Origin of the sequence: Rhodococcus sp. 15-725-2-2b, assembly GCF_002259075.1 — a bacterium.
Taxonomy (GTDB): domain Bacteria; phylum Actinomycetota; class Actinomycetes; order Mycobacteriales; family Mycobacteriaceae; genus Rhodococcoides.
The window spans coordinates 57672-173014 of the sequence record NZ_NPFL01000022.1 but is presented as its reverse complement, the minus strand read 5'-3'; the positions used below and the strand labels follow the sequence as shown (position 1 = coordinate 173014).

111 protein-coding genes and 7 pseudogenes (2 of these 118 cut by a window edge) are annotated in these 115343 nt (G+C 62.0%); 45 read left to right on the top strand and 73 right to left on the bottom strand.

Features of this window, described 5'->3' with window-relative positions; all coding sequences use genetic code 11:
• The 3 genes and pseudogenes from CH306_RS29920 to CH306_RS26600 form a co-directional block, all read right to left on the bottom strand.
• Positions 1-503 (bottom strand): annotated as a pseudogene (locus CH306_RS29920) (catalase); its annotated part reaches 406 nt to the left of the window's first position; the annotation flags it as partial.
• Positions 500-1006, bottom strand: coding sequence for a Fur family transcriptional regulator (locus CH306_RS26605; RefSeq protein WP_094648330.1), 507 nt, complete (start codon positions 1004-1006; stop codon positions 500-502). The pseudogene CH306_RS29920 and the gene CH306_RS26605, both read right to left, overlap by 4 nt.
• 158 nt (positions 1007-1164) lie before the next feature.
• The gene (locus tag CH306_RS26600; protein WP_094648329.1) at positions 1165-2133 is read right to left on the bottom strand and encodes a GlxA family transcriptional regulator; all 969 of its coding nucleotides are present in this window, start codon (positions 2131-2133) and stop codon (positions 1165-1167) included.
• Positions 2134-2247: 114 nt separating this feature from the next.
• On the opposite strand from CH306_RS26600, the gene CH306_RS26595 reads away from it, so the two are divergent.
• Positions 2248-2901 (top strand): HD domain-containing protein, encoded by a 654-nt coding sequence (locus CH306_RS26595; protein ID WP_094648328.1) that lies wholly within the window; start codon positions 2248-2250, stop codon positions 2899-2901.
• A gap of 86 nt (positions 2902-2987) precedes the next feature.
• Positions 2988-3392 (top strand): ester cyclase, encoded by a 405-nt coding sequence (locus tag CH306_RS26590; protein WP_218829694.1) that lies wholly within the window; start codon positions 2988-2990, stop codon positions 3390-3392.
• A gap of 137 nt (positions 3393-3529) precedes the next feature.
• Here the strand turns inward: CH306_RS26590 and CH306_RS26585 are convergent, their stop codons facing one another.
• Positions 3530-4531: a GlxA family transcriptional regulator gene (locus CH306_RS26585; protein ID WP_094648327.1), complete on the bottom strand. Its 1002-nt coding sequence runs from the start codon at positions 4529-4531 to the stop codon at positions 3530-3532.
• A gap of 71 nt (positions 4532-4602) precedes the next feature.
• Between CH306_RS26585 and CH306_RS26580 the strand changes: the two genes are divergently transcribed.
• Positions 4603-5880, top strand: coding sequence for an APC family permease (locus CH306_RS26580; RefSeq protein WP_094648326.1), 1278 nt, complete (start codon positions 4603-4605; stop codon positions 5878-5880).
• Positions 5881-6070: 190 nt separating this feature from the next.
• Here the strand turns inward: CH306_RS26580 and CH306_RS26575 are convergent, their stop codons facing one another.
• The 6 genes from CH306_RS26575 to CH306_RS26550 all read right to left on the bottom strand — a co-directional run bounded on the left by CH306_RS26575 (position 6071) and on the right by CH306_RS26550 (position 13850).
• Positions 6071-7081 carry an arsenic resistance protein gene (locus tag CH306_RS26575; RefSeq protein ID WP_094648384.1) on the bottom strand — a complete coding sequence of 337 codons (1011 nt, stop codon included), beginning with the start codon at positions 7079-7081 and terminating at the stop codon, positions 6071-6073.
• Between the two features lie 20 nt (positions 7082-7101).
• Positions 7102-7533: a MerR family transcriptional regulator gene (locus tag CH306_RS26570; RefSeq protein ID WP_094648325.1), complete on the bottom strand. Its 432-nt coding sequence runs from the start codon at positions 7531-7533 to the stop codon at positions 7102-7104.
• Between the two features lie 486 nt (positions 7534-8019).
• On the bottom strand, positions 8020-9492 hold the full coding sequence (locus CH306_RS26565; RefSeq protein WP_179272949.1) for a recombinase XerD: 1473 nt from the start codon (positions 9490-9492) through the stop codon (positions 8020-8022).
• Complete coding sequence (locus CH306_RS26560; RefSeq protein ID WP_094648323.1) at positions 9482-9823, bottom strand: helix-turn-helix domain-containing protein; 342 nt, start codon at positions 9821-9823, stop codon at positions 9482-9484. The genes CH306_RS26565 and CH306_RS26560 overlap by 11 nt, the downstream gene beginning before the upstream one ends.
• Positions 9820-10929 (bottom strand): tyrosine-type recombinase/integrase, encoded by a 1110-nt coding sequence (locus CH306_RS26555; RefSeq protein ID WP_179272950.1) that lies wholly within the window; start codon positions 10927-10929, stop codon positions 9820-9822. Before CH306_RS26555 ends, CH306_RS26560 begins: the two co-directional genes overlap by 4 nt.
• A gap of 332 nt (positions 10930-11261) precedes the next feature.
• Positions 11262-13850 carry an AAA family ATPase gene (locus CH306_RS26550; protein ID WP_094648322.1) on the bottom strand — a complete coding sequence of 863 codons (2589 nt, stop codon included), beginning with the start codon at positions 13848-13850 and terminating at the stop codon, positions 11262-11264.
• 32 nt (positions 13851-13882) lie between these two features.
• On the opposite strand from CH306_RS26550, the gene CH306_RS29275 reads away from it, so the two are divergent.
• A complete protein-coding gene (locus tag CH306_RS29275; protein WP_179272951.1) occupies positions 13883-14029 on the top strand; it encodes a hypothetical protein in 147 nt (48 codons plus the stop codon).
• 170 nt (positions 14030-14199) lie between these two features.
• On the opposite strand, the gene CH306_RS26545 is transcribed toward CH306_RS29275, so the two are convergent.
• The 3 genes from CH306_RS26545 to CH306_RS26535 form a co-directional block, all read right to left on the bottom strand.
• Positions 14200-15039 (bottom strand): hypothetical protein, encoded by an 840-nt coding sequence (locus CH306_RS26545; RefSeq protein ID WP_094648321.1) that lies wholly within the window; start codon positions 15037-15039, stop codon positions 14200-14202.
• Between the two features lies 1 nt (position 15040).
• Positions 15041-16096, bottom strand: coding sequence for a DNA adenine methylase (locus CH306_RS26540; protein WP_306437709.1), 1056 nt, complete (start codon positions 16094-16096; stop codon positions 15041-15043).
• A gap of 78 nt (positions 16097-16174) precedes the next feature.
• Complete coding sequence (locus tag CH306_RS26535) at positions 16175-16405, bottom strand: hypothetical protein (protein WP_094648320.1); 231 nt, start codon at positions 16403-16405, stop codon at positions 16175-16177.
• 139 nt (positions 16406-16544) lie between these two features.
• On the opposite strand from CH306_RS26535, the gene CH306_RS26530 reads away from it, so the two are divergent.
• A complete protein-coding gene (locus CH306_RS26530; RefSeq protein WP_094648319.1) occupies positions 16545-17426 on the top strand; it encodes a hypothetical protein in 882 nt (293 codons plus the stop codon).
• Positions 17427-17475: 49 nt separating this feature from the next.
• On the opposite strand, the gene CH306_RS26525 is transcribed toward CH306_RS26530, so the two are convergent.
• The gene (locus CH306_RS26525) at positions 17476-18552 is read right to left on the bottom strand and encodes a DUF6615 family protein (protein WP_094648318.1); all 1077 of its coding nucleotides are present in this window, start codon (positions 18550-18552) and stop codon (positions 17476-17478) included.
• Positions 18553-19287: 735 nt separating this feature from the next.
• Here CH306_RS26525 and CH306_RS26520 point away from each other — a divergent pair.
• The 5 genes from CH306_RS26520 to CH306_RS26500 all read left to right on the top strand — a co-directional run bounded on the left by CH306_RS26520 (position 19288) and on the right by CH306_RS26500 (position 29336).
• On the top strand, positions 19288-19950 hold the full coding sequence (locus tag CH306_RS26520; RefSeq protein ID WP_094648317.1) for a TraI DNA relaxase: 663 nt from the start codon (positions 19288-19290) through the stop codon (positions 19948-19950).
• On the top strand, positions 19944-21839 hold the full coding sequence (locus CH306_RS26515) for a type IV secretory system conjugative DNA transfer family protein (protein ID WP_094648316.1): 1896 nt from the start codon (positions 19944-19946) through the stop codon (positions 21837-21839). The genes CH306_RS26520 and CH306_RS26515 overlap by 7 nt, the downstream gene beginning before the upstream one ends.
• Positions 21836-22276, top strand: a complete 441-nt coding sequence (locus CH306_RS26510) for a DUF4913 domain-containing protein (protein ID WP_094648315.1) — start codon at positions 21836-21838, stop codon at positions 22274-22276. Before CH306_RS26515 ends, CH306_RS26510 begins: the two co-directional genes overlap by 4 nt.
• Before the next feature lie 284 nt (positions 22277-22560).
• Positions 22561-23175 carry a hypothetical protein gene (locus tag CH306_RS26505; protein ID WP_094648314.1) on the top strand — a complete coding sequence of 205 codons (615 nt, stop codon included), beginning with the start codon at positions 22561-22563 and terminating at the stop codon, positions 23173-23175.
• 353 nt (positions 23176-23528) lie between these two features.
• A complete protein-coding gene (locus tag CH306_RS26500; protein ID WP_441347026.1) occupies positions 23529-29336 on the top strand; it encodes a helicase-related protein in 5808 nt (1935 codons plus the stop codon).
• 711 nt (positions 29337-30047) lie between these two features.
• Here the strand turns inward: CH306_RS26500 and CH306_RS26490 are convergent.
• The 4 genes from CH306_RS26490 to mobF form a co-directional block, all read right to left on the bottom strand.
• A complete protein-coding gene (locus CH306_RS26490) occupies positions 30048-30419 on the bottom strand; it encodes a hypothetical protein (RefSeq protein WP_094648312.1) in 372 nt (123 codons plus the stop codon).
• Positions 30416-30580 (bottom strand): hypothetical protein, encoded by a 165-nt coding sequence (locus CH306_RS29270; protein WP_179272952.1) that lies wholly within the window; start codon positions 30578-30580, stop codon positions 30416-30418. The genes CH306_RS26490 and CH306_RS29270 overlap by 4 nt, the downstream gene beginning before the upstream one ends.
• Positions 30573-31775, bottom strand: a complete 1203-nt coding sequence (locus tag CH306_RS26485) for a PIN domain-containing protein (protein ID WP_179272953.1) — start codon at positions 31773-31775, stop codon at positions 30573-30575. The genes CH306_RS29270 and CH306_RS26485 overlap by 8 nt, the downstream gene beginning before the upstream one ends.
• Positions 31776-31921: 146 nt before the next feature.
• A complete protein-coding gene (mobF, locus tag CH306_RS26480) occupies positions 31922-38143 on the bottom strand; it encodes a MobF family relaxase (RefSeq protein WP_179272954.1) in 6222 nt (2073 codons plus the stop codon).
• Between the two features lie 205 nt (positions 38144-38348).
• Here mobF and CH306_RS26475 point away from each other — a divergent pair, with 205 nt between their 5' ends.
• The 3 genes from CH306_RS26475 to CH306_RS26465 all read left to right on the top strand — a co-directional run bounded on the left by CH306_RS26475 (position 38349) and on the right by CH306_RS26465 (position 39821).
• Positions 38349-38813 carry a hypothetical protein gene (locus tag CH306_RS26475; RefSeq protein ID WP_094648309.1) on the top strand — a complete coding sequence of 155 codons (465 nt, stop codon included), beginning with the start codon at positions 38349-38351 and terminating at the stop codon, positions 38811-38813.
• Positions 38814-38816: 3 nt separating this feature from the next.
• Positions 38817-39374: a hypothetical protein gene (locus CH306_RS26470; RefSeq protein WP_094648308.1), complete on the top strand. Its 558-nt coding sequence runs from the start codon at positions 38817-38819 to the stop codon at positions 39372-39374.
• Between the two features lie 111 nt (positions 39375-39485).
• Positions 39486-39821, top strand: a complete 336-nt coding sequence (locus CH306_RS26465) for a hypothetical protein (RefSeq protein WP_094648307.1) — start codon at positions 39486-39488, stop codon at positions 39819-39821.
• Positions 39822-39962: 141 nt separating this feature from the next.
• Here the strand turns inward: CH306_RS26465 and CH306_RS26460 are convergent, their stop codons facing one another.
• Both CH306_RS26460 and CH306_RS26455 read right to left on the bottom strand, forming a co-directional pair.
• Positions 39963-40589 (bottom strand): DUF6308 family protein, encoded by a 627-nt coding sequence (locus CH306_RS26460; RefSeq protein WP_094648306.1) that lies wholly within the window; start codon positions 40587-40589, stop codon positions 39963-39965.
• Positions 40590-40603: 14 nt separating this feature from the next.
• A complete protein-coding gene (locus tag CH306_RS26455) occupies positions 40604-40966 on the bottom strand; it encodes a hypothetical protein (protein WP_143545411.1) in 363 nt (120 codons plus the stop codon).
• Between the two features lie 247 nt (positions 40967-41213).
• On the opposite strand from CH306_RS26455, the gene CH306_RS26450 reads away from it, so the two are divergent.
• The 3 genes from CH306_RS26450 to CH306_RS26440 all read left to right on the top strand — a co-directional run bounded on the left by CH306_RS26450 (position 41214) and on the right by CH306_RS26440 (position 42999).
• Positions 41214-41645, top strand: coding sequence for a hypothetical protein (locus CH306_RS26450; RefSeq protein ID WP_094648304.1), 432 nt, complete (start codon positions 41214-41216; stop codon positions 41643-41645).
• Between the two features lie 128 nt (positions 41646-41773).
• Positions 41774-42787, top strand: a complete 1014-nt coding sequence (locus tag CH306_RS26445; RefSeq protein WP_094648303.1) for a hypothetical protein — start codon at positions 41774-41776, stop codon at positions 42785-42787.
• 29 nt (positions 42788-42816) lie between these two features.
• Positions 42817-42999: a hypothetical protein gene (locus CH306_RS26440; RefSeq protein WP_143545412.1), complete on the top strand. Its 183-nt coding sequence runs from the start codon at positions 42817-42819 to the stop codon at positions 42997-42999.
• A gap of 97 nt (positions 43000-43096) precedes the next feature.
• Here the strand turns inward: CH306_RS26440 and CH306_RS26435 are convergent, their stop codons facing one another.
• From CH306_RS26435 to CH306_RS26380, 13 genes are all read right to left on the bottom strand, one after another.
• Complete coding sequence (locus tag CH306_RS26435; RefSeq protein ID WP_094648301.1) at positions 43097-43324, bottom strand: hypothetical protein; 228 nt, start codon at positions 43322-43324, stop codon at positions 43097-43099.
• Entirely contained in the window at positions 43321-43797 is a 477-nt protein-coding gene (locus tag CH306_RS26430; protein ID WP_256981270.1) for a ribbon-helix-helix protein, CopG family, read from the bottom strand. The genes CH306_RS26435 and CH306_RS26430 overlap by 4 nt, the downstream gene beginning before the upstream one ends.
• Positions 43798-43863: 66 nt before the next feature.
• The gene (locus CH306_RS26425; protein ID WP_094648300.1) at positions 43864-44133 is read right to left on the bottom strand and encodes a hypothetical protein; all 270 of its coding nucleotides are present in this window, start codon (positions 44131-44133) and stop codon (positions 43864-43866) included.
• Between the two features lie 63 nt (positions 44134-44196).
• Positions 44197-44589 carry a hypothetical protein gene (locus tag CH306_RS26420; protein WP_094648299.1) on the bottom strand — a complete coding sequence of 131 codons (393 nt, stop codon included), beginning with the start codon at positions 44587-44589 and terminating at the stop codon, positions 44197-44199.
• Positions 44586-45095: a DNA adenine methylase gene (locus CH306_RS26415; RefSeq protein WP_256981269.1), complete on the bottom strand. Its 510-nt coding sequence runs from the start codon at positions 45093-45095 to the stop codon at positions 44586-44588. The genes CH306_RS26420 and CH306_RS26415 overlap by 4 nt, the downstream gene beginning before the upstream one ends.
• Before the next feature lie 148 nt (positions 45096-45243).
• On the bottom strand, positions 45244-45831 hold the full coding sequence (locus CH306_RS26410) for a hypothetical protein (protein ID WP_094648297.1): 588 nt from the start codon (positions 45829-45831) through the stop codon (positions 45244-45246).
• A 53-nt stretch (positions 45832-45884) separates the two neighbouring features.
• On the bottom strand, positions 45885-46118 hold the full coding sequence (locus CH306_RS26405) for a glutaredoxin family protein (protein ID WP_068049703.1): 234 nt from the start codon (positions 46116-46118) through the stop codon (positions 45885-45887).
• Between the two features lie 389 nt (positions 46119-46507).
• Positions 46508-46750: a hypothetical protein gene (locus CH306_RS26400; RefSeq protein ID WP_094648296.1), complete on the bottom strand. Its 243-nt coding sequence runs from the start codon at positions 46748-46750 to the stop codon at positions 46508-46510.
• 41 nt (positions 46751-46791) lie between these two features.
• Positions 46792-47247, bottom strand: coding sequence for a hypothetical protein (locus CH306_RS28910; protein WP_143545414.1), 456 nt, complete (start codon positions 47245-47247; stop codon positions 46792-46794).
• A 55-nt stretch (positions 47248-47302) separates the two neighbouring features.
• The gene (locus tag CH306_RS29260; RefSeq protein ID WP_179272955.1) at positions 47303-47479 is read right to left on the bottom strand and encodes a hypothetical protein; all 177 of its coding nucleotides are present in this window, start codon (positions 47477-47479) and stop codon (positions 47303-47305) included.
• Between the two features lie 152 nt (positions 47480-47631).
• Entirely contained in the window at positions 47632-48333 is a 702-nt protein-coding gene (locus CH306_RS26390) for a DUF6349 family protein (protein WP_094648294.1), read from the bottom strand.
• Positions 48333-48548, bottom strand: coding sequence for a hypothetical protein (locus tag CH306_RS26385; protein ID WP_143545415.1), 216 nt, complete (start codon positions 48546-48548; stop codon positions 48333-48335). The genes CH306_RS26390 and CH306_RS26385 overlap by 1 nt, the downstream gene beginning before the upstream one ends.
• Positions 48549-48658: 110 nt before the next feature.
• The gene (locus CH306_RS26380; RefSeq protein ID WP_094648292.1) at positions 48659-49036 is read right to left on the bottom strand and encodes a hypothetical protein; all 378 of its coding nucleotides are present in this window, start codon (positions 49034-49036) and stop codon (positions 48659-48661) included.
• A gap of 125 nt (positions 49037-49161) precedes the next feature.
• Here CH306_RS26380 and CH306_RS26375 point away from each other — a divergent pair, with 125 nt between their 5' ends.
• The 3 genes and pseudogenes from CH306_RS26375 to CH306_RS26365 all read left to right on the top strand — a co-directional run.
• On the top strand, positions 49162-49383 hold the full coding sequence (locus CH306_RS26375) for a helix-turn-helix transcriptional regulator (protein ID WP_094648379.1): 222 nt from the start codon (positions 49162-49164) through the stop codon (positions 49381-49383).
• A 50-nt stretch (positions 49384-49433) separates the two neighbouring features.
• Complete coding sequence (locus tag CH306_RS26370) at positions 49434-50378, top strand: DUF2971 domain-containing protein (RefSeq protein WP_179272956.1); 945 nt, start codon at positions 49434-49436, stop codon at positions 50376-50378.
• 132 nt (positions 50379-50510) lie between these two features.
• A pseudogene (locus tag CH306_RS26365) lies at positions 50511-51646 on the top strand (ISL3 family transposase); the annotation flags it as partial.
• On the opposite strand, the gene CH306_RS26360 reads toward CH306_RS26365, so the two are convergent.
• The 13 genes from CH306_RS26360 to CH306_RS26290 form a co-directional block, all read right to left on the bottom strand.
• The gene (locus CH306_RS26360; RefSeq protein WP_094648290.1) at positions 51597-53129 is read right to left on the bottom strand and encodes a ParB/RepB/Spo0J family partition protein; all 1533 of its coding nucleotides are present in this window, start codon (positions 53127-53129) and stop codon (positions 51597-51599) included. The pseudogene CH306_RS26365 and the gene CH306_RS26360 sit on opposite strands and share 50 nt — an antisense overlap.
• An 88-nt stretch (positions 53130-53217) precedes the next feature.
• Positions 53218-53523 carry a hypothetical protein gene (locus tag CH306_RS26355; protein WP_094648289.1) on the bottom strand — a complete coding sequence of 102 codons (306 nt, stop codon included), beginning with the start codon at positions 53521-53523 and terminating at the stop codon, positions 53218-53220.
• A 153-nt stretch (positions 53524-53676) separates the two neighbouring features.
• Positions 53677-54063 carry a hypothetical protein gene (locus CH306_RS26350; protein ID WP_094648288.1) on the bottom strand — a complete coding sequence of 129 codons (387 nt, stop codon included), beginning with the start codon at positions 54061-54063 and terminating at the stop codon, positions 53677-53679.
• Positions 54064-55603: 1540 nt separating this feature from the next.
• Positions 55604-56434 (bottom strand): enoyl-CoA hydratase/isomerase family protein, encoded by an 831-nt coding sequence (locus CH306_RS26340; protein WP_218829693.1) that lies wholly within the window; start codon positions 56432-56434, stop codon positions 55604-55606.
• 173 nt (positions 56435-56607) lie between these two features.
• On the bottom strand, positions 56608-57822 hold the full coding sequence (locus CH306_RS26335) for a CoA transferase (protein WP_094648287.1): 1215 nt from the start codon (positions 57820-57822) through the stop codon (positions 56608-56610).
• Positions 57823-58246: 424 nt separating this feature from the next.
• The gene (locus CH306_RS26325; RefSeq protein WP_094648285.1) at positions 58247-59128 is read right to left on the bottom strand and encodes an HpcH/HpaI aldolase/citrate lyase family protein; all 882 of its coding nucleotides are present in this window, start codon (positions 59126-59128) and stop codon (positions 58247-58249) included.
• Positions 59125-60024: a MaoC family dehydratase N-terminal domain-containing protein gene (locus tag CH306_RS26320; protein ID WP_256981268.1), complete on the bottom strand. Its 900-nt coding sequence runs from the start codon at positions 60022-60024 to the stop codon at positions 59125-59127. Before CH306_RS26320 ends, CH306_RS26325 begins: the two co-directional genes overlap by 4 nt.
• Positions 60025-60175: 151 nt before the next feature.
• Positions 60176-60880 (bottom strand): nitroreductase, encoded by a 705-nt coding sequence (locus CH306_RS26315; RefSeq protein ID WP_094648284.1) that lies wholly within the window; start codon positions 60878-60880, stop codon positions 60176-60178.
• Positions 60881-60940: 60 nt separating this feature from the next.
• Entirely contained in the window at positions 60941-61711 is a 771-nt protein-coding gene (locus CH306_RS26310; RefSeq protein WP_094648283.1) for an enoyl-CoA hydratase/isomerase family protein, read from the bottom strand.
• A 74-nt stretch (positions 61712-61785) separates the two neighbouring features.
• On the bottom strand, positions 61786-63363 hold the full coding sequence (locus CH306_RS26305) for a class I adenylate-forming enzyme family protein (protein WP_179272957.1): 1578 nt from the start codon (positions 63361-63363) through the stop codon (positions 61786-61788).
• A gap of 85 nt (positions 63364-63448) precedes the next feature.
• On the bottom strand, positions 63449-64195 hold the full coding sequence (fabG, locus tag CH306_RS26300; RefSeq protein ID WP_094648281.1) for a 3-oxoacyl-ACP reductase FabG: 747 nt from the start codon (positions 64193-64195) through the stop codon (positions 63449-63451).
• Positions 64192-65352 carry an acyl-CoA dehydrogenase family protein gene (locus tag CH306_RS26295; protein WP_094648280.1) on the bottom strand — a complete coding sequence of 387 codons (1161 nt, stop codon included), beginning with the start codon at positions 65350-65352 and terminating at the stop codon, positions 64192-64194. Before CH306_RS26295 ends, fabG begins: the two co-directional genes overlap by 4 nt.
• A gap of 12 nt (positions 65353-65364) precedes the next feature.
• Positions 65365-66543, bottom strand: coding sequence for a thiolase family protein (locus CH306_RS26290; RefSeq protein ID WP_094648279.1), 1179 nt, complete (start codon positions 66541-66543; stop codon positions 65365-65367).
• A gap of 519 nt (positions 66544-67062) precedes the next feature.
• Between CH306_RS26290 and CH306_RS26285 the strand changes: the two genes are divergently transcribed.
• The 10 genes from CH306_RS26285 to CH306_RS26240 all read left to right on the top strand — a co-directional run bounded on the left by CH306_RS26285 (position 67063) and on the right by CH306_RS26240 (position 80191).
• On the top strand, positions 67063-68112 hold the full coding sequence (locus CH306_RS26285) for a sugar ABC transporter substrate-binding protein (protein WP_143545416.1): 1050 nt from the start codon (positions 67063-67065) through the stop codon (positions 68110-68112).
• A gap of 70 nt (positions 68113-68182) precedes the next feature.
• Positions 68183-69187 carry an ABC transporter permease gene (locus CH306_RS26280; RefSeq protein ID WP_179272958.1) on the top strand — a complete coding sequence of 335 codons (1005 nt, stop codon included), beginning with the start codon at positions 68183-68185 and terminating at the stop codon, positions 69185-69187.
• Positions 69184-70746 (top strand): sugar ABC transporter ATP-binding protein, encoded by a 1563-nt coding sequence (locus tag CH306_RS26275; RefSeq protein WP_094648276.1) that lies wholly within the window; start codon positions 69184-69186, stop codon positions 70744-70746. Before CH306_RS26280 ends, CH306_RS26275 begins: the two co-directional genes overlap by 4 nt.
• Before the next feature lie 69 nt (positions 70747-70815).
• A complete protein-coding gene (locus tag CH306_RS26270) occupies positions 70816-72096 on the top strand; it encodes a M24 family metallopeptidase (protein WP_094648275.1) in 1281 nt (426 codons plus the stop codon).
• A 36-nt stretch (positions 72097-72132) separates the two neighbouring features.
• Positions 72133-73155 (top strand): TIGR03619 family F420-dependent LLM class oxidoreductase, encoded by a 1023-nt coding sequence (locus CH306_RS26265; RefSeq protein WP_094648274.1) that lies wholly within the window; start codon positions 72133-72135, stop codon positions 73153-73155.
• Between the two features lie 65 nt (positions 73156-73220).
• On the top strand, positions 73221-74114 hold the full coding sequence (locus CH306_RS26260; protein ID WP_094648273.1) for an MBL fold metallo-hydrolase: 894 nt from the start codon (positions 73221-73223) through the stop codon (positions 74112-74114).
• Positions 74115-74295: 181 nt separating this feature from the next.
• Complete coding sequence (locus CH306_RS26255) at positions 74296-76278, top strand: flavin-containing monooxygenase (RefSeq protein ID WP_256981267.1); 1983 nt, start codon at positions 74296-74298, stop codon at positions 76276-76278.
• The gene (locus tag CH306_RS26250; RefSeq protein ID WP_094648272.1) at positions 76275-78503 is read left to right on the top strand and encodes a 3-hydroxyacyl-CoA dehydrogenase NAD-binding domain-containing protein; all 2229 of its coding nucleotides are present in this window, start codon (positions 76275-76277) and stop codon (positions 78501-78503) included. The genes CH306_RS26255 and CH306_RS26250 overlap by 4 nt, the downstream gene beginning before the upstream one ends.
• On the top strand, positions 78500-79723 hold the full coding sequence (locus CH306_RS26245; RefSeq protein WP_306437708.1) for a CaiB/BaiF CoA transferase family protein: 1224 nt from the start codon (positions 78500-78502) through the stop codon (positions 79721-79723). The genes CH306_RS26250 and CH306_RS26245 overlap by 4 nt, the downstream gene beginning before the upstream one ends.
• Before the next feature lie 15 nt (positions 79724-79738).
• A complete protein-coding gene (locus CH306_RS26240; protein ID WP_094648271.1) occupies positions 79739-80191 on the top strand; it encodes a VOC family protein in 453 nt (150 codons plus the stop codon).
• On the opposite strand, the gene CH306_RS26235 is transcribed toward CH306_RS26240, so the two are convergent.
• A complete protein-coding gene (locus tag CH306_RS26235) occupies positions 80188-80859 on the bottom strand; it encodes a TetR/AcrR family transcriptional regulator (protein WP_179272959.1) in 672 nt (223 codons plus the stop codon). The two genes, CH306_RS26240 and CH306_RS26235, sit on opposite strands and share 4 nt — an antisense overlap.
• Before the next feature lie 235 nt (positions 80860-81094).
• Between CH306_RS26235 and CH306_RS26230 the strand changes: the two genes are divergently transcribed.
• Entirely contained in the window at positions 81095-82291 is a 1197-nt protein-coding gene (locus CH306_RS26230) for an acetyl-CoA C-acetyltransferase (RefSeq protein WP_094648374.1), read from the top strand.
• Positions 82292-82362: 71 nt separating this feature from the next.
• Positions 82363-82803, top strand: a pseudogene (locus tag CH306_RS26225) (MaoC family dehydratase); the annotation flags it as partial.
• 10 nt (positions 82804-82813) lie between these two features.
• Here the strand turns inward: CH306_RS26225 and CH306_RS26220 are convergent.
• Positions 82814-83203, bottom strand: coding sequence for a hypothetical protein (locus tag CH306_RS26220; RefSeq protein WP_179272960.1), 390 nt, complete (start codon positions 83201-83203; stop codon positions 82814-82816).
• A 543-nt stretch (positions 83204-83746) separates the two neighbouring features.
• On the opposite strand from CH306_RS26220, the gene CH306_RS26215 reads away from it, so the two are divergent.
• On the top strand, positions 83747-84832 hold the full coding sequence (locus CH306_RS26215; protein ID WP_094648268.1) for a PQQ-dependent sugar dehydrogenase: 1086 nt from the start codon (positions 83747-83749) through the stop codon (positions 84830-84832).
• Between the two features lie 768 nt (positions 84833-85600).
• Positions 85601-86836, top strand: a complete 1236-nt coding sequence (locus tag CH306_RS26210) for an MFS transporter (RefSeq protein ID WP_256980240.1) — start codon at positions 85601-85603, stop codon at positions 86834-86836.
• Between the two features lie 550 nt (positions 86837-87386).
• Here the strand turns inward: CH306_RS26210 and CH306_RS26200 are convergent.
• Positions 87387-88217, bottom strand: coding sequence for a serine hydrolase (locus CH306_RS26200; RefSeq protein WP_094648265.1), 831 nt, complete (start codon positions 88215-88217; stop codon positions 87387-87389).
• Between CH306_RS26200 and CH306_RS29915 the strand changes: the two are divergent.
• Positions 88126-88377: pseudogene (locus CH306_RS29915) on the top strand (hypothetical protein); the annotation flags it as partial. The gene CH306_RS26200 and the pseudogene CH306_RS29915 overlap by 92 nt on opposite strands.
• A 339-nt stretch (positions 88378-88716) precedes the next feature.
• Here CH306_RS29915 and CH306_RS26190 read toward each other — a convergent pair.
• The 9 genes from CH306_RS26190 to CH306_RS26150 form a co-directional block, all read right to left on the bottom strand.
• Complete coding sequence (locus CH306_RS26190) at positions 88717-89838, bottom strand: MFS transporter (RefSeq protein ID WP_256981266.1); 1122 nt, start codon at positions 89836-89838, stop codon at positions 88717-88719.
• Between the two features lie 46 nt (positions 89839-89884).
• Complete coding sequence (locus CH306_RS29800) at positions 89885-90277, bottom strand: WhiB family transcriptional regulator (RefSeq protein WP_306436761.1); 393 nt, start codon at positions 90275-90277, stop codon at positions 89885-89887.
• Between the two features lie 59 nt (positions 90278-90336).
• Positions 90337-91101 carry an IclR family transcriptional regulator gene (locus CH306_RS26180; RefSeq protein WP_094648263.1) on the bottom strand — a complete coding sequence of 255 codons (765 nt, stop codon included), beginning with the start codon at positions 91099-91101 and terminating at the stop codon, positions 90337-90339.
• A gap of 65 nt (positions 91102-91166) precedes the next feature.
• Entirely contained in the window at positions 91167-92168 is a 1002-nt protein-coding gene (locus CH306_RS26175; protein ID WP_094648262.1) for a cyclase family protein, read from the bottom strand.
• Positions 92165-92437, bottom strand: a complete 273-nt coding sequence (locus CH306_RS26170; protein ID WP_256981265.1) for a hypothetical protein — start codon at positions 92435-92437, stop codon at positions 92165-92167. Before CH306_RS26170 ends, CH306_RS26175 begins: the two co-directional genes overlap by 4 nt.
• A gap of 23 nt (positions 92438-92460) precedes the next feature.
• On the bottom strand, positions 92461-93801 hold the full coding sequence (locus tag CH306_RS26165; RefSeq protein ID WP_094648261.1) for a TRAP transporter large permease subunit: 1341 nt from the start codon (positions 93799-93801) through the stop codon (positions 92461-92463).
• Positions 93798-95156: an NAD(P)-binding domain-containing protein gene (locus CH306_RS26160; protein WP_094648260.1), complete on the bottom strand. Its 1359-nt coding sequence runs from the start codon at positions 95154-95156 to the stop codon at positions 93798-93800. Before CH306_RS26160 ends, CH306_RS26165 begins: the two co-directional genes overlap by 4 nt.
• Positions 95157-95828: 672 nt before the next feature.
• Entirely contained in the window at positions 95829-96818 is a 990-nt protein-coding gene (locus tag CH306_RS26155) for a hypothetical protein (protein WP_256981264.1), read from the bottom strand.
• 100 nt (positions 96819-96918) lie between these two features.
• Complete coding sequence (locus CH306_RS26150) at positions 96919-97125, bottom strand: hypothetical protein (protein ID WP_008720325.1); 207 nt, start codon at positions 97123-97125, stop codon at positions 96919-96921.
• Positions 97126-97251: 126 nt separating this feature from the next.
• On the opposite strand from CH306_RS26150, the gene CH306_RS26145 reads away from it, so the two are divergent.
• Positions 97252-97557, top strand: a complete 306-nt coding sequence (locus tag CH306_RS26145; RefSeq protein WP_256981263.1) for a DNA/RNA non-specific endonuclease — start codon at positions 97252-97254, stop codon at positions 97555-97557.
• On the opposite strand, the gene CH306_RS26140 is transcribed toward CH306_RS26145, so the two are convergent.
• Positions 97554-97871: an SDR family NAD(P)-dependent oxidoreductase gene (locus CH306_RS26140; protein ID WP_218829691.1), complete on the bottom strand. Its 318-nt coding sequence runs from the start codon at positions 97869-97871 to the stop codon at positions 97554-97556. The two genes, CH306_RS26145 and CH306_RS26140, sit on opposite strands and share 4 nt — an antisense overlap.
• Positions 97872-98051: 180 nt before the next feature.
• Between CH306_RS26140 and CH306_RS26135 the strand changes: the two genes are divergently transcribed.
• A complete protein-coding gene (locus CH306_RS26135; RefSeq protein WP_094648258.1) occupies positions 98052-98630 on the top strand; it encodes a TetR/AcrR family transcriptional regulator in 579 nt (192 codons plus the stop codon).
• Positions 98631-99248: 618 nt separating this feature from the next.
• Here CH306_RS26135 and CH306_RS29910 read toward each other — a convergent pair.
• Both CH306_RS29910 and CH306_RS26125 read right to left on the bottom strand, forming a co-directional pair.
• Positions 99249-99440 (bottom strand): NAD(P)-binding domain-containing protein, encoded by a 192-nt coding sequence (locus CH306_RS29910; RefSeq protein WP_143545418.1) that lies wholly within the window; start codon positions 99438-99440, stop codon positions 99249-99251.
• 402 nt (positions 99441-99842) lie between these two features.
• A complete protein-coding gene (locus tag CH306_RS26125; protein WP_094648256.1) occupies positions 99843-100586 on the bottom strand; it encodes an SDR family oxidoreductase in 744 nt (247 codons plus the stop codon).
• A 275-nt stretch (positions 100587-100861) separates the two neighbouring features.
• Between CH306_RS26125 and CH306_RS29985 the strand changes: the two genes are divergently transcribed.
• Genes CH306_RS29985 through CH306_RS29975 form a run of 3 tightly spaced genes read left to right on the top strand, consistent with a single transcriptional unit; the run spans position 100862 to position 102155 of the window.
• Positions 100862-100996 carry a hypothetical protein gene (locus CH306_RS29985; protein ID WP_441347025.1) on the top strand — a complete coding sequence of 45 codons (135 nt, stop codon included), beginning with the start codon at positions 100862-100864 and terminating at the stop codon, positions 100994-100996.
• Complete coding sequence (locus tag CH306_RS29980) at positions 100993-101577, top strand: helix-turn-helix domain-containing protein (protein ID WP_441347024.1); 585 nt, start codon at positions 100993-100995, stop codon at positions 101575-101577. The genes CH306_RS29985 and CH306_RS29980 overlap by 4 nt, the downstream gene beginning before the upstream one ends.
• Complete coding sequence (locus tag CH306_RS29975; protein WP_441347023.1) at positions 101529-102155, top strand: integrase core domain-containing protein; 627 nt, start codon at positions 101529-101531, stop codon at positions 102153-102155. Before CH306_RS29980 ends, CH306_RS29975 begins: the two co-directional genes overlap by 49 nt.
• Before the next feature lie 243 nt (positions 102156-102398).
• Here CH306_RS29975 and CH306_RS29970 read toward each other — a convergent pair whose 3' ends face one another.
• Positions 102399-102575 carry a hypothetical protein gene (locus CH306_RS29970; protein WP_441347022.1) on the bottom strand — a complete coding sequence of 59 codons (177 nt, stop codon included), beginning with the start codon at positions 102573-102575 and terminating at the stop codon, positions 102399-102401.
• 396 nt (positions 102576-102971) lie between these two features.
• Between CH306_RS29970 and CH306_RS26115 the strand changes: the two genes are divergently transcribed.
• On the top strand, positions 102972-103997 hold the full coding sequence (locus CH306_RS26115) for a zinc-dependent alcohol dehydrogenase family protein (RefSeq protein ID WP_094648255.1): 1026 nt from the start codon (positions 102972-102974) through the stop codon (positions 103995-103997).
• A 295-nt stretch (positions 103998-104292) separates the two neighbouring features.
• On the top strand, positions 104293-104466 hold the full coding sequence (locus CH306_RS29255; RefSeq protein ID WP_179272962.1) for a hypothetical protein: 174 nt from the start codon (positions 104293-104295) through the stop codon (positions 104464-104466).
• A 616-nt stretch (positions 104467-105082) separates the two neighbouring features.
• On the opposite strand, the pseudogene CH306_RS29905 reads toward CH306_RS29255, so the two are convergent.
• A pseudogene (locus tag CH306_RS29905) lies at positions 105083-105220 on the bottom strand (IS3 family transposase); the annotation flags it as partial.
• Between the two features lie 82 nt (positions 105221-105302).
• Here CH306_RS29905 and CH306_RS26100 point away from each other — a divergent pair.
• A pseudogene (locus CH306_RS26100) lies at positions 105303-105811 on the top strand (HD domain-containing protein); the annotation flags it as partial.
• A 14-nt stretch (positions 105812-105825) separates the two neighbouring features.
• Here the strand turns inward: CH306_RS26100 and CH306_RS26095 are convergent.
• From CH306_RS26095 to CH306_RS26060, 8 genes are all read right to left on the bottom strand, one after another.
• The gene (locus CH306_RS26095; protein WP_094648252.1) at positions 105826-107076 is read right to left on the bottom strand and encodes a molybdopterin molybdotransferase MoeA; all 1251 of its coding nucleotides are present in this window, start codon (positions 107074-107076) and stop codon (positions 105826-105828) included.
• Positions 107073-108455, bottom strand: a complete 1383-nt coding sequence (locus tag CH306_RS26090; RefSeq protein WP_094648251.1) for an FAD-dependent oxidoreductase — start codon at positions 108453-108455, stop codon at positions 107073-107075. The genes CH306_RS26095 and CH306_RS26090 overlap by 4 nt, the downstream gene beginning before the upstream one ends.
• The gene (gene fdxA, locus CH306_RS26085; RefSeq protein ID WP_094648250.1) at positions 108448-108804 is read right to left on the bottom strand and encodes a ferredoxin; all 357 of its coding nucleotides are present in this window, start codon (positions 108802-108804) and stop codon (positions 108448-108450) included. The genes CH306_RS26090 and fdxA overlap by 8 nt, the downstream gene beginning before the upstream one ends.
• Positions 108805-108844: 40 nt before the next feature.
• Positions 108845-109084 (bottom strand): MoaD/ThiS family protein, encoded by a 240-nt coding sequence (locus tag CH306_RS26080; RefSeq protein WP_094648249.1) that lies wholly within the window; start codon positions 109082-109084, stop codon positions 108845-108847.
• Between the two features lie 24 nt (positions 109085-109108).
• Positions 109109-110164 carry a GTP 3',8-cyclase MoaA gene (gene moaA / locus CH306_RS26075; protein WP_094648248.1) on the bottom strand — a complete coding sequence of 352 codons (1056 nt, stop codon included), beginning with the start codon at positions 110162-110164 and terminating at the stop codon, positions 109109-109111.
• The gene (locus CH306_RS26070; RefSeq protein WP_179281804.1) at positions 110103-110642 is read right to left on the bottom strand and encodes a molybdenum cofactor biosynthesis protein MoaE; all 540 of its coding nucleotides are present in this window, start codon (positions 110640-110642) and stop codon (positions 110103-110105) included. Before CH306_RS26070 ends, moaA begins: the two co-directional genes overlap by 62 nt.
• Before the next feature lie 102 nt (positions 110643-110744).
• Positions 110745-111104: a cupin domain-containing protein gene (locus CH306_RS26065; RefSeq protein WP_256981261.1), complete on the bottom strand. Its 360-nt coding sequence runs from the start codon at positions 111102-111104 to the stop codon at positions 110745-110747.
• A 100-nt stretch (positions 111105-111204) separates the two neighbouring features.
• The gene (locus CH306_RS26060) at positions 111205-113334 is read right to left on the bottom strand and encodes a molybdopterin-containing oxidoreductase family protein (protein ID WP_094648246.1); all 2130 of its coding nucleotides are present in this window, start codon (positions 113332-113334) and stop codon (positions 111205-111207) included.
• 229 nt (positions 113335-113563) lie between these two features.
• On the opposite strand from CH306_RS26060, the gene CH306_RS26055 reads away from it, so the two are divergent.
• Positions 113564-113866 carry an ArsR/SmtB family transcription factor gene (locus CH306_RS26055; RefSeq protein WP_179272964.1) on the top strand — a complete coding sequence of 101 codons (303 nt, stop codon included), beginning with the start codon at positions 113564-113566 and terminating at the stop codon, positions 113864-113866.
• 27 nt (positions 113867-113893) lie between these two features.
• Here the strand turns inward: CH306_RS26055 and CH306_RS26050 are convergent, their stop codons facing one another.
• Complete coding sequence (locus CH306_RS26050) at positions 113894-114127, bottom strand: tautomerase family protein (RefSeq protein WP_373453998.1); 234 nt, start codon at positions 114125-114127, stop codon at positions 113894-113896.
• Positions 114128-114171: 44 nt separating this feature from the next.
• Positions 114172-114387 (bottom strand): SDR family oxidoreductase, encoded by a 216-nt coding sequence (locus CH306_RS29390; protein WP_256981277.1) that lies wholly within the window; start codon positions 114385-114387, stop codon positions 114172-114174.
• Positions 114388-114414: 27 nt separating this feature from the next.
• On the opposite strand from CH306_RS29390, the pseudogene CH306_RS26040 reads away from it, so the two are divergent.
• Together CH306_RS26040 and CH306_RS29635 are read left to right on the top strand one after the other, a co-directional pair.
• Positions 114415-115094, top strand: a pseudogene (locus tag CH306_RS26040) (helix-turn-helix domain-containing protein); the annotation flags it as partial.
• A 30-nt stretch (positions 115095-115124) separates the two neighbouring features.
• Positions 115125-115343, top strand: the 5' portion of a protein-coding gene (locus CH306_RS29635) for a hypothetical protein (RefSeq protein WP_256981276.1). It continues 9 nt past the right edge of the window; the window shows 219 of its 228 coding nt (coding positions 1-219); the start codon lies at positions 115125-115127; its stop codon lies off the right edge, out of view.

The window sequence follows — 115343 nt, the reverse complement described above, 5'->3', positions numbered from 1 at the left end:
AGACCCCCAGTTGTTCTCCGGGTTCCGGAGATTCGTGCGCGGGTCGCGTTTCACGGCACGGTTGAGGTCGGGAAATTTGAGCGGGTCGCGGTGGAAGAACACCGGAGTGTTGTTCCCGAGACGTCCCAGTTACCGTCGGTGGTGTAGAACCGCAACGCGAAGCCGCGGATGTCTCGTTCGGCGTCGGCGGCACCGCGTTCGCCGGCCACGGTCGAGAACCGGGCGAACATATCGCAGGTGTTGCCAACTGCCGAGAACAGTGCCGCTGTGGTGTATGCGCTGATGTCGTGGGTCACGCGCAGTGTGCCGAATGCGCCTGCGCCTTTGGCGTGCATTCGGCGTTCAGGGATCACCTCGCGGTCGAAATGGGCCATCTTTTCGATGAGCCAGAGATCCTGCAGTAATAGCGGACCACGCTTCCCAGCGCTGAGGCTGTTCTGATTGTCGGCCACGGGCGCACCCGCCGCGGTGGTCAGAGGTTTGGTGTTGTCCTGGAATGTCATTGGTACTCCTCGGTGGCGATGGATCTTCGCATGTCGACGGTGTTGTTTCGGATGCACGTGGTGCACGTCCCCCAGTAGGTGACTTCGGCCTCGTCGACGGTGAAGCCGTCGATGTCGACGGTGGTCAGACACGGAGCCCGGCGGCCGGCGCAGGCGACGTCGGCCAGCTTTTTGCAGGTTCGGCACATCACGTGGTGGTGGTTGTCCGATCGATTCAGCTCGAAAAGAGCCGACATTCCTGCCGGTTCGATCTTGCGGACGAGCCCGGCGTACTCCAGTGCTGCGAGCACGTCGTACACCGCTTGGGTGGAGATCGAGCCGATCCGTTCACTGATCAGCGCCTTGACCATGGTGGCGTCGGAGTGTGGGTGCCGCTCGAGCGCATCGAGCGCCGAAATACGTTGTCGTGTCACGCGGATAGCTGCATGGCGCAGCTGTTCGACTTGGCGTGTGTGCCCCGGCAACAGGGCGGCCGGGTGGTTGTCGCGGTGCCCGGTGGGCATGACGTTGGACCCCCTTTCGGATCGCAATTGGACTGTCGCCAGTCTCTGCGTCCGCGGTGAGCCAGCGTCAGAGGCGGATGTGACGGATAAACCTCAGATCGGGACACGCACTGCTGAGACGCAATGCCCATGTGAGGTGGTGTGTCACGGGCGTCGCGTCAGATCGACGTCGTGCGGAACCGTTCCCGGTAGGCCTTGGGTGTGACGCCGAGGTGGTTGATGAACACGCGACGAAAGGTCTCGGCGCTGCCGAATCCGGCGCGGCGGGCGCTATCGGCAACGCTGTAGCCCGCATCGAGGGCCGCACGTGCAGTGTCCACACGCACCATTTCTACGTAACGCGCTGGAGTGGTGCGCATCTCGGTCTGGAACAACCTGGTGAGCTGACGCGTGCTCAACGATGCATAAGCAGCCATCGCTCGTACGCTGTGATTCCCAGCGGGCTCGGCGGCAATGGCATTGGCCACGAGCCTGAGCGGAGAACGCGGCGGCGGATCGGCGTCGACGAGGACCGAGAACTGCGACTGCCCGCCGGCCCTCTTCACGTACACCACCAGCGATCGCGCCGCGTCTCGCACCACTGCGCTGCCATAATCGGATTCCACCATCGCCAGTGCGAGATCGATACCCGCCGACACCCCAGCAGAGGTGTACACATCACCGTCGCGCACAAAAATCGCGTCCGGTTCGACCTGCACGTCCGGAAACGCGGCACCCAGAAGTCGTGTATGGCGCCAGTGAGTGGTGGCGCGGCGCCCCGACAGCAGGCCGGCGGAGGCAAGGATGAATGCGCCGGTGCAGATCGAGGCGAGTCGTCCGGTGCGCCGGGCCAGATCACCGACCGCGGTGACCAAGTGTGGATCGATCGGGCGTCCCACCAGATCGTCACCGCCGGCGACGATGACTGTGTCGACGTCGTCGATCGACCCCAGCGCGTCGGTGACGGCGAACGGGGTTCCCAGCGAAGTCGTCACTTCGACCCCGCCCAACGAGGCGAACCGAAGGCGGTACCTCGCGCCGAACCGGTTCGCCTCGGCGAAGACCTCGCTCGGGCCGACCACATCCAGCAGCTTGACCCCATCGAACACCACGACGACGACATCACGGTCCACGCCTACTTCGCTCATGAGCCGAGTATGTCTCAATCCGAGGGAACTATGGCAGAACAGCCACGGCACGGTCGACCCAACAGCTCACACACTGGGATAACGAACCACCAACAACTGCAGGGAGTTCCATCAATGACAACCTCACGCACGACCACCATCGCGGGGATCGATATACCGGACTCGCCGATCGTCCGCGCCACCACCGACTTCATCCGCGACCGTCAGGACGACCTCCTCTTCGACCACTCCCGGCGTGTGTTCCTGTTCGGCGCGTTGCAGGGTCGCCGTCGTGGCCTCACCGTCGATCTGGAACTGCTCTACGTCGGCGCGATGTTCCATGACCTCGGCCTGACGGAGCCTTACCGAAGCGAATCGGCGCTGCGATTCGAGGTGGACAGCGCGAACGCTGCCCGCGATTTCCTTCTCGACCACGGTGCCGACGAGGCCGCCGCCCGAAAGGTGTGGCTCGGCATCGCACTGCACACCACACCGGGAGTGCCCGAATTCCTGGACCCCGAGACAGCGCTGGTCACCGCAGGCGTCGAGACCGACGTCCTCGGCATCGGTCGAAACGATCTCCCCCGGGAGGCGCTCGACGCCGTGACAGCGGCGCACCCGCGCCCCGACTTCAAACGACGCATTCTCCACGCATTCACCGAGGGCGTGCAGCAACGACCAGAGAGCACCTTCGGGACCGTCAACGCCGACGTCCTGGCGCACTACGACCCGTCCTTCGTGCGCGAAGACTTCGTCGACATCATCCTGACCAACAGCTGGCCCGAGTAGGGCCTACCACCGATGCTTACTACCTCAGCGGTCCGCGCAGACTCGCCGTTCGTAACCACGATCACCGGTCGGATGGAAGTCGAGCGATGACCGAGAATCAGCAGTTCTTCGCCCGAGGAGTTTTCCGAGTCTTGGAGACCGGTGACGTCGAGCTTGCTCGTGCCGTCGCCGCACCCACTTTTGCGAATCGGGAAGCGATATCCGGCCCGGCCGCCTGCGCACGACCAGGACCTGACGGGCTACTGGCATCGAGCATGTGGATGCGATCAGCGTTTACCGACCTGCACTTCGAGATCGTCGGCGAAGCCTATGCCGGACATACGGCGTGGCTGGAACTTCGTATGCAGGGCCGCCACACTGGACCTTTCGTGCAGTACAACGACGGTGCAGCCGCACAGGTACTCCCGCCCACCGGTCGGCACATCGACTGCATGTACTCGACATCACCGAAAACGGGGTTATCGGTCACCGAGCCGTGCGTGATGACCTGACAATGCTCGGACAGCTCGGGGTCTTTCCACCGGGCCCGCATCTGCTGCTGTCGCAATTGGCCTACGCGGTGACCGGCCGCCGCCGCCGCGCTGTCGTAGAGCTCGAAGCTAACGGGAGCAACGGACTAATTGGCCCATCATGGCCCAACTTCCCCGACAGGGGCGCTCTCGGGCCCAGACGCGAATGTATCCCGGTATGCGCTGGGCGACACTGACAAATACCGGGTGAAGTGTTTGCGCAGGTTGTCCGGCGTCCCAAATCCACACGCCACCGCCACCTGGGCAATCGGTAACCCGGTGGTCTCCAGCAGACCCTGTGCGTGCACGACCCGTTGTTGGGTCAACCACAGCATCGGTGACATCCCCAGCTCGGCTGCAAAGTAGCGGTTGAGTGTTCGCGGGCTCTGATGGGCGCGGGCGGCGAGGTCTGCGACCGTAAGGGGATCGCCGAGATGTTCACGCGCCCAGTCCAAGGCCTCCGCGATTCCGCCGCCGTCGGGGCGGTGCGGGTTGGGCGGCGAGACATACTGCGCCTGTCCGCCTTTGCGGTGCGGGGGGACGACCAACCGACGGGCCAGCTCGGTGGCCACAAACGAGCCGTGATCTCTGCGGACGAGTTCCAGACACAAATCCAGACCAGCCGCTGTGCCCGCGGAGGTACACACCCGGGCACCGGTAACCGGATCCTGCTCCACGGTATAGAGAATGTCGGCGCTGACATGCACGGCCGGGTATCGCCGAGTGAGCGCGTCGGCGTACATCCAATGGGTCGTTGCGGTCCTGCCGTCGAGCAGGCCTGCTTCCGCCAAGGCGAACGCGCCCGTACAGATGGACGCGATTCGAGCGCCGCGAGCTGCGGCGGCGCGCACAGCCTCGATGAGGTCCAGCGGTATCACTGCATCGACACTGGGCAGCGCCGGGACGATGACCGTCTCGGCGGTAGCCATGTCTGCCAGTGAGTGCAGCCCCGGTGCGATCAATCCATTCTGCAACACCGTCTCGGCACCGCTGACCGCGCAAATTTTCACGCCGTAGGCCGGATCGATCAGGCCGGGCCGTGATTCTCCGAAAACCTCGCACGCCACTGCGATCTCGAACAGCTTCATTCCCTCGAACACCACAATGGCCACCTCGTGCATGGCCAGATCATATCGATACCTGACCTTTCTGCCACTCACGGCAGGGCTCTGATGGGCACAACACTCGACGTATGGCGAACAGTGGATTGAACTTGGCCGAAGGAACCGCCCTCTACGTGGCGGCGGTGCTCGGGACCGGAATTCTGGTGTTGCCGGCGGCTGCGATCACCGTCGCCGGTCCGGCGGCCCTCATAGCGTTGGCGTTGCTTGTCGCACTGTCGATTCCACTGGCGTCAGCATTTGCCGCTTTAGGGGCGCGCTATCCCGATTCCGGCGGAATCTCGACGTACGTCCGGCACGCATTGGGTTCGGCGGCATCGACGGTGACGGCGTGGCTGTTCTTCGTCGGAGCTCCGATCGGTATCCCCGCACTGGTGTTGTTCGGTGCCGGATACGCACAAGCTGTCACCGGTGGTGGGCGAGACGAGGTGTTTCTCATCGCCGGGGTACTGCTCGCTGTGTGTGTGGCGGCCAACGTGCGAGGTGTCCGTATGTCGGGGCGAGTGCAGCTCGTCCTGACCGGTGCCCTGATCGCCGGGTTGCTGGTCGCTGTGGCGCTGTCCTCACCGTCGCCCGGTGCTCGTCCGTTCGACACTTTCGCACCGTTCGGGTGGTCGGCCATCGTGCCTGCAGCCATGCTGCTGGTGTGGTCGCTGACCGGATGGGAGGCCGTGACCCACCTCGCTGGCGAGTTCAGAAACCCTGAGCGTGATATCACCCGAGCGACTGCAGCGGCACTGGCGATCATCGCCGTACTGTTTTGTGTGGTCACCGTCGCGGTGTTGCTGGTGCTTGGGCAATCCGCCTCGTCGACGGACGCTCCGATCTCCGCGCTGGTGCAATATCGTCTGGGCAATGCTGCTGTTGCAGTCACTGCGGCGCTGGCCATTGTGATCACGTTGAGCGGCACCAATGCGTACGTGGCGAGTTTGTCCAAACTCGGTGCTGCGATGGGCAGGGACGGCTCAGCGCCGGCGTGGCTGGCACCCGGCTCGGCCCGTGGCGACGTCGCGCGCCGAAGTCTCGCCGTGGTCACTGTGTATTCGGCCGCAGTTTTGGTCCTTACTTGGTTCATGGGGTGGAGAGCGACGGATCTGGTTCTGGTCTGCGCCGCATCTCAGATCGCCGTCTACGTCTTCGGTCTCGTTGCGGCGGTGAAGCTTCTTCCGGCTCGCAGTTACGGAAGATGGTGTGCGGCGGTGTCGTTACTGGTGATGTCGTTACTTCTGGTGCTCTCAGGATGGCATCTGCTTGCCCCAGCGGCGATCGGCGCGGCCGCCCTCACCTTCCGGGCCCTGTCGCACCGGCGAGCGGCGAGCTCCAGCGCCCGACTCATCCAGAATCAGTGAAACGTGCTGTCGCACAGCATATATAAAGGGTTACTGGTAACCCTGCATATCAAAACTGGGCGTATTGCCGTCCTAAGTTGTGACACACCTGCAGGTGCCATGATCCACCGTGAGGAAGTCCTGACGGTGGATGGCGCTCCGAATCAGTTCTGATCGGGTCGCGAGCTCCACCTCAGCGGGGGATGGGCTATTACGCAGCATCTTTAGGGTTGTCGATTGCATCTGTGTGCGAACGAAGCATTTTTCCCGTGTGGTTCGGCGCGAGGCGGGGGACGAGCCGGACGTAGGCAACCATCCCGATCAGCTCCACCAATGTCTGCGTAACGACGACGACCGCGGCGAGAGACAGGGCCGGTGGGAGAGCGAGTGCGAGAGGGAGTACGACCAACGAATTTCGGGTGGCACCGGAAAAGATCAACGCCCGCGTGGCTGGAACATCTTGACGAGTCGCTCGGGCGGTCGCCAGTCCGACGAGTGCCATGATGATGAGGAACGCAGCGAAGATCGGCACCGCCCCGACCAGCTTGGCTACTTCGGTGCGGACGGCGTCGATCTGCGAGGCAACAACAACGGAGAGGGTGGCCATCATGACTGGAACCATCGCCGAAGCCATGAGATCCATTATCTGGGTGCCGATTCGGTGGCGGCGAGCGAGCGCTTGCGTCAGCGCTGCCAGCGCCAACGGAACGACGATCAGCAGCACGAACGCTTCGACGAAGGGTGCGATGTCGATGATCTCCACCAGCTCGGATCCGACGAACAACCAGAGGTAGAGCGGAAGAAACAGGATCTGCAGCAGCATCAACAGCGGCGCGCTCGCGAGGAGTCGTTCCGATGCGGCCCCGGCCAATCCGCTGAAGACGATGACGTAGTCGATGCACGGCGCCAACAGCACCAGCAGCACCCCAACGAGGACCGCCTGATTGCCGGTGACGAACCGGGTGAGCGCGAACACGACGATCGGCACGAGAACGAAGTTGAGTACCACCACGGCGACAAGGAAGCATCCGTCGCGCAGCGATGCGCCTATGGCGGAGAACGGAACTGCGAGAAAGGTCGCGTAGAGCAACACGATCAGCACCGGGTTGATGGCAGTCTCGAACGCGTGTGCCGACGACGGTGCACTCAACCCGATGACGGCACCGACCAGCAGCGCGAGCAGGTAGAGCGGAATCTGGTGTTTTTCCAGCCATGCCACCACCGAGGTGGCGCTCGAATCGTTCACGCGGTGCCTACTGCTGAGTTCGTCGAGATCAGCCAGGTGCAGTCCGGGTTGCATGGTGTCGAGGCATCGGGTGTGTCACCGAGACGGGACAGTGCGTCGGTCAAACTGTCTCGCAGGGCAGTCAACTGCGCGATCGACTCGTTCGCTTGCGCGATATGAGACTCGATCGCAGGGGCGAGTTCGGCCTTGACCGCGGCGCACGAGTCCTTCTCCCAGACCCGTAGAAGTAGTTTGATCTTTGGTAGCGACAGATTGAGGCTCTTGGCGGCGGTGATGAACGCTAGTCGTTGCTGTGCGCGGTCGTCGTAGACGCGGTACCCGTTGGCCGACCGCTCCGCTGGGAGTAAACCTTCGCTTTCGTAGAACCGTAGCGTGGTCGCCGGAACGCCGGTTGCTGACGACAGCTGTGAAATGCGCAGAGCGGACATGCGCTGAGGATAAACCTTCGAGTCGGGTAGAAGGTCAAATGCTTGACCCTCCACCCGTGTACTGGGTCTAGTTTCGTGGCTATGTCCTCACTAATTCAGAGCTCCGGGCCACCAGTGCTCACCCAACTCCAGCTCACTCCCGCAATCCAGATGAAGGCCCCCTTGGCTTGCACGCTCCTGTCGGACGACCAACCCGAACGTATCGAGTTGTGGGCATCGATCCTCGCCTGCGCCACCGATCGCAAGGATGTGGAAGACGGCCTCGAGTTCGCATTCCCACCTGACGCCGCATTCGCCGGCCGACTGTCGGACGTGATCCGTTCGGAACTGGGTGCTGTCCGTTCTTTGATTTCACGGTCACCTCGAGTTCTGACGAGACAACGATGTTTGTGCGAGCACCTGGATATCCGGCGGTTGTTGTGGCCGAACTGTTCGGGCGATAGCCGAGCGCGGTTCGGACATCGATCGATGCTCGTCCGCACGGCTTCACCGTGCCGGGTATCGTGCCCACGGTTGCGCTGCCAGGTCGGCGTGGCGGTGGGCGGCGGAGTAGCTGTATCCCAGCATCTCGGCCGCGAGTGGAGGAGGTACCTGGGTGACGAGGGTGCGTAGCGATGTGGCGCGGGCTCCACGGAGGTTGATGCCGACGGCTCTGAGGCGGTCCATGAGGGTGTTGGGGTGTAGGTGACGCCCGGTGCGGACGCTGGGGAACAGCCAGCCGGTGTCTGCGCCGGTGAGCCGCGTTGCGCGTGATGGGATGTGCTGGCGCAACAGTGCCGCGAAGTGCTCGGGTACCGGTGCGGGTTCGGTGCCGAGCGCGATCCATAACCCGTCAGTGCCAGCACTGATCTGATCGGTGCGTAGTGCAGCGATCTTCACCATCGGTTGGGCGTAGAGAAGCAACAGGATGCCGGCCACGCGGTAGGGGAGCGATTCACTGGTGCCGGTGAGTAGTTCGCGGATCCAGTGCAGGCGTTCTTCCTGGGTGAAGGTGACGGTCGGCGCGGGGGAGCGGTGGGCGATCGTCACGGTCCGATTGATGCGAGTGGCTTTGGCCCAGGCGAAGAATGTTCGAATCAGATGGCGGGTGGTGGGGCCGGCGGCGAGCCATTCATCGACATCGAGCTGTCGGCATGTTGCGGCGGTGCGGTTGTGCGTGTCGTGTAGCCAGGTCAGGAATCTGATGGTTTCGGTGATGTCTTGTTTGGACGCGTGGACCGGGCCGCGGGTGCTCTTTCCCTCGGCCGCGATCGTGCGCACCCGTTTGAGGTGATGCCAGGTGGCGAACTGTTCCGCAGGACTCCGGACAGCAGGTTGACCGACGGCAGCAATCTTGGTGGCAATCCACTCCTCGAACAGAGCGAGGTAACGGTCCCTGGGCGGCAATAGTTGGTGATGCTCGAGCACACTACGCAGGTGGGCGGTGCGGCGGTCGTCGCCGACCGCGTCGAGGCCCTCATGAGTCATCGGGATCTCGCCGGATGCCAACCGGCGCAGCAGATCCTGCACCGATGCCGAGCGCTTCCACGTGTGAATGCTTTCAGGTCGGTCGACAGCGCAGAAAATGGTCACCAAAGTCTGCATGGCTGCGGGATCGGCTGGGTTGTCGAGCAACATGGGGGTGAGGTCGTTGCGGAGAGCGCAGCGCGCACAGATACCGCGGCGGTAGTGCTCGGCTTCGATGCCGCAGCTTGTGCAGTGGAAGTCGGTGGTGATTCCGGCGCAGTCGACGCACACCGTTTTCTCGTCGATGAGTCCGGGGAGCATCCGTTCGAACCCGCAGCCTCCGCAGAAGCCGTAGGTGCGCATGGCGGCGTGGAAGCAGGTCCCGCAGATGCTGCCTTCGGGCCAGTGCACACGCGGTTTGCCGGCGCCCCGTCCGCATCGGTCGCAGGTGAATCCGCCGCCGGTTCTCGGTCGCCCCCGAAGTGTGTTGCGGGGCCGGATCTCAATGGTCATCGCGGATCACCCGGGCACGTCGCGGCCGGACGGTCTTGTTCAGTTCGATAACGTTTGGCGCGGACGACGAGGAAGCGATTCTCTTCTTGCGTTCGTCGGCGGCAGTGACGGTGACCAGGTCTTCCATGCCGCAGCCGAAGATATCGCACAGTGCAGCCATCATCTGCAGTGACACGCGTTCGGGGCGTTGGGTGACCAGGCGGTACACCTGCGGACGGGAGAGGTCGATTCCGCGCTCGAGCAGTCGTGGGATGAGGTCGGTGCTGTTGTGCATTCCGTGTGCGGCCATGAGTTCGGGTAGGCGCCAGGTGTAGTCGACGGTGCGTTTCACGAGATCTCTCCCTCTCTGTCGAGTCCGAGCGCCTCTGCGACTGTCTCGTCGAGCGCTCGCCGCAGTGTTGTGGTGCGGAAGTCACTCGAGACGGAGGTGTACAGCGAGGTGGTGCTGGCGTGTTCATGACCCATCTGGTGCTGCACGAACAAAGGATCCCATCCGTCCTCGATCAGATGGGTGGCGTACGAACGTCGCAGTGAATGCAGGTCCAGGCCAGGGGACAGCGAGAGCTCGGTGCAGTACCGCCGGAATCGGCGGATCAGGGTCGACTCGGCGACCAGCGCACCTCGTTCGGAGGGAAACAGGTCCAGTCCCGCATCGAGATAGGGCTGCCCGTGGATCATCCAGTCCTCGATGATCTCGGGTGTCCAGTCGAACACGGTCAGCACGCTGCGCCGCTTGGGTGGTGACCCTCGTTTGGCCTTGCCGTAGCGCACATTCACCACACCGAAGCGGCCGAACTCTCGGGCATGGGGGTTTCGTGCGAAGTCGACGGTCTGCAGATGCCGGAGCTCGTTGAAGCGCAGCCCGTACGAGTAGGCGATCTTGAGCATCACCGCGTCGCGGTACGCCGGTAGCCAACCCTTGCGGCCGATGCCGGCGATCGTCTCGACTTGGGTATCGGCGTGGTCGAACAACTCTTGCAGTTCGGTCTTGGTGAAGGCGCGTTTGGTCGGCGCCGACTCGTTGTCCTGAACATGTGCTGCGCTGTTCCATTCGAAGAACACCTGGGCGGGGTGTGTTCCGAAGCGCTGCTCGCAGAGCCGGTCCCATCCGTAGTCGGGGTTGCTGATGTAAGCACAGAACAGTTTCAGCGAGGTTTGATAGCTCCGGATCGTCGACTGCGTGACTCGTCGGATCGAGCGTAAATCTCCGAAGAACTCTTCGACCATCGCCGGTGTCCAGGTCCACGGGAACTCGTTGGTGTAGTCGATGAACCTCACGACCATCTGCCGACGTTGCTCGATAGTGCCGAGTTGGAGGTTTCGGCAGAGCTGTTGGTTCCGCCAACCCGTGAGCATGTCTTCGACCGTCTGCTCCTCAGGATGGAGCGGTGTCGCCGACTCGACCGTGATCACGCGCCCGCTATCGTCTACCCCCACGACACCCCTCGGCTTGTCTCGTTCAACGAATCAATGATTCATCAGATGAATCATTGGTGTCAATAGCGTTGTCTGCTAGCGCGGTTGAACAGGGAAAATTAAGGTTGAGCACAAGGCTGGGCGACGACTGGGAATCACCGGCGTGCGGTCCAGTCGTAACGTATTGCCCTAATGGGCATTTGATGATGAATGGCTTGCTTAGTACGAACGACAGCGGTGGCCGAATGATTCATCGGATGCAACATGCAGTACTTGACCTGACATAAGATCCGTTATCGGCAATGATTGTCAGTGCCGATAACAGAATGCAAAGTCATGCCGACAGCGATCGATCACTCCGCCAGATATGCGTCCCGCGCTGCTTGCGCCTTCGCCCAATCCTCTTGGAACTCTGTGATCGTGGGCTTTGTGCTCATCTTTTCGGCTGCGTGCGAGTGCCCCGTCATGCGGTCACAGGCGCGCGCGAACAGCGGCTCGATAACCGAGGTAGCTGCGGCAAGTCGCGTCGCGTCGATCTTCGAGAGCTTGGTCATCATGATGTTGTGTCGGTAACGCTGGGTAACGCTTTGGAGGAGGTCTTGCTCAACGAATGCTTCGCACCAAGCACGCAACAGATCGTAGGCCTCCTTGATGAGCGCATCCTGTACGACCGCTTCAGCCTTGGGCATAGCCTGCAACTTTACGTTTATCCGCTTCGAGAGGTCCCTAGGCGTGTCGAGCTGCGGTTCGACGTCAGGCGCGAGGATGCCCTTGCGCTCGCCGCCGTCGCGCACCTCGTAGATTTTCACGCGGAGCTTCTTGTTCTGCCTAGTGGAGATGAGCGCGGAGGCAAACATGATGTTGTGGGTCAGCACGATTACTTGATGTGTTTCGGCTAGATGTTGAATACGTGATGCGACCTCATCGAGCCTCCGGTAGTCGAGGCTAGTCACCGGGTCGTCGAACACCAGTGGAGCCTTAATGCCGCGCATCCGGCTCTCGGCAAGGAAATCGGCCAATGCTAAGACTTTCTGTTCGCCCTCGGACAACACAGAGGAGGGGCGGTAGTTCGCGACGACCTTCTTCCGTTGCGCTTGTCCACTGCGGCCCTGGAAGTGCAGTGCCACATCCGGTGCATTGAGCCGGCCGCATTCCTCTGTAAAGAGGGTCTCGAAATTCTTGTTGACGAGGTCCTCGCTGGCGAGCTTGGACTGGTTGGTGAGCTGCTTCGCTGCTCCGCTGGAGATCGACTTGGACAACTTCTCCAGCAGCTGTGCCCTTTTCGCGCGGCGAACGTACTCCCTTGCGGTAGGCAGATTCTTCTTGAGTTCGATGCGCGCACCAAGCTCGGCCATTTCCTTCTGCTTGGTTGCTAGCGCTGCCGCTGCGTTGTCCTTGTCGTCTGCGAGTTGCTTAACGCGGTTGACGGTTGCGGTCAACGTGGCCTCGACCTCGGACGCAACGGCCGTCGCGCCCTTCGCCACATCAGAGCACGAGAGCACACGCCCCGATGAGGATTCAGAAACGGTGGCAGTGGCGTCGAGAAGGAGCTTGACAGCCTTTTTCGCCCAGTCAGGGGCGTCGTCTTTCGATGCCTGATCGTTGGCGTATTCCTTAGCACGGCCCATTTCCAACTCGTTCAGCGTCAGCTTCGCGGCGGTTAAAGAAGTCTGAGCCGTCTTGAGTTGCTCCACCAGCATTTCGTCCAAGAAACTCCGATAGCGCGTCAGTAACGCAATCGCAGTTGGCGACAGAGCCTGCATGCAGTAAAGACAGGAATCGCCTTCCTCAGGGTATTGATTACGTCCCAGGTGCTGCCTATAGGTATCACCCGCTGCTACGAACTCCTGCCAGCGTTCATCGGGCGGCCCTGGCAACTCGTTGTCCGCGAACAACTGCTCGCGGGCTTCTCTCCGACGCCTTTCTGAATCGGCCACGGCCGTCCTCGCCTGCTCGTAGCGCGGGGCGTCGAAGTTCTTAATATCGCTCACCACGCCGCTCAGACTCCGCAACCCGCGCTCCGCCTGCTGCAAGTTGGTGAGCATGGTGTCAAGCGTGTTTGAGCGAAGGGCGTTGACTTCGTTAGTGAGCCGCTCATAGGTGGCTTCAGCATCGCCGTCTACAACCGAGGCAGCCTCGAGTTCGCCCAAGTCGGTCGCCGCTCCGAGGGTCTCGATCAACGGGTATACCGCGGTCCCCCTCGCGAATTTCGATAGCAGCGGGTGAGAGCCACTCGCCAAGCTGGTGATCTCGGACGCTATTCGCTGCTGCACGACTTGAAGCCCCGCCGCGACGTGCGCGAACAGCGCTAACTCTGCCGGTGTGTAGACGTAGCCCAGATCGCTGTCGACATGGAGTGATACGGCATTTGAATCAAAGACACTGATACGTGTGAACGGTGTGAGTCCGGCCTCGTTACTCCAGTGTGCCGTGCGATCTTCGGCACCGACCTTGAACGCGATGTCAGCGGACGGCGGCAGAGCAGGATCAAGTCGCACGGCATGGGCGTTCGGAAGGATGTCTTCGGGCGACCGAACGGCGGAGAGACGTTTGATGATGCGCGCATATCCCGTCTTGCCAGAGCCATTTTGCCCGAACAGAATTGTGAGGCTCGGGTCGAACCGAAGTTCCTGATCGCTGGCCAAGGCATTGACATTCTGGACGTTGCTCAGCGTCGACAGTTCAAGGGCTTCATCCTCAGTCGCCTGGACTTCCTCCACTTCGAGTGTGGGGACGCTCGGCGTCTCAGAGTCAGGGCGCAATCCCTTCTCTGCGAGGAAGGTTTTGTAGACCGAGTCGATGAGGTCATCGGTAGGAGCTTGCCGAGACAGAATCGTTTCCGCGGTAAGTTCCCGCACCCAGGCGTCTTGGCCATTCGCCCACTCCACAAGCAGGCGACGAGGCGTGGCCTCTCCAAGATTGACGATAACCTCGTCGGACAACTGAGCCTCCCATTGAACTGAACGATGGCGAAATGGCGTGCCGAAGCGGCCAATCACTCATTCTGCCGGACGACACCGACACCGACTTCGCCACTGCACCCAAGATGTGGGAGTCCGTCGATGGATCGCACCTCATCCTCGCCGGGACCGCGAAATTCGGCCCGAGGCAAGCCGGATGACACTTCCTACACTCCAAAACGGTGAGAGACATCGGCGAAGAGGAGTACTGCGGGTACACAACAATGCTGTTCAAGAACGCCCTGAAGACCGAGCATCTGGCCCAGCTCACTATGAAGAAGTTCGGCCTCTAACTGCTATCGGTGGGTCTTGAGGAAGACTGCGCGGATGGTCAAATAAAGTGCCGGAGCCTGGCCGCATCTTCCAGGTCCTCCCGGAATTTGTCCAGGCTGGCCAGGGTATACATGCCGTCGATCTGCTGACTTTCCCACAAAGCATGGATACGGCGAAGATCCGCTTTCCGTGACTTCCACCCGATCCCGTCAATCACCGCGATGACGAACTGCCGTGGAAGGCGCACATCTGCCATCTCTTCGATTTCTCGGACTGCATCGGTGAGCTTGCTGCCCGTGGAGTCGAATCCTTTGGCGGCGACGACGATTGCGGCATTGTCGGTGTCAGGAACAACAAGGTCGCAGGGCGCAGTACGACCGTTACGCCCAGTGAATCGTGTGCGGGTTTGATACGTCAGTCCGAGATCGCTGGCGATGGCCTCGATTTCGTCTTCGACCTTGCGCCCGGACTCCCCTGCCCGAGTCGCAGTCACGCGTGGCCCTGCCCGGGCAACGAGTACATCGCCGAACTCGTAGTTCCTATCGAGCTGCGTGGCAACCATACGGATCAGGTCGAAGTCGACGTCGAGCCAGTCGATGACATCACTGGGTCGTTCGCGGGCGAGCGTGACCCAGCCGCTGGTGTCGAACTTGTCTCGCATCACGTTCTTGAGCTTTTCCTGGGACAGACCGACGACCAGTCCCAGTACCGGCACCCATTTCGGATTGGCGGTGATCCACTCCGCTAGTGCGGCTGGTTCGTGATCTTCTAATTGCGCCAGCGATCGGGCTGCGTCTCGAATGTCGTCCGCTGCCGGAGACGCTGCGGTCGGGTCGACATGACCGGTCAGTCGTCCGAGAGTGGTGACGTACTGATCGAACGGTACTGCCTCGCTCATTTCAGTCGCGTCCGATGAACAGGTACTCGCTCACGTCCCGCCGGGTAGCGGCGACGTGAGTTCCGAAGCTGTATTTGTGGTCGATGGCGACCACCTCGACATTTGGTTTGACCTTTCCCAGCAGGTCCACGATCCGCGCGGCGTCAGGGATCGCATTGGACGAGTACGACAGCACGATCGCACCGGACGACTCGAAATGCTCGAATGTACGCAGCAAGGCGTCTTCGATAGTGCGTTTGTAGGCAAACGGGGTGAACCGCTTAGCGAGCTTCTTGGTCTTGGTTTCTTCCATGATCGTCGTACCCCGCCAGTACACACTGAGCCCTTCGAGGAAGTGATAGCGCTTGATGTAGTCGTTGTCGTCCGACGGTGGCGCGTACGGGGGGTCGAGATAGACAAGGTCGGGGGTGTTGTTGGCGATGTCGAAGACGTCGCCGGTGACAACATCGCTTTTGGCACCGTTGCTGAACACGGTGGCGTTGTACTCGGCGGCGCGTTCACGAAAGTGTTCGCGCAGCGACAACCGGAGATCCCGTCGGCCATCTGCGTAGCGGGTGGAGTCGGTGAAGGTGAACACGCCACGCGGTTGCTTGCGCGCGGCCGAGAGAACGAGGGCTGAGATCGCCAGGTCGCGGCGGTATCCGCGGAGTGTGTCAATGTGTGACCAGGCGGAGTCGAGGAACTGTCGGTCCTCGGCAGTGAAGTACAGGCCGTCGAACTTTGTCTGGATGAAGTCGCGGTCATCGGCCGGCGGGCCGCAGATCTGGTCGATCAGGTCAGCTTCTAGTTTGACGCTGGAGTTCGCGACGGTTGCACGGGCGATCGCTCCGGGGAAGGTGAGGAAGTCGTTGCTCGTGACCTGGAATCCCTGAGCCTTGAGCAGGTAGGACACAACCCCTGAACCTGAGAAGGCGTCAACTGCTGTCGTGCCTCCCAGTTCGGCGAAGGTCCGCTCGAGGTGCGGCAACAGTCGGTACTTGGACCCCATGTAGCGCAACCGTGGGAAGGTCTGCGCCTTGGTGACGACCTCGGTGGAAGTCAGTTGTTGTCGGACCATTGGCATAGCCTGCCATGCTCGGCCGTGATGGCGAAGTAGCTTCCACGACGACTCACCGCTGTGTTACTCGGCACCGGACTACGTCGGGTCGTCGAAGGCGGTGATGACGTGCGCAGTGGGGTTGTTGCCGCCCCGGAATTCCTGAATGGTGACCCCGTCCTTGCCGCCGCGTAGAACGGCTCCTAGGCGTCCGACCTTGACTCTCCCGTCGGCGAACCGGACGAGCTTGAGACCGTCCGGCCACTCGGTGACGTCATTCCCGCTGCGGTTCTTGTAGGTTTTCGGCGTTCCGAAGTCGAGCCCGTCCATAGCCTGGAAGTCTGCCAGGAGAAGAACTACTTGAAGAACGCAGTGCGTCTACAACTTAGTGTGCAGCGCACAACGAGGAGCCGAAAATCGTGCACCTCGATCGAACACAGGTTGCAGCCGACATAGCGAGAGGGCGCTTATGACGTTTTGGTGGGCCAGCCAAGGCAAGAACCACGCCACGGCCATCGAACAAGGGACGCTCTGGACAGCGCCTCGGATCGACGGTTCGCTCCCGACCGACCGCGCCCTCATCAAGAAGATCGCACCGGGCGACGTGGTGTTTCATTACGACGGCCCGTACCTGCGGGCGGTCAGCGTTGCCACCACCGCGTCATCGCCCTGCCATCGCCCCGACGGTTATCCCAAGGACGTCGACGCCCAGCCCGACGCAGGGTGGCTCGTACGGGTCGACCCCGTCATCGAAGGTTTGCGCGTCCATTCTCAGCGAATAGCAGAGCTCCTCCCGCATGGGTCCCCGGGTCCCCTCGACAAGAACGGCACGCCTCAGCAGAAGTACCTGTCGGCACTCACTCATCAACACGGGTCGTTGCTTCTCGAGGAGATCGACCTCGACAACCCGAGCCCGTCCGGCGAGGCCCAGCCCGGACCGGCTCACAGAGAAACGGACGCCGCCACCAGCGTGTGGGGACGAATCGAGCAGCGCGGACTCCGCCGCCGGCTGCTCGACGGCCGCGCCGAGGCAGAGTGCGGTCTGTGCGGACGACGGGTGCCGACTGCGCTGCTCGTAGCCGGTCACATCAAACCCCGCGCTCACTGCACGAACCAGGAACGATGGGACTATCCGAACGTGGCGATGCTGGCATGTCTGCTCGGATGCGACGCCTTGTTCGAGCACGGCTACATCGCCGTCGACGAGAGCGGGACCATTGTCGAAGGGCGGCCCACCGCCGTCGACGCGCTCGCGAACGCCAGGGCCGTGCTCGTCGGATCACCGTGCCCGGCATTCACCCCAGGCCGCGCAGCGTCGTTCAAGGCCCACCGACAACTACACCTGACCTGACACCCCCACCCCGCCACATCAACTAATCGCGACTGCGACGCGCTCACGGCTACTGGTCTCTGCCGATGTCGGTGACGGCGACGTGGCCGACAGCAAGACTGCCGACGTCGCTGAACTGCGCCAACATCTGGCGCGCATACTCACCCGCGTCGCCGCTACCGAGGTTGCGTACCGCAGCGGCGTAGACGGGCAATTGGTCACTTATGCGCGCGCCGGGTGCCTGACCGTGTCCGTTTGTGAGAACGTCCCACTGATCGAACAGAACCGTCGACAACGGGAGCGATCGCGCGAGATAGGGCGTGACCTGAAGCCCAGGAGAGCTGCCTTTGTACACAGCCCGGACGTCCTCGGCCGGCATGGTGCCGGCTCCCCAGAACGGAAGTAGTTCATGCGTGAACTCAGGGGTCGGGGCCGAACACGATGTCGCTCGCCAATGCCTTGAACAACCGCACAGCAGCCATCCGCAAGTACTGCATGTGGCGCGGTGATGCGCGCGTGTGATGGCCCATTCGCCCCAGCGTGGATGATCGGTGCGACGCATCGCGCTCTGTGCAATGGCAAGCTCGTTGTTCTGGACGACGGTGGCATCGTCGAGTGTTTCGAGGGAGAAGGTGCTGGGTGGCCATCCGTTGTAGAAGACGTAGTAGGGGTCGAGCACCCCGACGAGGTCGGGATCCGGCCGCTTCGAGCGAGGGTCAACCCCGTCACGGGCACCGTCGATGAATACGTCCATCTGCAACGGGCCCGTTCCGCCGACCTTGTGAGAGAGCTCCCGGTACACCGGAACCTCGTCATGAATGGCACCACGTGACTTGGTCGATTTCGGGAAGGCACGTTTCGCCTGGATCCGAGCGCATCTCCATCCAAGGCCGTCTGCTCCGATCCACCACTCCCAGTCGGCACCGACGACTGCCTCCTCTGCACCGCCGAATTGGTACTGCTGCACCACCGCGTGGCCTTCGAGGAAGTTGAGAAGTAGATCCGTGAACGAGGTCTCGTTCATACCGGGTCCACCACGGGGACGGAGAAGTCGAGAGGCACTCAGATTCCAGAACAGCTCCGCCATCCTGTCCACGACTTGCGCCGCCCGCTGCAGAGCCTCGAAGTGATACGCATTGGCCGCCATATGCTCTCCTCGGCTTCAGGTTCATCGCCAGAGACCACGTCTGGCTCTGGCGTTTCTGCAGCCTACGCAGGGAGTGTTCCCCGGATCGGCTCCCATTGATCCCGGATCTGTTCGGAATACGCGGATCAGCTCGAGGGATCTCCGATGGCCCTCCGATGATGGGCAGAACAGCAAACTCAGCAGACCGACGAACAACAAGCTCAGCAGGCCGACGAACAAGGCAGCGAGCCCAAGAGCGAGGCTCGGGTTCGCGTAAGCAAGCCAGGCAAAGCTGGGCATTGCGCTTCCGGTGGCGATAGCACGACGAGTAGTCATGATGGTTCTCCTGTATTCAGTTGTGGGTAGAGACTGCGGTAACTCGGTTGTCTTTCACGTCACTTCTGGCACGAAGTAGTCGTAATACGAGCTCGCCGCTGCGAACTTTCCGTTCTACAACATGATCTGATGGATTCGCGCGGTGCGCCAGATGTTGCCACGACCCGACCTCGCACCGCCGGTACAACGCCTCGTGCACAGTGGCGGCAATGCGTTAAGGTTGATGTGTTCGACCGTCGATGAGGGTCACGGTCGGGCGTCCATCCAGCAACAGCGCTGCACCGCACCTCTTTCGGGTGTCGGTGTCTTCTGGCTGTGGGCTGGCCGACGCTCTCAGTGAAGGCCCTCCATGTCGATTCCTCACTCGCTCCCGCCGAGCACTCATCACATCTCGTTCACCATCGACGGTGGTGACCGTCGATGACCACACGCTCTGTCTCGACCGCGGAGCTGCAGCGCCGCTCCCATATCGCTGCCGCCGCCTACGAACGCGGTCGCCGCGCCACTCTGGCTGCCGCACGCCGCCGCAGCCTGGCCGATCGCGCGCACGTCCGCCGCGAGGAGATCCGCAGTCGCACGCACTCCTACGAGCCGCGCAGTGACAGTCGCGCGTTCGGGTTGCTCGATACCGATGTGTTGTTGGTGCGGGCGGCGGCATATCTCGCTGCGGCCGGTGTTGCGCACGAGCTGATCACCGCACAGGCCTTCACTGATCCTGTTCAGCAGGAGTGGGCGGACGCCACCGTCGATCGCACTGCGGTGCACGAGGATGCGTGGCGGGAGCGGTTGGTCGACAACGGTATCGACGACGCGGTGCTCCGTCCTGGTCTGTCGATGGATGCTCTGGAGTTGCCCGTCGAACTCGATGGCCTCGACTTCGACGACATTGCCGAACACGCCCTCGACGTGTCCTCCACCTCTGCCGACGTCGAACCCCTGAGGCTGGTCGACCTGCTGCGTGAGACACCGCGCCAGGAACAGTCGTCGGGTTCGGTCGTCGACATCACCGACCGGGTCGCGCAGGTCATCGAGATCGACCGCAGCGTCGACGAGGTCGTCGAGGGTGGTGTGGACGCATGGTGACCAAAAGGCCGACCGCCAAGGGTGCCGGCACGCAGTCGTCGATGTTCCCGTTGATCGCGATATCGCTGGTGATCGTGCTGATCGCCCTCGGATATGGATCGCTCTGGCTGGGGCACGCGTTCACCGACACCGGTGAATCGATCCCCGGGAACCCGTTTCAGGCCCTGTTCTCCGTGGCCGGCGGAAAGCTGACGTGGCCGACCGTCTCGACAGTGATCTTCGTGATGGCGGTGATCATCGGCTCCGGTCTCGCCGGCGTCGCTGCGGCCGCTCGGGCGTCACGCGGCGGCAAGAACGACGTCGATGCCAAGGCCCGACTGATGGGGTCGACATCGAAGCTGACCGGGGTGACGGGCAAGCAGGCCCGTGATCGAGCGAAGTCGCTGCGGTCGGATCTGGCCGACCGGGACACCCTCGACGACGCCGACATCGGAGTCATCGTCGGCCGCACGGTCCAAGGCAACCAGAAGGTGTTCATGTCGTGGGAGGACATGATGTTCGCCCTGGCTGGACCTCGTATGGGTAAGACGGCCGCGATGGCGATCGACGCCTTGTGCACCGCGCCGGGCGCGGCGTTGTTCACCTCGAACAAACGTGATGGCCACGACCTCACCCGTGGCGTCCGCGAGAAGCTCGGCGCGGTGTGGCGCTACGACCTACAGGGGATCGCCGAGGGCCCCCGCACCGGCGGTGACGGGTTCTGGTGGAATCCGCTGCGCGGGCTCACCTCGATCGTCGCGGCCCGCAAGCTCGCCTCCTATTTCGCTGCCGCGTCGAAGGATGATTCGGCTCGCGTCGATGCGTACTTCGACGGCGGTGCACAGGAACTGCTCGCGCAGATGATGCTGGCGGCATCGTGTGCGGGTGGCGATCTGCTGCACGTCTACGGTTGGCTCTCCGACGAGGAGAACGAACTCCCCCAGAAGATCCTCGAGGAACACAACCACCAGATCGTCGCGATGCGGCTGCAATCGGTGCGCGGCCTCAACCCGCGCCAGCGAGATGGCCTGTACGACATGGCTCGCCGGTTCATCGGGCTGCTCGAGGAGCAGACCTACGTGATGAGCGTGCTCCCACCCGAGCGGGTGGACGTCTCACTCGGCGCGGTCCTCGACACCGACATCGGCAGGGGCGTGCGCTACCCACATTCGATGCGCGAGTTCGTGATCGAGAAATTCGTGACCAGCACCGACACGCTGTACGCCTTGTCGAAGGAAGGGCCGGACTCGTCGTCAGCGCTGACCACGGCGTTGATCGGGTCTATCATCGACGCCGCTCAGAGCACCGCTCGCCGCAGCCCGCGCGGCCGGATGCCGGTACCGATGCTGTGCATTCTCGACGAGGCCGCGAACGTCTGCCGTCTCCCCGAACTCCCCGCCTGGTACTCCCACCTCGGCTCGCAGGGGATCTGCCTGATGACGATCGTGCAGAACCTCTCCCAGGCCCAGAAGGTGTGGGGCCAGGACGGGGTCAAGCAACTCCAGGATGCCGCGAATTTCCTCTGGTACGGCGGCGGAATCAAGGACAAGACCACCCTGTCGGACCTGTCCGCGCTCGTCGGTGATCACGACGTCGAACGCTGGTCGGCCTCGCGGGGCGGCGGCATGTTCGACAGCGGCTCGACCTCGAGGTCGCAGTCCTGGTCGAAGGAACCGATCATGACCGTCGACGACCTTGCCGCGATCCCGAAAACCCGAGCCTTGGTGCAGATTTCGGGCAACAGGCCGGTGCTGATGAAGAAGCTGTACTGGTCCGACGGCCCGAACGCCGACGCCATCACCGCCTCGGCCGAGCGCTACGGAATCCCTGAGAAGGCACAGATTCTCCTCGACGAGGATGCAATCGACCTCGACGAGGTCACCGAGATCGACGAGGAGCCGTTCCTGTGACCGCATTCGACGACTTCGACCCGACGGACGGCGACCCAGCGGAGGGCGGCCCGGACGAGGAGCCGTCGGCACCGGAGCGGCAGTACGAGTCGATGTTCGACTGGTTCGACACCTGGTTCGCGACTCTGATCACCCGCAAGCTCAGCGGCACCGCCGGTAAGAGCGGGCGAGTGTTCTGCCCCGAGTGGTGGCGACACGACGAAGTGGTGCGCCGCCTGCGGGATCTGTGGCTGGCGTGGGAGGGCGCGGAGGCGAGCGAGAATCTCGGGGCTCCGAGTGCCTGGTGGATCCACGATGCCGACCCGATGCTGCGGGTGCTGCTCGATCCGGACGGTGGCCCGATGTACCTGTGCAACAGAGACAAGCACGTCACGACCCCGCCGCTACGGCGAACGTTGACTCTGCCCCCAGCGGGCTGGTTCGACGGACTCGACTGATACTCCACCCGAATCGTCAACATATCTTGACGATTCGGGTGGAGCCTGACACAACTACCGATTCGATCGACCGAAGGGACCTGGTGGGTCCGGCTAGACCCACCAGGTCCGATGCAGCCGGAGAGTGCGTCTCCGGCCGATGACGACGTTAACGATCACTGCCCGGTCTCGGGCAGTGCGGGTCGCACAGACGTCTCGCCCGACTTCAGGAGCGCACACCGTGGCCAAAGATTCTGACGATTTCCAACTCGATTTGTTCGCCGAGACAGAGGACAGTGACACCCATGATCGACCCGATAACGCAGGAGATAATGAAGCTCTACTTGGAGCACCAGGGGCTGCCGCAGGAGCTGAGCCCGACCGATCAGCAGGCGTTCCTCGAGACCGAGAGCGAGCGGATCGCGGAGCGGATCGACAACATGAAGATCGTCATGGAACAGCAAGTGCTGCAACGCTACATGCGCGACAACGGCCAGCCGCCCCCGTACATGGAGAAGGTCGGGATGATCAACCAGGCCTGGGCGCAGGCGACGGACTTCGTGATCAACGAGGAGATCTACGGCCAGCTCCCGCCGGAGATGGAGGCATACCCGCCGGACCAGGAGAGCCCGGAAGCCGAAGCGGAACGGGACCAGGCGCGGATTCAGGTCCACAAGAGCGATCCGGAGCGCTGGCGCAACCCGCTCAACTGCGCGGACCCGGACAAGGAAGCGGACCGGCTGACGGACCAACTGTGGAAGGGCCGGCCGGTCCAGTTCCTCTACTACGCAGCGCATCTGATAGCGGCGAGGATCGAGGACAACGAGCCCTACCCGACATCACAGAACCACCCGCTGTATCCATCGTTCACCAGCCAGCTCGACGAGAGAGTGGACGAGCACGCGGCAAGCGGAAAGTAACCCGCCGCAGCGAATCCGACGCCCAACTGGATCTGTTCTCGTTCGACGCCGACGGTGCCGCACCGATCGACCCGGCTGCCACCGAGATCGGCGGCACACCGCTCCCGGCACCGGTCGATCCCGAGATCCTCGCCGCCGACGCCGCATCCCGGCAGGCGCGCGAGCTCGAGCCCGCACCGGAGGTCGCCCCGGACGTCGCCGTCGACGCTCCGGCACCGACGCCGTCGGCGACGGAGCTGGTGCGCGACGCCTACGGGCGGCTCGCGCGCGAAGACGAAGCCTATGTGCGGCTGGCGCGGATCCGCGCCGACCTCGACGGGACACTGACCGCCGAGCAGGTCACCGACGCACTGATGGAGCTGCGCCGCGCAGGCGATGTGTCGTTGATTCCGGAAGAGAATCAGAAGACTCTCGGGCCCGACGATCACGCCGCCGCGATCAGCTACGGCAACCAGAGACGGCACCTTATCGCCGTCGACGGTCGCCGCGTCGACCAACTCCTGCCCACGCGGAGCACTCCCCCGCCCAGCGTCGAGATCGATTCCCCCACAGTCGAACCGACACCCGAACCTGCGGCGACGACAGCGGTGCCGGATACCGCCGAAGGGATGGTGGTCGACACTCAGACGGTCGCCGAGCGTCTGTGGAATGTCGAGCCCGTGGACTTCCGGCCCGGCACCGAGATACTGGTGCCGTCCGGAGCGAAAGCCCGTGTGGCAGCGAACATCGAAGCCCTGTGGGTGCTGGCGGCTGTGACCGCGCAGGATCGCTACGCCACCGCCGACGAGCAAGCAGTACTGGCCCGCTGGTCGAGTTGGGGTGCAACCCCGCAGGTCTTCGATCCGCGACGCGACGATTGGGCGGGCGAGCGCGAGCAGATCCGCTCGTTGCTGGACGACACCGCCTGGGCACAGGCGCAGCGCACCATCCTCAACGCTCACTACACCGACCCTGCGATCGCTGCAGCGATGTGGAAGGCCACGATGCAGGCCGGGTTCACCGGCGGCCGGGTACTCGAACCGGGGTGCGGTTCGGGCACATTCATCGCCCACTCCCCCAGCTCGGCGCAGATGGTCGGGGTCGAGCTCGACGCCACCACTGCCGCGATCGCCGCCGCGTTGAACCCGTCGGCGCAGATCCGCGCCGAAGGATTCGAGAAGACCACCGCACCAGCGTCCTCGTTCACCGCCGCGATCGGCAACGTCCCGTTCGGGGACTACCGGCTCTACGACCCGGTCCACAACCAGGCCAAACACTCGATCCACAACCACTTCATCGTCAAATCCTTGGCGATGACCGCCCCCGGCGGCTACGTCACCGTCCTGACCTCCCGCTACACCCTCGACGCCCAGAACCAGCGGGCCCGCCGCGACATCGCCGCCCTCGGCGACCTCGTCGGGGCAGTCCGCCTGCCGTCCAACGCATTCCGGCGTGTCGCCGGGACCGAGGTCGTCACCGACATTCTCGTGTTGCGTCGCCGCGCCGACGGGGCGAAACCCGCACCGTTGACCGAGCGGTTCCTGCAGCTCGAGAACGCCACCGCTCTCGACGATGCCGGCGAGGACAAGGGCGTGCCGATCAACGCCGTCTACACCGATCACCCCGAATGGGTGCTCGGTGAGCTGCGGGTCGGGCACGGGATGTACGGCAACGAGACCCTGTCCGTCGAGGCCCCCGACAGCGACGTCGACCTTGCGGCCCTGGTCGAGGATCGACTCACCGCGATCGTCGATGTCGCGAAGACCGATGGTCTCGGGCTCACCGCGTCGTGGCGCGACACCCTCGGGCCCACCCGAGAGGACTTCGAGCGCGGACTGCTGGCGATCGGGAACGGCCCGGCACAGGACGAGCTCGCGGTAGGAACGCTGCGGCACGACGCGCAGATGGAGACCATCGAACGCTGGAACTCCCGCGACTGGGAGCCGGTGAACACCCGGGGAGCCAAGCAGGTCGCCGAATGGGGCGAGCTGCTCGCGCTCCGCGACACCACCCATGCCCTCATCGACGCGCAACGCGGCCCCACCGACCCCAGTCAGCGGCAAGCCTTGCGGGAGATCCTCGGTGAGCAATACGACGCCTACGTTGCCCGCTACGGCCCGATCAACCGGTTCAAGATGTCGATACCCAAGGACCTCACCGAATCGCAGCACGACGCCGCTCTGGCGAAGCTGATCGACACCTGGCGCAAGGACGAAGGGGTCGCAGGCGATCCGTATGCCGGAGAGGTTCCCGAAGACGTCTACGACCGCCTCTCCGACGATGCGTGGATCAACCCCCGCCAGCCCACCAAGCTGCAGAGCCATCTCGGCAAGGCGCTGCGCACCGATCCGACGTTCGCTGCGGTGCTTTCCCTCGAGCACTTCGACGAGGAGACCATGACCGCCCGCAAGGCGGCGATCTTCCACACCGACGTTCTGCATTCGCGTGAGCTGCGCAGCCACGCCGAGACGGTCGACGAGGCGATGGCCATCAGTCTCGACGAGCAAGCCCGCCTCGACGTCGGGCGGATCGCCGAGCTACTCGGGACCACCGTCGAGCAGGCCGAGACCCAGATGGAAGGACGCGCTTTCCGCACGCTGACCGACCCCACCCGGTGGGTGTCGTCGTCGACATATCTGTCGGGCAATGTCCGCACCAAGCTCGCCGACGCCGAAGAGATCGCCGCCCTCGATCCCCGCTACCAAGCCAACGTCGATGCCTTGACCGCGGTGATCCCGCCGCGCAAGACCGATGTCGATGTCGCTCTCGGTGCGCCGTGGGTGCCGATCGAGACCTACACCCAGTTCGTCCACGAGACCTTCGAGGTGCCGGCCGATGTTCCGGTCACCATCGAGCGGGCATCGGGGCGCTGGGCGGTGTCGGTGGAGGCCTACCCGGGTGTCGGCGAGCAGCACCTCAAGTGGGGCCTGGTGCCCAAACGTGGATCGTGGTCGACCAAGTACAACTTCGAGCACCGGCCCGCCGAGGACCGCGGGATCGGCAACGCCGGAATGCGCTCCGGTGACTACGAGTGGCAGGAACTGCTCACCGACCTGCTCAACAGCGACCCGATCGAGATCGCCACCTCCAAGGAGTTCCGGGAGAACGCGGGGGCACCGGGCATTCACGATGCCGCGACCCGCGCGGCGCAGTCGAAGGCGCGGCGGCTCTCGCAAGAGTTCGGGCAGTGGGCGTTGCACTCCGACGAGGTGCGCCGCGAACAGCTCCTCGACATCTACAACGACAAGTTCAACTCCCTTGTCGCGCCGGTACATTCGGGTGCGCACATGGCCTTCCCCGGCCTGGGTGAGAAGTTCTCGCCGTACCCGTATCAACGCGACGCTGCGGCGCGGATCGTCTCCGAGCCGACGGTGCTGCTCGATCACGTTGTCGGGGCCGGCAAGACCGGCACCATCTTGATGGGTGCGATGGAGCTGGGGCGTCTCGGGTTGGCGGACAAGCCGTGGGTGGTGGTGCCCAACCACATCATCGACCAGGTCGTCCGCGAAGCCGGGCAGTGGTATCCCGGTGCGCGGATCCTCTCCGGATCGGCGGCCACCGACGCCGAAGGGCGCCGATTGCTCGTCGCCCAGTCCGCCTCGCAGGACTGGGACATGGTCATCGTGCCGCGGTCGGCGTTCTCCTCCATCGGGGTCGATCCCGGTACCAAAGCCGAGTACATCCGCGGCCAGGTCCAGGCCATCGACGCGGATCTGGGCGATGTCGAGGGTCGCCAGACCAAGAAACGGCTCGAAGCGATGAAGGCCAAGCTCGAGGAAAAACTCGAGACCGCTCTCGAACAGGCCGGGAAGGATCGAGGGCTGACGTTCGAGGCGTCGGGCTGCGACTACCTGTTCGTCGACGAAGCCCACGAGTTCAAGAACCTCGCCCGCGCGTCCGGGGTCACCGAGCTCGCCAACGAAGGCTCGCACCGGGCCACCGACATGGACCTCAAGCTCAACTATCTGCGGTCGATGCGCCGCGAGGAAGCGATCACCAAAGGCATCCCGCCGGAGGAGTACGTCGAACGTGTCGCCACGTTCGCCACCGGCACCCCGGTCGCGAACTCGCTCGCCGAGCTGTGGGTGATGCAGCACTACCTGCGTCCAGATCTCCTCGAGGACGCCGGGGTTGCCTCGATCAACGATTGGGGAGCGACGTTCACCGACACCGTCGAGCGGGTCGAGCTGAATTCGTCCGGATCGAGACTGCGGGCAGTGACCCGGGTCGGTGAATTCACCAACGTCGGCGATCTGATCGGGATGACCAGCGTGTACACCGACGCCGTCACCCGCGATCAGGTGCCGGCGAACCTGCCGGTCAAGGACGGTGGGCGCAACACCGACGTCACGTTCACCCCGGCGCTGGAAGTGCAGGACTTCATCGCCGATCTGGGCTATCGCGCCGATCATGCCGACGCCAAACGGCCGGATCTCGACAATGCGCTCAAGGTCGCCAACGACGGTCGCAACGCCACCCTGGACCCCAGGGTTGCGCACCTCGATCCGGCACCGCCGAAGCATTCACGTGCGCACATCGTCGCGCAGCGAATCCTGGACGTGCACAACGACTCCAACGAGAACACCTACCTCGACGCCTCCGGTGAACCCCACCCGACAGCGGGTGCGTTGCAGATTGTGTTCTGCGACCGCTCGACCCCGAAAGCCGACCGGTCGTGGTCGATCTACGACGGGATCCGCGACGAGTTGCTCGCCGGCGGGATGGAGCCCGCGCAGATCGCTTACGTCCACGATTATCCGAAGCCGTCGGAGAAGGCCCGCTTGTTCGAGATGTGCCGTACAGGACGGGTGTCGGTGGTGTTCGGGTCCAGCGAGAAGATGGGCATGGGCACCAACATTCAGGATCGCGCGATCGCGCTGCATCACGTCGATGTGCCGTGGCGACCGGCCGACCTCGAACAACGTGAGGGTCGAATCATCCGGCAGGGTAACCAGAACGCCCGCGTGAAGGTGTTCAATTACGTCGCCGAGAAGACCTTCGACACCGTGATGTGGCAGACCGTGCACCGCAAGGCGCATTTCATCGAGCAGCTCAAGAGAGCGGATCGCTTGATGCGGCGTGTGGTGGATCTCGACAGCGATTCGCTTGCCGAGAACTCTGCTATGACCAAGGCCCTCGCCACCGGTGATGATCGGTACATTCAGCAGATCGAGCTGGACTCCCAGCTTCAGGAGCTCCAGTCCGAAGCGGATTCGCATTTCGCCGAGCAACGCTCGATCGAACGCGACCGCGACCGGCTGCGCCGCGAAGTACCCCGCGCGCGTCAGCGGGTCGCTCAATTGGCCGAGGCGGCACCGATCCTCAAAGGCCGGCGGGAGGTCGACCAGTGGCCCGGTATGACCATCGGTGGGGTGTTCTACGACAAGCGCAGTGACGCCGCGAATGCGATGGCCATGGCGTTGCAGGGCACCTACCAGGCCCTCAAGGGCGAAGGGCTCACCAAGTCGATGGTGATCGCGGAGATGAGCGGATTCCCGATCGAAGCCTCCCGTCCCGCCCAGGCCAGTGCGCTGTATCTGTCGTTCTCCGGTCTCGGGTCCTCGACCAAAATTATCGAGGCGCATGACCTGTATCCGAGGATCGGGGACGGTGAGCGCAGCCAACACGCGTTCGGTCTGCTCACGCGGGTGGAGAACATGGCGTACACCGTCGACACCGACCTGGCGAAGGCCGAGCGCTCACTCGATCGAGACGAGCAACGCCTCGACGACCTCGAACTGGTCGAGCTCTCGGACTTCCCGAAAGCGGTTCAGCTGAAGGATCTTTCGAACGAAGTCGCCCGTCTGCGACGCGAGATCAAGGAGGCAGAAACGAGTCCCGAAGCCGTCGCCCGGGACGCTGCACGTGCCGAGCGTGCCGCAGCGAAGGGACGGCAGCCGGGTTGGTCGCTGATGCTCAACCCCACCCCGGCGTACGTCGAAGAACTCGGGATGGGGAGCGCCGACAACGTCCGCGCGATGATGCGCCAGGCCGAAGTCGAAGCGTTGCAGCGCGCATCATCGTCGAGCATCGATGCTGTCGACCCGGATCGGCCCCGTCGCGGACTGTCCGCCCCACCCGAACACCGCGAACCCGGCACCGGCCGCCCCGACCGAGATCGGAAACTCCCGCCTCCGGATCCCAACGAACCTGGTCGGGACATCGGATTCGGTCTGGACTGATAGCCGGGACCTGAGCATTTATGGCGCGTTCAATCGTTTCGGTCTATTCGTCAAGATTTCTTGACGGATAGACCGAAGTGGTTACGTGTCATCGTCGCGCCGACGCGTGAGCAATCCGTTCCTGGTGTGGGTGACGGCAATGCCGATGTAGCGCGGAGGGACTACCAGGCCCGGGTGGGGCGACGGTCGTCGGCGTTCCAGCGATGCCGTAGCTCTCGCCTTCTCATTACTGACCAGGTAGGTCTCGCGGGCCCCGTGGACTACGGACCGCATCGAACCCCATCGGTCGATAGCGAACCAGAATGGCTGTTGATTCCTCGGGTCTTGTTCGGAGGCCTGAACCCACACGCTTTCTTGATCTCCGCTGAGGTAGAAGCCCGAGATCCTCGGTGCCGTCGCACGATGACCCTCCAGCCTCTGGATGTGTTTGCCGAAGTCAGCCTCCTGCGAGATATCGACCGTTCCGACTTTCTGCCACTGCTCACCGGGCCCGTCTTGACCGAATGCAACGTCAGGTGTTGTCGTCGAGATCCACATGTCAAGCGCTGTCATACAGCTCAGCTTTCCCAATGAAGAGAAAAGTCCAGGACGCAGGGGGTTAGGTCAACGCGAGCAGGGCACTGATCGCCAATCCCGCGATCGCCAGAACCTGCGAAATGGTAGCTGCAAGCAGAAACCTCGCTTTCCAGTCGTTACCGTCTCTGAGGCTTACTACTGATTTAATGTTTGTATTAGCAACCGCCTTCCGCTATCGTCTTCACTGTCGCACCAATGAGTGTCAGTCATTTCCTTCAGGCTAGCGCCGTCCGCCACCTTGTATTTCCAACTCAGACCCGCGAACACGCCAAGAATGGCACATACAAGAAACAGAATGAAGGCAAAGATCATCCAGCCGCGTTCGCCTCCACTAAGCAGATAATCCTTTCCCAGGAAGACGGCGAGGACGGCCACGGTCAGGGTGACTAGACCTCCTGCGCTGGTGATCACGGACGCGGACCGTGCGTTGAGGTCATCCCTACGCTTGTACTCAGCCTCCAGTGCCGCCTTGATGTGGTTCGTGTACTCCTCGCCCTGAGTGCTCATTTTTCGAGTTTTGTTTCTTCATCGCCGTCGTACCTCTTGCGAATTTCTTCCGTCTTGATCCAATCACTATCAGGCGGCGGTTTCTTACCTGTATCGGGTTTTGGATCCTCTTCTTTGGCTGGCAGATTTTCTGTATCGCCACCTTCCGGGGTATCACTCATTACCTTCCTCCTCCTCGCTACCTTCGATTTTCTCTGCCTTACTTGAGGGTATTCCTTGCTCAACCCGGCCATCCTGAACCGGCACTATGTCTTGCAGGTCCAAGGCTTCGACTGCGTCGAGATTGACCACGAAATGGAAGATCAGCTCTGCTTCAAGTTCGTCACCCACGATCATGTATTGGTCGTTGTGGTCGCCGTCTAGGACAGTCCATTGGGCTCGCGACCCGGCGTAGTCGCTTTTGTGCATGTAGCCCTCGTACCCGATGCTCGCGTCCACGTGTACTTCGCCGATTTCGGTTCCGTCCTCGAACTTCTCGTGCACCTCGTAGGTCATACTCTCAAGGTTGAGGCTGACGTCGTTGATGGTGATCGGCGACTCGAGGTCGCTGTCGAACTCGAACCCGTAGAGCGGCGCGCGTTCTCCGTCCTGGGTTTGGGTCGTCAGCTCCATCCCCCACATGTTGTCGGCCTCTCCGGAGAGGGCGTTGGAGAGCACGTTCATCAATTCGGGGATCTCGATCGACTCGTCAGTGAGTTCGTCGTGCACTGTGTCCAACCGGGTCATCGTCATTGCGTCGTCGATCGTTTTGGCGATGCGCACTGGATTCGAAGCTATGGCCGCAACTTCACTCGCCAAACTGGGGTGCAGGGCATCCGAGTGTTCTCCGGTTCCGCGGTAGTCCTTGTCTTGGGTTACAAAGACAACTTCTGTACCCGCTGCGGCAGATCGCGCCACATCGAGGACCGTCGCCCAAATCAGAGCATCTCGATATCCCTTGTCCGTCTGATCGAACGGAGGATGCTCTCCAAGAGACCACTCCACCAGCGTGGCGTGGTCGAGGGTCGACGAGATCGCCGCTATCTCTGCCCCCTCGTCGATCAGACGATCGCGCAGGTCTTTCGCGAAGTCCTGCCACGACATCGCACTCACGGCAGCTCTCAGCTCTTTGACGGTAGGGAGTCCTGTTGGAAGCGGGATCGCGGCACCGCCTAGCTTCCGCAAGGCCTGCCCCCACAGCCTTGCTCCGTCGACCGCCATGCTCCTAGCATCTGCCCACCGGCGTCGACCGAACTCCTGGACAACGACCTCAGGTACGACGACGCTCAGCGGTCCGAATTCGGCGACCAGAAACGTCCGTCTCCACGGGACATCGGCCAGATCAGGGGCACCGAGCAAAATGTTGGTGTCGAACACGAACACAGTCGACGAAGTCCCCATACCGACCATCGTGCCGCTTTCAGGCGGCTCGTTCGGGATAAACAGCCAAAACTGCGTCCAGTGGAGCCGATTCGCATCGGCGTTCTGTTGTCGCCTGGACCTAACCGACTATCTCACCGACGTCAGAGTCCGCGATCGAGATCGTGTTCTCGACTTACGTCGAGATCTGGGAGAGGCGATCCACGACTGTTTGCTGTCGTCGTCGCACGTTTGGTCACCGTGGACCCTGTAGATGCGAGCGAGCGGGCGCGCGCAGCATCGTCACGTTCGTTCTCTGACAGCACGCGGTCCGCCTGCGGACTATCGGTGATGCCCACGATGGACGGAGCACCGATAGACGCCGGACTGGTCGAAGAGAAGGCGCGCAGAGCCCTCTCAGATACAGCTTGTTGGGGTGCCGTGAGCTTCTGCCGGCGGCGTCGAGCATGTTCGGTGATCGCGGCATCGAACACGGTCGCGGCGACGAGATCAACGGAGCGCCGATCCGGATCGGTTGCGCGTTGAACGATCGCGGGCCACTCATCCGTTTCTGCCTGGACACGTCCAGCGGCATCGTTGGCAGCACGTTGAGTGTCGCGGACGTGACGGGCGAGGCGTTCTTCGCGGACGCGTGCGTCGTCGACGGCCGGTTCGAGGGTCTTGCGGTCCCGTCGCTTCGCGCTCGACAGCTGCTCGGTGAGTGCGGTGTGTTCGCCGCGTGCAGCCTCGTGTTGTGCGGTGATCCGGCGGAGTTCGCCAGCAATCTCACGGGCCGCGGCGATTGCTGCGGCTTGCTCGTCGAGTCGGGCGTACAGCTTCTCGGTGTCCGCAAGCACGGTTGGGTCGGTGCGTCCTCGGCCGGCGCGGTCGACGAACGCGGTCAGCTCGGTGTCTGGGACAAGCCGGATCGGGTCCTGCTTCATCTTCGCGAGCAGTGCAGCGTCGGCCTCCGAGAGCACCGGTTGCGGATCGGGGACGCTCACGGTGGCGTCTTCCACCGACAGCTCTGACGGAGCCAATGATTTCCGCTCGAGTTGCTCGACGGCGGCGTCTGCGGCTGGCGCGTCGACGACCTCGACTGAAGGCTGCACCCGCATCGACGGGGTGTCGGTCATCGCTGCCCGCTTGGCTGCCTGTTCGGCCCGCCACAGCATCGCTTCGGTGCGGTCGACGTCGGCCTTGAGGTCGGTGAGTGCGGCGAGGTCGATGCTCTCGGCCGCCAGGCGTGCGGTGGTGACGTCGACGACTGTGACCTCTCCCCCGTCGGCGGCGGTGACGCGCTCGTATTCGGCGGCGGCGTCGTGTGCGCGGGTGCGTGCGGCGGTCGCGGTGTCGTCGACGAATCGGGCGCGCCAGATTTCCCAGTCGAGACCGCGCTGAGCGAGGGCGCGGGCATCGTCGTCGTCTCCGGCGGCCGCGACGTCGGCGGCGACTGCGGGCCGGATGACGGTGTCGATGTGATGCCAGAGTGCTTCGGCCTCGAACTCGCGGTCGGTCCATTCCTGGCGGGTGTCGAGCATGGCGATGCGGGCGGGGCGTTGCCGGTCGGATCGCTCCTGCAGCTCGGCGAGCATCGTGCGGGCATGGAACTGTGCGGGGCTGGTGCCGTCGGAGATTCGACCGCGCAGCTCCCGGTACCTGGTTTTTGCGTCGTCGAGATCTGCGGTGAGCAGTCGTACTCGTTCGTCGGTGGTGACCGTCGGGTACGGCAGCTCGATCGTCTCGATCTGCGAGCGCATCGCGTCCCACACATCGGCGTCGGCGGTGCCGGCCTCGATTGTGTCGGCGGCCTCGATGTCGAGTGGTGCGCCGGCCTCGTGTTCGAGTCCGGTGTACTCGCCGTCGTACTCCGGTGGCGGCTGGTCGTAGCCGCTGTCGTACTCCGGTGGCGGCTGGTCGTAGCCGCTGTCGTACTCCGGTGGTGACGCGTGGTCGTAGTCGACGGGGGCGTCGAGTGCGTCGAGGGAGGCGAGGTAGTCCGCGTCGGCGTCGACCGGGATCGCGGGGGTCGAGCCGTCGACGACGGTATCGGTCGCAGCAGCCTGGGTCGGTAGCGGTGCCGGGATGACGAACTCGTCGGGCAGCTCGCCGCCGATGGTGTCGGAGACCGCGTCGTCGACGACGGGGACGGCTTCTTCGTCCTCGATCGACAATGGTTCGGCGGTGGGTGGGGTGTAGGTGCGGGCGAGGTGGTTCTCGCGCACCAGCATCTCGGCCCGCCACGTCAGGGCGGTGGCGAGTTCGTGGGCGGGCAGGGTGACACCGTGATCGACCGGGTCGATGCCGCCGTGCAGGAACTCGTACGCGGTGCCGAGCAACTGTCCCGGGGTCCACAGGGTCGGGTCGGCGGCGTCGACGGTCGCGACGAGCGAGGGCCACGCCGCATCGGACATGACGCGGACGGCGGCGGTGTAGCCGAGCAGTTCGGTCAGTACCGGTGCCCACGATGGTTCGAGGACTGCGCCGTCGGTGTCGGCGTCGAGGGCGGCGACGGAGAGTTCACCGGACAGTCGCCACCACAGTGCGGCAGCGGGCAGCTCGTCGGGTAGCGGCGACATGGCGAGGGAGTCGCGGACGAGGGTGTGGACTTCGATTCCGGCGCGTGCGGCGGCGGAGAGTCGGTCGGCGAGGATCGGGAAGTACGGATCGCGGGCGATGTGGGTGTCGAGTTCGTCGACGAACGGACGCCATCGGGCGACGGCATCGTTTCCGGTCTCGATCATTTCGGCTGCGCGGCGGTCGAGGCGGCGTTGCGCTTTCACCGATGCGGCGGCGAGTTGCTCGGGTCCGGTCGGACGCCGGTCGGCCGGGTCGACGTCGTGTGCGGCGCGGAACACCGCGAGATCGGTGAGCAGTTCGAGGTCGGGTTCGTCGGTGAGCAGCGGGCGCGCCCACACCGGTGCAGTCGTCGGTGTCCACGTGGCGACGTCGGCGGCGATGCGTGCGCAGTGCGCCGTCACCAGTTCCTGGCGGGCGTCGAGGTAGGCACCCCACTCGGGCAGATCGTGTACTGCTGTCGGGATGGCGGGTAGCCACGGCAGCGGCCCGGTGGCGGAGGAATGCTTGCCGCTGGGGTCCAGACGCCAGTCGAGAACTGCGGCTCTGTCGAGGGCGGTATCGAGTTCGCGCGAGCGGACAGCGCTGCGCAGGGCCTCGACGGGATCGCGTCCGTGTGCACCGAGGATCGCCAGGTGTCCGCGCAGGGTCGGCCATGCGGGCTCGTCGGTCAGACCCGGTGCTTCTTGTTCGGCGGCGACGTCGATCGCGGCCATCACCTCCGGGCCGAGGTGCACTTCGGAGCCGGTGGACACCGAGTAGTCGTAGGCCCGCGCAGCCGGCGAGAGATTGAGGTGCGGGTCGTCGGCTTCGACGAGAGTGGAGTGCGCTGAGACCTGTGCGCCGTCGCGCCGCAGAATCTCGCGGAGGTCGTCGACCGCGGTCGGGGGAAGCATTCCGCGTTCGGTCATCGCGGTGTGCAGGTCGCCGTCCGACGCGGTCGCCAGATACAGGTGGTTGGCTTGCTTGCCGCGGGTGAGTCCGACGTAGGCGAGCTGGCGGGTTTCGTCGCCGGTGGCCACGACGTGGCAGGTGTCGGCGGTCGAGCCCTGTGCGGAGTGCACGGTTCCGGCGTAGCCGAGTTCGGTGGCGGACTGGACGTAGTCGGCGTCGAGGGTGACGGTGCGGCCGAGTTCGATATGCCGGACCTGTAGCGAGCCGTCCCGTCCGACTTTCTCGACGATCCAGCGGTCACCGTTGCGGACCCAGTCGGTCTGCGAGAGCGGGTTGCGGCGGTCGTTCGAGCGGGTGCGGACGGTGTCCCCGGCGCTGGCCATAAGCCCGTCGGCGAGGACGGCTTCCCGGCCGACTCGCGTGTCGGTGGCGGCGAGGCGGTCGGTGCGGGCGCGGGTGTTGAGTTCGGCGACGAGCTCGCGGGTTGGGGCGAGCATGAGCGCGTCCTTGCCGGCCGCATGATCGGCCGCCCACGCGGTGTAGGCGTCGTCGGTGACCGTGGCAATCGATCCGACGTGGACCCGTCCGTGGTCGATGTAGAACCCGATCGCGGCTTCGTCGCCGTCACGCAACGCGAGTGAGGCGGCACCTTCGGCCGGGTCGCGGAACCGGACGACCTGCGAGAGCGACAACGCACCGATGCGGTCGTGGATATCGCGGAGCACACCGCCGGAGGCGACGGAGGCGAGCTGTTGATCGTCACCGATCAACCGCACGGTTGCACCGCGCTCGACGAGTGCAGTGATTGCTTCGTCGAGATCGAGGGTGCCGGTCATGCCCGCCTCGTCGACGATGACGAGAGTGTCCTCGCCGATGTCGGTGTACCACTGCGGAACTTTCACCGACCTGCCCTCGCGCAAGCGTTGGGTGATGTCGACGAACTTCGCCAACGTGTCGGTAGTCGTCAAGATATCTTGACGCAGGACTGCGGCGGCGGCAGCGGTCGGCGCGAACCCGACGACGCGGCCGGCGGCGTTCTGCCACGCGGTCGTCAGTGCTTTCATCGACGCGGTCTTGCCGGTGCCTGCGGGTGCGAGTGCGAGTTGCAATTTCGCTCCAGAGGTCGCCATCGCGCGCACCAGCGACCGCTGGCCGGCGTTGAGGTCGAGACCGTTCGCTGCGGATTCGAGCAGCGCAATCTCGACGTGCTTGTCGTCGATCGCAATACCGTCGGTGCGTCCGGCGAGGGCGACGATGCGCGCTTCGGCGTCGAGTACTGCTGCGGTGGTGAGCAACTGCGATTCGTGGCGGGTGTGCACATCGGCACCGTCGCGTCGGCGCATCACATCCGGGGCGATATCGGCAGCGGGGTCGGTGTCGGCGGCACCGGAGAGGTCGATCGACAACTCGTCCCCGCACGCGAGGTCGGTGACCTTCTCGACGAGTGCGTCGATGCGCTCGGCCGGTGGATCGAAGGTGCGTACTTGCCGCACGACTTCGGCGCGAATGTTGTGCCGCAGGAACCGTGATCGTTTCCGCGAGACGATGTCGAGTGAGCGTTCGGCGGTCTCGCGCACCCAGGCGTGATCGAAGTCCGTCGCCGCTTCGGCGGCGGTGTGCGCGGTGATCGAGGAGACCAGTTCCGACAGCGCCTTCTGCGAGCCGAGGATCTCGATCGCTTGGTCTCGCCAGCCGCTGCGTTGATCGGCGTGCGAGACCGGTTCGTGTTTGGCGGCACGGGTTTCCAACGTCGCTTGCTGAGCGAGGGAGATCGCTTCGATGGCGGTCGGTTCACGTCCATGATCGGCCTGGAAGGCGCGTGCGAGTTCGGCGGTGCGGAGTTTGATCGCGGCGCTGCGCGAGGACCACCGCTCGGCGAGACGTTCGTCCATGCCGTCGATTTCGCGGACCGGACGTTTGCTGCGATCGGTCGACGCTCGCTCGGTGAACCGGACGCCGATGCGTTCACGCAACTGCGCTTCGAGGACGGTGTTGTAGACCTCGGAGGCGGGAACGTTGTTGCGGTACAACGCGGCCCCGTCGAGTGCGAGCCACTTGATGGTGCCGTCGGGCATCGTGGCGGCGACCTTGTTGCTGATCGCGACGTGGGTGTGCAGGTTCGGATCACCCGCGCGTGAATCGCGGTGGGTGAACTGTGCGGCGATCAACCCGTTGCCGTCGACTTGCGCCACTCCCCCGGTACCGACGCGGGTGAAGCACGCGTGCTTCTCGAGGTACGTCACCGCGGCGGCGATCGCGGACTCGTGTGCAGCTTCGATCTGTTCCGAGACTTCACGCGGGGCGACTGCCCACAATGCCGACACCGATTTCACCGGTGTGAACGTCAAGTCGAACCCGGCTACAGCGGTGGTCTTCTGCCGGCCGACCTTCGCCACCCACCCGGACAGTTCCCGTTCGTCCGCCGGCGCGCGGCCGTACTCCTTTGCGAACATCGTCGATCCGACATCGGTGCGGATCCGCGCGCGGTCGGCGTCGTCGATCGCCGCGTTCCACTTCTGCCCGCGTGCGAGATTGTGCGCCACGAACGCCTCCGCGCACGCCACCCGATACGCGGTCGCGCCGGAGTCGATCTTGAACGCCCGGCCCAGTTTCGCCGACCGGGCGGCGTCGGCCTGAGACGCACCTTGCGCGAGCGCCAGCTCGAACATCAGGTCCGCGTTCGGGTGCAGGCCTTCACCGAACAGGGCCTTCATCTGCGCTTCGGACACCTGCTGGCCTGCCGCGACCGACCCCAGACCAGCGAGGCCGGCCCCGGCCCAACGGCCCGGTGACTCACCTTTTTCGGAGTAGTAATCGGCCAGCGAGGAGGCCCCACGCTCGGTGGAATCGGCAGCCGCAACCTGCCGGGTCAGGTACTCGTACCCGTCCCCAGCGGTCAGCTTGTGCAGACCCATCACAAACGCGGACTGTACCAGCGAAAACGCAAATAGCCCCATAGTGCATGAGGTGTGTGGGGTTGGCTTTGGGTCTTGCCAGTAGTTACGTGGCTTGGGATATGGGTGGATTTGGATCGAGGTTTGGGGTTGTCGGATCGGGGATGTGGGGGAGGTTGTGTCAGGATCTGTGAATTCGAGGGTGTTCGGGGTTAGGGTGGGCGGCATGGCGTCGACTCAGGCTCGGATGACTGCGCGTGCTCGGGCGCGGGCGGCGCAGCAAAAAGTCGTCGCCGACCGCAAAGCACGCGACGAGAAGAACATGGGCTCGTTGACGGACTACTTCGCGGCCGCTGAGCAGATCGACGCGGCCCGGCTGGCGATGGCCCGCGCGCTCGCCGACATCCGAGACCGGGAAGGAACACTGAGCGCCGCTGCGACACTCGCCGGGATCACGACCGGCGAAGCCCGCAAACTTCTGGCACTGCTCACCGACACCTCAGCGCCGTCGGCGAGCACGGACACCGGCGACGACACCTCGGACGCCGACTCGGCTGCAAACACAGACTCGCGTGATGGATCGGCCCCGAACGAGACGGAGGGATCGACGTCGACAGGTGATGCAACGACGAGCAAAACTGCGGCCCTCGGCAGCGTCCCGGACACCGCACCGGCGACGAGTCGGGGGTAGCCGGTGACCGCCGCGGTGATGCAACTGGCGTTGTTCGGCGACGACACCGACGCCGCAACACCGCAGCCGGTTCGTCGGGTGTGGCGACCGTTGCAGCAACCGTTGACCGGGAAGACCGTGGCCAGGTTCTGGGCGAAGGTGGTCAAGACTCCGACATGCCATTTTTTCAGGGGGTCGGTCAGTTTTCCGGACGGCTACGGCAGATTTACCTTCACCGACGGCGACGCACCACGCACACTGTCGGCGCACCGGTTCGCTCTTCTACTCGAATACGGCGACCTCGGTGACGGGATCGTCGGCGAGCACGACTGCGACGAAACACTGTGCGTGCGGGTGACCGACGGTCACCTCAAACGCGGCACCCAGTCCGCGAACCTCGCGCACGCCGTTGCCGTCGGCCGGCACATCGGACCGACACCGGCAGGCGGGGATCCGCGCGGACGCTACGGGCGCGCCGTCGCGATCCGCGACGCTCTCAAAGACGGCTACGACGAACCGAGACTGCGGGCCGCGTTCGCTGGCCACAGCTTCGACGCCCAAGCACCACCGACACTGTTCTGACACGACAACCGACGACGTTGTCGGTGGCGAGCTGTAGAGATAGATCCATCAAGGCTTCGGGCCGCTGCACCGCACCGGTGAGAGCAGTCCTCAACGAAAAGGACTTACGAGATGACGCTCTCCTCGCTCTTCACCGACGACGTCGGACCGCTCCCCCTGCTCGCTGTCGCCGGTGCCGGATTCCTGATCTGGTACGTGCGGTACCTCGGCGAGAACGACCCCGGATGGAAGGGGTTCGTCGCGAACATTCTCACCGTCATCGGTGTCGGCGCGTACCTCGTCGTCCTCGCTGTCATGTTCGGCGCGTTCATCGCGGTGATCGGCGCGTTCATCGCGGTGATGCTGTTCATGGTTCCCCTGTTCGCGCTCGGTGGCGCCAGCGGAGTCGCAGACCGCAGACCCCGACGCGGGTACCACCGCGACCCCTACAGCAACGACTACTACTGACCGGCCGGGCACGCTTGCACCGACGCTTCTGCACTCGTCGCAGCGGTGACATGTGCAGCCGATGAAACCGCACTGTGCACGCGCTGCAACGACGTCGGCTACACCACCGCACCGGCCCACAGCGACGACCGCACGGTTCGCTTATGCCGACTTGCCGTGCATCCAACTGATGACGTCGAGGACGCGCAGCGCACTGACGTCGTCGGGCAATGCTGCGGCCGCTCTGGTCCTCAGCATTCGAGTGTGCAGCGCACCGCCGTCCGCGCGTAGAGCTTCTCGGATGGGATCACGGTGCACCTTCTCGGTATTGAGAACGCGGCCGACGACCACGTCGTAGATCGGCACCAGGCGGGGACGTTTGCGCGCCATCAACTTCGTTGCGATGGTGCGGCCGACGTCTGTCACGGTTCGTAGTTCGTCCTCCAGCAGCAGGATCGGCGCGTCGGGCGTGAGCTCGCCCGTCTCGTCGACGAGGTCGCGATCCGGGCCGACGGCGTCGAGCAACTCGGCGAATCGTGCGGCGCGGGTGACGAGGAGCTCGCGTGCCGCTCCCGCTTTGACGGCGACCGACAAGAACGTGATCGCGACGAGATCGTCTGCGGTGAACCGGTTGCTGTCGGCGGCGCGGTTCTGCGGTGCCCAGCTGTCGAAGTACGCGCCGGTGTAGCACCCGGTATCGAGGTAGGTGCTGCCGTAGTACTGCCGCAGCAGAGCGACTGCGTTGTCGTCGTTGTCGGCGATCAGGGGCGGTGGGAGAGTGACGCTCATAGCGGTCGATCGTGTCAGACAGCAGTGGTGTCGACACCGGGTTCCGGGTGGGGTTCGATGCGCTCGATGCTGTTGATGATCAGTGCGGTGCGCCCCGGCGGGCCGGACACACTTGCGGTCGCAGCGATCGGGCCGGCCGTCTCGATGCACGATCGGCCGGTGCGTGCGAACGCGCGCGGGAACATCCAGAAGTCGATTGAGTCGTTTCCGTCGACGAGTCGCCCTGCCGCCCACTGACCTGTCTGCTGGTTCGTCTTCACTGTGACTTCCTCGAGGGTGCCGTGCACGACGACGTGCGTCCCGTTGGGAACATCGCCGTCGAGTACTTCCCGCACTCGTACGAGAGGCTGCGGTGTGGTGGCGTCGTCGTCGGTCATGGTCGGCACGGTGCCAGCAGGCACCGACACGAAACACACACCTCTGCGCTGGTGGCACGCCGCGCGGCGCGCAGATGATCTAGGATCGAGTCAGTTCGAGCGTCGATGAGGGTCACGTTCGAGCGCGCCCCACCCGTACCGATTCACCCCGCACTGCGTTCACCGCACTGTGGGTTGTGTGGCTCTGTGAGCGATCGGTACCTGTCCGGTGGGGATTTCCGCGCGCCGAAACTGGAAGGCCCTCACCATGTCTGTCTCTCCCGCTGTCGACAAAGACACCGCCATCGCACGCGCACGCGCCGCGATAGAAAACCGCACCAAATACATCGAGTCCCTTTTCGACGCCGCCCAGGCATCCGCTGATGCGCGCGAGAAGGTCGCCGAGGCCACTCGCGCCGCTGAACACGCGAACGCCGAACACGCCGCCGCGTACAAAGAAGCGATCGATGCCGGGTGGACGGTTGCCGAACTCACCGGAAGTGGTCTGACCGCTCCGACACCGGTCGGCAAGAAGGCATCCAAGGCGTCAGCGAAACGCGCTACCGGTCGCGGTACGCCGCGCCGCCGAGTCGGTGCCGAGAACACCGCCGGCCCCGAGCTGCAACGCGACTCCGCCGCCTCGTCGCCTGCACCCGACGTGTCGACCGAACCGCAGTCCTCGCCAGCCCCTGCGCACTGACTGGCCGCACTGCCCCCTTGCACCACCCGCGCACCGGCACCGGTCGCGGATCCCCAGTGCGCCCTTGCACGCTCGACACATCTTCTCCGCGTGCGGGCGTACACCCGCACCTCGAAGGACCACTTGCCATGAGCCAGCCCGAATTCAACGTCGAAGTAGCCTCCCTCGACCGCAACGGCGACCCCGGTTTCGTGCACTACCGCGGCGCGTTCTACACCTCCCGCTCCGCCGGACAGTTCGCCCTCACCCAAGCAGCAGCACTGTCGGACACCCGCGAAGTCGACACTGTCTCCGTCGTCATCGACGCAGTCGGCGAGGGAACCTCACGCCGTGATGTCGAGTTCATCGGCACCCCCGGCGAACTCGCCGCCGAACTGACCGCACTCCCCGCCTACGCCTCCGGCGCGCGACGCACCGTCATCCCCGCACCACGCGCAGTGACCGCCGCCGTGGCCGGTGTCGTCGAAACGTCACCCCCGTTACCCGACTCGGCGGTCGACGGTCCCGACGCCGTCGCGGTTCTCGACGTGGAGGTGTACTCCACCCGACCGGGCCCGATCCCGAACTCGCGCACCGACGTCGGCGCGTACACCCCCGACGACGCACACCGCATCGCCGAGCAGCTCGCGGCCGATCTCGGCGGCACCATCGAACCGATGCGCAACGACACGGTTCTGCGCGTGACCCACGACGCGGACGTCTCCGACACCGACCGACGCCGAACACATCACCGCACTCGCCGCCGACCTCGACGATCTGCGAGCGCGATCGAGGCCGGCCGCGCCTCCGGACAGCTCTGCAACTGCATCGACTTCGGCTCCGTCCGCTTCAGTCTCGGTCGAGGCCGACCGTGCATCGACGCGTCCGCGCGGGTTGGTCACTCCCCCGACCGGACGCTCGACCGGAGCTGCACGGGCCACCTCGTCCACGCTGCACACCGCCCCTGCCCCGACGCACACAGCGGCGACATCGCGGTCTGCCGATCACGGTCTCGGATGACCACCGATCATCAGTTGCCACCGCAGACCCGGGAAGGGCGGCACCGACTACCTCGGCCCCGCAGCGGTCCGACGCGACCGACGACGAGAGCGGCTGTAAGCCTGCGTTCCGGCTCGACGGCCGCGACCTCGGCGCGGTCCTGACGTTCGAGGCAGTGCTGTGGAACGAACCGATGACCGGAGTACTCCGCGAAATCCACCTCACGCCCGGACGAGTACGCGTGGTCGTTCTTCAGACCGAACAGCAGAAGGGCCTCTACCCGCGATACACATCCAGCGGTGACCCCGATGCGCCGTATCTGGTCGACTACGACATCGACTTCGGCGACGAGGTCCGGATCGGCGATCGCCACTGACACCGCTCGTCCGACTCGGCTCGTCCGTTGACTCGAGAAAGGCACCCACACAGCCTGCGTGGGTGCCTTTCTCGTTCGGGTCGGGTTCGGCGCGCGGTCAGTGCTTCAGGTGCGGCGCGGAATCGGGTGCGCCCAAGATGCCGGCCGCCAGTGCCCAAACGGTCAGAGTGCGGCGTTCTGCGTCGGTCGTCTCGTCGGCGTGGAGGTAGTCCCACTCCTGCAGCGCGTCGAGGTCGTGTGCGTCGGCTCCGACGTGTCCGCACCACCACAGGTACGCCCCGATCGGGGACTCCACCTCTGCGCTGACATCGCCTGCAGCGCTCACGCGTTCGCGCTGTGTGCGTCTGCGTACTCGGACGCTGCATCGCGCAGTACTGCCGACCGACTGCGGCCCTGCCGCGCGGCGATCGCGTCGATACGTGCATCGAGCGGCTTGGGTAGCCGAACCTGTCGTACCGGGGATTCGCTACCGGGTTCGGCGTCGGGGTCCAGCGACGGACGTCCACCGACACGGTCGAGCAAGGCCCGGCCCGCAGCGGCGGCATCGCGACCGCGCTTCGCCGTCGTCGACTTGGTGGGCAAGGTCATCTCATTCTCGGCCCAATCGGACAGAGCGTCGTAATCCGACCCAGCATCGACCTCGGAGTCCAGTGAGCCTCGGGCAGAAGTAGCACTGTGCCCGTTGTCTTGTGCCCATTGCCGAATCGCCCGGGTCTGATCAGCGTCCCGCTTGGTGGTGCGGGTCGGATCGGCGTCCCGCCTGGTCGTGCCGGTGCCTGTCTTCTCGGTGTCGTTCATGGTCATCACCTCTGGGTATGTGGAGCTGGGTATGTGGAGCAGTGCGCGAGCGAATGCACGGATCGTTCAGTCGTCCATCCGCTCGAGATGCTGCGGACGTGCTTCCATGACGTGGAAGACGACAATCGTGCGCGGAGGAATCATCTCCACCATCACTTCGAGAAGCGGACCTCCGGGCATTCGGGGCGGGCCGATGAACAGCGTCGGTTTCGCACGTCCTGGAACGCGCGGTTCGTCGAACTCCTCCTCGAAATACACGGCATTCTCCATTGCGTACAGGGCGTCCGCGCGGTCGATTTCATGCTTGTCGGCGCTGACCGTCCACTCGATCCCCATACCCAGTAGTGTACTACAAAACCCGATTTTGTAACACAAAACCTGCTACCGATGGTGTGGCGGTCAGGCGGAGCGTCGCACCGCAGCCGGTGATCGGGTGAATGATTCCCACCGTCCGGTGTGCCCGTTGTAGCGGCGTCCGTGGGCGTCGACACCGCGGGTGTCTCGTTCGTTGCGGGGTCCGGTGCGGGTGCGGGGACTGTCGAGGTCGAACCGGTCACCGTTGTAGTCGAACGCCATTCCGGCGAGCACCATCGATGCGGGTCTGACTGCGCCGGCCGCGAGTGCGGATCGGCACGCTGTGAGCAGTGGGCACTCGAACCGGCACACCCGCACCGACGCTGTGAGCACCTCGACGGTGGAGGCGTCGAGATCCCACGAGGCGGGGTCGAGGCTGCACGGCGCGACCGGCGGGTCGTCGACGGCGCGCACCGACTGCGGTGCCTCGGTGGTCATCGCTGCTCGGCCGGATCTGTGAGATAGAGCCGGGCTGCTGCGGCCCACGCGGTCGATACCGCATTGTCGAGGCGGCACAGTGCATCTCGCGCCGACCCGAGGTGGGCGGCGGCGGTGGCTGCGAGCGCGTCCGGATCTGCGGTGCCGTCGACGGGTTCGCACCCGGTTCGACCGGCGGTCAGGCACACCCAGATTCGGCGGGCCCGTTCGATGTCGTCAAGATCGGCGGGGCGCTGGAGCGCGTCGATCCGCTCGGTGCGCGCGTGCGGGGTCAAAACGCAGGCTCGGGCAAGGTCGTCGGGTCGCTCACGCAGGATCCGCCAGAAGTGGACGATATCGCCGTCGAGGTCGTTGATCGTCTCCAACCGAGCCGGAGTCTTCGCCAACAGAACCGCGAGTGATCCTGCGTACGGTTCGACGTACTGGGTGTGGGCGGGCAATGCTGCGGCGATCGCGGGGGCCAGACGGGTCTTGCCGCCGTAGTAGGCGAACGGGGGACGCAGCACAGACGGACGCACCCTTTCCCTGTGAGGCAGGAACCACCATATCGTCAAGATGTGTTGACGATATGGCATCGTCCATGCGTCGTGACAATCGCGCGGATGCGGGGGCGTGTTCCTGTGTCGTGGACGCGGCGGCGGTGTCGACCATGAGTCACTGCCCTGCCCGAAACATGTTGAGCCGCTGCCACAGTGCGCGTTGAGCGCGCCCGTGCTCCACGAGATGATCGAACAGGTACTCCTCCGGTAGCTCCTCGGCGGCGTGGACGATGGCCGCTGCCACGGTCCGGTAACTGCGCCGGTAGGACTGGGAGAGCACGATGTCGGCAAAATGGACGGCGGTGAAGCCGTCTGCCCCGGCGGTGATGACCTCGTTCAAGCGGCGACGCAGGGGCGCGTCCTTGGCTCCGCCGGATCCGGATCGCATGAAGGCTGCGGTGACGCTCGCCGGATCGTAGGGTTCGCCGGCCGCGACGAGACCGGCGATCACGACGAACATTCGCCGGTATGCGACGTCGTCGAAGTCGTCGGCGGTCACGATCGCGGTGATGCGCAGATCCTCGGCGGACACTCCCCCGGTGTGGGCGCTCCACATCAGGGCGCACAGCAGCAGTGCCTCAGGGTCGGTGGACGGCTCGTGAGCTGTCTCGATGTCGACGGCCGTGTCGTCGTCTACAGCAGCGAGGCTGCGAACGGCACGCTCGGGCTCGTCGGGCGGTGGAACTGCGCTCAGTGGCGTCATCGTCGGGCTCGTTCTCGCAGGTGAATCTTGAACAGGGTCAACGGAGTGGCCGGTCAGGCGGCGGCGAGCTTGTCGAGGGCGTCGATTCGGAAGCCGGACCAGTGGGTGTTCTCGTCGACGACCACGACGGGCATCTGCCGGTAGCCGAGTCCGTCGGTGACGAACTCGCGCGCCGCTGCGTCTTCGGTGACATCGACGGTTGTGTATTCGATCCCATGCTTGTTCAGGCGTCGTTTTGTTTGATCGCAGTTGTTGCATTCAGGTTTCGTATACACAGTGATCGACATAGCTCACTCCTCGAGAGAATTGTTCCGATAGGTTAAATTCTACGCCAAAACATTCCGATAAGCCATAGATAAAGCGAGACAATTGGACTCGAATATGTTGGCGCACAATCGATTCCCACCATCGAGCAGTTCGGAATTACGTCGTTTGCATTCCTGATCCCGCAGTACGGAGATAAATACGGAACAGCGACGGGGAACAGTTCATTCCACATTCGGGTCATGATGGTGCCGTCACCCGACTACTGGTGCGACGCCGTGATCGAGACATGCGAAACGCCGCCGGAGTTGTTGCTCTACGGCGGCGTCGGTCGGGGTACGGATGCGTGGGTGGATGATGGTGTCGGCGGCGCGGTAGCTCTTCGTTGCCGTCCGTTCGCGCCCTCAGCCGATCAGAAACGCCACACTCCGGACTCGTCGGCGTTGTAGTTGCTCCACCGCTTGTTGAGGTGGTCGGCGTCGGCCTTGGTGTCGGGCTTGACGAGGAAGGAGAACGATCCGGCCTGTAGGAGCATCCATACGGCGTTCGCGAGATCGGCATACCGGTCATCGTGATCTGTGGCACCGTCGAGCATCGGCGCTTTCGCCGGGGTGCCGGGGATGTCTACTTCGATGGAGATGGTGCGTCGGGTCATGTTTTCGATCATGCCAGCACGACAATCCGTGCAGCGGCGGTTCACTCTTCGTGCGATGGCGGCCCTTGTGGCTGATGATGTTCGGCCTCGACCCACCGGACGATGCGGTAGACCACTTCTGCAACGGCCACGGCGAGTGCCAATACGGCTGCGGTGATCAGGAGAGTCCAGGTCATGACAAAGGTGCTGCCTGGATTATCGCGTTGGGTCCAGAACGCGATCGTGGTGATGACGATTCCCGCGAGCAGCACCAGCAGTGACAACTGTGCCGGTCGGGCCTGATGTTCGGTGTGCAGGGCGTACAACGCTATTGCGGCGGCGAGGACGACGATCAGTCCAGCTGCGCGTACAAGATCATGATGTTCTCGCGCGGTCAGTCTTCGTTCCGAAGAGACCTGGCCGAGTCCACGAAGACGTGTGCCGAGACAACGAGCTTGCGGACCATGAGCAGCCAGCGCATATTCCAAGCGATCGGCACCATGATCCCGAGCACCCACACGAATACCACCATGATGCCCGGGAATTGCGGGGCGTCGAAAAGGAAGTACAACGCTACGAGAACGACGAACCCAGCGATGCCGACCCGCAGATAGGTGTCGATCCGGCGGCCGAGGAAACCCGTGAGATGCTCGCTGCGGCGTCGTACTGCCTGAGATGGTCGAATGTGGGTTCTTCCGTCACCAGATCGAGGGCCTTCTGGTGCTCGGCTGCAGCAGTGGCGATATCCATGGTGTCCCTGTTCTGCTTCGGGTTCGACGGTTGTGTGCGTTGTTGTGTCGTTGGTGGGTCATGTTGCCAGGTGGTGCCGACACGCTGCTGGGTGTCGACATCACCGGGACCGGGTTGGGGTCAGCTGGCAAGTTGTTTGCGTGTGGCGGTTTCTATGGCGATCTTGACGTTGTCGTAGATGCGGTCGGGGATGGTGACGATGCCTGGCGGGTGAGGTGTGCGACGGCCGAGGCGGCGGCGACGTCGTAGCCACCCCACGGTGAGCGGTTCGGAACGGACCGAAGGCCGATGGTGTCCCCGCGTCGGGTGATGACAGGCCATCCGGTGGGTCGCTCACCGACGAGCTCGATGACCTTCGCCCTCCACACCTGGTCCTTCTGCGACGGTCTGCGTTCGGGGATAACGATCGGGAGGTCGTCGATCCAGCCGGGGTGGGCGTGATCGAGGGCGTCGCAGACTGCCTCGGCCTCGTCGGCGCGGTTCTCCCCTTCCCACGGGCAGCCGGTGCACGCGCCGCGGTAGACATCGCCGCCGACGCACTCACACGGAGCGTCCCTGCTTGTGTCCGGGCAGCAGCAGTCGAGGTCCGCTGCAATGCAGGTGGGTTGGCAGGTCTCAGTGGGTGCGGACGGGTCGCAGATTCCCGGACGGAACACGTGGGAGGCGGCGGTCGAGCCGTGTCGTCCCCAGGTGGTCGCCCAGGTCTCGAATTCGGCGATGCGAGCTGTCAATCCTCGGGTGGGGCTAGCGAACAGGACCGGGATGCCGTGTCGCTGGACGTGGAGGTTCTGTTCGTCGGCTTCGGCGGCGGCGAGCACCTCGAAGATGTCGATCTGGCCTGCGGTCTCGGCCATCACCGCACGCCCGGCTCGGGGCGGGTGAGGGACTGCAAGGCCAGCGAGAGTCGTACGTCGCTGGCATCGAGGACGACGGGGTAGGTGCGGCTGTACCAGGCACCGGGTGCGTCGAGGATGGCGGTGACCTCGACGCGGCCTGCGGGCGCGGTGCGGTAGCCGAGAATGTCGACGACCGTCCCGTCGAACTGGGTGTCGAGCGAAATCAGTTTCATTCCCACTCCTTTGAGACGGCGGGGCGCAGTGAGGGTGGCGGTCATGGGCACTCCCAAGGTCGGGTGGTGAAAGACGTGAGCGACAACGGTTGCGGGCTGGACGCAGATGTTCAGGACGGCAGACTCTGGCAGTCGGCGCATTCCCAACGCCCGCCGGTAGAGGTGCAGGTCCGCCGCTCTTCACAGAGCCAGCAGATCTGGTTGCGCTTGCGAGACGAAACCTGCTGCGCCGCAGCCACGGTCGCGGCCTGCGCCCGGTACTGCTCGCGGGTGCTCGCGTCACGGGCAGCGAGGTCGGCGCGGACCTGCGCCGGCTCGCGCGCCGGTCCCTCGGTGCGCACGTTCAGCATGTCCCCGAAAGCCACGCGGCAGGACTGGCACACATCCCCCGGCACAACAACCGGAACCGCACACCCAGGTAGCGCACAGTCGTCGAACAGCGTTGACTGCCAATCGGATTGGCGCAGTTCGGTCCTCGTAGAGGGCATACCTCAACCTTACAGCGTTCCGCTGTAAGGTTGCAAGAGGTTCGGCAAAGTTTCTACAGCGGAACGCTGTAAGGTGCAGGTATGTCGAGTACCGGACCGCGCCGCGCATCCATGAGGCAGCAGTGATGGCTGCCGACGAGCTCTCCCTCGCCGACGTTCTGACACTGATCGAACGCAGGACCGGCAAAGCAATCGCATCGTCGACGTGGCGGTCCTACGTCGCACGGGGGCAGGCCCCCAAGCCCACCCGTCGCATCGGCAATGCCCCGCTGTACTCGCGCGACGATATCGATCGATGGATCACCGACCGGCCCGGTAGCGGCGCACGAACCGACCTGCGCCCGTGACACTGTCGTCGCGGCTCCGCCGATGGACTCGAAGAAAAGGGGCGCGCGCCGTGGACACCGTTGAACCCGCAAACGCCCAGGAGATCGCGGTTCCCGAGTTCCCCACGGAGACGCTGTGGCACTACACGAACACCGCCGGCCTTCTCGGCATCCTGAACAACGTGGACAAGAAGGCCGAGGACGACAAGCCCCGATCCGGCACCTACAAGCCGATCCTCCACGCGTCCGCAGCTCAATTCCTCAACGACCGACGCGAGTTGACCCTGGGCCTGGATCTGATCAAGGACGGCCTGGTGGCGCTGGGCGTACGAGGATCCTTCGACCCCACTCCCGAAGCCAAGGCCTTTCTCCAAGAGGTCGCCCGTGCCATTCAGCAAGTCGTCGACCAGACATACCCGGACTTCATTCATTGCTCGATAGTGTCGTTCTCGACCCAATGCGACTCGCTGAGTCAGTGGCGCGCCTACGGTCAAGGCACCGGTGGGTTCGCTATCGGCTTCGAGCCCGAGCTGTTTCCCCGTAACAGCACGCTCGAGCGAATCGGGGGCCTAGGGCTACAGAAGGTCACCTACGTGACCGATACCCTCGAGGGCCAGCTACTCGATGCGTTCCATCTGTTCATCGCTCAAGCCCAGACCGACATACGCTCCGGCAAGCCCAATGAGTACGCAGTCCGAAAGGCCGTTCAGCGACTGGCTCTTCGCGCAGCCAGCGTGAAACACGCAGGTTTCGACGAGGAGCGCGAATGGCGTTACGTGGAACCAGGTTTCGGTCAGCAGCTGGGAGTTCCCAATGATCCGGACTTCAAAGCCGGGGCAGCAGGCCTGGTCCCCCACCGCAGGATCGAACTCCCAGCGGAAGCTGTGGTCGGCCTCTGGGTCGGATCGGGGCCGTATCAGTACGAGAATTACCTTGCCGCACAGTCGATGTTGTACCGCTACGGGTATGTCGCCGCCTCGCACAACGTGCATCGCTCGGACACGCCGTTCCGCTGACATATCCAGGCGTCAACGTTTCTGGCTCTTGTGACACGTTCGTGGGTCGCCGTTGGAGCCTGAGCGCCCGCACGCCGTCCCCTGTCTAGGTTTTGGCTTGTCGAAGGTCAAAACTGAAGAACGGAGAACGGCATGCAGAACGCTAGTTTATGGCGCACTGTGTTGGGCGTCGAGAACACCGTCGTCGAGGACATTGAATTCAACGACGACACACAAGCGATCGTGGCGCATGTAAGGCCCGCAAGGGCGACCAGGGTCGTTGTGGAGCGTGCGGTTCGAGGGCCTCTTGGTACGACCGTGGGCAGGGTCGACGGCAGTGGCGCGGCCTGGATCTGGGAACCGTTCGAGTCTTCCTGGAAGCAGATGCTCCGCGGGTCGATTGTCGCTTTCACGGGCCGACGGTGCGCCAGGTCCCGTGGGCTCGTCACGGCGCCGGGCACACGCGCTCGTTCGATCAGCAGGTCGCCTGGTTGGCCACACAGTGCTCGAAGAAGGCAATCACCGAACTGATGCGGATCGCCTGTCGCACAGTCGGATCGATCATCGCTCGGGTGTGGACCGACACCGCCGCCGGTATCGACGCGATGGCCGGCCTGACGCGAATCGGCATCGACGAGATCTCCTACAAACGCGGCCACAAATACCTGACCGTCGTCGTCGACCACCACACCGGACGCCTGGTGTGGGCTCACCCGGGCCGAGACCGCGCGACCGTCCGTGCGTTCTTCGACGCACTCGAATCCTCCGGTGCGGGACGGTGCGACCGCATCACTCACGTCACAGCAGACGGGGCACTGTGGATCTCCGATGTGGTTCGCGATCGATGCCCCACCGCGATCCGTTGCGCCGACCCTTTTCACGTAGTCGGTTGGGCCACAGAGGCACTCGATGCCGTACGCCGTCAAGCGTGGTCCGACGCACGCCGCGGCGGACACACTCGATCACACGGGTGGATCAATGGCCGACGCTCAACCGTCTCCATAGGCCCCGCCCGAGCGTTGCTCCGTTCAAGGTATGCGCTGTGGAAGAACCCGGAAAACCTCACCGACCGTCAACGCGTGAAGCTCCGATGGATCGCATCTACCGATCCTCGCCTCTACCGCGCTTACCTGCTCAAAGAGGGCCTACGAACGGTCTTCAAGCTCCCCGCCGACCAGGCCGCCGACGCACTCGAGCGATGGATCCAGTGGGCACGACGCAGCCGAATCGAATCCTTCGTCACGCTCCAACGCCGCGTCGGCACCCATCGCGAACAGATCCTTGCCGCAAGCGCCAGTAGTCCTTGGAATCCTGCGCACCGGTCAGGCGGGCCTCGAACGCGGTGAGCACGCGGGCGAGCAGCAACACTTCTGCTCGTGCGGCAGGGGAACCGTCGACCTTGCGGGTGACCTCGTGCAGCGGTGAGCCCATGATCTCGGCGTACCGCTCCGTCGACTTGGATTCGGTGAACACATCACCGTAGGTGGCCAGCGTGGTCACCATCCACTTGGTGGCGTTGTTCGGGGTGGTCTTGCGCGAGAGCAGGCCGGTGAGAAACGTACGCCGAGCCTCGGTGGCGGTCGCTCCGGCACGGTTGAGTGCCTTGACCTTTCGGCGTTCGTCCCGCTCCTTCTCGATGCGTTCGGCTTCGGCGCGCGCTGCCGTGCGTTGGGCCGGGGTCAGCCCGTCCTGAGCATCGTCATCGGATGCGCCGACGGCGGCGATTCGCTCGGGTGCGAGTTCGAGGCCGGCCGCAGCGCGGTTGTCACGGTGAAGGAAGAACTCGTGGACCCAGCCGGGCACTTTCTCGACCGTGTTGGCGTGCCGCAGCTCGCCGTACGCTTCCGTATCGTCGTCGCCCTCGGTGTCGAAGTCGATGTCCTTTTTGGCGACTTCTTCCTGGGTGGTCTTGTCGACCCAGATGGCACCGGTCTCATGGACGTGGACGTGCCACAGGTGCGGTGCCTGCTCCGGTGCATCGGCCGGGACCGCGCCGCCGTCGGCCGTCCGTAGGTCCGCGAGCGAGAACCACTCCCCCTCGCTGGTGGACGGTTCGTCGTGGAGCAACGTGAAGCCGCGCGCGATGTAGTCGGCGGCGGCGACTCGAGTGTTGGCTCGCTCGTCGACCCGGCGCTTGATGGTCGCGAGGCGGTTCTCGATGCCTAATCCGATCTCGAAGACCTTCTCGACGGCGTCGGTGACCCACGGCTCGATCTCGGCTGCTTCTTCGAGATCCGCGATCAGCGCGGCAGCATTGAGTGTCAGTTGACTGTTGTCGAGCTGCTGGCGAGCACGCTCGGATCGTCCTGCGCGACCGGCCTTCTCGACGTACGACTTGGGGACGTGCAGTGCTGTCGCGACCTTCTGCACGTTCAGTCCGAAATCGAGCAGGTCTGCGACGCCAGCGGCGTGTTGGCCCCTGGTGAGGCCTTCGCGCTGGTCGTTGAGATTCATCTGCTCGGTGATGCGCTCGATACCTGCTTCACGCTCGTCGGTAGTTTGATCGCGCACCATCACCGGGATCGAGGCGAGTCCGGCTTCTCGGGCGGCGAGGACGCGGCGTTGCCCGTCGTGAACGGCTAGGGTCCCGTCGGTGCGGCGGACCGCCAATACGGCCTGGCGGACGCCGAGTTCGGTGATGGAGGCGATGAACTCGGGTGCAGCGGTGATGTCGACGCCCGTGCGGACGTTGGCACTGATGTCGAGTTCGTTGGGATCGACGTCGACGAGGGTGTAGCCGGTGGAGGTCGGTGCGGGCGTGGTGATGGTCATTGGTTGTCTCTCCCCTGTTGTAGTGTGATGCGGTGGGGCACCGGGCAAATTCCAGCTGCCCGGTGCCTTGTCGATTCGGGCCGGTCGTTCACGCTGGTGGCGGTCCGCAGGCCGGGCAGATGCCGCCGCAGCCGTCCCCGGCCCCGGCGACGGGGACCTCCCAGATGGGATCGTCGGTGCCGATGTCGGTCCAGTCCCCGGCCGTTTCGTATCCGTAGATGCCGAGCAGCTCGTGGGCGGCCGAACGAGTCCAGGCAGGCGCGGGACTTTTGGTCGCGGGCAGGAAGTCGATCTCCTTCGACCCGTACCGGACGGTCACTCCTGCGACGCCGTCGGGTCGCTCGTCTCCGAGCTCGGAGGTGGTTGCGATGAAGGTTCTGAGCGTTTCTCCCACACCCTAACCTTACAGCGTTGCGCTGTAAGGTTAGGTGCTGCAACAGTTTTCGTCGTAATTACTCTACGGACGTCGCCTCGATACTCGGCGTCGGGTCGACGGCATGCCGCGCTCGACTGGTCTTACAGCGCAGGGCGATCCATTTCCCTGCGCTCAGGACGGACCGGTTGCGCGGGTGGGGTTTTGTACCGGGGGCCGGAGGTTGTAGGTGTCGTACCACTGTTGGGCGGCTTGCTTGCTCATGCCGAGGATCTCGCCGATCTTCGACCACGGGACAGGTCGCTCTTGGCTCCGGAGGCGTCCGATGATGGCGTAGCGGTCGGCGATCATCGTCGAGGCCAGGAAGGCGTTGATCTCGAGCGCGTCGACGTCGGAGACCGCCTCGGCCATGCGTTGGTCGGCGTTCTTGACCCACGTTCCGGCGTCCTTACTCCCCTGCTCGCGCACCATCTCCGAAAGCTCGACATCGAGCAGAGCGGCCTTGTATTCGACGTAGAGCTCGGTCAGTTCGGTCGGGGTGAGGACTTTCTCCGATTCCATCTCGTCAAGATATCTTGACGTCACCTTGTCGTCAACATATCTTGACGATTGAGTATGTTTCAGTTGACAGGGGTTGCGGCGTCGGCGGGGCACCACTGTTGATGGAGGCGAAGAAATCCCTTGCCGTTTCCGATTGGTACGTCGAAGCTCAGGCAGTAAATCCACTGTTCGCGAGACGTTTTCGCCCACGCATGAAGAAGATCTGGCGTTTTGACGTCCATCGAGAGGCCTTCGGAGCGGACCTTGAGCGGTGTCCCGTCGCGGAATGAGCCGCCTCCGGACGAGCCTGCCACGGTGAGCGCGATATTTTGTGCACGGCTGGACAGATGTCCACGTACTGTTGCCCACCATGCCGAGACCTGGTTGGCGCGTCTGTGTCACACCACACGAGTTGGTGCCGCGGCCGGCGGTTCCGGAGATAAATTTGGAGTGGACTCGGCCCCGCGGGCAGAGTTGGTGGCCGGCACGCCGTTCCTCATCGACCCGGTATTCGAGTATGACGTCGAACTAAATGCCTTCTTCAGATCAGTCGATATGCAGACGTAGGCGCGCAACACTCAGGTGGCTACGCCCGCGATCTAGCCGCGTTTTTGAACTTCGTTGCTGTCTCAAGAGACAGAGCTCGTTGGCGGGACGTCAATGAGGCTGACCATCTGGCGTACTGGCGCTGGCGCAGGATCGACCCCCAAGGGCCACACATACAAGGTGCGACATGGGACCGAGAGGTTGCCGCAGTCGACAAGCAGTGGACGCGATCGTCCGTGCGTACATGACCGAGGTTGCCTCGCGATACTACTGTCGTCCTGCTCCGCTGTCCGAGGTTGATCAAGCACTCAAAGACGAGCCCTACGACGACCTATTGCGCCTGAGCACCGAATCCGAGGTCTCTACCGCAAACAGCTATCAATCGCGTAGTACGCCAGATCCTAAGCTTGAACGTATCTGCCGTGCCTACCGATAAGCCGGTTTTTACATATAGCCGCGGCGCGCCGTCAGGGGATCCTGACGGGGTGCCCGTGTGTCGGCGTCGGAGCGCGAAGCAATACGCCGAGTTCTGATATATGCAGGGTTACCAGTAACCTTCTGCATGATGTTGCAGCGCAGACCCTTCCGGCTTGAGGCTGCGTATGTCGAACCGCGGAGCCAATGGCGCTCCTTGGCTCAATACCGGTTTCCTGAGTTTCCGATCCGGACCTGGACTGAGCAGGTGCGAAGAACCTGGTAGGCGACCGTCGGGGACCTACAGAAAATGAACTCGCAAAGGTCGACTGAGTAGGTGTACCTGCAGATGTACGTCGGAGAGCTCCATCAGGATCATCTGTGCTTACATAGCGATAGTCGTGGCCCTGGTCTGGATAGAGTCAGCCCTACGATCACCGTGCCAAATGTCAGTTGATACCCATCGCCGTGTTCATCGCAAAGGTTTCCTGATTAGATCTGGGCCGCAAGCATACATTCGTGAGGGAGTCGGATGCGGGAATGTAGCGGCAGCATGAAGAGATTAGTCGACTCGATCGAGATTAAAGGTGCATTGCCGATGTCATGGACGGTTTCTGCGGCCGAACAGTGGTTCACGATTCATGCGAAAGGCCGCAACACCTTCTGCGCAGTCGGACGAGGTGAACGCGGCGTCACTCAAGGCGAGAGAAAGACTGCGCAGTTCGGTTCCCGGCATCGTGTAGCTGCTCGAAATCAGATTCTTGATGGCGCCGATGCCGAGCTCGGGCAGGTTGGTGAACTGGTGGGCAAGGATGACTGCACGCGCGAGCGCTGTACCGGGATACACCACTTCACTGATCAGCCCGAACCGCTGAGCGTCATCCGCTGTGATCGGATCTGTCGTAAGTATCATGTACTTCGCCCGTTCCGAACCCACCCGCCGGGCCAACCTGATGGGTCCCCCACTGCTGGGGAAAACACCAATCCGTAACTCAGGCAATGCGACCCGAACATCCTGATGAGCGACGATTAAGTCGCAGCATAATGCGATCTCAAGCCCCCCACCGAACGCTAGTCCGTCGAGCGCGGCGATAGTCGGTTTAGGAATCCCTTCGAGTTTGTCGAATACTTCGTTCTGGAAGCGGAGCTTGAGGTCGACAACCGCACCAGGCGTGGCGTAGTCATCGAACTCCCCTATGTCGGAGCCTGCACAAAACGCTTTGGGTCCGCGTGCGGTGACTACTACTGCCCTCACCTCGTCGTCTTCGGCGGCCGCACTGATTGAATCGTCGAACGAAGAAATCAGCGATCGAGAAACAAGATTGAACGGGCCGTTATCGAGTTCGATGACCCCGACCGCCCCCTGCCGTCTGAAGTGGGTGGTACCTGGAGCGGATGCTGGGTAATTGGTCTCGCCGTCGATTGTCTGCACTAGGCTTACCTTTCAGAAAGTGGGTGGTCAATAGTAAAGTCGTAAACTGGCGAGACGAAACTGATCAGCGTTCCGCTCGTGGAGTGACTGAGATTAGTTCGATGGCACATAGGGTGAGCTCCTCGTCTGGCCGCAGAAGACCGTTGCCGGGCGGCTGGCAGCATGGGCGGCGTTCAGGCAACCAGGCCGTTGTCGTGAAGTTTGCCGATCTCGGCCGCGCTGAGTTCGAGGACGTCCGCAAGGATTTCGTCGGTGTGTTCCCCGAGCTCGGGAGCACGCGCAACGGGGAGCCGCCCGGCGACGGAGAACGAGAGAGGTGATGCAGGCATCGGATACTCGCCTACACCTGGATGTTCAGCTGTGCTGAAAGGAGACAGTGGACTGACAACCCGCGGGTCGTCGAGTAGTTGCGAGAATGATTGGTATGGACCCCAAATAACGTTGTGTTGGTTTAGTGCGTCGCTTACTTCGTCGTAACTTCTGGCCGCAACCCACGGTTCAATCGCGGCCGCCAGCAGCTGTCTCGTCCGGTAGCGCCCTGATTCAGTGGAGAGGTCTTCGCCCGTTGCCGTTTGGATTTCACTGCAGCTCGCCCAGAGGTCCATGGCATCACACAGTGATGTCCACTGGCGTTCCGTCAGCCCGACGACCATCACCTGGCGGTGATCGCGCGTGGCGAACGATCGCCCGAACGCTCCGTACAGATAGTTGCCTTCCTTGGTAACTCCACCATCGGGGGGAAGGAGCGCCGCCTGGCCGATACGGCCGAGATTACCGACCATGGCGAAAGCAACGTCCGACAATGACGCACTGATTAACTGGCCCTGGCCGGTTCGCCGCCGATACCGTTCCGCAGCTAGCAACCCAGTCGCTGCCAGGCTGCCTAGCGCGATATCCCACGCGGGAAGCACACTGTTGACGGGGTCACCGTGCTCTATCGGGCCAGTGACGTAGGGAAACCCAGTGGCGGGATGAACAGTGTAGTCGACCTCACTTGACCCATCGGCATTGCCGGTGAGAGCAACCATGATCAGATCACGACGGCTATCGCTGAGGTGGTCGTAACCTAGCCAGCCACGTGCCGGGAAGTTGGTAAGGAAGATGCCGCCGTCCTCCCCCGGCGCACTTACCAGCTGCCTGACCAGTTCACGACCAGCAGGGGCATGGAGGTCGAGCTGAATGGATCGCTTTCCCTTATTCATCCCAGCCCAGAACAGACTCGCACCGTTGTCTGCGACAGGCCATCGGCGATGGTCCAGGCCGCCTCCGATTTGATCGAAGCGAATGACGTCCGCTCCCATCTGCGCGAGCGTCATACCGCCGAGAGGCGCTGCGACGAATGCAGATCCTTCGATTATGCGCATGCCCGAAAGAACCCCGCCGTTCATCGGTACGCCATGGCAACTGGGGCAGTGTGCTGGAATCGCCGTCGTTCTCGCCCGTCCGGTTCGATGACTACTCGCACGTCGAGGAGAGCAACATCGCGACCGATGCGTTCCCACTCGTACACCAACCCGCAGGTGCAGGCGACGGTCGTCCCGATAAGAACGAAATCTGTGTGGGTGGCGTCGGTGTGCGGAGTACACCCAACAGCCATTCCCTTGAAGTCCGTTCTTCGAGTGGAGACTGTTTCGGGGAGATACCTGCTCAAGCTCTTGATCTCGCCATAACGCTGCAACGACGGTACAGATGGCTGGTATTCGTGAATCATTGAGTTGCCTCTCGATCGCAGCGGCAATGGGCAGGGAATGTTGCGCGCGGTTTATCTTCGCGTGATCCACGTGCCGTCAGGTCGCGGAGTGTCAAGCCATGTCAGCGCTTTCCCACGGCTTTCTCCCCCGGCGACTCTTTGACGCTGGGTTGCAGTTGAGCGTAGCCGAGTATGCGTCGAGCGCGTTTGATAACAGGAGCGTCCACCATGTGTCCGCCGACAGCGACAGCAGAACTATTGCCGCGCCGCACTCTGTCCAGTATTCCCTTAGCCCATTCAAGATCATCTCTGGTTGGCGATAGGGCGTCATGCACGATAGGTATCTGATGGGGATGAATACACATTTTTGCAGTTAGTCCGAGGCGTTTGGCGTACTGCGTGTCTGATGTAATCGTTGCCTTGTCATGGATTGCTGTTGTCACACCATCGATTGGACCAGGTAGCGCGGCTGCCGCGGCCGCAATCACAAGCGCACCTCGCGCGAAGGCCATGCACTCTCGATCGTCCGGAGAAACATCGAGTTCGGCGGCGAGGTCAATACTCCCGAACGCAGTGCGAGTTGTACCGGGCACAGCCGAGATCGCCGACGCACTCGCGACGCCAGCAGAAGTTTCAACCAGCGAAACAAAAGCGATGTTCCAGTGTAAGGAAGCACGCAAGCTTGCAATTTTTATCGGATCAGATGCTTTCGGTACCATCACGCCGGTGGCATGCATTCCGACAACGGATAGCACATCGTCTCGGTACCATTCGGTGTCCGCAGCGTTAATCCGGACAATACCTTGGTGCCCGGCGCGTAACCACTGAGAAACAGCGAGGCGCGCAGAGTTCTTATCTGTTGCGTCGACGGAATCTTCGAGATCGAAGACTATGACGTCTGCACCGCTCACCGCCGCCTTAGCGAAGCGTTCAGGGCGGTCTCCTGGAACGAAGAGAAATGAACGCGCTGCCCGCACGACGTCGCGATAGTCACTCGTAATCATCGGAACTCGACGCTCGCTGTGGCGTGGACGGTGTTGGGGCCAGTCGACACCCGAAGGTCAGCAGAGGAGCACGCAGATGTGTTTGGTCGTCCCTCGATCCGTATCAGATCACCCAGGAAGACGGGTCTGGTAGCGCGAAAGGTGAAGAGCGAAACAGCCTTACCGCTGCGACGCGTCGCCAAATCGGCCATGTACATTGCCAACAACGGGCCCTGTACCACCAGCGAGGGGTACTTTTCCACTTCCCTCGCGTATCGCTCGTCGTAATGAATTCGGTGAGTATTCGCGGTGACAGAACTGAAACGAAATAGGGTGGCGGTAGTGAGACGCGGTTCGTGTGACCACGGTTCTGCGTCGTCACCTAGAAAATCATCTGAGTGGCGAGGTTCTATGCCGGAGTCACTCCCGCTGCGATAAGCGACAGTCTGGTCTTCGACCAGCCTGCTGCGACCGTGTTGCGAGTATTCGCTTCGTACCGTGACGAACAGTAGCTCACCCGTTCGTCCACACTTGGAGGTTATCGAAATCACGGACGAGGATTTGACGGCGCGCTCGCCGACGACCAAAGGTTCCGCCACTTTCACTGTGCTGCTCGCGAACATCCGTCGGCGCGAGGGTATGGGCGGTAATGACCAGCCTGTTGCAGGATGGCCGTCTTCACCGAGTTCTTCAGTGGGCGACCAAGCGTTAAAGTACAACCAATGCCAGAGTAACGGCAAAGACTCGCCGGAAACGAGGCGTTCTGGCAGGTCTAGGGTTGCTGACAGCGCGTTGGCTACGGCAGTTTCCAGAGTTTCTTCACAATGGATTGCGTCCGGGTCCCATCCGGCGACCCAGTCCTTCAGAGTAGAACCTGTTTGTACAGGCAATTTAGACTCCTGGTCGTTGTGCTTCATTCGGACTTGGATGCATCTCCAGTCGCCGCAACCTAACTATCAGACAACTGTGGCGTTGAAATCAATAAATAGAGGTGTTGATTACAGCAACGCAGCCGGCACTGTCAGGAATTCTATGAACTGGAGATCTGAAGGCATTCCACTATTGAGTCTAATTTTCCACAAAAGTTACTACATCGTCGATGCGGGCTCGACCCGTCCGGAAAGAGTTCGCCGGATGCTCGGTGTCGGGATAGCCTAGCGAAACCCCGAACAAAACTTGACGATTCTCGGGAATGTTAAAGAAACTTCGAACGGCAGGCGCTACGGCGGCGAACGCTGCCTGCGGAATTGTCGCAAGGCCTAAGCTCTGCGCAGCGAGTAAGAAATTCCCAAGATACAGGCCGCAGTCTATGGCGCCGTACGCACCGAGGTCAGCCGCGGTGGTCACAATCGCGACGTGAGGGGCTCCGAAGAACCTGTAATTCTCCATTGCCTGCCGACTAGACGCCTCGCGATCGCCCTTGGCTACGCCGACCGCTTCGTACAACTGCCAACCGACCTCACGGCGGCGTTCTCGAAACTTCCCCTCGATTCGTTCCGCGAAGGGCAGCTCTGGCGATTCGGAATTAGTCACCGCGAACGATGTAAGCTGTTCCCGGAGTTTCTCCGTCGCGACGCCCTCGGTTATTCGGAGATCCCAGGGCTGCATATTGCACCAGGACGGACTGCGCTGCGCCAAACGGGCGAGACGTTCAAGGACCGTTCTATCCACCGAATCGGGGCGAAAACTCCGACAGCTGTATCGGTCATTCAGGAGCCTTTCGACCACTAGATCGGCGTCTATCTCAGAAGCGTTCACCATAGATTTCGACATGCGCAATTCCTATTCGTGGTTACATTGTGTCCAGTGAACTCGGTCTGCGGACCTCGGACGTCAGCGTTTACGGTTGGTGAAACCTGAGATCGCGTCGTGAAACGCTGGTGTTCCGAACCACGACATCGCTGCGTCAGATTCGGCGACCAGTCCATCAGACAATGGGGTGGAATAAGCGAGATGAGTGAGTCGCTTGACCTCTCGTAGGGCGGGAAAGCTCGATGCGGCCAGTCGTCGAGCTATCTCGTCAGCCGTCGCGATGAGCTCGTCGTCTTCGACCATTCGCGATACCAAGCCGATGTCGAGGGCTTCCTGAGCGCTCAGCCATCTTCCCGTTAAGAGAATGTCCATTGCCTGTGATCGTCCAAGTCTCAATGGTATCCGCTGGGTGTCACCTCCCGACGGGACGAGCCCAAGCCGCATGTGTTGATCGCCAATCCGCGCTGTCCGTGCTGCGATAATGATGTCGCAACTCAAGGCGAGTTCGAGTCCACCTGCAAGAACGTGTCCGTGGATGGCGGCAACTATCGGCTGGGCCATACGTTCGAAGTTCTGGAAAAGCTCTCGGAGTCGATTGGTGAACCTTCTGAAGTCTCCGGGAGATGCCAGAGCTGTGTTTACGTAGTCCAGGTCTGCTCCGGCGCAGAAGGAGGAACCCTCACCTGTAAGCAGTACAGCCCTTACATCGGGATCCTCAGCGATCTCCGCTTGAATGCGGAACAACTCGTCGAAAGCCTCTTCGTTCAATGCGTTGAACTTCTCCGGTCGGTTCAGGCGGATTCGGCCCACGCCATCCGATCCCCGGTCCCAAAGAACTGCTGATTCGACCATATTCTGGTTCTCCTGCCATAGATGAGATTCGATTTATTGTGCAAAGTCTTGCGATTTCGCGGTCCGAAGCTTGTTCATACCAACCTCTGATGGCCGACCCAGAGGTCGGCTTTGATACGGGCCTTCAGTACCTTTCCTGCACCGCTGGTAGGTAATTCAGAGACGAAACTTACGCGTTTGGGCACCTTGAAACCGCCGAGGAATCGACGGCAATGGGCAATCACCGCGGTTTCGTCGATCTTTCCGCCGGGCTCTCGCACTACGACGGCGGTGATGACCTCGCCCCATTGTCGGTCGGGAGCTCCGACTACTGCGACTGAATGCACACCGGGTAGCGAGACAATGACGTTCTCCACCTCACGTGGGTAGACGTTGAACCCGCCAGTGATGATCATGTCCTTGCGGCGGTCGATGATGAAGAGATAACCATGTTCGTCGATGCAACCGACATCACCGGACCTCAACCAGCCATCGACAAATACTTCTGCGGTGGACGTCGGTGACCTCCAGTAACCGGGCGAAACTTGGTCGCCTCTGACCGCAATTTCTCCACGCTGTCCAGTCGGAACCTCTTCGCCGTTGTCGTCGAGTATCTTGACGTCGACAAAGTCAGCAGGCCTGCCCGCTGATTCCAACCGTGACAGTCCCATCGAATTTACGATGTCTGCATGGTCAGTCGGTCGCAGCACGGAGATCGGTAAAGGCGATTCGCTAGCGCCATAGAACTGATGCATCACGTCACCGAAGTACTCGCGCGCCTGAGCTGCACGGTGTGGCTGGATTGCAGAACCCGAGTAGGGCAGCATTCGCACATTACCGACCTTGCCAGTTGGCTTCTCGCGATCACTCATCTCGTCGAGCAGCATTGTGATCATGGTTGGGACCAATGGAAGAATAGTGACTTCGCCGGCGCGTGCGGCGTCGAGAACGGACACTGCATCGAAACGTGGCTTGAGCACATTAAGGCCCCCCACTGCCACTGTATTGTGATGGATGGTGCCACTGAAGTGGCTGATCGGCGCGGTATGCAATGAGACATCGGTCGTTTTGAATTCGACCTCGTGTAATCCGTTTCTTACGTGTGCTCCTACGGAATACTGGCTGGCCAGAACACCTTTGGGCTTGCCCGTAGAACCGGAGGTGTACATTACCCATGCGGTCGATTGTGGGTCGGGCGACGGAAGCTCATCATCGGTTCCTTGGGAAACGAACTCGGTAAAACCCTGGTGTCGGCCGGTCAGGGACTTCTCGTCGCCACATATCAGAACGTGCTTAACCGAGTCTGGTATCCATGAATCGCTGTTATCGGCCAACCATTGCGAGTCGACGATCACCATCGCGGGCTCTATGTCGTCGGCAATCTGTTCCACCTCGGCGCTATGGAGGCGGGGCAGTACCCCGACTCGGGTGTAGCCACCGATGGTAAGTCCATGATCAGCAATCACCCAATCGCACGAGTTCGGGGCAATCATCAGAACCCGTGCGCCGGAGTTTACTCCGGAGATTCGAATCGCGTTGGCAAAACGGCGTGCCTCACGTCCGAGCGCGTCGTAAGTGAGGGTGTGGTGGTCATCGCGGACTGCAGGGCGATCCGCATAGAGAGCGTGAGCCCGTGTGAATATGTCGCCGATGGTACTGACCGGGGTTCGCACACCGGCCTCCTTTCTCACTCGACGCTTGAAGCATCGAACTATTCTGCCCACGCCCGGACCGGCGATGGGTACTTTCAGTGACCGGTCACATTCCGCGCCCGCCAGAGACCTCAACTACTGTCCCCGTAATGTAGCTGGCAAGATCAGACGCGAGGAATGCTGCTACTTTCGCGATCTCATCCGGCTCTCCGACCCGTCCGAGCGGGATCTGGCGCTCCTGTTCATCGAAAATTTCAGCACGCATCGCGAGTGTCATCGGGGTTCGGATCATTCCTGGTGCAATTGCGTTGACGCGAACTCCGGCATGCGCGACCTCTTTCGCCGCCGCCTTAGTGAGTCCGACAATTCCAGCTTTGGCGGCGCTGTAGTTCGTTTGTCCAACATTCCCAACTTTTCCCGATATCGAAGAAACGTTAATTATCGAGCCGCCGGTACCGTGCTCACGCATTGCACCAGATGCAGCACGCGTTCCAAGCCAGCTTCCTTTCAGATGGACGGAAACAACCGCGTCAAAGTCCGCTGGCGTCATCTTTCGCATGCTGGCATCGCGAGTAATCCCGGCATTATTTACCATCACATCCAATGTCCCAAATTCCTCTGCGCATCGCTTGACAACGTAGGCTATGTCATCAGCCGAAGTGACATCGCACGGTACACCGATTGTTTTACCACCCAATGCGATGGCCGCTTCCGAGGTTCGAGAAGGGTCGAGGTCAGCGATAACTACAGCTGCACCCTCGGCGACCAGCCTCTCGGCGATCGCCCTGCCGATTCCCTGGGCTCCGCCTGTGATAATCGCGGCGCGGCCCTGGAGAAGACCATAGGTTTTCATGCGGAGTTCCGTGATCGCTGGTCTGCCAGCATCTGGCGAGCGATCACCAATTTCTGGATCTCGCTTGTACCCTCGTATATGCGATACAGGCGGGCGTCACGATAGAAACGTTCGACCGGCACCGAACGCATGTAGCCCATCCCTCCGAAGACCTGTACTCCCCGATCGACAACTCGACCCACCATCTCGGAGCAGAACAATTTTGCGCACGCTGGTCCCTGCCGCGTATCAGTGCCGTTGTCGTATGCATCCGAAACTGCTAAGACCAGTGCCTGCCCGGCACGGGCGTCGGTCTCGCTTTCTGCGAGCATTGCCTGTACCAATTGAAATTCGCCTATAGCCTCGCCGCCCTGTTTGCTCGACGTTGCGTACTGTGTCATCTCAGCGATCACGCGGCTGGCCATTCCTACGCACAATGCTCCGATCGTCAAGCGACCTTTGGCCAACGAACCCATCGCGGCGCGAAAACCCAGTGCTTCCTCGCCTCCGACGAGCGCTGTCCTGTGCACCCGCACATTGTCGAAATAGAGTTCGGACGTCCACGCACCTTTCTGCCCCATCTTCTGGTCTGGTTTGCCGACAGACAGTCCGGGGGTGTCCGCTTCTACCAAAAACGCGGATATTCCGCGAGTTCCAGGTGCGTCGGGATCGGTTTTGGCGAAAACTATAAACAATCCAGCGAGAGCTGCGTTTGTGATATATCGCTTGGAACCGGAGATGATGTAATGATCGTCCTCCAATCGTGCCCGAGTCCGCATCCCACTCGGATCCGAGCCTGCTTCGGCCTCGGTGAGCGCGAAGCTTGCGAGGACACGTCCCGAAGCCAAGTCCGGTAGCCACCGACTCTTCTGATGGGCGGTGCCGTGACCGGCAATGGTTTGGCCTGCAATGCCGTTGTTGGTGCCGAACAGTGAGCGGAACCCCGGCGCAGTCCGGCCGAGTTCGAAAGCTAGTCGCGATTGCTCAACCATGGTGCACCCAAGGCCTCCGTACTCCTCAGGTAGGGCATATCCGAACAATCCCAGATCTTTTGCTTTGTCCTGCAGTATTGTTGGAATCGAGTCGGTTTCTTCGATCTCATCTTCACGTGGAATGACTTCGCGGTCGACGAACTCTCGCACAGCCCGGACGATCGAATCGAATTCTGTATTTTCCATGCGTTATTCTCCTCAAACTTGGCTTAGCTCGATAATGGTCGCGTTCGCTGTGCCGCCGCCTTCACACATTGTCTGTAGGCCGTATCGAATTCCGCGAGCTTCCATCCGGTGCAGCATTGTAGTCATCAATCGTGCACCGGAACCACCCATTGGGTGGCCCAGAGCTATCGCGCCACCATCCGGATTGACAAGATGATGGGGCACGCCAAACTCGGAAAGCCAGGTTAAATTGACGCTTGCGAAAGCTTCGTTGACCTCGAAGGTCCCGATCTCACCAATCTGGAGTCCCGCGCGGTCAAGCACCATGCGCGTCGCCGGTATCGGGGCGTAGAGCATCGCAAGTGGGTCGTCGCCTATTACCGAGAACGCGGTCAGTCGGGCGCGGGTGCGAAGTCCGTGCCGTTTAGCAATCTCACTGGTTGTAATGAGCAAGGCTGCGGCACCGTCCGAAATCTGCGACGCATTGCCCGCCGAGACCGTGCCATCGATCGCGAATGGTGTCGGAAGCTTCGCCAGCCTCTCCAAGGTCCCGTCACGTCGAACACCCTCGTCGGTGTCGACCAACCGCGCCGAGCCGTCTGGTCCAGTGGTCTCGATCGGCTCGATCTCGCGAACAAACCGGCCTTCGTCGATCGCGGCCGCTGCGCGACGATGAGATTCAAGACTGTATGCGTCCAACGCTTCTCTTGTGAAGTTGCCGCGATAGGCGAGAAGTTCAGCGCCAGCGCCCTGATTGAATTCGTTGGTTCCGTAGCGCGATGTTACGAGTGGCCCAAACGCCGATCCCGGCCCGTTAATTCGAGCCCAGCCCATGGGTACGCGGCTCATCGACTCCACACCGCCCGCGACAACAAAATCCTGTTGGCCGGACATCACTGATGCCGCTGCAAAAGAAATCGCCTGTTGAGACGAACCACACTGGCGGTCTACGGTTGTCCCGGGTACGGTTTCTGGCCAGCCCGCGGCCAACGCTGCATAACGACCTATGTTGCCCGCCTGCTCCCCAGCTTGGGTCACACACCCCCAGATCACATCGTCGATCAGGGCCGGATCCAGACCTGTGCGTTCGACGAGTGCTTGAAGAACACGCGCCGACAGATCGACAGGGTGAACTGAGCTCAGTGTGCCGCCTCGGCGGCCGACGGGACTTCGAACGGCCTCCACGATGACAGCATCGCGTCGTTCGCTCACGGGGCTTCTCTCTCAGTGTGCACAACAGAATTCTAACGCGGAATAGGTTTCTATGGAAGGTATCGACGGAAGTGCAAGCTGGAACCTCGATGCGGCGTCGACCCGCATCTTGCCTGTCTGTCGTGGAAACCTAAGCGGGTAGTCCGGCAAACGCCCGTGCCCGCCCCCTCTCCCCCGGGGGCCCCTGGAAAGGAGTGCGTCGGGATCTGACACCTCATACAGCGCCTACTACCGATCGCCCATTTCCGTGCGATCACTTCTGGGGCGCGATACGAGGGTCGACACCTGCGTGGCGTGAAATCTGAAGAACCAGCGCTCGTCGCGCGTAGCCAAAATTGTGACCGGGGTTTGTGCGGCAATTTCCCGCCTCACGGTCTTGACTCAACTTCTATACTAGGTTAGAAATGTGGCTGACATCACGTCGACCAAGAGCGTTTCCAACGCCTCGACCAACATCGACGAAACTTCGTTGCTGCTGCCAGGGCAGGGGCCGTGCCAGACAGATGGAGAGATCTTGCAATGAAGTTTGCACATGAGCGTCGGAGGGCGGCTGGTCTGTCGGCGCTACTCGTAGTTGCACTCATTTCCGCAGCATGCGGCGGAGGTGGTGCTCAGCCCGACGCCGACGACTCGACCTCGGGTGGGCAATCTGATAAGCCCGTAGGTGTCTTCCTGGCTGCTCCGCCCTCGCAAGCGTTCACTTCGGCGGAGATGCGAGGCATCGAGAATGGCGGCAGGGTCACAGGCCTTGATTACAAGATCTTCAACCCCACCGGATACGATCCCCAACAGCAGTACCGCGCGCTCGAAAGCGCCTTCACGGCAAAGACATATGACGCCTACATCATTCACCCGGTAGGCCCGAACCTCTGCAAACTCGTCACGGATGCCATCGAGCAACAGCACATTACTGTTGTGTCCACCGGGGGGCCGATCTGCGGTGACTTCACGTTGCGAGGTGAAGAACTGCACACGGAAGGCACCCTGACATTTGTCGGCGGACTGACGAATATGGACGGCTTCGTCAACTACTGGGAGAACTTCGGCCAGAAAGTCGCACCCGACCAGAAGATCCTGTCCCTCACAGGGCCCGAAGGCTCCAGCAGTGCGGTTCCCTGGCAGGCGGCACAGGAGCTCGCTTCAGCGAAATACCCCGCTGTCGACGTGGTGGACACTCTGCATACCGACTACTCGGTGGCCGGCTCGATCCAGCAAATTCAGTCCTATCTGCAAGGCCACCCTGAGGTCACCGCGATCGCATCGATGTACATCAACCTGACTCAGGCAGCGGTCAAGGCACTCGAAAATCTCAATCTCTCTGAACGCGTGGCGATTTACGATGTCGGTGCAGACACACAATCGGTTGCGTTGGTGAAACAAGGAGTGGTTGCAGCAACGTCACCGTACTTTCCTATCAGCATAGGCACCACAGCAATGCAAGCAATCGCTGACTCGCGCGCGGGTAAGACAGTCCCTACATATATCGGTGATGATGGAAACACCGAACAATACGAGAGGTTCTCGTGGATCGATACATCGAATATCGACCAGTACACACCCGAATACTGATCTGACGTTCATCAATGAATCAGGACGCTCAACCTCATCCATTCCACCCAACACCGAAGGTCAGTTGAGTATGAACGTCGACACTCGCAAGCCGCAGGTAGATAAGTCAAATAAGAAACAAGCCGAACTGACTTCGACGCGGCAACGCATTCTCGTTTTGGCCGGTCGGTACGAAATGATCGGCATCTTGAGTCTCGTACTTATCGGTGCGACCGTGTGGAGTCCAGACTTCTGGAGTGCAACAAACATCCAGAATCTACTGAACGCGAACGCAGCTATCGGGATCGTTGCAGTGGGTATGACTTTCGTGATCCTGATCGGTGGATTCGACCTATCCGTCGGCGCGATCTTGGGTGTCGGTGCTGTCGTATACGCCAGCTGTGAAGGGCACATGCCGGCAATCGTGGCGATCGTCGTCACGGTCGCTGTTGGAGCCGCGGCCGGAAGTGTAAATGGACTATTGATCACGTTGATCGGTGTCAATCCCTTCGTCGCGACGATCGGCACAACGTCTGCATTCCTAGGCCTTGCACTCCTCTACTCGAACTCGAACGTCTACTACCTCACCACAGATTCTTACCTCGCGATCGGGTCCGCGCGGATGTTCGGTTTGCAACTTCAGGTGTGGATTCTACTCGCGCTGTTGCTCGTCGGAGGGCTGGTTCTCGCCAAAACTGTCCACGGGCGCTCCGTGTACGCAGTAGGTGGCAACAAACTGGCTGCGCGGATTTCCGGGTTGCCCACTATGCGTCTCGAGGCCGGAACGTACGTGCTTTCCGGCGCAGCTGCAGGGCTCGGTGGAGTCATCACGGCCGCTCTGACCGGGACTGCGCAGGCAGATATGGGCGCGACCACTGCGCTTGATGCAATCACGATCGTGATCGTCGGGGGCACCGTTTTGATGGGCGGCACCGGAGCTATGTGGAACACGGCTGTCGGCCTCTTGATAATCGGGACCATCAAGAACGTATTCGATGTCAATGCCGTTAGCCCCGCAATCCAGCAGGTCGCCACGGGCAGCATCCTCATAGTTGCCGTTGCCATCAGTGTATACAGTCACCGAAAGAACGTGTGACCGTGGGTAGTTCGTCTTCTGGTATAGCGCTCGAACTCTGCGGTGTCTCGCGGCGGTTCGGAAGTACGGTCGCTTTGGACCGGGTCGACCTGACCGTGGAGGTCGGCACCGTGCACGGTCTGGTCGGCGAGAACGGCGCCGGCAAGTCCACTGCCCTGGGCATAGCCGCAGGCAGGATCTCAGCTACAGCTGGCGACGCACGCATCTTCGGTACCAGACTCCGTCAGGGGCGCCCGCACTTCGCTAGAGAACTTGGCCTGGTTGCCATCTATCAGGAATTGACGATAGTCCCTGCGCTGTCCGTGCTTGAGAACGTATTTCTGGGCGTGACCCCAAGCGTGGGAGGTGTGCTTTCGCGGCGAGAGATGACGCGTCGGTTCAGCCAGATCTGCCGGCGGATGAAGGTGTCGCTACCGGCTGGAAAACCGGCTGGATCGCTCTCCCTTGCACAGCAACAGATGATCGAGATCATGCGGGCACTAGCCGCCGAAGCTCGCATAGTGTTGTTCGACGAACCTACGTCGTCTCTGGCCGAGAAGGAGAGAGAAGCCTTCTACAGTCTGGTCTCAGACCTGCGCAGTGACGGCGTAACGGTGGTAATTGTCACCCACAACCTCGATGAGGTACTCGATATTTGCGACCACGTCACGGTGTTCCGCGACGGTCGGCTGGTCTCCAGCGCTCCGATCTCTCGATGGACCAAGGGATCTTTAGTCGGCGCAATGGTCGGCGACGATGATGCTGGCGCTCTGACCAACCTTAGGTCTGCACCATTACGAGTCGATTCCAGTGCGACTAGGGCTATAGTCGCACATGCGATCGTGTCGATTCCTGGACGACTCGTGGATGTCGAGCTCGACGTCCGAGCTGGGGAAATAGTTGGCGTCGTGGGGCTGGTCGGATCAGGACGATCGTCCCTGCTGCGTTCGTTGGCGGGTCTCGAGTCGGCGGCGACAGGGTCGTTGTCAATCGACGGACGCGAACGCACGCTCCCCACAAACCCTCGCGCCGCGATCGCGGAAGGCATCGGATACATCCCGGAGGATCGAAAATCCCAAGGTCTGATCCTGGGAATGCGGGCGAGCGATAATATCGTATTGAGCGATTTGAGGGCCCAGAGCCGGTGGGGATTGGTTCGCGACAGAGGGGTACTGGCGGCGGCGAGAAGCGCATCGAGAGGTATTGCATTCTCCCCCCAGCGACTACGTGACCACGCGTCCGTGCTCTCGGGTGGAAACCAACAGAAGCTACTTGTTGCCCGCTGGGTTCATTGTCAACCTCGACTGCTCCTGGCCGATGAACCCACCCGTGGCGTCGATATTGGCGCGAGGGTCGATATCCTGCGTTCCATTGGTGCTATGGCAGATGGCGGACGTTCCGTCGTCCTTGTGAGCTCTGAGCTCGAGGAGATCTTGGCCCTCAGTGATCGAGTTGTGGTGCTTTCTCGCGGACGAGTCGTTGCCACGTACGACAACAATGCGGAACTGACGCGTGAAAAAATTCTACGCAGCGCGTTTCAGGTCGAATTTCCAAGCGCAGAGAGCAGCGAAACGGTATGACCAATGTAGTTCATTCCTACTCTTTTACCCAACCACGGCGTGAGCGATCGCGCGCGAGAGGTCGCTGACATGACACAACGAATCGAACAACGATTGCCCCGTGTCTTCGGTCACGAACTATCCATCGAGGAACGAGATCGCCGTTGGGCGCTCGCTCGCCATGAGATGTCTACTCGCGGGATCGAATGCTTGATCGTGAGCGGGTTCCATTCCGTTCTATGGGAAGGCCAAGCCACGTTGCGTTGGTTCACAAATCTCGATATCGAAGGCTACCTGCTCTTTCCTCGACAGGGTCGGCCGACTCTCTACAGCTTTGTTCCCGCAGCGAAGGTCACCCGGCTCGAAGGATGTTGGATCTCCGACAATCGCTCGGGCTTTCCGGCCTTCGGCGAATCGCTGGTAGAGGGTCTGAAGGTCCTCGAGGTTGACTCCGGCACCGTCGCTGTACTGGCTGTTGAGGGCATCTACGGAGAGTACGGCGGATTCCCGTACGCCACGATGAATGTACTGATGTCCTCACTACCGACGGTGCACTTCGCTGATGCAATGTCGTGGTTCGCTCCCCTCCGAACCATCAAAAGCGACGAAGAGATTCGCATGTTCGAGATCGGCGCCGGCATAGCCGAAGAGATGTTCGCAGCTGTCGCCGAGACGGCTCATGAAGGCGTCCTAGACGCGGAGATCAGGGCGGCGATCTCGGCTGCCCGCATCAGGGCCGGATGCGAGCCACACTCGACCTCGTTCTACGCACAGGGTAAAGATATCGGACCAATCTTGGACAGCGGAATCATGCTGGAACCTGGATACAGCAAGCCGCTCGAAATGGGCGATATCATTACCGCAGAGCTCACTACGCGAGTCAATGGTTACGAGATCGAATTCAACCAAGTCTGGGTGTTGGGGGAAGTAGACGACGAGCTAGAACGTATGTTCGCAGTTGCAAAAGCGTCGTTCGAAGCCGGAGTGGCAACACTTCGTGCTGGAATCACACAGGCCGAACTTCAGCGCGCCATGCAGGCCCCGCTGGATGAAGCCGGGTTCACGTGGTTCTATCCTTTCTTCCACGGGTCTGGCCTCATGGACGAACCCCCCGCCTCAGGCGTGCGAATCAGTAACTACGCCGACGGGAGGGAGATCGAACGTCCCTACGCCCCGGTCACGTTCGAGGAGAACATGGTCCTCACTTTCGAACCGAGCGTCGTCACCAAAGAGCGGTGGGGCAACGACCCAACCCTGCCCTGGATCCCTCGACGTGGCTTTGCACTTGGCTCGCCAGTAGTGGTCACTGCAGACGGATGCCGCGTTCTGGCGGAAAGCTGGTGGAAACCCGAGGTAATCCGGCTCACCTGATCTTCATTCGCTGCTGACAGAATCAAGGACTAACTGATGGATCTAGGGGTCTACATGCCCACCCACGGCATGCTGCGGGTGGACGAGGAACGAAACAACTACAGCCTTCAGCCGATCGACCTGACAGAGGTCAATCCAATAGCGTTCGCGAAAGAAGCAGAAGTCCGAGGATTTCACTCCGCATGGTTCCCAGACCACGTCGTGATGGGACGAACACCCGGGACGAACTACCCCGCGACCGAGTCCGGCAAGGCTAGCTACCGCTCGCGCCCGATGATGATGGATGCCATTCCGGTTATGTCAGCGGTCGCGGTATCGACGACTGACTTGAAACTCGCGACGTCCGTGCACATCATGCCCTACCGCCATCCGCTGGTCAGCGCCCATCAGTTTGCAGCTGTGGACTTTCTGTCCAACGGCCGGCTGATGGTCGGAGTCGGAATTGGCTGGGAGGAAGCTGAATTCACGGCACTGAACGCTGACTACCGGAATCGGGGGGCTGTAACCGAGGAAGGTATTGAGGTGATGAAGGCAGCGTGGACCAACGACTTCGTCGAGTACAGTGGAGAGTACTTTAGTGTCCACGAGGTATCCTTCGACCCAAAGCCCACGCAAAAACCTCGTCCCCCAATTTATTACGGTGCGACAACTGTCGTCGGGGCTAGAAGAGCTGCGCGCGTGGCCGATGGTCTCTATATGGCCGCGTTCCTCGACCCGTTCCCGTCAGGGAATATTCGACCAGCACAGGACGCAGTGCTGCGCGAGGCCGAACGTATCGACCGAGACCTATCCGATTTTTGGTGGGGAACAGTTGCGTCCGCACACGCCTGCGCGCCCGGCGCCCCCTCCAGTCAGAACTCCCGACGTCCCGTACTAACAGGATCGGCTTGTCAAATCCTCGACGAATTGCAGCATTTCGCCGACCGCGGATTTGAGCACGTCACATGCCATTTAAGCATCGGATCCAATTCCCCAGAAGAGCTCTACGATCAGCTTGCGCAATGGGGCGAGGACATCATTCCGTACGCGAAAGAGATTGCAAAAAAACCCATTCAATGAAGTAGGACGACATCCAGCGTCGTCGACACAGGCGGCAGTCACAGTAGAAATGGATTGGACTAGCAATGAAGACGATCACTCTTGGCGACGTGTCGATCTCTCAGGTCGAGGAATGGAACGGCCTGGCGTTACCGGTTGCTGACATGTTTCCGGGAATTGATCGAGCCGAATGGGACGAAGATGCCCATTGGCTCGCACCCGAGCACTGGTCGCCCGAGGAGGATCTGTTACATATCTCAAGTGAGTCGTGGCTGCTCGAGTCTGCGGGCAAGATCATCCTGATAGACACCGCGTTCGGAAACTTCAAATCCCGCCCAAACTTTCCTCTTTTCGATCAGTTTGATGGACCATATCTCGCTTCGCTAGCGCAGTACGGGGTCAAACCGGATGATGTGAACCTTGTGATCAGTACCCACCTTCACGTCGATCACGTGGGGTGGAACACACGGCTGGTGAACGATGAGTGGGTTCCGACATTCGGCAACGCGCGTTATCTGATGGCCGAGCCTGACGTCAAATTCTGGAGTCCGGACCACGTCGGGCCTCGTGTCAGCGATCATGTGAACGAGGGAATGTTTGCCGACAGCGTTCAACCGATCATTGACGCTGGCCTCGCCGACATCTGGAATGGCAAGCACGTGATCGATGAGAATCTCTCGATTGAGCTCGCGCCTGGTCACACCCCAGGGACCGCTGTTGTCTCCCTTCAGTCCGGCACCGACCGAGCCCTGTTCGTCGGGGATATGATCCACTCTCCGTGGCAGGTCGGGCACGGTGCCATGAACAGTTGCTTCTGCGAGGATCCCGTCCGGGCTGTCGCGTCGCGTCGTAAATTCCTCGGGTATGCGGCAGACAACAGCGCACTGGTGTTCCCGGCTCATTTCGCGGGTGATCACGCAATCGAGATCGAACGCAACACCGACCGTTTCGCGATCAAGTCATGGGTCGATTGGAAGTAGCTTTCATCCAGGGCACCATGGGTTTGGAACCGAGGAGTTTGTTATGCGTTTGCGGTTCAGCGTAACTCAAGCAGCTCGCGCCGTCGGTGACCCAGTGGCCATCCATACAGTAACCATGTGATTTTTTTCTGATCGCGAGTTTAAATCTAAAATCAAATAGAAAAACTGATACCATTAAGGGATGAGTGAACGCATGATCCGTGATGCACCGCCCGATCAGGGGCTGCCACACCTGTCTGCGAACGACGATCAGATAGACGAGGCTCTACAAAAGGCGAACCTTCCGACCCTCTTGCTCTGCCTGGCTCAACTCACCGGCGACGCAACGTGGCTTTCGGGACGCTTTCAGCCAACCCGCACTGCGGCACTCGGAGACAACGATCTCGGCGGTTTCGACGAGAAGACCCAGGCAGAAATCCGATTGCATGCTCGAAGGGTTATTTGTGAACTCCGCGATAGGGAGGTTCAGGTCCCGAGCCCACCCGACCCAGAGGAGTTGGTTCGCATGCTTGGCATCTCGCTTGGAGAAACGGTTCCGTCTGAATATGGCATCACGTTCTCCGAGGAAGCAGGCTTTTGTGCCCGCTCGGGAATGACATGGACCAACGGGCGCCCCGCTGCCGCAGACTCCCTAAATGTCATCGTGATCGGCGCAGGTCCTGCAGGAATTTCAGTGGCCAGAATGCTTCAAGGTCTCGACATCGACTTCGAAATTCTCGAGCGTGGAGACGACGTGGGTGGAGTGTGGAGAGCGAACGTCTATCCGGGAGCGGGCGTGGATACTCCGGCTCACATGTACTCCTTTTCCTATGCGCCGCGTCGCGAATGGAGCCGCTACTATCCGAAGCAGCCAGAGATTCAAGCCTATCTGAAGAATACCGCTGAAGATCTGGGGATAACTGAACGAATACGTTTCGGCACCGAGGCCAAGCGACTAGACTTCGATGAATCTATGCATCAGTGGAATGTAACGATCGTTGGGCCTGACGGCCACGAGAAAACTGTAACCGCTAGATGCGTGATCTCGTGCGTGGGAGTTCTGAGTCAACCGAAATACCCCAAAATTCCAGGGATGGAACGGTTCACTGGGACAATAGTGCATTCCTCTAACTGGGAACCCGGGCTGGACCTGACCGACAAGCGAGTCGCGATCATCGGTGCGGGGGCAACAGCGATGCAGTTAGCGCCCGCTGTCGCCCCCGTAGCTCGGCAGACCATCATTTTCCAACGTTCTCCACAGTGGGTTGCACCCAATGCGAACTACCTTCGCGAGGTACCCCCGGGTGTACGACTTCTTATGGAGCATCTACCTTACTACGCGAGCTTCTACCGCCTGCGTCTTACCTGGCAATTTCAGGACAAACTTCTTTCAACGTTGCGCAGAGATCCTGCATGGCCACATCCCGATCGGTCGGTCAACTCAACGAACGACCGGCATCGCGACTTCTTCATCCGATATCTCAATACCGAGCTCGATGGGCGACCTGATCTAATCGACAAAGTCGTGCCGGATTACCCGCCGTATGGCAAACGGATCTTGATGGATAACAATTGGTTCAAGACCCTTCGCAGAGACGATGTCATACTCGTGGCCGACGATGTCGCATCCTTCGAAGAAACAAGCGTGACCTCTGGTTCTGCAGAAGCATTCGAGGTTGATCTAGTGGTTCTTGCAACAGGTTTTCACGCTACGAGAATGCTGTGGCCGATGGTGGTGAACGGCAGAGGCGGCGTGCCTTTGCATGAACAATGGGGTGAGGAAAATGCGTCAGCCTATCTCGGAGTAAGTGTTCCGAACTTCCCGAATCTTTTTCTGGTGGGTGGTCCACACACCTTTCTCGGACACGGCGGAAGCGCTCTGTACTCGTTGGAAGTGGGGATCAGTCATGTTGCGCAGCTCCTGATGCATCTAGCCGAAGGCGGCCATAGTTCAGTGGAAGTGAGGCCCGAAGTCTGTGAAGACTACAATCGCCGTATTGACGAAGAACACGAGCAACTCATCTGGACTCACCCGGGAATGAGCACGTGGTTTCGCAACAGTGCTGGTCGGGTAGTCGCTATGACGCCATGGCGAGGTGTGGACTACTGGACCATGGCACACAGTGTCAACCCTTCGGACTTTCTGGTCGATCAGCTCGTCGTGACGCTGGATGGCCAGAAATGACCGGTGACATCCACTGGCATCGCGATGCCGACGGTGTCGTTGTTCTGACTTTCGACGCGGCAGCTGCGTCCGTCAACACGATGACCGACGCGTTCAAGCGTGAATTCCACGACACTGTCAAACGTATAGAAGAAGAACGCGACGCGATCGATGGTGTGGTACTGACATCGGCTAAGTCATCGTTCTTCGCCGGCGGTGATCTACGACGTCTTTTGGATGCTTCCGAGGTGGACCGCGCATCGTTGATATCCGGAAACCGCGCACTGAAGGCCGACCTATCTCGACTAGAAAACCTAGCGGTTCCCGTTGTGGCCGCCATCGGAGGGTCTGCGCTCGGTGGCGGTTACGAGTTCTGTCTTGCAGCTCATCATCGTGTGATGTCCCGCACCCCGGGGGCATATCTCGGTTTGCCTGAGGTCACATTGGGATTGATTCCTGGCGGTGGCGGAATTGTGCGCTCGGTCAGGTTATTAGGGGTGCTCGGAGCGCTTAAGGTGCTGCTTACACGTGGATCCAAGTATGCAGTCGAGGATGCGCTTAGGTACGGGTTGATCGACGACATCGTGGACGACAACCGCTCCTTGACGTCAGCAGCAAAGAAGTGGATTCGAGCCTCACGGTCGTCATCGGGGATCGGCCAGCGCTGGGATCACGTGTCCGAGATTCCCGGAGGAGCCCCAAGTCGAAATCTTGTGCGTCAGAGCCTCCCGAAAGCTATTGTCAATCAACTAGATTCGAGGCACTACCCGGCTCTTGAGGCAATAGTGGATGTCGCGATCCAAAGCGTTGAAATGACCATGGACGCCGCGATGGATCTCGAGACCTACCGTTTCGTTGACATCGCGTTGGGCCGGACGGCCAAGAGCATGATCAAAGGTCATTTTTTCGATCTCCAGCATGTTCGAGGTGATCGCAAGCGCGGAGAGGGTAAACCCGCGCGAACCGTATCGAAATGTGTTGTTGTTGGTGCTGGAATGATGGGCACCGGGATTGCCAATGCTTGCGCCCGGGTCGGCATCGCCACTGTGTTGTTGGATGTTTCAGCCGAAGCCGCCGAACGCGGCCATCGTCACATCGAAGAGTTGGCTGCGGCCGATGTATCAGCAGGTCGGCGCACCGAACAGGCCGCCGCTGCGGCTGTCGAATTAGTTACGGCGACATCGGACTTCGGTGCTGCCGCCGGTGCGGATTGTGTTATCGAGGCGGTCTTCGAGGATCCCGATCTCAAGGCCGGAGTCTTCTCCGCAATCGAGGCAGTCACGAGTTCGTCTGCACTTCTGGCCACGAACACCTCGACACTTCCGATTACTGAACTTGCACGCAACGTCCGTCGCCCAGCAGACTTCATCGGAATGCACTTCTTCTCGCCAGTCCACCGGATGCCGCTAGTTGAGGTGATACGTGGACGCGCGACCAGCGAGAACACGGTCAATCGTGCGCTGGCTTTGGCCAAGCAGCTGGGGAAGACACCGATCATCGTCAACGACAGTCGTGGATTCTTCACTAGTCGCGTGATCCGCAGCTATCTGGACGAGGGCATGGCCATGTTGGCGGACAAGATCGATCCGTCGGCTATCGAGTCCGCGTCACGTTTGGCCGGCTACCCGGCATCTGTCCTACAACTACGCGACGAGATCAACATGAGGTTGTCGTCGGACATTCAAGAGGCCGAGCGTAAGGCAGCGGAGAGATCAGGACGGTCCTATCAGGTCCACCCGGCGGCTCACGTCCTAAAACGCATGCTTTCCGAGGGCCGCAGCGGTAGATCAAGCGGAAAAGGCTTCTACGACTATGCCGAAGGCGACCGAACTGACCTATGGAATGGGCTAGGGGACCTTTTCGGCCCTTTCATGACGGACACAGACCTATTCGATCTGCAAGAAAGACTTTTGGTGAGGGAGGCAGTCGAGGCCGCCAGGTGTTTCGAAGAAGACGTCATCACCTCCGTCCCTGATGCCAACGTCGGCTCACTCTTAGGCATTGGCTTCCCAGCTTGGACGGGTGGGGTCCTCCAATACATCGACGGTTACGACGGCGGCATCGCAGGCTTCGTCTCCCGTGCCGAGGCGTTGGCGGCTGTACACGGTGACCGTTTCGCTCCCCCGCGATTGTTGACTCAGCTGGCACAAGCAGGCGGCACGCTGTCACTTTATGACCGCTCCCGGCGTTCCGGAACTTCCGCGGTCCAGGTCGACCGTCGAGGTATACCAATGGAGAAACGATGAACGACGAGACTATGCACTCATCAACAAGCTCATCCGCCGCACCGGGCCCACTGTCCGGAGTTCGGGTCCTGGAGCTAGCCGGTCAGGGCCCCGCTCCCTGGTGCGCAATGATGCTCAGCGACATGGGGGCAGACGTTCTCAGAGTCGATCGATCCGGTGATGTCGGAAGCCTACGTGCGGTAACGGACCATACACAGTTCGCGAACTTGCGTGGTCGCCGATCCGTGGCCATCGACCTCAAGCACGACAGTGGTCGCGAGGTTTTTCTCCGATTCGTCGATCAAAGCGACGTGGTGCTCGAAGGGTTCCGACCCGGAGTTGTCGAGCGGCTCGGGATCGGCCCCGTGGAGTGCTTGGAACGGCGTGCGAGCCTGATCTACGGCCGAATGACGGGGTGGGGCCAGGATGGACCCTGGCGGCACACGGCCGGGCACGACATAAATTACATCGCCCTCACCGGGATGCTGAATGCAATCGGCACACGCGAGAAACCAGTGCCGCCTCTCAATCTCGCTGGTGACTTCGGCGGCGGCGGACTATTGCTGGCATTCGGTGTCGTCGCTGCGCTTCTCGAGTCCAAGACGTCAGGTAAAGGACAAGTCGTCGACGCAGCAATGGTAGACGGAGCTGCGCTTCTGGGCGGCATGTTCCATGGTCTTGCACAAACTGGTAGGTGGAAAGATGAACGCGCTGCGAACATGCTCGACGGAGGAGCCCACTTCTATGGGACGTATGAGACGTCGGACAATCTGTGGGTCGCTGTAGGTGCGATCGAGCCGAAGTTCTACTCGACGCTCGTGGGTGCCCTGGGGCTGTCGGAGACCGCGTTGGGTCCCCAGAACGACGAAGACAAATGGCCTGAGAATCGTCGGGTATTCGCCGAGGTGTTCCGCACCCGAACACGGGCGGATTGGACAGAACTCCTGCAACCCCTAGAAGCCTGCTTCTCACCAGTCCTCAACTTTGACGAGGCTTTGTCCCATCCCCACGCTTTGGCCAGGCGCGCGTTCATACCTGTGGACGGTGTGATGCAACCTGCGCCCGCCCCGCGTTTCAGCAGGTCCGAAGTGCGGGCAGCACGGGGCGCTGCTCGGCCCGGCGAACATACAGTGGAACTGTTGCGAGAGTTCGGGTTCGACGCTTCCGAAATTCACGAACTCCAATTCAATCGCGCCGTCATCGCGGAACAGACGAACGTTCTTGTTCAGGACCGTTCATGACACGGGGGTTCTACCATGTTGGGTGAAATCAGCCATATCGGAATTCTTGTGAACGATTTGACAAGTTCACTGACCTGCTGGACGGAATTGTTCGGCTACCTAGAGGTCGACCGAATCGAGGTGCCCGTAGAAGGTGTCCGTAGCGCGTTCGTGTCGACCGGCCATGCCAGAGGCAATGGCACCCTGATTGAACTCATTGAGCCGATCGATCCTACCGATGAAACAAGTGTCATCACAAAGCGATTGGCGTCGAAAGGGCCGGGAGTATTCCATATCGCGATACTGGCGGACGATCCCGCCGCGGAGTCGGCAAGACTCCGGGCAGCTGGCCTGACAGTGATCGATCTGCCGGCCGCTGATAGCAACGGTCCTCGAGCTGTCATCCACCCGAAGGACGCCGACGGTGTACTCATTGAGATCCTGGCTGTGAATCGCCGGGGCGATGTAGTCCGAGATTGTTCAGGTTAGTGTGCTTCGAGTGTTTCGGTTGGAACTTGGAAATTTTGGCCCTTCACGCCTTCGAAAAGTAATTCGTGCATGGTATTTCCAAGCCCATCACGCTGTTTGGTGCGCAGCGACCACTCGGGTACACGTTCGATCATGTTCACTATGAACAGCCTGATTAAGTACGGATCGAGATCACCTCGCAGATCACCGGATTCGATCGCGTCGTCTACCAAATCGGCCCAGAACTTTCCGAACGACCGGCGGATGGGTCTCAGCCTCTCCTGCATATCGGGAGGTACCTGATCAAAAGCGTGCACATGAGCTGATGAAAGCGCACCCAATTCCATCACCGCCTCGAGATGCCCATCTATGGCCGCGCTGATCCGCTCGCCTGGCGTTGCTCCGGCAGCAACGGCCTCTACGGTGGCTCGAACGTGAGCTTGCGTGAATTGCACACCATAGCGCAATACCTCTTCGATCAGGCTCTCTCGAGATGCAAAGTAGTAGTAGATACTTCCTGCCTGAACGCCTGCAATGTCGGCGATATCAGTGAGACGCGTCGCCGAATATCCGACATCGATCAATACCCGTGCTGTTGCGTCCAGTATGCGGCGCTGAGTGGCAGCGGACTTGGGATTCTTGCGCGTCGTTCGTACAGCCCGGCCAGGCCCGGCGTCGGTGTCCTTCACCCTGTCGATGCTACGTGTGCAGGAATCGATCGTCACCACAGACCTGGATCTACACGATCGTTCGGAATCACTTTTTCGGGCGCTACCCTCCGGGCCGCGAATTTCTGGTATATATTAGAAATAGTTCATATGTACGTAGCACTGCAGGACATCAGTCTCCCGCGATTCGGATTCGATCTACACCGCTTCCGAGTTCTAACACATGCTTCGACACCTCCTCGCCCGAAGGATGACCATGCGCCGCGCAGCAATCGTCTCACCTGCCCGAACTCCGATCGGGTCCTTCGGAGGTGCCTTCCGGGATATGGAGGCGGCCGACCTAGCAGCAGCCGTAATCAAGGCGGTCATAGAACGTTCAGGACTCGATCCAAACCAAATCGATGACGTTGCCTTCGCGCAGTCTTACGCTAATTCGGAAGCTCCCTGCATCGGACGGTGGGCAGCCCTACATGCTGGACTACCCATCGCAACGCCTGGTTTTCAGGTCGATCGGCGGTGCGGAAGCGGTCTAACTGCCATTGCTATTGCTGCGATGGAGGTCCAGACGGGGGTTGCCGATGTCGTCCTGGCTGGCGGAGTCGAGAGTATGAGTAACGTCGAGAGGTACACGACAGCGAGTCGGTGGGGCCAGCGAGGTGGATCGATATTGCTTCATGATCGCTTGGACCGGGGACGAGAAAGATCGCAACCAGAATGGCGCTTCGGCCCGATCTCCGGGATGATCGAGACAGCTGAGAACCTGGCACGGAAATACAGTATAGAACGCATTGAGGCCGATCTGTTTTCTGCGCAGAGCCAGAATAGGGCAGCAGTCGCGTCGGCGATGGGAAGCTTCACACACGAACTCGTAGCGCTCGATGTTCCGCAACGAGGCGGCGATCCGGTCACAGTCGCCGTGGACGAAGGAATTCGACCTGACACCACTCCCGAAGTCCTGTCACGTCTCCGTCCTGTGATGCCAGGAGGGGTAGTGACTGCCGGAAACGCCGCACAGCAGAACGATGCAGCTTCTGCGTGCCTGGTCGTCGCCGAGGACATGCTCGGCCCCCTAGGCCTAGAACCGCTCGCGTTCCTGGTCGGATGGTCCGCAGCGGGGTGCGAACCAGCTGAAATGGGCTTGGGTCCGGTACCTGCCGTCGCGAAATTATTCGCACGGACCGGGCACACACTCGACGACATGGATCTTGTCGAGGTTAACGAAGCCTTCGCGGTGCAGGTTCTCGCAGTCTTGCGCGAATGGAACTGGCACGACCCCGACAAATTGAACGTAAACGGCTCTGGAATTTCACTCGGCCACCCCGTCGGCGCCACCGGCTGCCGAATTATGACTTCGGTCCTCCACGAACTCAACAGGCGCGGCGGGCGCTACGCCCTCGAAACCATGTGTGTTGGCGGGGGGCAGGGTGTGGCCGCACTTTTCGAGTCTGCCTAACGGTGTGCCCGATCAGTGAGAACTCGCAGCTTCAGGGGGCTTGTCGAACGTTTCAAGGATGTGTACAGAGTATGGAGTCATTTTCGTCAGCAAGCCAACTGCGTGCAGCGGTTGGACGCGAGTTGGGCCCGAGTCAGTGGCTGGGGATCACTCAAGATCGTGTACAACAGTTCGCGGACGCAACAGGCGACCACCAGTGGATCCATGTCGACGTCGAACGCGCAAGTACCAGCCCGTTCGCGTCGACGATCGCCCACGGCTACCTCAGTCTTTCGATACTCCCAATGCTGGTACGGCAGTATTACCAGTTAGAAGGCGCCACAATGGTTATCAACTACGGGGTGAACCGGCTCCGCTTTATCGCGCCAGTCCCCGTCGGCTCCAGAGTGCGATCCCGGTCGACGATAATTGCCGCCGGTGAGGTCAATGCCTCGGTTCAGGTGATTCTGAGGTCGACTCTCGACATCGAAGGCGGGCTGCAGCCTGCATGCGTCGCGGATGCTTTGACGCGCGTGCACTTCCCTATCGCTCGTCACCCAAAGGCGCGCCCATCGGGTGGCCGACCACCATGGCGGGATTTTTGACGCTGCGGTCGATGTCGTTTGGAACGAACAGCGTTCCCGCGACTTCCATCTGGAATTGGTTGCGGAACGTAACTTGCTGCACCTCGACACGGTCGCTGGTGTAGAAGTTGTCAGCACCTCGGGAGAGGTCGCCGGTCCCGTCGGGAGTGGTTCCCGACGCGATCGTCGACGATGCATTGGACGACGCAGAGTCCGTTTGCTCGGCAGTCCCGCATGCTGCGGTGGCCAACAGCCCGATGGTCGCGACGCCTGCGCCCGCAATCTGCCTGATGCCTCGACGCTTGCGGGATCGAGAAGAAAAGTGGGACAAATTAAACCAAGATTTCATGGAGAGATTTCACATCCTCGATCGAGTGGGACTTCGTAGCGAGAAGCTGTGGCCCGGGATGATGAGTTCCCGCGTGCGACGGCCGAGCCACGCTGAAGACACACAACCGTCCTGCGCCCGTGGGTGGAAGTCCCTCATGTTGGGTGTACCAACAGGGCATCCCATTTGCCCCGATTGTCACTTACTGTCGAGCTATGCCTCCGAAATCGGCTCAATGGGCGTCGACACCGCAGGCAGGAGCGGATTCGTCACGAGACCGAAGTCGGGAGACCGATGCCGGACCGAGCGCTGGCACCGCCCGACGGTGCTGTTACCTGCGGCTTTCGTCCGCACTGCTTGCCCATCCAACGCGATCTACCCACGGGAGGACACAATGGTTCACGGCGACTTGTGCAGCGCAGTAGTTGGTTCGGATGTTGATCTGTCTCCCGGGGCGTTGCACGAGGGTGCTGAACACTCCATGTCGGGTGCGTTGGCGGACCTGCTGCGCGCTATTCAACAGACGTCGCCGACGTCTCGGCTGTCCGCAGTCGCGAGCATCCGATGAAAACCAGGTATCGCGCTGCCGCCGCCGCGTCCATCGTCGCCGTCACCCTTTCCTCGTGCGCGTCGCCGTCAGCCGAGGACGAGACGGCACCTGGCGGGTCCGCTGCGTCCGTAGAAGCACCCGCGGCGTCGGACTTCGGTGAGACTTCAGTCGTGACCGATGGCTTGGATGCACCCTGGGCAATAGCTTTTTTCGAGACCAGCATGCTGATCAGCGAACGCGACACCGGACAGATCATCGAGCTCGGCGCAGACGGCAACCGCAGCACTGCGGGAACAGTTGATGTGGCCCCTGCGGGCGAAGCCGGGCTCTTGGGGCTCGCGGTCCGCGAAGGTGACCTTTACACATTTTCGACGGCCGCAGATGGAAACCGCATCGACCGATTTGACGTCCTCGGCGCACCCGGCTCCCTCACCTTGGGTGAACGAACCACTGTGCTCGACGGCATCCCGGCCGCCAGCTATCACGACGGCGGCCGGTTGGCTTTCGGGCCGGACGGGATGTTGTATGCCACAACCGGGGACGCCGGACAACGTGACCGGGCCCAAGATCTCTCGTCGCTTGCCGGCAAGATCCTGAGAATCACCCCCGAAGGGGCTGTACCACCGGACAATCCCTACCCGAACTCATTCGTGTACAGCTACGGTCACCGCAACCCTCAAGGCATCACATGGGACGCAAATGGCGTGCTGTACGCAAGCGAGTTCGGTGCCAACACGTGGGACGAACTTAACCGCATCGAGCCCGGAAGCAACTACGGCTGGCCACAGATAGAAGGCATCGGGAATACCGAGGGCTTCGTCGATCCGATCCACCAATGGGCCACGAGTGAGGCCAGTCCGAGTGGCATCGCTATCGATGGTTCCACCCTGTTCATGGCGAATCTCAGGGGCGAACGCATGATCGAGGTGAATCTCGACGACCCAGCCTCGGTAGTCGATCGACTCGTTGGAACATACGGGCGGCTGCGAGACGTCACCGTCGCCCCGGACGGCTCACTATTGATACTGACCAACAACACCGATGGGCGCGGTAACCCAAACGCCGGCGACGACAGGCTTCTCCGCTTCAGCATCCGATGACGTGAATGCGCGCCGATGCCGCAGCTTCGCAGCGGTTGGGAAGAGGAAGTGCGTCGATCCGCAAACGTCGACAAAGGACAAAACATGGACAACGAAAACCGGCGCGGTCAAATACCCGGACCCGCCCCTCAGATGCCCACCGTTGTGCTCTTTGTCGTGCTGATAGTTCTGCTGGGGGTGCTGACTTACCTGGACGCGTGCGGTAGTTGAAACGACCGTGTAGCTCGATAGTTCGGATGACGGCGACCGTTGGAATGTGGTGTAGTGCCAACCACTCCCGTCCCGGCCGCTATCAGTCGCGGCTCACCCAAGTTGTTTCCGAATGCAATCGATGTCACTGAATCCTGACATCGAGATCTGTGTCACTTAAGCTTCATTCGAGCGAGCAGCCGCACAACGATTTTGGCAAACCCTACCTCCCGTCAATGAGCGATAGATCGTCGAGAATACCGTCCTCGTTCGGTCAAAACCCCTTAGTGCGAATAGCTTTGGCACGCCCACGATCGCGAACGCATGAGGCGTACTCGAATTTCGGGCATTTCTGCCACAACCGTGCCGTACTCCATTTCCCGATCGACCCTGATGGGGTTCCCTGTCCGTGCCTTCCACGGATGCTTCGTAGCAAATAGTGTCGAAGACGGACCAGGTCAAGGCATATTCCTGTCCTAGGGGGCAAGTCGGTATCGCCACCCCAGGACCCGACGCCGATCTCGCCCGCGCCTTGTCCGAACTCGACACCTATACGACCCCATCCGAGAGAATTCAGCTGTGTCTATTTCCACCAATAAACGAAAGTCCTTGCCGTTCCTCGTCTACGTCCTCGCAATGGGTACGTTCCTCATGGGCACGTCGGAATTCGTCGTTGCCGGACTCCTGCCCGATATCGCCTCCGACCTCGCAATCGGCATCTCCGAAGCCGGACTGCTGGTCACTGCGTTCGCGATTGGCATGATCGCCACCCCGTTGATCGCGGTGGCGGTACTCAAGATGCCCGAACGGACGACTCTTCTGCTCGCGCTCGCCGTCTACTCCGCCGGACACATCGTGGTTGCACTCACAGACGACCTCTCCATCGTCCTCGTGGCCCGCTTCGTGACCGCGCTCGCAACGGGCGCATTCTGGTCGATCGCTGCATCTGTCGCGTCCCGCGTTGCGGGTCCGGACGCCAGTGCGCGCGCCATCGGCCTGGTCCTCAGTGGCGGCATTCTCGCGACGGTGATCGGCGTGCCCCTTGGCTCTGTCGCCGGCCAGCTGGTGGGTTGGCGCGGTCCGTTCTGGATCCTCGCGGTACTTGCCGTACTCGCATCAGTGCCGATTGCCCGCTTCGTTCCCGGCGGTCGTTCGTCGTCGACGGTCATCCCTCTGCGGTCACAACTCGCATCGATCGCCACCGCGCGACTCTGGGTGGTCATGACAGCATGCGTGCTGATCTCGACTGCCGTCATGTCCACCTACTCGTTCATCGCGCCCCTACTCACAGAACGCTCCGGCCTGTCCGCCGGACTTCTTCCCGTGGGTCTCGCCGTCTTCGGCGTGGGTGCCGTCACCGGCACGCTCTACAGCGGTCGGTTCGCAGACCGCGCGCCCTATGCAACCGCGCTGACCGGTGGCGTCATAGTCGTGATCGCACTCGGGTTGCTGAGCGTCTTCTCGTCGTTCGCTGCGCCATCGATCGCCCTTCTCGCACTAGCCGGGATGGCCGGTCTGGGCACGAACCCCGTGCTCATGTCGATGGCGGTCCGATTCGCAGAGGGCGCGCCGACTCTGGCCACCTCACTGTGCACATCGATGTTCAACCTCGGAACCGCCGTCGGCACATGGGTAACCGCACAGGCGATCAGCGGATACGGACCCGCCGCGATTCCCGTCGTAGGTGCACTGTTCGCGGTGCTACTCCTCGCTCCGCTGGCGACACTCGTGATCATGGACCGGGCACGTCGGGGTATCCATGGTGCGTCTGCATCGAAGCAGTCGGTGGCCCGTGACGAGGTGTCGGTGTGCTGACCGATCCCGTCGTCAACGCATCGCGGTGCCACGGTCGTTCGGAACGGTGAGCACACCGGCGACGATCCGGAGCTCAGCATGGTTGGGAGTGGTTCGACATCGTTATCGAATCGCTCCCATCGGGCAAGTTTCACAGAGCTCGAAGCTCAGCGGCCCCGCCGGTCACAGCCGACAGTGCGACCACCGTACTGATCGCTGTCGACCTCGTCCCAGTCTCGTGACGGTTAACTGCGGCGAGAAACGTGACGGCGTCTACCCCTTCCAGGGCAATGTTCAGTTGCATGAAATATACTGGCTCACTTATACTTTGGAAGTTCGAAAGCCCCATACCGACGCCGCGCTGCCTATCCCGAATCTCCAGGTAGCGTGCCGACACCAACAGTTGCAAAGCGCATCTTTACGACATCATGTCCGACCTATCGACTGCCGGCACCTACTGGTACGCGTCCGACGACCCGGACCTCACACGACAAGGAGTCGACACCGCACTACGGTGGTGGACCGACCCGGGGGGCATGCCCAATAAAACTGACTCTGAGGCAGCGGGGGGTTAAAGGGGATCGACACGGCCCGAGGGAAACAGCGCGGACGCCGTCGCGGTCATGGTCCGGCGAGCATGGTCCGCACCGACCGAACCTCCGCCGAACGTGTTCGCGGACTCACGAGAGGCTATTGCGACGACGTAGCGATGGTCTGGACCGACGAACCCGGTCGACAGATGGATCCAGTCACTGCCCACGCAGCACATCCACCCCTGCTTGACCCCGAGCTCGCTCTCATCTGGCAACGCGTCGGGAAGTCCGAAACGCTGGTAATAGCCGTCCGCACCCAAACGCGTGAAGTTTTCCAAGTTCGAGAGAATCGCAACCGACCGAGAGGGCGAAAGACCACCAGCACCGTCGATCAGTGCGGAGTAGAAGGTCACCACATCGTTCATCGTGGTTCGAGTCCGCCACCATTCGTCGCCCGGCCGCACCGATGTGAAGGGCAACCCATAACGAGCAGCCACGCGCTCGACGATGTCGTTGCGCCCGAACCGGTTCCAGAGTTGCTCGGCCGCGGAGTCGTCCGAGGAGCGCAACATGGCGTCGATTTGCGCCATGTCGCTTCCGCTCAGATCGACCTCACCTCGATCGTCACGGAACAGCAGATCGTCCGCGATGAAGAGCTTCGACACCGATGCGGTTTCGATGGGCTCCTCGTTGCCGTTGGTGGCCCGGCTCCCGCTGACACGGTCCATGAAAGCGATAGACACTCGCGCACCGTTCAGCGCCCCGACCTCGGTAGCCGTGCGCATCCGCACCTCGAAGGCGGTAATATTCGAGATCGAATCGAGCGCCAGAATCCGCGCCGTCTCGATCGTCTGCGACTTCTCCGACATCAAGGGCGTACGGAAGGCTGCTGCACAGATCGTCGAATTGGGCCTACCGCTCGCGGGACTACTTAACGACGCGGGCATCATGCCTAACCGCGCCGACAAGATCACGCAGGGATGGGACCTCGTCTTCACGACTAATCACCTCGGACCGTCCGCGTTCACAGAAGCGATTGCTGCGCACCTGCCCGACCATGCACACGTCGTCTTCACCTGCTCGAACGCCGAAGACCCGGACTGCAAACCCGCAGTCACCGTCGGATTCCGCGGCGGACGCTACATCTCACGTCTCTGCAGCACCGACGATCGCCACTTAGCTGATCGGATACAACGGTGCCGGTGCCCGCCACGCTGCTTCGATCCACAGGCAGGCACCGCGAACGTGCAAAAGCATCGACGGCAAGGCTCGGTACGTTCGTTACCGGGTTGGCACCTGCACCGTGCTGGGGAGGGATGCGGAGAGCGTTCTCGCCGCCGATTCATCCGAGTGAACGGGGTCGATTGCTCACGTGCTGTGTGTGTTGCGCCATGTCGTGGCTGCGGCGATCGACAGCAGTGCGCCTGTCGTCACGAAGACGGCCCCGATGCCGGTCACCGAGGCCACTCCGCCGGCAGCGATGGGGATGAACACCTGCCCCAGCCGATTTCCGGTCATTCGAAGGGACAGGGCCGAGCCGCGATTACCGGGCGGCGCCAGATTGGCGACCCATGTCATTGTCAGTGGCTGGGCGATGCCCCAGAAGAAACCTGCGACGACCATGAACAGCACGGCTATCGCCGGGTGCGTCGAGATCGGCAGCGCTGCGATGGGTAGGGCCGAGACGCCGGTGCCGGAGATCAGCAGTGCGCGTCGAGACACGTTGTCCAGCAACAGCGGGAGAAACAGTCGAGACGCAACCGATGCGACCGATCGTGCCGTCAGGATCACGGTGACGGTCAGGACCGTCCAGCCGAGGCGTTCGCCAAGCAGCGGCAGGTAGGCGCTCACGAGGTCGATGGCTGTCAGCACCATGAGACTGCTGAAGATCGCGGCGCGCATTCCGGGGTCGGCGATCATGGAACGGATACTCCCCCGCTGCCTTCGTGATGCGGTGTCGCGACGCGGGGCTGTGCTGTTCAGACCCGGGAGCCAACTCACTATCGCCGCAGCAGCGGCGACAGCAGCCATAACGAAGACGGCCCCGCTGGTATGCAGAGACGTCGACGCGACGACGCCTGCCAGCGGTAGGCCGCCTGTTTGCCCGATGGACACCCACAGGGAGAACGTGCCGAAGCGTCGGTCGAAGTCTTCGGCGGCTCCGTGGTGGGGAATGTACGACTGAGCGGCAACCATCGTCAGCAGGTTGCCGATTCCGAGGATCACACTGCCTACAGCCAAGGCGGGCAGGTTGGTTGCGAACCCGATGAGCATCACTGCCGCGAAAGTCACTACTGCGCCGCCGCGCAACGTGATCGAGAGCAGTCGCGTGTCGACCAGTCGTCCTATCGGGATGGCGATGAGAAGCGGGACAAGTGAATACAGAGCGGTGAGAACGCCGATCGCCAAGCCACCGAACCCGAGCTCGAGTACGCGGTACGACAACAGGACCCGGACCGCGGTGAAGACCGCCTGTAGAAGCCCTGCCACTGCGCACAGGGGTCGGAGCCAGTGCGTGAACGGTGGTGTTGGAACTTCAGCCATTCGGCTCGGCAACCGGATTCGGGCGCTTGATGTACTGGCGGCGCGGGGGTCCGATCGCGTGCGTCGGTTCCGGAGAAGGTTGCTGTTCCTCGCTGGCCGCCGCCGTACCGAAGGTGTGCACGAAACGTTCGCGAGCCGTCATTCCGCCCCAGATACCGTACGGTTCACCGACTTCGAGGGCATGCGCCCGGCATTCCTGCTGCACGGGACATTGGGCGCACAACGCCTTCGCTGCCCGTTCGATCCGGTGAAGTTCCCTCCCCCGGGTTCCCTGCGGCGGAAAGAACGTCACCGAAGATTCGGTTCGGCACCGTCCCTCAAGCTGCCATTCCCACTGGTCGGTCTGGGGCTGCGGCAGAATTACTCCACGGAAGTGGTTGCGCACGTTCGTTCATCCTCCTGCGGCAGCGTGCCGATTCTCGTGTCGATGCACACCACCCGGCGTCATCTGGCGGTCGGGACGCGGACTCCCAATGATGCGGCTGCTCTGCGTACTTCGGCGATGAGTTGGGTGAGGGTGTCGCCTACGAACGACTCGGCCGGCCCGGTTACGCCGAGCACCGCGGCCAGAGTGTCGTCTTGCGCCCGCACCGGTGCGGTGACCGATGCAATCCCGAACAGTCGTTCGCTGATCGAGAAGGCGTATCCATCTTGGTGGATCTGCTCGAGTTGACCACGAAAGTCGGCTTTGGTCAGGATGCTCCCGTCGGCATGCGCGATCTCGCCGACCCCGGCCATGGCGTCGTCTATCTCGGAACCGCTCATTTCGGCGAGGATCGTCTTGCCCGCCCCGCCGAGATGAAGCGGGAGTCGCTCGCCGACTGGGAGGACGTAGCTCAGCGGATGGTCGCTCTCCACACGTGCTATGAGCACTCGGCTGTGCTCGACACGCACGTAGATCGACGCGGTGAATCCGGTGTTGGCGGCGAGCTGTTGCAGGATCGGCTGGGCGAGCACGCTGAGCGGGTTGGTCACCATGAATGCGTGTGCCACGGCGAGGGCAGCGGGACCAGCGGTGTACCCGTCTGCCGATCGTGCTGCAAAGCCTCGCTCCATCAACACCCCGAGGATGCGTTGCACCGTGGCGACATGCAGATCGGCCAGACGGGCGAGTTCGCTCAGCCGGAGTGGTTGCTTGGCCGACTGAAGAACCGTGAGGACATCGAATGCGCGGTCGAGTGACCGCATGTTGCCTGCTGGCGCTGCCATTGCCGTCCTCTCGAAAAATCGCTCAAGAGAACTTATCACTGTGCGATAACGCCGGTAGTGGCACGTCAGCGCAGTGCGGTTGCGTTGCACGGTGATCCGACACCGCCGACGATGGGTAGCGGTTTGACGGTCAGCATGGCCTCCCATGTTCCGGTGGCGCGGCTGTCTGCCACCAGATCGGCGAGGTTCCACAGTTCGCCGAGTGGAACACCGAGTTTCGCGATCAACTCCTGGTGCATCATCCCTCTGTCCTCGGGTGCCGAATGCAGGAACGGGCTGCCCTCGAGCACCGGTAGAACCTCCACCGCGAACGTGTCGGTGGCGAACAGCGCGATCTTGTTGTTCCACAACCACTCGAGCAACGCCGGGTGTTGCGCGAATCCGGTCGCACGCCGCCCTTCTCTGACCGAGTTCTGCTCTTCGCGGGTCGCGTTCAGATACCACCGGGCCCAACCGGTATGGACGAGGATCAGATCTCCGGGTCGGACATCGACCTGCTGTCCCCGAACGGCGTCGTCGAGCGCGTCCGCGTCCAGTGCCGGTCCGGCGAGGTGGTCGAGAGGGGTGCCGTTCTCGATCATCATTCCTTCGATGTCGAGGACCAATCCGCGCCCGACGATCGGTGCGTCCGCCCACGCTTGCACTCCCAGGCGTGGTGCGCCGACCACGATGGCGGCGTCGTCGACCCCGTCGTAGAAGCCGTGACCGGAGACCCTGCGGTGACGGAGACCGTCGAGGTGGCTGCTCGTCTGTAGAAAGAAGTGGTCCAGGACGTCGTCTCGCGATTGTTCATGGGCGCTGACGATGGTGTGCGTCGGGGCGGACCGTGAACGCGCCATGGGTGGATCGAACGCTCCCACCGCATAGTCGAGACTGAAACACTTTCCGCGAGTGACGATCCGGGCCGCCTCCACGATGTGCCGAGGACCGGCGAAATTGGCGGTGCCCCGGTCGGGATCGTCGAACAGTCCCCAGCTGGATCCGGCCGGTGCAGCGTCGGTGCGCGTCACCAGGTCTGCGTACGGGGACCCCGTATGCAAACCCGGTGCCACGTGTCGATCGGTCATGCGTGTTCCGCAGTCGCCGCGTGAGCGGGATCCTCCGTCGACGTCGATTCGTCGTCGGGTCGGTGAAAGTACGACAGTGCGAATGCGAGCAGTCCTGCAACACCAGCGGAACCGTATGCCCACGGCGCGAGCAGTTCCTCGATGTGCGTGACGAACTCGCCGTTACCGGCAATGAGTCCGCCGCCCTGAAGGACGACGATGGCCAGTCCCCCGAGCAGGAAGGCCACCACGCTGACCCTGAAGATCGTCGAGATGCATTTTTCGAGCATGGACTTTCCTTTCGTGGTGGTAGTCAGCTGACTGGCAGGAGGCCGAGTGCGATGAGAACTCCAACGCCGAGAATCGGGATGCAGTAGTACTTCAACAGCGGGACGAACATCTTTGCCGGGTCGACGCGTGCGATACCTGCGGCAACGTAGATCGGGGCTCCAGACGGGGGCGACGCGCCCTCGGTGGATGCGAAGACCAGGACGGCTGCGGCCGCAACCGGTGCGGGTATCCCGACACCGACGAGTGCAGCGACGGCGACGCCGCCGACGGCAGCCATCGTGGCCGATGCGGTGAGCGGGATGGCGATGACGACGATGATGACGCCGACCAGAATGGCCATCAGCCAAGCGGGTGCGCTGAGGTTGGCCAGCATGGTGGTCAGCTGCTCGGGAAGCCCGAGATCGCCGAGGACGTTCGAGGCGGAGAACGCTGCCACGATCGTGACACCGATGACGCCGAACTGAGGTGCTGTGTCGCCGAGAATCTTCCACCATCCTCGACCGGTCTTCGGCAGATGACGACGGCCGAGGAAGAACACCAGAAGAATCATCAGGACCGGGATCCAGGTGATGAGGCTGAGCGCGCTGGACATCACGAGGTCGGTGTACTCGGCGATGGGAACCGCAATCGGACCGCGGGTGAGCAGCAACGGAATGATGATCGGCACGAAGAGCAGAAGCGACGTCCATCCGGCGCGCAGACTCTTTCGAGCGGGAATGCGGTCTTCCTCGGCGATGGGCTGCAGGCCGTTCTTGCGGACCAGGTAGTAGTTCAGCGCCAATCGGTAACCGAGGCACCACAATCCGGCCAACGCAAGGGGGAGAATGATCTCGTCGGGTTCCATCAAGCCGGTGACGGTAGTGGAGCCGACGAGGATGAACATGGTCGCGCTGAAGGGGAAGGTCACACCCATTCCCGCACAGCCGGCGACGACGGTGGCGGACAGTTCGCCGCTGACGCCGGATCGCTTCATCCACGGCACCGTCACGGATCCGACGGCGGCGGTGACGGATGCACCGACGTGTGCGATGGCACCGAACATGCCGCCCGCCACCGTCGAGGTATAGATCGGTCCGCCGCGCAGGCGGCCGAAGAAGGTGTTCAGGATATCGATGAGGCGGTCGAGTACCGGGGTCTTGGCCAGCACGAAGCTCATGAAGATGAAGGCCAGCCCGGCGAAGGTGACCTCTTCCTGCATCGAGTCGAGAAATCCGTGCCACATGTATTCGGGTGCGCTCCGGCCGGCGAATGCACCGACCACCAGAAACCCGACGATCATCGACTCGCCGATGTTTCGTTTGAGCACCGCATTCCAGAAGATGATGGCGACGATGAACGACACCAGTGCCCAGATGGCGATCATGATGCGGTCCTGGCTGCGATGATCGCGGCGCGGCGCTGCGCTTCGTCGGCCTCGACGGCGCGGCCACCGGCCAGGCTGCCGAACGCTTCGGCAGCGGGGACGATGATGACACCGTCGTCATCGGCGACGACGAGATCACCGGGGTTGCAGACGACGCCGCCGACCGCGACAGGGATGTCGTTGTAGCCGGGACCGTCCTTGTAGGGGCCTGCGGGGTTGACCGCTCGGGCCCAGACTCCGAAGCCGATCTCCTCGAGCACGTCGATGTCTCGTGCTGCGCCGTCGATGACCATGCCTACGCACCCACGGGAGCGGGCGCGCTCGGCGAGCAGTTCCCCCATCAGGGCGCGGTTGAGGTCGCCATGTCCGTTGATGACGATCACCTCACCGGGGAGCACTTTGGCGACCGCCGCCTGCAGTGCCTTGTTGTCTCCCGCTCGCGTCCACACCGTACGCGCTCGCCCGACGGTGCGAGCGCCCTTCCACATCGCGTGAATACCCGAGTCGACCATTCCCATTCGTTGGCGAGCGTCGCCGATGTTCGCGACCGGCAGCCCTGCGTAGGCCTCGGCGAGTTCGCCGACGTCGCGCCCGTTGGCATCGGCCAATGCGGCATGCAGCTCGGCGGCCGCCGCGGCGAGAATCGGACGGACACCCAGCTCGTCGAGCAGGTCCACCGATGCCGCCGCCTCCACCGCACGACGGGCCGCGTGCTTCCGGGTACCGTCGCGCAGCCGATCGAGGGCATCGAAGCCACCCGACAGCTCGGCGGCGATCTGACTGCGAACCCACTGCTCGGCGTCTGCCGCAGCACCGGCGTCGGTGGATTCCACGATGAGGGCACCGAGGCCCTTCATGAAGCTGCTGCGCAGCAACTTTCGTCGTGACGCGTCGCCGGGCGCCCCGCCGATATCTTCGACGGGTGCGCCCACGGCCCGGAAATGCTCTGCTGCTGCGCCGGACCCCGAACCGCTGACAACCAGGGCAGTGCGTGCTCCGTTCGCCGGGACGGAACCGATTACGGCGACGTCGGCGAAAGTGACGCCGGCGGCCGTCACCGCTGCTGCCACGTCTTTTTTCACGGTGGCAGATGCGGAGTTCATGTCCGCGTAGGTCGTTCCCGCGCTCAGGTGTGGGGCCGCCGCTGCTGCGGCCTGCACGGCCACCTTGGAGCTCGTCAGGCTCAGAACCAGGTCGGCACCGGCCACCGCGTCCGATACGTCGTCGAAACGAACGACGTCCGACGGTGTGGCGGTATCGGCAGGGTCGAAACCGGCTACCTCCCAGCCGACTGCCGCAAATCCCGACGAGTAGAGGGTGCCCGCTTCACCGAGACCGAGAATCGCTACTTTCATGTCTTCCTCTCATAGAGTGATAAGCACTATCACTTGATGGTGTAATGGTGGTCACAGTGCGAGGTGTCTGTCAAGTAGGCTGCGTGATCGAAGGCATATGAGCTGGTCCCAGCGTTGAAATTCCGGGATTCACAAGGCCGGACGAATGCTGGTCCGCCTAAGGCGGCAGCGGACCAAACACGGCATGCGAAAGACCACATAGCTGAAGTTCCCGCGTGGAAATGCGGTTGTCACCGGCAAACGCTCATAGCCGCAGCGACGCGCCGTCTCGCAATCACTTACCCGTCGCGCAACTTTCGCCGCGCCTGAACATGAGTAGAGCATCGGCCCAGATCTCCGCAAACGACGGCGGGTGTGAACGCGTGTCCACACCTCGAAGCCAGCGCTGCGAGGTGGTATATCGGCGAGGGGGTTCCAGTGTTTTCGATGGTTAACGGAAGGAACGCAGAAGTTCGTCGATCATCCAGACAGGGGAGCAAAATGAGCAGGCCACTGCCGTGCTGCGGCTGACGACGAGGTCGAAGGGAGCCATAGCCCTACGGCGCGTACGCTGTAAAAATTGTGGACCGGCGGGTCCAATCAGCCGACGAAACCGATCTGCCGGTTTTATGTCAACTCGGTCCGTCAAGATCTCTCAATGCTCGTCTGATCGTCGATGACAACGCGGATCGCTCAGGGTGCGGCGTCGCCGAGCAGATCGATGGTGCGCTGCAAGAGCGCTTCGATGCGGTCCTCGACGTCGTCGACCATGCCCGGGACATCGGCCAGTGCCGTGTGTGCGCGGCGCCGTGCGTCGACACCCGAGCGGTAATACCCGGAGTCGAACTCCGGCGATACCGGCTGGTCCTGAACAACAACGGTGTGCACATGGTCGGCCTCTGCGGGCGGTCTGGTGACGCTACGCCGGGGTGTGTGCGCTGGCGGGTTGCCGGTGCAGTGCGCGGCGATCACCGATCCGATCTCGGCAGCGGTCATCGGGGCGGCAGGCAACGGTAGGTGACCCCACCGGTCGATCGGGACCGCGACAGGACCGCCGCGATGCGGCAACGCGGTCATGTCGGGAAACGTGTTGCACTGCAAGTGTTTTACGAGCAACGCCGTCGAGGGATACCGGTCCGAGAACTGCAAGACCGTGTTCCACCGTTTCCACACTTCGACCGGCTGAAAGCTGGTTACGTCATTGGGGTCGATGCGGATGCGGTGGCGGCCACCGATCCAGATGCTGCCACCGTCTACGCTGACGTCGCCGCAGTCGAGTTCTGTAATAGCGTTGTAGGACAAGCCCGCTCCCGCCAGAAGGAGAAGAACGGCGTCACGGCGTCCGAATAGCGCTGCCGTCGACCCTTCGGTCGGCAGTCCGGCAGCAATGGCCTGGTACTGCGCGGCACGTCGGATGGTTCGGTCGCTGCGCGCAGAGTCCAGCGCGAGCCGCATCGAGGTGACCCGTCCGGGGACGGGGTGGCCGGCGTCGAGATGCGCACGGTTGATCGCGGATACCCGCCGCCGCTGCACGGTGTCTCCGGCGGGGTTCTCATCGAGAAACTGCGCCAACGTTATCGGTGAGGCGGGTAGCGCCGAGGTGTCGGCGGCGGCGCACCAGTCGGCGAACAGCGCCCACAGGTAGCGGTAGCTCGACACCGCCCTTGCCTGTCCTGCCGCCATGTGTGCGACGGTACCGGCCTCGGCCGACAGATCCCGATCGACGAGAGCCACAGGACCCGTAGGACCCCATGGCTCTCGGCTGACGACATGAAGCTCGGTACTACTCGGCGAGCTTGGCGATCGACTGCGCCCACAAGAAGTACTTGTTGCGTCCGAGGTCACCGATGGTCTTGATGTTGAACGCGGCCTTCAGATGCTCGGCATCCCCGGGACTGACACCCTGCAGTGCTTCGACGGGTGCGTCGACGAGTTCGGTGAGCGGCTTGTCTTCGTATGCCTTGTCGAGCTTGTCAGCGATTCCAGCCATGGATATGCCTCCTAGATCTCGTATGCAGGCGCTCGGTTTCGCGCGCCGCCATCCGAGGGTACGGACCCGAACCTGAGAACGGGGTGTGTTCACGTTCCCGTCACGATCGACCGGTTCGCTGGGGCAGTGACCTCCCCTACTGGCTACGACGCCACGTTCCTCTCAACGAGCGAACTCGATGCACCCACGCGGTCCGGGCTGGTCGTGCTGCCGTACACCCACTTCACCGTCGCGATCGACCCCGAGCGACGTCTCGCGGCGAGCACAGCGGTGAACATCGACGGATCCGAGCTGCGTGAGGTCGAACGAGGTGACGACTGGCGACTCGATCCACGCCTACCAGCGACGCAGCAGGCCGGCCCTGAGCTGTACGCCAGCAACGAGCTCGACCGCGGGCATTTGGTGCGCCGCCGCGACATCATCCTGATCTAGCCGAGAAGGTTGATGGCCATATGATCCTCGGCAACCTGCAGCGAGCCTGGGGCCCGAAGATCCTCCGTCGGCATGATTCCGGCGTTGTTGATCACCACATTGAGGTCGGGGTATGTGGCGGTCAGAACGACTGCGGCGTTTGTGATGGATGTCGGGCTGGCGACGTCCAGCGCGATCGACTTGATTCCTGGATGCTCGGCGGTGATCTTGTCGAGGAGGCTTTTGCGCCGACCGTCCACGATTACCGTGTTGCCAGCTTCCAGCAGGCGGCGGGCCAGTCCGTAACCGATACGCGATGTCCTGCCTGTGATCAAGATTGTATAACCGGACAGTCTATCGGGGGTGCTCCCTGACTGACATGATTGGTAGGGCAGAACCGGACTGTTGTCCGAATCTGTAAGTAATATTCCCGGACAATTTTCCGCTTAGCTATAGTCGCCAGCCACCGACGTCTGTCCTGTCCTGCATAGACCGTGAGACCCAAAAGGGGGACCGTGCCAAAGCACGAAAATCGTCCAGCTCGCTCGGACGCGCAAAGCAACCGGAACAGAATTCTTGAGGTGGCGTTGACTGAACTCACCCGCTCGAAGGACGTTCCGCTCAGCCTGATTGCAAAGAAAGTAGGCGTGGGACAGGGCACCCTGTATCGACATTTCCCGGATCGAGAGGCGTTGGTCCTGGCGGTGTATCAGCACGAGACAGAAGAGGTCGCAGCAACGGCAGCAGCGCTGCTCAGAATTCACGCGCCGGATCGAGCACTTCGAGAGTGGATGGACCACCTTGCTCGGTATGCCATCACGAAAGCGGGTCTGGCCGACGCGGTTCGACAAGCCACCGCCAGGCAGACCACTACTGAGAACCAGAAATACGCTCCGGTGACGGCAGCAGCAGAACTGTTGCTGCGCGCCGGCGAGCGGGCGGGAACCATCCGCCCGGGAGTCTCTGCGGACGATTTTTTTCTCGCCGTGGCAGGCCTCTGGCAGCTCGATTCCCGCACTGACTGGCAACCGAAGCTTGCATGGCTCTTGGATCTGGTGATGGATGGTTTGCGAGTCGGGGCACCGAACGCGTGAGAAGACAGCCGGCCAGGTAGCCGCAGAGGCCGATCGAGTTCGAGAGTTGGCCATCTGCGGAATCCATCGCATGAAAGACGTCGCGAACGTTTGACGCCTGGGAACCGCGGTTACACGGAGTTGTTATTTTTGGTGATCTGCTACCGTACAATCTCGGGAGACTCGACCGTTATCTTTTAAGCGGTCCTTAAACCGAGGGCTGCGGTCGCTAGACCTGGAATGAACTTCTCGTCGAGTGAGGAATCGACCTCTCCGTCCAAGAGGTACCGCCTGGTCACCCAACGCCCCGAACGCGTGTCACTACAGATAATGGCTCTGTTGTCTCGGAGCAAAGCCCATAGAAAGCCGCGGCCACCGTCGCCAACGATCCTCGAACGAGGTCAAACTCGTCCGACGAGCCTCCGGGCGAGTGCAATGGTGGCTTGGACATGCCGCTTCTGTTCATCCCGAGCGTAGAACCTTGCTTCAAATTGGGTAACACGATCTCGGGATCAATGTAAACGTGACGTAAATGCGCCCGGGACGACACGTCGAGGACCTCGATCACGCCGTCAGGGTGATTCCGCAGCGCTTTGCAAGAGTGATCATTTCGACCGAACGCGAACCGGTTGCCGTGGTTCAGAGGCTGTTGACCGGTTCGGCGGCGTGTCCAACGCCGACCAGCCCCAGGTGAAACACTTTGGAGGTAATCGTGTTCAGCAGCGGTTCGGCGCGGGTGAAATCCTCATCGTTTGCGCCGACCATTAGGGGGGTCAGACCAGAGTAGGCGCGTCGAACCCGGCCGGCGATCGGTGCGTCGATGTAAGACATCGACTTTGCGGAGGTCGCGGACGAGTTTCTGTCGCCGAGGTCGTGCTGCTCGTGGTGTCGAAGACGGGTGAACCCGGACCCATCTGACGCCGTCGGCGAGCAGGAGCTCCAGGACGTGTCGTGGCCGAGTAGAGGCAGGAACACCACGTCGCATGTCGCGATCTCGTCGAATGGTGCGAACCTCGCTCCCGTTCCTTCAAGGGGAGTGCAAGGGCGGGGTCGAAGTTGACCAACATCGTATTCGTGTCGACGAGTTTAGACGGGACCATCGCCCCAATCGCTCCGATGCCGACGAATACACTTTACGCAACAAAACTCCAGCAGTATGACATTTTCGCACTGCCATTAATGGAATCTTGCGTCAATTAGAGTATTGATTTGGCGCGTGGACGCGCGCACAAGTTAGAAGCCGCTGAGCACCATGAGAACGTCCTCGTACCGACCCTCGGCCTCGGCATCGCGGTAGTACTTCGCGCGCTCGACGACAATTTCCCGAGACTTGGGCTGAGCGACGAGCAGAGCCATGGTTTCGGAGAGAAAATCTTCAAGAGGCATTGCGTTCTCGTCGTCCTCTTGACCCAGCAGGGTAGTTCGCACGCCCGGCGGAACCAGCTCGATTACCTGCACTGCGGTGTCCGCAAGTTGGACACGAAGGCTGGTGGTGAAGGAGTGCAGGGCTGCCTTGGTCGCGTTGTACGTCGGAGTGGTCGGCAGCGGAACGAAGGCCAGCGAGGATGTGACGTTGATGATCGCCGCTGCGTCCTTCGATACCAGGTGCGGCAGGAACGTGTACGTCATCCGAATCGTGCCGAGCAAGTTGGTGGTCACGTGATCTTCGGCAATCTGCAGTGAGGCCGGATCGCGAAGGTCCTCCTTCAGCATGATCCCGGCGTTATTGATCACCACGTTGAGCTCCGGGTGGCCGGAAGAGAGGACATCAGCAGCCTGTGCGATGGATATCGGGTCCGCGACATCCAGCACGACGGATTCAATTCTGGGATGCTCGGCGGTGATTTTATCCAGTAAGTGCTTGCGTCGACCGGCCACGATCACAGTGTTGCCGGCCGCGTGCAGTCGGCGAGCGAGGCCGTAGCCGATGCCCGAGGTCCCGCCGGTGATCAATATAGTGTTGCCAGACATCTTCATCGAAGATTGTTCCTTACGAAAGTGATGCACCGAAACAGAAACGGACAGTTGTCCGCGCTGCCTCGACACTACCGGACGATTGTCCGCTTAACAATTCGGCCCGGGCAGTATAGTCGGTAGCCAACTTTGCGACGGGCCGAGGAGAGCCGTGGCCAAGCTGGCAGTTGCCCCAGTGCGCTCAGGCGCACAGCTGACGTGGAAGGGTTCGGGACATGTGTGACACAACGTCACCAGGACATAGCTGACAGTCCACCAACGAAGGTGATCTTGATGCGATGCCGTCACCTCATTCGCCTGAGTCCGATTCCGCCATCACCGCCCGCATCGCTGTCGAGGTGCGACTACGTGCCGTCATCGAGGTCCGCAACGGTGCACCAATCGTCGATGTCGCCGAACGCCTAGGTGTGTGACGACAACCCTTGCAGCGTGGCGCACACGGTACGAGAGCTCGGGCGGCCTAGTCGACATCTCACGACGATGCCATTCGAAACCGAACCGCATCACGCCCGCGATCCAAGCGTCCATCTGTGAGATGCGCCGGCAACACCGCCGGTGGGGAGCACGCCGCACCGAGCTCGGCGACAGCGCCCCGTCCCGCGCAACCGTCCACCGAGCCCTCGCCCGAAACGGACTGATCAATCCTCAAGAGCAGCAGCACAAACGGACCTACAAGCGGTGGGAACGCGAAGCGCCGATGCACCTGTGGCAACTCGATTTGGTAGGCGGGATCTTCCTGGTCGGCGGCCGCGAATGCAAGATCCTCACCGGGATCGACGACCACTTCCCGATTCATCGTCGCCGCCGCAGTGCTCGACAAACCTCCCGGTGTAGCCGTCTGCGCAGCGTTCGTCGCCGCGATGCAGATGGGGCGTTCCCTTCGAAGTCCTCACCGACAACGGCAAACAGTTCACCGGCAAATTCACCCGCCCGCTGCCCGTCGAGGTGCTCTTCGAACGCACCTGCCGCGAGCACGGTATCAGCGCGCGCCTGACGAAACGACGATCAACGACGATCACCGGCAAGATCGAACGATTCCACCGAACGCTACGACGCGAACTGCTCGAGGAAGTAGGGCACTTCGCCACCATCGAGGCAGCCCAGCTCGCCCTCGACGAATGGGTGCACAGCTACAACACCCAGCGCCCCCATCAATCTCTGGACATGGCCACACCGGTGACGCTGTTCCGCACCCGAGAGGACGCGGCACCAGCCGCCCCTGCCACCACGTTCCCGGCGGCTGAGAAATCGACTGCTGCCGAACAGGATTCAGGTTACAGACCGCCAAGTGAGGGTCACGAGATCGATCTGCGCATACCGCCGTCGGGGGTCGTCGACCTGGTCGGTGCACAGCAAGTGTGGATCGGGAAGCGTTTCGCAGGACGCACGGTGACCCTGTGGACCGACCTCACCACCGTCCACGCGGTCGTCGATGGCGAGGTCGTCACCACCGCAGTGTCCCGGTTGACGACCGCGGACCTCGACCGGTTGACGATGCGAGGCGCACGGACCGGACAGCCGGCACCGGCCCTGCCCGCAGCCGACCCGAACCCCTCGAAGGGCGCGCCGTAGAAGCGATCGAGGTCGACCGAACCGCCACCCGCGACGGACTGGTCACACTGCTCGGTCATCATCTTGCACTCGGCCCGGACACGGCCGGAACCCGCGTCACGCTCAGAATCGAGGGTGGGTCTGATCCACGCAATTGCCGGCAACTATAAGATCAAGACCCGGCCGAATCCATTGAATCGCAAAGACAACGGCCGATTCACCCGTGTGCGCCGGGCAACTACACAGCTGCCAACACCACCGCCGTCAGGCCCCCAACGCGTTCACCGGCGCGTCCCCACGGACGGTGTCGTCATGGTCGCCGGGCAGCGACTTCGCGTCGGGCGCGTCCCCACGGACGGTGTCGTCATGGTCGCCGGGCAGCGACTTCGCGTCGGACGCACACATGCAGGAACCATCGTCACCGTGGTCGTCGAAGATCACCGCTTACGGGTCCTCGACGGCACCGCCGAACTCTCACTCCACGCCCGGACTACTACCAAACCGATCCGAAACTTCAACGCTCACCGCCCTCGAGAGCGTTAACCATGTCCCGGTGACGTTGTGTCACACATGTCCCGGGACCACACACGTCACTGAGACATAAACCCGCGCGATCGACGAGAGGTTGCCGTCCTTGAGCAAGAGCAACGTAGGTGTGCTGTGCCCACGCCCCGCGGCTCCAGAGCTCTATTGTGCGCGACGCAGGTTTGGGGTGCCCTATCAGTGCCTCCCGCTCGTTCCCCAGAACGGGTTTGATGGATTCGAATCCATATCGGGCAGCCGTCTCAACCCCACGAGTGCCGCATCGTCAAGGTGCGCACCGACCAAGGAGTAGTTATGCGAAGTGTCACGATGTACGCCCCTGGCGACATCCGCGTCGAGGAGCGTGACAAGCCGACGATTGCCGAGCCTACCGATGCCGTTATCCGCGTTACCGCGACCTGCATCTGTGGTTCGGATCTGTGGCCCTACCGCGGCTCGGAGCCGCTGTACGTCACACCTCAGCCGATGGGCCACGAATACGTCGGCGTCGTCGAGAAGATCGGCACCGATGTGAAGGATATCAAGGTGGGTGACTACGTCGTTGGGTCATTCGTCGCCTCGGACAACACGTGTGAAATTTGTTTGTCTGGATACCAATCTCGCTGCATTCACAACGTCATGATGGGCGCAATAGGCACGCAGGCAGAATACGCACGGATCCCGCTGGCCGACGGGACTTTGGTTGCTACCCCGTCCCACCCTCCCGCGGACCTCGTTCCATCACTGTTGGCAGCTTCGGACGTCCTGGGTACCGGCTGGTATGCAGCCGTCGCCGCGGAAGCAGGCCCGGGTAAGACTATTGCAGTGGTCGGCGACGGAGCAGTCGGGTTGTCGGCGATTCTTGCAGCGAAACAACTGGGGGCAGAGCGGATTATCGCTTTCAGTCGTCACGCAGATCGACAGAAGCTTGCCAGGGAGTTCGGAGCCACGGACATCATCGAAGAGCGCGGCAAAGATGGCGCCGCAAAGGTCAAGGAACTGACAGGAGGGTACGGGGCACACGGCACCGTCGAAGCTGTCGGAACTCAGGAGTCCATGTGGCAGGCGATCGACTCGACGCGGGCAGGCGGATTCGTTGGCTACGTCGGTGTGTCGCATGGCGTCGAGCTGGAAGGACTGCAGCTCTTCTTCTCTAGTGTGCATCTTCACGGTGGTCCGGCGCCGGTCCGTCGGTTCCTTCCGGAGTTGATTCGATTGATCTGGAATCGAACCATCGACCCCGGCAAGGTTTTCGACTTGATTCTGCCGTTGGAGCAGGCCGCGGACGGGTACAAAGCAATGGACGAACGCCGCGCCACCAAGGTGTTGCTCACCCTGTGAGGCGGTCGCTCGACCCGCCGCCCTCCATCACCATGGTTGTCGGTGTTTCCGGATGCATCTTCGCCGCGGACGATCCGGTGTACCGGGTTGTGGCGATCCCACGCCTCTTCTCAAAAATCGCTGCCAGGGAACACGACTCTAAGTTGACGGCGACGGGGTATGTCCTTGATCAGACACCGTCGCTGGGCCGATCCTCAAACGACCCGCCCGCACCGACACTGCTACTCCCCCGCTCGGCCCGTACCGATCCTTCCAGGTACCGATCGTTGACATCGCAGGCGCGACCGAATCGTCGATGGACCAACTCATTGCCGCGGGACGGTACGCGCTTGCGCCCGCTGCCGGGCTCGAACGTGAACGATGGACCGAACTGGCGTCCTACCACGGCGAACAAAGAGCAACAGCAACGACGGGCGTCAGCGGCGGCACGCAAGGTGAGCGGCAAGCCGTACGTCCACTGCGTATCTGACAAACCAGCATAACGCCCACCTGAACTAAGTCGGCTCAGCGAACGCTGAGTTGCCGACAGTCCTGTGCTACGCCAGATGGAGCCCGGCGGGAGCCGAAAATTCGGTCCGATGTCGGGGTCTTCACAGCTGTTGGGCACCGAGTTATATCCACCCGTTGTAGAAGCCCTCCCCGCCCGCGAGCAGCGGGAGCGCGAACAAGTAGTACAGCGTTCCCAGCGCCCAGTCGGCGTCGAGTAGGCGGCCCGCGAGGATCGGCGACATTATCGCACCGATCCGACCGATTCCGATGATGAGTCCGACGGCCGTGGCGCTAACCGGCTCGTAGTACATCGGCCCGATGGTGAACATTTCCGCCATGACGGCGCTGGTCAGCATGCCGAGCAGGGCAGCGGCAATGTAGGCCGAGGTCAAAGCATCCACCGACAGCGCGTGCACCGCGAACGCGACACCGGCTAGTGCGAACAGGACGGTCAGCGAGCGGCGCACCCCGAGCCGCATGGCGACCGGTCCGAAGATCAACGCGCCGACGATCCTGCCCCACTGAACAGCACCCCCGCCTGCACGCCGTCGGCAGCCGTGAAACCGCTGTCGACGAGGAGTTTTCGGCGTCCACGAGTTCGCGAAGTAGAAACTGCCATGAGCACGAAGAACGCGAAACCGAGCAGCGCGGTCGAGGGCGGCCGCTGTGATGGTGCCGCGTTTCTTGACGGCGTAGTAGGTGGACGGGGCGATCTTCATTCCGTGCTCGCGGACACGCCGCCGACGACGGGGCTACTACTCGCTGGGCTGATCCGTTCGGCGTGCGATGCAATGTTCATCGCCGCACCGAGCGGCCGAGCGCAGGAACCTCAAGCCTGACCCCGAACTCCTATACGTCGGAGCCATGTTCCACGATCTTGGGCTTACCGACGCATACGCCACCGAACATCGACGCTTCGAGATCGACGGCGCAGTGCAAGCTGCTCAGTTCCTCGCCGCGCGCGGAGTGACTCCGAGCTCGATCCGAACGGTGTGGCTCGCGGTCGCGCTTCACACGACACCCGGCATTCCGGAATTCCGGAATTCCTGGAACCCGAAGTTGAACTGGTGACCGCCGGCGTCGAAATGGACGTGCTCGGGATCGGCTACGCACTCCTGGCTCGGTGGCAAATCGACGAGGTGACTGCGGCTCACCCGCGGCCGGACTTCAAACGGCAGATTCTGCACGCATTCACCGCAGGGAACGAGCGTCGACCGGGCACGACCTTCGGGAACGTCAATTCCGATGTGCTGGAGCATTTCTCACCAGGATTCACCCGTACCGACTTCGTGGAGGTCATCAAGGACTCGGCTTGGCCAGAGTGAAGTCCGCGAGGGTCCTATTCCAGCGACCATGTGTGCACGGCCGCTCCGCGTTCTATGCCTGAGTCGGAGTTCACGTCGATCAGACAGTTCGAGGCCGCCAGCGCGGCAATCGGTGCGTGCGCGTCGAGAGGTGTGACCGAACCATCCGACGTCAATCCCAGCAAGAACTGGCGAACCGAGCCACGGCCGGGTATTGCCTCGGTCACCGTCACCGTTCGCACCACTCGTCCAGCAGTTCGGTGACCCATCGCGACTCGCAGGCCCGATCGCACGAACACCTCGAACGAAACGAAGGAGCTCACTGGGTTACCGGGCAGCGCGATGAGCGGAGTACCGTGAAACGTCCCGAGGCCCTGGGGCTTTCCTGGCCTGACGAGCACCGGACCGAAGGTTACCCCCTCACCCGTGGTCGCTTCCCTGACGACCTCGTGCGTTCCAGCGCTCACCCCGCCGCTGGTGATCACCACGTCACAACCATTCGCGGCGTCGATGAGGTCGCGTCGAAACGATGCGGTGTCGTCGCCGACCGTCTGGACCGACACCACCTCGGCGCCCGTCCCTCGGACAAGAGCTTCGAGCATGGCGCTGTTCGACTCGTGGATCCGACCGAATCCGAGCGGTGTGCCCGGCGCGACGAGTTCCGCCCCGGTTGTGAGGATAGCGACGGTGAGGCGCCGAAACACCTCGATCGACGCCAGCCCGAGGGCACCGAGCGCACCGATGAGGGCAGGGGTGACCTCTGTGCCGGCTCGCGCCACACACGCGTGCCGTCCTATGTCTTCGCCACGTGCTCGAATGTTGGCGCCCAGCGCCATCGAGACGAATACGGAAACCAGCGGGTATGCGCGGTCACGGACGAATCCTGTGGTGTCCTCGACCGCAATCACGGTGTCGGCCCCGTTCGGTATGGGCGCACCGGTCATGATCTGTGCTGCTGTTCCCGGTGCGAGGCTCCTGGCATCGGTCACGCCCGCCGGTAGGTAGGTTGCGACGGTCAGGGTGACAGGTGTGCCTCGCGAGGCCGCTTCGACGTCACGAGCCCTGACAGCGAATCCATCGACCGCCGAATTTGCGAACGCCGGCAGTTCGTTGATCGCCTGCACATCCGCGGCCAGGACTGCCCCGAGGGCGTCTCGAATCGGCACACGGTGTGTCGACCGCAGCGGTGCGAGTAGGTTGTCCACGCGGTGGCAGTGTTCCGCGATCGTGACGGCACCGATTGCCCTGCTGGGGACTGTCGGAGCGGACCCCGGAGCCGCGGTCACCGAGTGACGGATTGAGCGGCTAGGGAGACGTCGAGCATCTCGATGCGCTCGACGACCTTCACGCGCTCACGGCCTTGAGGACGACCGAGTTCTCGTTCGTGGGCGTCGAGCCTGTTCCAGCCGTCGAAGGTGGTAAAAGCGACACCGCGGCTCCGGAGGAGGTCGGTGGGCGCGTCCTCGCCGGGATACGCAGGATCCCAGATGGCGTCGACGTCGGTCAGGAGGTGCGCGACGGTCTCGTTGGCGTCGCCTTTGGTGTGCCCGATCAATCCGACCGGGCCTCGTTTGACCCACCCGGTCACGTAGACGCCCGGCAGCACGGAATCGTCGTCGGCTCGTACGCGGCCACCGTCGTTGGGGACGGTTCCGCTGTCGGTGTCGAACGGAACCTCCGACAGGCTGTGCGAACGGTATCCGACGGCTCGATACACGGCCTGTACGTCCCAGTCTGTGTGCACTCCGGTACCGGCGACGTTCCCGGTCCCGTCCAGACGCGTTCGTTCGGTGCGCAACCCGACGACCGACCCGTCGTCACCCAAGATCTCGACGGGCGACTCGAAGAAGTGCAGGAACAACTTGTGGGGCCGGGTGCCCACATCACGTATCGCCCAGTCCTGCAGGGTGTTCGACACCATGTCGACTTGCTTCGATTCGCGCCGCAAGGCTTCCGATCCGGCGTCGTACTCGATGTCCTCTGGGGCGACGATGACCTCGATTGTCGGTGAATGGTCGAGTTCACGCAATTCGAGCGGGGTGAACTTGGCCTGCGCAGGGCCCCGTCGGCCGAATACGTGCACCTCCCGTGCACGATTGGTGGACAGACCGTCGTACACGTTGGAGGCAATGTCGGTCGGCAGCAACTCTTCACAGGTCTTGACCAGTAAGCGGGCTACGTCGAGCGCGACGTTGCCAACGCCGAGCACCGCCGCTTTGGTCGCCGTGAGCGGCCAGGTTCGCGGGACGTCTGGATGACCGTCATACCAGGACACGAAATCGGCTGCCCCGTAGGACCCGTCGAGATCGATGCCGGGTATTCCGAGTCCCCGGTCGGCGGTTGCCCCCGTGGCGAAGATGACGGCGTCGTAGAGCGATCGAAGGTCGGACAGGGTCAGGTCGGTCCCGTAGTCCACGTTTCCTAGTAGTCTGACCTGCGGTTTGTCCAGGACCTTGTATAGCGCCGTGACGATACCCTTGATCCGAGGGTGGTCTGGTGCAACCCCGTACCTGATGAGTCCGTACGGAGCCGGAAGCCGTTCGAGTATGTCGATCGAGACTCCGGGTCCTGTTCGAGCATGCTCCGATTTGATCAACGCATCGGCCGAGTAGATGCCGGCCGGGCCGGCGCCGACGATCGCGACTCGAAGCGGGCGGTCACGCATGTCGGCCCGAGTTCGTATTACTGGCAGTGTCGTCGACACTTTTCGTCACCAGGGTGACCGCGGGCGGGTCGACGTTCCGCGGACCGGTGATGGCGGCGCCGCCGGAACACTCGGTGAGCTGGAAGAAGTGAGCATTGATGCCCGAGTACGCATCCCATTGCTCCGGGACGTCGTCCTCGTAGGTGATGGCTTCGACGGGGCAGGCGGGTTCACAGGCCCCGCAGTCGACGCATTCGTCCGGATTGATGTACAGCATCCGGCCGCCCTCGTAGATGCAGTCCACGGGGCATTCGACCATGCACGATTTGTCCATGATGTCGATGCAGGGTTCGGCTATTACGTAGGTCATCGTGTGCCTTCGAGTCGGGTCGATCGATGTGTGTACGGGTCTAACCGCCGCTGATGGGTGGAATTATCGCGATTTCGTCGTGCTCGGTGAGTGTCATGCCGGGCCCGGTCGGAGCTTCACCGTTGACCCACACTCTGGAGCAGTCGACGACCGCCGCAAAGGTGTCGCCGTAGCGTTCGATTGCGTTGGCCAGGAACACGTCCAGGGTGGTTCCCCGGACGTTGTCCTCACTTCTTCCGGCGGCCTGTCTGGCGGTGGAGAACATGAGGAGTTGTGGCACGTGAACCGTCCTTGATCCGGGGTCTCATCCGCCGATGTATGACATTTCTATTTTGTCGGTGACCACAGCGCCGGTGCTGCGGTCTTGCGAGTAGTTGTCGGTGCGCGTTGCCCAGCGGCCTCCGACCAGGGCTTCGATGTTTGCGTCGGTCGACCCGTCGCGCAGCGCTGCGCGGATGTCCGTTCCCTTCGAGGCGAACAGGCAGGTGTGCAGGCGCCCGTGTGCCGAGAGTCTTGCGCGAGTACATGATTGGCAGAATGGTGCGCTCATGGAGCCGATGACTCCGATCTCCCCGGCACCGTCTCGGTATCGGAATCGCGTTGCGACCTCGCCGAGGTAGCTCGCCTCGAGAGGTTCTAGAGGATGGACAGCGTTGATTCGTGCAACGATGTCTGCTGCTGAGATCACGTCGGAGCCGGCCCATCCGTTGCTTTCTCCGACATCCATGAACTCGATGAACCGCAGCACGTGTCCGGTGTGCCTGAAGTGCTCGGCCATCGGCAGAATCTGCCGGTCGGTGGTTCCTGCTTTCACCACCATGTTGATCTTGACCGGTCCGAGTCCGGCCGCCGCTGCTGTATCGATGGCGGACAGAACTTTCGACGGTGTGGTCCGGCTGTCTGTGACGGTCTTGAACAGGGCCTCGTCCAGGGAGTCCATGCTGACGGTGACTCGGTTGAGACCGGCGGCGGCCAGTCTTGCCGCCTTTCGTGCGAGAAGGGATCCGTTCGTGGTCAGTGCGATGTCGAGGTCCGGTAGCCGCGACAGCTGCTCTATGAGGTCCTCGATTCCCGCTCGCAACAGAGGCTCTCCGCCGGTGAGACGGATCTTCCGGACGCCGAGCCGGTGAAATACAGTGGCGACTCTTACTATTTCGGGAATCGTCAGCAGTGCGGAGTTCTCGATGTACTGGTGGTCGACGCCGAAGGTCTCACGTGGCATGCAGTAGGTGCACCGGAAGTTGCACCTGTCGGTGAGTGAGATGCGCAGGTCGCCGAGCGGCCGGCCGCGGGTGTCGTCAGTACGTGTGAGAGGGAACGAGTTCACGGCGGTGCACCTCCACCCATGCTTGAGCTGCATCAGCGACCGAGGCGACCGGCGTGCCGGTAGGTATTGCGTCGGGTTCACCGGAGCGTTGTTCGGTCTTCCAGATGGGGACGGTGAGCTTGAGTACGTCGATGCAGAAGCGGGCGACGTCGAACGCGGCGGGTCGATGAGGTGCCGACACGGCCACCACCACACTGGACTCCTCGACCAACACCTGTCCTACCCGGTGCCATAGAACGAGTTTGCCAATCGAAGGCCACTCGCGTCGAGCATGTTCCGCGATCGCGGACATCTTCGCGATTGCCTCTCGGCCGAACGCTTCGTAGTCGATCGCTGTCGTGGGGTTCGCGTGAGCGCCGTCCGCTCTCACGGTTCCGGAGAAGAGCACGCTCGCGCCGCACTGCGGGCTGGTCACCCAGTCGTTGGCGTCTTCAAGCCGGATAGGATGGCGGCCGACGTAGATCCAGTCGTGGTCATGAGCCGCGTGTTCACCGCTACTTCGGGACGTCATTTCCATCGGTCTGCCTTCCTGTGAGCAATAGGATCGCGGGACAACGCCCGTGGGCCCGCGTGGTGGCCGGTGGGGCCGGCCACTTGCGAGCCCAGTCCTCGATCAGTCGCTGATGACGAAGAGCTTCTTGAACGGCTTCACCACGGTCCAAGTGGTGGTCGTCCCCTTGGTGAAGGACGCGATGTCCCCGGCGACGAACGTGACCTTTTCGCCGGACGGGTACTCGACCAGCAGTTCACCTTCCAGGACATGGATAGTCTCGTCCTGGTTGAAGGGGTACGGGAATGTCTGCTCATCGGAGCGCCACAGGCCGATGAACAGAGTTTTGCCCTCGTCTGCAGCGGTAGTACGAACCCAGTGGACCTCGCCGACAGCCTTGTCGCCCACCATGAACGGCTCCCAGGTGGTGGCGTCCGTGGTGGATCGGGCGAAATCGACTGCTGCGGATGTTGTTTCGGTCACTTTACATCTCCTTGGTACGGCTCGGGAAAATCCCGGGGCCGGTATGTACCGCCACCCGAGAGTCGGGCGGCGAAAAATGGGTGAGCTGGTCGATCGCCGATCAGCCGACTGCGGGTTCGACTTCGACGCTCGAGTGGGAGTAGAGGGCGCCCCCGCCGATGTCGGTGCGTTCACCGGGTGAGAGCGCGTTGACCGTGGAACCGCCGGCGGTCAGCGAGTTCCAGTAGCCGTAGGGCGCCACGATCGTCATCGGCACGACGTCTTTGCTCACGCGCGCAATGGCTTCGAACGAACCTGCGTCATTGAAGACGCGCACCTTTTGGCCGTCGGTGATGTTTCGATCGGCGGCGTCCTCGCTGTGAATGACTGCGTGCTGGTCCTTGGCCATCTTCAGCTGCTTCGGCATGTTCGAGTACTGCGAGTTGATGAACGAGTGCGCGCGTGGTGTGACCATCCGAAGCGGATAGTTCGCATCGGGTATTTCCACGACGTACGACGGGAGCGGGTCGAGAGCATCGTTCGTCTGGAACTCGGTGTAGCCCTCTCGGAAGACCGGCAGGATGAAGTTTCCTGCCGCGGCGGTTGCGGAACTGAGTTCGACCTTCCCTGTGTCGTTCGGGAATCCGCCCTCCGCGTGGGGTGCATATTCGCCGTTGTCGGGGAGCGTGAGCTTTGACCAACCTTCTCGTTTCAAGCGTTCGAGAGTGATGCCGGCCATCTGCGGAGCGTCCCAGTCCAAGCTCAGAGCGAGTATCTCGTCGTCGGTGAGTGAGAACCATTTGTCGTCGTATCCCATGGCCGCCGCCAGGCGACGGAACAGGTCGATGTTGGGTACTGCCTCGCCCAGTGGTTCGATGGATTTGTTGTTGACCGTGATGTAGAGCTGGCCCCACGACCACATCAGATCGAAGTGTTCGAGAGACGTCGTTGCGGGGAGGACGATGTCCGCCAACATCGCGGTGTCGGTCATGTACAGCTCGCTCACGACGGTGAACAAGTCTTCGCGTTTCATGCCCGTGATGATCTTGTTCTGTTCGGGCGAGGTGATCACTGGATTGCCGTTCACCACCATGAGCGCCTTCACCGGTGGGTCCAGTTCCAGCTCGCCGGTCAGAGCCTTACCCAGGTCGAGCCCGTTGATCACCCGAGTGCCCGGTTTGATCCAGTCGGTTTGCGAGAGTGTCTCCCATTGCACGGGAAACGCCCACAAAGTGAGTTCGAGAACGCCGCCCCCGACGTGCCGGTAGGCACCGGTGATTGCGGGCAAGCTGAAGATGGCCCGGAATGCCTGTCCACCCTGTGGATGGTTCTCGACCGCGACACCGACTCTGATGGCGGCCGGTTGAGTCGCGGCGTACTCGCGTGCAAGTTGCCGAATGTCGTCCGCTGTGATACCCGTGATGTCCGCGACTCGCTCCGGCGAATACTCGGCCGCGCGTACGGCAAGGTCGTCGAATCCCAGTGTGTGGTCCGCGATGTAGTCGTCGTCGGTGAGTCGTTCCTGGATGATCACGTTCATCATCGCCAAAGCCAGCGCTCCGTCTGTACCCGGGTTGATCCTCAGGTGCCAATCGGCGCGCGCCGCAGTCTTGCTCATGTAGGGATCAATAACGACGACCTTGGCACCGTTGCGTTGCGCCTCTTGAACGAAGGGCCACAGGTGCAGATTGGAGCTGATCATGTTGTGGCCCCACAAGATGATGTACTTCGAGTGCCGCAAATTCTCGGGATCGACGAAAGCCGGCCCCTGGGTCATCACGTAGGCGGCGCTTCGGCAGGACGTGCAGAACGATCTCTCGGTGACAGTAGCGCCGAGTTTGTGCATGAACGGGTCCATGACGTTCAAGCCGTTGAGGATTCCCATATTCCCGAGATATCCGTGCGGCATGATTGCCTCGCCGCCGAATTCGTCTCGGACGGCGGTGAACTTCGCGCAGATCTCCGTAATGGCGTCGTCCCAGGAGATCCGCGCGAACTCGCCGGATCCTTTCGGTCCTGTGCGGCGCATCGGGTACAGCACGCGCGATGGGTCGTAGGCGTGCTTTTCGAAGTCGTTGACCTTGGTGCACAGGCCGCCGCGCGTGTAGGGGTGGTCGGGGTCGCCTTTGACCTTGGTTGCGACGCCGTTCTCCACCGTGACCAACATGGCGCAGGTGTCGGGGCAGTCGTGGGGACAGGCGCCTCGTACTGTGGTCACGTCCGAGACCACTCCCAGATCGATCGTCGTCATGGTTCTCCTTCGTCCGTACCTCCGTGTGATGTTTCTACGTTTGCACGAATGTCTAAACGTTGCGAATCCTGCCGTGTTAACAATTGTTTCGTAAAACGCACACGGCGACAGAGTGCTGGTCGGCGCCTCGCGGGGCAAGCATCGGAACGGACGAGCCGGGCGCGACAGGTGCCGACCGATCGAGGACACCCGGGCGCGGCACGGTCAGTTCTTGACCTATGCTGAGGTTGTGGATTCGTCCGAGCTCGCCGATTTGTTCAAGGCCCTCGCCGACCCGACCCGCGTAGAGATCGTCCGCTACCTGGCCTCGGGCGAGGTGTCGTGCGTAGCCTTCGACGAAATTCTGCCGGTTTCGAAATCCACTGTGTCCTACCATCTTCGGGCGTTGCGCAACGCTGGGCTGATCGAAGCCCGCAAGAACGGAAAGTTCCACTTCTACAACCTCCATCGCGCCGAGCTCGAGAGTGCGCTTCCCGGCTTCCTGTCGGTCATCGAGTCGGCCGGATTGGAGTCGGACTACGAGGCCGAATAAGGGCCGACTCCGGCCGCCCCTGCTTCCTCAGTTCGCCTCAGTCGTTGCATTCAAGGACTGGCGGTAATCGAGGACTTGCAGTCCGCCTATGCCCCAGTCGTCCATGCCGACCTCGGCGATGACCACGGTGGTTGCGTCGAGCGGTTTGCTGAGAACGTCGAGGAGGAGTTCGCTGACCCCTTTGATGAGAGCCGCCTTTTGCTCCCGCGTGGTGGTCGAGGCCCCCGGCGAGGTTCCTTCGCGGGTGACTTCGATTCGCACGTATGGCATTAGTCGTCCGTTCTCAAGGTTGTGGAGAGGTGGTCTTACCAGCGGCCAGCGTGTTGTCCACCGTCCACGTGAACGGTCTCGCCGGTGACGAAAGCGGCCTTCTCAAGAAACAACACTGCCTGAACGACCTCGGCGATTTCACCCATACGGCCCAACGGGTGCAGTTGAGCTAGCTGTAATGACCAGGGACGTTGTGGACGGCGTGTCAGCGACAGATAGGTGAGGACCTCCGGTATCGGTGTGGTTACCACAACTGCACCGACAACCGGGAGGTCCTCGTGTCCCACGCTAATGCCTTGCTCACTCCGAAGGGGAGATTGAAGCTCGCAACATCGATCGTCGATAGCGGATGGTCGATCCGCCGAGCGGTTCCAGGTTTCACCGACTACAGCAAAGAAATGGGCGGACCGCTACCGCGCTGGCGGCCCATCGGCGATGGTCGACCGCTCGAGCAAACCACACCGCAGCCCCGGCAGAACACCGACTCGCACCGAACGGCGAATCATCAACCTGCGCTTCCTGCGCCGCTGGGGACCTCATCGCATCGCCTACCACCTACACCTCGTACACAGCACCGTCGGAGCCGTTCTACGCCGCTACAAGATGCCGCTTCTGCGCCACCTCGACCAGAACACCGGACTCGCAGTCCGCCGACCCGCGGCCCGGCTACGAGCCTCGCGGAGATCTGATCCACATCGACATCAAGAAACTCGGGCGGATCCCCGCCGGCGGTGGGCACCGCAAGCTCGGACGTACGATCGGGAACCGACATTACAAGAGACACGGCCGCGGGTACTCGTTCGTCCATCACGCCGTCGACGATCACAGCCGGCTGGCGTACTCGGAGATCCTCGGCGATGAACGCAAAGAGACAGCCTCGGCGTCCTTCGATCGTGCCAAGGCGTACTTCGCGACCCACGACATCGCCATCAAGCGCGTCCTCACCGACAACGGAGCGCAACCCCGACTGACCGGTGTCACACGCCAATTGTTGATAGACCTTCTAACGCTGAACCGGGACTTTTTCTGGGCTGGCAAGGGTGATGAAGTGGCGTTCCTTGGGGCACTATATGACCTGGCTGCGATTCCAAGCCACGACTATCGCTTCAAGACCGCAGCTCAAGACATCCGCCAGCATCGCATTAATGACTACGATTGGGAGGATGACTGGGTATTCACAGACCCACGGTTCAATTTCAGTAGCCGT

Excerpts from the sequence above, each read along its gene's own strand:
- CH306_RS26605 (WP_094648330.1), bottom strand. The coding sequence starts at position 1,006 with ATGCCCACCGGGCACCGCGACAACCACCCGGCCGCCCTGTTGCCGGGG.
- CH306_RS26600 (WP_094648329.1), bottom strand. The coding sequence starts at position 2,133 with ATGAGCGAAGTAGGCGTGGACCGTGATGTCGTCGTCGTGGTGTTCGAT.
- CH306_RS26595 (WP_094648328.1), top strand. The coding sequence starts at position 2,248 with ATGACAACCTCACGCACGACCACCATCGCGGGGATCGATATACCGGAC.
- CH306_RS26590 (WP_218829694.1), top strand. The coding sequence starts at position 2,988 with ATGACCGAGAATCAGCAGTTCTTCGCCCGAGGAGTTTTCCGAGTCTTG.
- CH306_RS26585 (WP_094648327.1), bottom strand. The coding sequence starts at position 4,531 with ATGCACGAGGTGGCCATTGTGGTGTTCGAGGGAATGAAGCTGTTCGAG.
- CH306_RS26580 (WP_094648326.1), top strand. The coding sequence starts at position 4,603 with ATGGCGAACAGTGGATTGAACTTGGCCGAAGGAACCGCCCTCTACGTG.
- CH306_RS26570 (WP_094648325.1), bottom strand. The coding sequence starts at position 7,533 with ATGTCCGCTCTGCGCATTTCACAGCTGTCGTCAGCAACCGGCGTTCCG.
- CH306_RS26565 (WP_179272949.1), bottom strand. The coding sequence starts at position 9,492 with ATGACCATTGAGATCCGGCCCCGCAACACACTTCGGGGGCGACCGAGA.
- CH306_RS29275 (WP_179272951.1), top strand. The coding sequence starts at position 13,883 with ATGGCGTGCCGAAGCGGCCAATCACTCATTCTGCCGGACGACACCGAC.
- CH306_RS26545 (WP_094648321.1), bottom strand. The coding sequence starts at position 15,039 with ATGAGCGAGGCAGTACCGTTCGATCAGTACGTCACCACTCTCGGACGA.
- CH306_RS26540 (WP_306437709.1), bottom strand. The coding sequence starts at position 16,096 with ATGGTCCGACAACAACTGACTTCCACCGAGGTCGTCACCAAGGCGCAG.
- CH306_RS26535 (WP_094648320.1), bottom strand. The coding sequence starts at position 16,405 with ATGGACGGGCTCGACTTCGGAACGCCGAAAACCTACAAGAACCGCAGC.
- CH306_RS26530 (WP_094648319.1), top strand. The coding sequence starts at position 16,545 with ATGACGTTTTGGTGGGCCAGCCAAGGCAAGAACCACGCCACGGCCATC.
- CH306_RS26525 (WP_094648318.1), bottom strand. The coding sequence starts at position 18,552 with ATGGCGGCCAATGCGTATCACTTCGAGGCTCTGCAGCGGGCGGCGCAA.
- CH306_RS26520 (WP_094648317.1), top strand. The coding sequence starts at position 19,288 with ATGACCACACGCTCTGTCTCGACCGCGGAGCTGCAGCGCCGCTCCCAT.
- CH306_RS26515 (WP_094648316.1), top strand. The coding sequence starts at position 19,944 with ATGGTGACCAAAAGGCCGACCGCCAAGGGTGCCGGCACGCAGTCGTCG.
- CH306_RS26505 (WP_094648314.1), top strand. The coding sequence starts at position 22,561 with ATGATCGACCCGATAACGCAGGAGATAATGAAGCTCTACTTGGAGCAC.
- CH306_RS26500 (WP_441347026.1), top strand. The coding sequence starts at position 23,529 with ATGGAGCTGCGCCGCGCAGGCGATGTGTCGTTGATTCCGGAAGAGAAT.
- CH306_RS26490 (WP_094648312.1), bottom strand. The coding sequence starts at position 30,419 with ATGAGCACTCAGGGCGAGGAGTACACGAACCACATCAAGGCGGCACTG.
- CH306_RS29270 (WP_179272952.1), bottom strand. The coding sequence starts at position 30,580 with ATGAGTGATACCCCGGAAGGTGGCGATACAGAAAATCTGCCAGCCAAA.
- mobF (WP_179272954.1), bottom strand. The coding sequence starts at position 38,143 with ATGGGTCTGCACAAGCTGACCGCTGGGGACGGGTACGAGTACCTGACC.
- CH306_RS26475 (WP_094648309.1), top strand. The coding sequence starts at position 38,349 with ATGGCGTCGACTCAGGCTCGGATGACTGCGCGTGCTCGGGCGCGGGCG.
- CH306_RS26465 (WP_094648307.1), top strand. The coding sequence starts at position 39,486 with ATGACGCTCTCCTCGCTCTTCACCGACGACGTCGGACCGCTCCCCCTG.
- CH306_RS26460 (WP_094648306.1), bottom strand. The coding sequence starts at position 40,589 with ATGAGCGTCACTCTCCCACCGCCCCTGATCGCCGACAACGACGACAAC.
- CH306_RS26455 (WP_143545411.1), bottom strand. The coding sequence starts at position 40,966 with ATGACCGACGACGACGCCACCACACCGCAGCCTCTCGTACGAGTGCGG.
- CH306_RS26450 (WP_094648304.1), top strand. The coding sequence starts at position 41,214 with ATGTCTGTCTCTCCCGCTGTCGACAAAGACACCGCCATCGCACGCGCA.
- CH306_RS26445 (WP_094648303.1), top strand. The coding sequence starts at position 41,774 with ATGAGCCAGCCCGAATTCAACGTCGAAGTAGCCTCCCTCGACCGCAAC.
- CH306_RS26440 (WP_143545412.1), top strand. The coding sequence starts at position 42,817 with ATGACCGGAGTACTCCGCGAAATCCACCTCACGCCCGGACGAGTACGC.
- CH306_RS26430 (WP_256981270.1), bottom strand. The coding sequence starts at position 43,797 with ATGAACGACACCGAGAAGACAGGCACCGGCACGACCAGGCGGGACGCC.
- CH306_RS26425 (WP_094648300.1), bottom strand. The coding sequence starts at position 44,133 with ATGGGGATCGAGTGGACGGTCAGCGCCGACAAGCATGAAATCGACCGC.
- CH306_RS26420 (WP_094648299.1), bottom strand. The coding sequence starts at position 44,589 with ATGACCACCGAGGCACCGCAGTCGGTGCGCGCCGTCGACGACCCGCCG.
- CH306_RS26410 (WP_094648297.1), bottom strand. The coding sequence starts at position 45,831 with ATGACGCCACTGAGCGCAGTTCCACCGCCCGACGAGCCCGAGCGTGCC.
- CH306_RS26405 (WP_068049703.1), bottom strand. The coding sequence starts at position 46,118 with ATGTCGATCACTGTGTATACGAAACCTGAATGCAACAACTGCGATCAA.
- CH306_RS26400 (WP_094648296.1), bottom strand. The coding sequence starts at position 46,750 with ATGACCCGACGCACCATCTCCATCGAAGTAGACATCCCCGGCACCCCG.
- CH306_RS29260 (WP_179272955.1), bottom strand. The coding sequence starts at position 47,479 with ATGGATATCGCCACTGCTGCAGCCGAGCACCAGAAGGCCCTCGATCTG.
- CH306_RS26390 (WP_094648294.1), bottom strand. The coding sequence starts at position 48,333 with ATGGCCGAGACCGCAGGCCAGATCGACATCTTCGAGGTGCTCGCCGCC.
- CH306_RS26385 (WP_143545415.1), bottom strand. The coding sequence starts at position 48,548 with ATGAAACTGATTTCGCTCGACACCCAGTTCGACGGGACGGTCGTCGAC.
- CH306_RS26380 (WP_094648292.1), bottom strand. The coding sequence starts at position 49,036 with ATGCCCTCTACGAGGACCGAACTGCGCCAATCCGATTGGCAGTCAACG.
- CH306_RS26375 (WP_094648379.1), top strand. The coding sequence starts at position 49,162 with ATGGCTGCCGACGAGCTCTCCCTCGCCGACGTTCTGACACTGATCGAA.
- CH306_RS26360 (WP_094648290.1), bottom strand. The coding sequence starts at position 53,129 with ATGACCATCACCACGCCCGCACCGACCTCCACCGGCTACACCCTCGTC.
- CH306_RS26350 (WP_094648288.1), bottom strand. The coding sequence starts at position 54,063 with ATGGAATCGGAGAAAGTCCTCACCCCGACCGAACTGACCGAGCTCTAC.
- CH306_RS26335 (WP_094648287.1), bottom strand. The coding sequence starts at position 57,822 with ATGAACGGCGGGGTTCTTTCGGGCATGCGCATAATCGAAGGATCTGCA.
- CH306_RS26325 (WP_094648285.1), bottom strand. The coding sequence starts at position 59,128 with ATGATTACGAGTGACTATCGCGACGTCGTGCGGGCAGCGCGTTCATTT.
- CH306_RS26320 (WP_256981268.1), bottom strand. The coding sequence starts at position 60,024 with ATGAAGCACAACGACCAGGAGTCTAAATTGCCTGTACAAACAGGTTCT.
- CH306_RS26315 (WP_094648284.1), bottom strand. The coding sequence starts at position 60,880 with ATGTCGAAATCTATGGTGAACGCTTCTGAGATAGACGCCGATCTAGTG.
- CH306_RS26310 (WP_094648283.1), bottom strand. The coding sequence starts at position 61,711 with ATGGTCGAATCAGCAGTTCTTTGGGACCGGGGATCGGATGGCGTGGGC.
- fabG (WP_094648281.1), bottom strand. The coding sequence starts at position 64,195 with ATGAAAACCTATGGTCTTCTCCAGGGCCGCGCCGCGATTATCACAGGC.
- CH306_RS26295 (WP_094648280.1), bottom strand. The coding sequence starts at position 65,352 with ATGGAAAATACAGAATTCGATTCGATCGTCCGGGCTGTGCGAGAGTTC.
- CH306_RS26285 (WP_143545416.1), top strand. The coding sequence starts at position 67,063 with ATGAAGTTTGCACATGAGCGTCGGAGGGCGGCTGGTCTGTCGGCGCTA.
- CH306_RS26280 (WP_179272958.1), top strand. The coding sequence starts at position 68,183 with ATGAACGTCGACACTCGCAAGCCGCAGGTAGATAAGTCAAATAAGAAA.
- CH306_RS26270 (WP_094648275.1), top strand. The coding sequence starts at position 70,816 with ATGACACAACGAATCGAACAACGATTGCCCCGTGTCTTCGGTCACGAA.
- CH306_RS26265 (WP_094648274.1), top strand. The coding sequence starts at position 72,133 with ATGGATCTAGGGGTCTACATGCCCACCCACGGCATGCTGCGGGTGGAC.
- CH306_RS26260 (WP_094648273.1), top strand. The coding sequence starts at position 73,221 with ATGAAGACGATCACTCTTGGCGACGTGTCGATCTCTCAGGTCGAGGAA.
- CH306_RS26255 (WP_256981267.1), top strand. The coding sequence starts at position 74,296 with ATGAGTGAACGCATGATCCGTGATGCACCGCCCGATCAGGGGCTGCCA.
- CH306_RS26250 (WP_094648272.1), top strand. The coding sequence starts at position 76,275 with ATGACCGGTGACATCCACTGGCATCGCGATGCCGACGGTGTCGTTGTT.
- CH306_RS26245 (WP_306437708.1), top strand. The coding sequence starts at position 78,500 with ATGAACGACGAGACTATGCACTCATCAACAAGCTCATCCGCCGCACCG.
- CH306_RS26240 (WP_094648271.1), top strand. The coding sequence starts at position 79,739 with ATGTTGGGTGAAATCAGCCATATCGGAATTCTTGTGAACGATTTGACA.
- CH306_RS26230 (WP_094648374.1), top strand. The coding sequence starts at position 81,095 with ATGCGCCGCGCAGCAATCGTCTCACCTGCCCGAACTCCGATCGGGTCC.
- CH306_RS26220 (WP_179272960.1), bottom strand. The coding sequence starts at position 83,203 with ATGAAATCTTGGTTTAATTTGTCCCACTTTTCTTCTCGATCCCGCAAG.
- CH306_RS26215 (WP_094648268.1), top strand. The coding sequence starts at position 83,747 with ATGAAAACCAGGTATCGCGCTGCCGCCGCCGCGTCCATCGTCGCCGTC.
- CH306_RS26200 (WP_094648265.1), bottom strand. The coding sequence starts at position 88,217 with ATGTCGGAGAAGTCGCAGACGATCGAGACGGCGCGGATTCTGGCGCTC.
- CH306_RS26180 (WP_094648263.1), bottom strand. The coding sequence starts at position 91,101 with ATGGCAGCGCCAGCAGGCAACATGCGGTCACTCGACCGCGCATTCGAT.
- CH306_RS26175 (WP_094648262.1), bottom strand. The coding sequence starts at position 92,168 with ATGACCGATCGACACGTGGCACCGGGTTTGCATACGGGGTCCCCGTAC.
- CH306_RS26170 (WP_256981265.1), bottom strand. The coding sequence starts at position 92,437 with ATGCTCGAAAAATGCATCTCGACGATCTTCAGGGTCAGCGTGGTGGCC.
- CH306_RS26165 (WP_094648261.1), bottom strand. The coding sequence starts at position 93,801 with ATGATCGCCATCTGGGCACTGGTGTCGTTCATCGTCGCCATCATCTTC.
- CH306_RS26160 (WP_094648260.1), bottom strand. The coding sequence starts at position 95,156 with ATGAAAGTAGCGATTCTCGGTCTCGGTGAAGCGGGCACCCTCTACTCG.
- CH306_RS26155 (WP_256981264.1), bottom strand. The coding sequence starts at position 96,818 with ATGGCGGCAGGACAGGCAAGGGCGGTGTCGAGCTACCGCTACCTGTGG.
- CH306_RS26150 (WP_008720325.1), bottom strand. The coding sequence starts at position 97,125 with ATGGCTGGAATCGCTGACAAGCTCGACAAGGCATACGAAGACAAGCCG.
- CH306_RS29910 (WP_143545418.1), bottom strand. The coding sequence starts at position 99,440 with ATGTCTTACATCGACGCACCGATCGCCGGCCGGGTTCGACGCGCCTAC.
- CH306_RS26125 (WP_094648256.1), bottom strand. The coding sequence starts at position 100,586 with ATGAAGATGTCTGGCAACACTATATTGATCACCGGCGGGACCTCGGGC.
- CH306_RS29985 (WP_441347025.1), top strand. The coding sequence starts at position 100,862 with ATGCCGTCACCTCATTCGCCTGAGTCCGATTCCGCCATCACCGCCCGC.
- CH306_RS26115 (WP_094648255.1), top strand. The coding sequence starts at position 102,972 with ATGCGAAGTGTCACGATGTACGCCCCTGGCGACATCCGCGTCGAGGAG.
- CH306_RS29255 (WP_179272962.1), top strand. The coding sequence starts at position 104,293 with ATGGACCAACTCATTGCCGCGGGACGGTACGCGCTTGCGCCCGCTGCC.
- CH306_RS26090 (WP_094648251.1), bottom strand. The coding sequence starts at position 108,455 with ATGCGTGACCGCCCGCTTCGAGTCGCGATCGTCGGCGCCGGCCCGGCC.
- fdxA (WP_094648250.1), bottom strand. The coding sequence starts at position 108,804 with ATGACCTACGTAATAGCCGAACCCTGCATCGACATCATGGACAAATCG.
- moaA (WP_094648248.1), bottom strand. The coding sequence starts at position 110,164 with ATGCAGCTCAAGCATGGGTGGAGGTGCACCGCCGTGAACTCGTTCCCT.
- CH306_RS26070 (WP_179281804.1), bottom strand. The coding sequence starts at position 110,642 with ATGACGTCCCGAAGTAGCGGTGAACACGCGGCTCATGACCACGACTGG.
- CH306_RS26060 (WP_094648246.1), bottom strand. The coding sequence starts at position 113,334 with ATGACGACGATCGATCTGGGAGTGGTCTCGGACGTGACCACAGTACGA.